Source organism: Pontibacter deserti (assembly GCF_023630255.1).
GTDB lineage: Bacteria > Bacteroidota > Bacteroidia > Cytophagales > Hymenobacteraceae > Pontibacter > Pontibacter deserti.
In genome coordinates this window covers 115344-230686 of the sequence record NZ_JALPRS010000002.1, presented here as the reverse complement: position 1 = coordinate 230686, position 115343 = coordinate 115344, and the positions used below count along the sequence as shown (strand labels likewise).

Genomic DNA, 115343 nt, shown 5'->3' with positions numbered 1-115343 from the left:
GTGTAACTGTACCAGATTTTGGGTTTGGCATCAGGTTACGAGGACCTAATATTCTACCTAAGCGACCTACTTTTGCCATTACAGCAGGCATTGTTATGATCACATCAACATCTGTCCAGCCTTTTTCGATCTTCTGAATATAATCATCAAGACCTACAAAGTCAGCACCTGCATCTTTAGCTTCCTGCTCTTTGTCAGGTGTTACTAATGCAAGAACTCTTACCTCTTTACCAGTACCATGCGGAAGGGTAACAATACCACGTACCATCTGGTCTGCCTTGCGAGGGTCAACTCCTAAGCGTACATCTATATCAACAGAAGCATCGAATTTTGTAAAAGTAATATCTTTTACAACCGAGGCTGCATCTGTCAAAGAATACTCTTTTGTTAGGTCGGCCTTAGCTAAAGCCGCCTTCCTATTTTTTGATATCTTCGCCATTATCCTCTAACTGTTATTATTCGTTCCACGGAGCTGTACCAGAAACTGTTATACCCATGCTTCTTGCTGTACCAGCTACCATTCTCATAGCAGACTCCAGTTTGAAAGCATTTAAATCAGGCATTTTCAGTTCAGCGATCTCTCTTACCTGATCCCAAGTAACTGAACCCACTTTATTACGGTTTGGTTCTTTTGAACCTCCCTTAATTTTAGCAGCATCCATTAACAATACTGGAGCAGGTGGCGTCTTAACAACGAAGTCGAAGGACTTATCTGCGTAGATTGTAATCAATACTGGTAACACCTGGCCAGGCTTATCCTGAGTTCTAGCATTGAACTGCTTACAGAACTCCATGATGTTAAGACCTTTAGAACCAAGTGCAGGTCCAACCGGTGGCGATGGATTCGCGGCACCTCCCTTTATCTGAAGTTTCAGATAACCTTTTATTTCCTTTGCCATTATTTATTTACTACGATTCTTTTTCTACTTGCATGTAATTCAGCTCAACTGGTGTATTTCTTCCGAAGATCTTCACCATTACATTAAGCTTCTTACGCTCTTCAAACACTTCTTCCACTGTTCCGGAGAATCCACTGAATGGACCATCCATTACTTTTACAGTTTCACCAACTATAAATGGAGTATCCAGTACTTCAGCTTGCTCTTCTGCCTCGTCTACCGTACCTAGTATTCTATTCACTTCTGCCGGGCGCAAAGGAACTGGTTTTTTACTTGCTTCTCCTGTACCTGAGCCTAGGAACCCAATAACACCTGGAGTGCTAATGATAAGGTGTTCTGCCTCACCATGGCTTAGATCAGCATTTACAAGTACATAACCTGGAAAGAAGTTACGCTCTCTGATTCTTTTTTTACCTCCACGCATCTCATATACCTTTTCTGCAGGTATAAGCACTTGTGGCACATACTCTCCTAAGTTATGGCGCATGATCTCATTCTCAAGATATGCTTTTGCTTTTTTCTCTTGCCCGCTAACTGCGCGTACTACATACCATTTTAAATCAGCCATTGCTTATTATTAAAACTGGTTGTAGAACCAAGTTAATGATGAATCAAAAACAAAGTCCATTGCACCTACTACCAGGGCAAACACTAAAGAACCTATCAATACAAGTACAGAACTGTTTTGCAATTCTTTAAAAGTAGGCCATGAGACTTTCTCTCTCATTTCTTCTACCGTTCCGTTAAAGTAGTTCTTAATGTTGCTCATCGTCTTAAATGCCTGAGTATTAAAATTGCACGGGTGGAGAGACTCGAACTCCCAGCCAATGGTTTTGGAGACCACTACTCTACCAATTGAGCTACACCCGTAAAAAAATGCACTTCATTATTGAAATGGAGTGCAAATTTATTTAATTGTTTTTGAAAAACAAACCCGTTCCTAACTTTATTATTAAGAACGGGCTGCTTCAAGTATAATTAGTCTAAGATCTCAGTTACCTGACCGGCACCTACAGTTCTACCACCCTCACGGATAGCGAAACGAAGACCTTTTTCCATTGCTACTTTGTTGATCAGCTTCACAGTGATAGTGATGTTATCACCAGGCATAACCATTTCTACACCTTCTGGAAGGATGATCTCACCAGTAACGTCTGTAGTTCTGAAGTAGAACTGTGGACGGTACTTGTTAAAGAATGGAGTGTGACGTCCACCTTCTTCTTTAGAAAGAACGTAAACCTCAGCTTTGAATTCCATGTGAGGCTTAACAGAACCTGGCTTACAGATAACCATACCACGACGGATATCAGTTTTCTCAATACCACGAAGAAGTAGACCTACGTTGTCACCAGCTTCACCTCTGTCAAGGATCTTACGGAACATTTCAACACCAGTAACTACTGACTTCAAGTTCTCAGCACCCATACCCAAGATCTCAACCTGCTCACCAGAGTTGATCACACCACGCTCGATACGACCTGTAGCAACAGTACCACGACCAGTGATTGAGAATACGTCCTCAACTGGCATCAGGAAAGGAAGGTCAACAAGACGAGCAGGGATTGGAATCCAGCTATCAACTGCATCCATTAACTCTTCGATAGTTTTCACCCATTTCTCATCACCGTTCAAGCCACCAAGAGCTGAACCCTGAATTACTGGAATGTTATCGCCATCGAAATCATAGAAAGAAAGAAGCTCACGGATTTCCATCTCAACAAGCTCAAGAAGCTCTGGATCGTCAACCATGTCAACTTTGTTCATGAACACTACAAGCTGAGGAACACCTACCTGACGAGCAAGAAGGATGTGCTCACGAGTTTGTGGCATTGGACCGTCAGTTGCAGCAACCACAAGGATAGCACCGTCCATCTGAGCAGCACCAGTAACCATGTTCTTCACGTAGTCAGCGTGACCTGGGCAGTCAACGTGTGCATAGTGACGGTTTTCAGTAGCGTATTCTACGTGTGAAGTATTGATAGTAATACCTCTTTCTTTTTCTTCAGGAGCGTTATCGATTGAAGAGAAGTCGCGTAGTGCAGCCAGACCTTTTTTAGCCAATACTGTAGTAATGGCAGCAGTCAAAGTTGTCTTGCCGTGGTCAACGTGACCGATTGTACCGATGTTTACGTGCGGTTTGGAGCGGTCAAATGTTTCTTTAGCCATTGTATGATATAAAATTAAGGTTAAAACGTTTAAGTTTAAGTTGTGCTCTTTACACGAACAGACTTAGAGCCAACGATGGGAATTGAACCCACGACCCCTTCCTTACCAAGGAAGTACTCTACCCCTGAGCTACGTCGGCTTTCAAACTTTTCTAAATCTTTGTTTATACTAAAAAGGAAATCCATATACATGAAATTCCTTCCTGCAAAACCAATAAGATTTAAAATCTGTTCTATTGAGCGGGAGACGAGGGTCGAACTCGCGGCCTATAGCTTGGAAGGCTATCGCTCTACCAACTGAGCTACTCCCGCTTTTAAACTTTAAATGATTGAATAAGTGAACGAGCAAATAAAATCACTACCATTCATTTACTCAATCATTCAATTTGGTGGGGAGAGCAGGATTCGAACCTGCGAAGTCATTACAACAACGGAGTTACAGTCCGTCCCATTTGGCCGCTCTGGAATCTCCCCAAACGCTAATTTCAATCAGCTTTCCTTAGTTCGTTTTATCGCTACGTGCGCGCCTTTCGTTCTAAGGAGATGCAAAATTAAGCGCTTTTTTATTACAGTCAAATATTCGTTCAAAAATTATTCAAAAATTTTAATGCTATTGAATTACAGCGACTGTTTATACATCTCTATCAGGCGTTTATCTTTTTCCTGCGCTTTAATTTTTTCTAACCTTTCTTTTACTTCCGGCTTATCCGACATCACCATCAGGGCCTGGAAGGCTGCCATACGCACATAATACAGGTTATTATTTTGTGCTATGTCTGCCAACATTTCTATAGTTTCCGGTGTGTTTGTACTGGAGTTGCTTGCCAGATAAGCACCAAAGCTCTGCAGCATATAATATTTTCCGCTGCTTTTACTATTCCTGATCTTTTCAACAAACCAGTTATACTTCTCCGGTCCTCCCTGAAGTGCATAGAAAGAAGACAAAGCCACGGCAATATCTTCATTTTGCTCTTTTTCAAATTTAGAGAGCTTTTGTTTTGCATCTTCTGCACCTGTACCGGCATAGGCAATTATACCTGCTGCTGCCACTTGGTATGAACTATCCTTTAAAGCTGCTTCGTAAATGTTTTTATACTTGTCTGCACCCCATCCTGATAGTAAAAGTATAGCATCAGCCCTGACAGATCCTTTTTTATCTTGTTTAGCTATCTGTTCTACTTTAGCTACCATAGCCTGACTTGCGTCTGGTTTAATATCTGTTAATGAGTTTAAAGCCATACTTCTGATAAACCAGAAATCATCTTTTAAGGCATCCTGAAACAACTTTAGCTCAGCACCTGCATTTTTAGCCAGTAAAGTCAGTGCTTCAGTTTTAGGCATTACCTGTTTACTGTTGTAAAACTGGTACCGTAATTCTTCAGGAGACTTTTCATGCTCTACAACCCCAAGTAACTGCTGCTCACTATCGAATAAAACAAGCTGTGGCTGAGTTGCTACCGGGAAAGTATAGGTTTGGTTAGCTTTTGTGATCTCAATCGGATAATCAGTTCGCTTGCCATTTGCCCATACAGCAATTTTAAGAGGCAGGCGGTAAACAGGCATATAGGTTGTATCCTGTAGTTGCTGTACCTGCAGGCTTAGTTGTCCGTTCTGGTAAGTATGTGCTACCTTAAGCTCCGGGTGACCAGGTTTCATAAACCATTGGTCGAAGAACCACATCAGGTCCTCCCCTGTTACATCTTCAAAAGCCATTCTAAGTTCCGCGACTTCTACATCAGAGAATTTATTCTGGGTGAGGTAGCGGTTAAGAGCTGCAAAGAAAGCTTCGTCGCCGACATACTTGCGAAGCATGTGCAACACACGCCCGCCTTTCGCATAAGAGTGGCTATCAAACATATCTTCCTTATCACCATAACGGTAACGAATAAGTGGCTCGCGCTTAGTCTGCGCTTCTTCTAAGTACTGCCCAAGTTCATCCATCTGTGCATAAGCTGCCTCATCTGCACCATACTTATGCTCTGCCCACAGGTACTCGCTATAGTTGGCAAAAGCTTCGTTAAGTGGTAGGTTGGCCCACGACTCTGTAGTAACATAATCGCCGAACCACTGATGGAAGAGCTCATGCGCTATAATGTTGTCCCAATTCTTATCAAGCAGTTCGCGCTCGTTTAATTGCAGATCTTCCATAAAGGTAGAGGCCGAAGTGTTTTCCATAGCCCCGGAAACGAAATCTCGCACTACTACCTGTGAATACTTTGACCATGGGTAAGTCACACCTAATTTCTTGGTAAAGAACTCCATCATTTCCGGGGTGTTACCAAAAATCTTTTTGGCAGTTCCTTTATAAGCAGGCTCTACATAATAGCTTACTTCTTTATCGCGCCATTTGTCTTTAACTATAGCAAACTCCCCTATCGCCATCATAGCTAAGTATGGCGCGTGAGGTAATTCCTGTTTCCAATAGTCAGTTTTGGTGCCATCGGAGTTCTGGCGCGAGTACATAAACGTACCGTTTGATAGCGTACTATACTTTTTATCTATCGTGATATAGATATCCTGTGTCATGCGCTCGTTTGGTGCATCTATAGTCGGGAACCAGGCAGAGCTTGCTTCTGTCTCACCTTGTGTCCATATCTGCCGTGGCTTATTTAGGTCTTTGCCGAGCGGATTGATGAAGTATAAACCTTTGTCTTCTGTTATTGCATCGCTACCGCCTGCTGCCAGTTCATTTGGTTTGGCAGTATAATCGATCTCAATAGTATACTTTTCGTCGCGGGTAAAAGTCTTACCTAAATCTATCGTTAATTTTTGTCCGTCATAGGTATACTTCAGTTCTGTACCATCGTACCCTTTCATCAGGTTCACGCTATGTATATCAAACCCTTTGGCATCTAGTACAAGCGTTTTCTGCGGGTAGAAGTATGGTTTCAGGGTTAACTCAGCTACTCCATTCAGATGTTGTTTTTCCCAGTCAAAACTTACACGCAGGGTGGTGTGCAACAGGTCGTGCTTCTTGGTACGGGAAGGATTGAATTCATGCATTTTGGGTGCCCAGACAGGCACGCCATTTTGAGCTTCGGAAGTTTGGGTGGTAGCCTTGTTATTTTTTGAGGCGTTGGTTGCTTCTTTGTTTGTGGCGCAGCCGCCTGCAAAAGCCATTGCTGTTGCCAGGCCAACTATGCTCAGAAAGCGTTGATTCATGATATGATGTTTTAATTTTGACTTCAATTTCTAAAATTACTCTGAGAATTCAACTATCTTTAGGCTCCTAAACCAGAAACAAGAGATGCTGCAGGTAAAAACCGCTAACGATAAAACATGGCAGGTTGACATACAAAAAGATGCTATTCTTCTCAACGAAACTCCCTTTAACTGGGATATCACACCGATAGGCACTAATACCTACCACATTATTCACAACTATAAATCTTATACTGCGGAGCTCGTTCAAGCCGATTATCAGGCTAAGACCTTTACGTTTAAGATTAATGGCGTTACCCATACGGTAAGCGTGAAAGACCAGTTCGATCTTTTACTGGATAAACTGGGTATGAGCAACGCCAATGCCCAGAAGGTGAACGATGTAAAAGCACCAATGCCAGGACTTATACTTGATATTAAAGTACAGCCAGGCCAGGAAGTGAAAAAAGGTGACCCAATCATGATCCTGGAAGCGATGAAGATGGAGAATATCCTGAAGTCGCCGGGAGACGGCGTGGTAAGAGAAATAAAAGTAGCTGTAAAACAGAACGTGGAAAAAAACCAGGTTTTGATCTTATTTTAAAATATTTGTGTTGCCAACCGGGCAGCACGTCTGCCGCCCGAAGCACAGTAGAAAGTATCCATAAACTATACAAACTATAGATCGTGAAGTATAAAAGAATTTTATTAAAGCTAAGCGGTGAGGCGCTAATGGGTGAGCAGCAATACGGTATCGACTCTGAGAGACTGATGCAGTATGCGCAGGAAATAAAGGAAGTAGCAGCGCTGGGTGTAGAAGTGGCAGTAGTTATCGGAGGTGGCAACATCTTTAGAGGCGTACAAGCCGAAGAAGTAGGTCTAGACCGTGTGCAGGGAGACTATATGGGTATGCTGGCTACTGTTATTAATAGCATGGCTTTACAAAGTGCCCTGGAGAAATTAGGTGTTTATACCCGTTTGCTTTCCGGCATTAACATACAACAGGTGTGTGAGCCATACATTCGCCGCCGTGCAGTGCGCCACTTAGAGAAAGGCCGTGTAGTAATTTTTGGTGCCGGCACAGGTAACCCATACTTCACAACAGATTCGGCGGCTAGCTTACGTGCTATAGAAATTGAAGCAGATGTAGTATTGAAAGGAACACGCGTAGATGGCATCTATTCTGCTGATCCTGAGAAAGATCCAAATGCTATATTCTATTCAGACATCTCGTTTAAGGATGTGTTTGAAAAAGGATTAAATGTAATGGATATGACTGCCTTTACACTATGCAAGGAGAACGACCTGCCTATTATTGTATTCGACATGAACAAGCCGGGTAACCTGAAGCGCGTTGTTAGTGGCGATAAAGTAGGTACACTCGTAACCATGACCGAAGAAGCTTAAGCCAAGTCAGGTAAAGTGATAAAATTTAGTATTTTTGCAACCACAACGAATAAGTATAGTTTAACAAGAATCTTAAGCTACAAATTGATATGACGGAAGAAATTCAGTTTTACCTCAGCGAAGCAGAGGAGTCTATGCAGAAAGCAGTACAGCACACAGGCTCAGAACTAACAAAGATCAGAGCTGGCAAGGCATCTCCTGCGATGGTAGAACACCTGAGAGTAGATTACTATGGTACTCCTACCCCAATTTCGCAGGTTGCCAATATCACTGCACCAGATGCACGCACCCTAACTATTAAGCCTTGGGAGAAGAACATGGTGGGTGAGATCAATAAAGCCATCAAGAACAGCGACCTTGGCCTGAACCCGATCCAGGATGCTGACTCTGTTCGCCTTAATATTCCGGCTTTAACTGAAGAGCGTCGCCGTGAACTGGTAAAACAGGTAAAAGGTGAAACCGAATCTGGTAAAGTGGCGATCCGTAACATCCGTAAAGATGTAAACGACTCACTGAGAAAGCTGCAGAAAGAAGGTACTTCAGAAGATGCCGTTCGTGATGCAGAAGCCAAAGTACAGAAGATGACTGACTCTTACATTGTAAAGATCGACGAGCTACTAACTAAAAAAGAAGCCGAGATCATGACGATCTAAGTATAAACCCTAGTATAATAGAAAAGGCCCCGCTATTCTTAATAGCGGGGCCTTTTCTGTTATACTTCCTCTACATTTCTCAAAGTCTGTACCTGCGTTTTTAACAACTGCTTCATAAAGCCGTAGAGCAGACTAAAAGAACTATAACTTTTATAAATATGAAAACAACTTATACTAAAGTAATTACAGGCTTTTTCATCGTCCTTTTCCCTTTAATAGTTGGTTGCTCTGTTATTGGCGGCAACAGTTACTCAAGTGATCCTAACATACGAAAACAGCAAGAGGAAATTGAGCGACTTGAGGAGGAACACAAAGAGCTGAAGCGCCTTGCCAATGAAGCCACCCAACGCGAGAAAGCAGCTAAAAGTAGATTGAAAGCTGCTGAGCACGAATTAAAGGCAATGAAATCACAGGTTCAAGCAAATTAAAACGTAGACATTATCTTAAATAAAAAAGAAGCCCATTACATAATTGCAACGGGCTTCTTTTTTATTTAAGCTTTTCTTACTGATACAGCTTTTGTACCTTGATATAGTTTATCACTTCATCGGGTACCATATACTTTATACTTTTCTCTTCCCGGATACACTGCCTGATAAAGGTTGCTGATATATCAAGTATAGGCGCTTTAACAAGTTTCATGTTCGGGAAAGAAGTAAGCTCGGTAATAACAGAACCAGATCGGGGATAAACATATACCTGGTGATACTCCAGTATCCGCTCGTAGTTCTTCCACTTCGGGAACAGCGCCAGGTTGTCTTCCCCCATTATCAGCACAAACTCATAACTCGGATACTTTTCCTGTAAGTAGGTTAGTGTATCTATCGTATAGCTTGGCTTCGGCATACTGAACTCAATGTTCGATACTCCCAGATTAGGATTATCAGCTATTGCCAGCGATACCATGTGTAACCTGTCGAACTCGTGTAGCAGCGTATTGCTTGGCTTAAACGGGTTCTGCGGCGACACCACCAACCAGACAGTATCCAGGTCGGTGTTGGTAGCCATGAAATTAGCAAGTATAAGATGACCGGTATGGATGGGGTTAAAAGAGCCAAATAAAAGCCCTACCTTCATACAATAGCTGGTTCTGAATTAAGAAACTCGTTTACCAGTTTTTCAGCTTTGGAGCATGCAGTTTCCAGGTTATCGTTCACAATCACCTCATCGAACTGATCTTCAAACTCCATCTCGAATTTTGCTTTAAAAACTCGGCTGCTGATGCTGGATGCCGAATCGGTGTTGCGGGCCTGCAGCCTGTTAGCCAGCTCTTCAATAGAAGGTGGCTTCACGAAAACAGCAAGTGCTCTTTCTTTGTAAAAATGCTTTATACTTAATCCTCCTTTTACATCTACATCCAGAATGGCGTGCTTGCCGCTTGCCCAGATGCGTTCTATTTCTGATTTAAGTGTACCATAGAAGGCGCCTTCATACACTTCTTCCCACTCCACAAATTCATCATTAGCGATCCTGTTCTTAAAATCTTCCGGAGTGATGAAGTAATAATCTTTGCCGTTTACTTCGGTGCGACCACGCTTATCGCGGGTGCAGGCAGATATGGAAAAGCTAAGATTTGGGTTTACGCTAAGCAGGTGCTTTACAATAGTAGTTTTACCGGCACCGGACGGAGCCGAGAAGATAATGATCTTTCCTTGCATCAGGGTGTTAAATTGTTTCCTGTATTTTGGCTTTAATGGTCAGTGCCAGGCTTTCAGGCACGATAACACGCTTGAGGTGACCACTGATAAGGCCTTTTAGGAGTTTTTGCTTCTGATGGCTCTCGAAGCAGCTCACACATTCTTCAATGTGATTATTAAAGAAGCTTTGCTCTTCTGCAGACGCTTCCCCGTCTACAACTGAGTCCAGCAGATCTGCCACCTGCCCACACGCTCCATCCTTCTCATCGGCAGATTCTTTCTGATACATTTCCGTAAATTTCGATTCCATCTTTACTCAACTCTAAAGTATTTTACTAACTGTTATAACCCATAGTTTTGGCGTACTTTTCCAACTTCTCTTTTAAAGAGTTCCTAGCGCGGTGCAACCTTGATCTCACCGTACCGATCGGAATGTCCAGTATTTTGGCCATCTCTTCGTAGGTAAAACCTTCCAGATCACAAAGTATAATCACTGTTCTGAAGTCTACAGGCAGGGTATTTAAAGCACTTGCCACTTCATCTCCGATCAGGTCCTGCACACTTTCGGTACGCATGTCGGTGGTAGTGGCTACGCCATTATCCCCTTCTACGTCTTCGGTGTTATAGTAACCTTCTACTTCGCTATAGTCTACCTTAGCGGGCTGCTTGCTCTTTTTCCGGAACTCGTTAATGAAAGAGTTCTTCAGGATTCGGAACAGCCATGCTTTGGCATTAGTTCCTTGTTCAAAGTAGTCAAAGAAGCGGTATGCCTTCAAGTAGGTTTCCTGCACCAGGTCGTTGGCATCGTCCTCATCCAAGGTGAGCCTGTAGGCAAAGTTGTACAGAGGGTCCAGTACGGGCAGTAATTCGGCCTCGAACCGGGCATCTTTTTCCTCTTTACTCAATTGTTTACCTGTTTGCTCGCTCATTTAAGTATAGTTTATACTTTCAGTAAAATCCCTCAATGGCGTATTATACGCAAATATAGGAATTTAAATTACATACCTATCTTGCCACTTCAGGGTTGCACTATACAGGCAGTACCCTTGGCATGCAGGCATTTATCAGCCATATACGCAGTAATTGGTTAATTCGCTCTATTTATTTGATTATACTTGTACTACCTGCTGTATACTGATAAGCTACTACATACCAGCTTTTTGAGATTGTAGCATTGTTTGTTGTACTTTTGCATAACAGGTGAACGAACAGAGAAGCCCTTGCAGCAAACAGAAATAAAATGCAAATACTACAGTTAGTATCCGAAAAATCGTGGCGTGGTGGTGAGCAGCAGGTGGCTTACCTGATTGAAGAATTGCAAAAAGCAGGAGTCACCTCTCATGTGGCCTGCAGGCGCAATACGCCTTTCGAGCAGTATTGCATCCAGCAAAATATACCTCACATCGCGTTAGGCTTCCGTAATGAGTTTGATCTGCAAACAGCTTTTAAAATAAAACAGTATTGCCGTCAGCAAAATATCAGCCTGGTGCATGTGCACAGCGGCCATTCGCATGCTATAAGTGTTTGGGCTAACTTGCTCGGAAATAAGATACCAATTGTGCTGAGCCGCCGCGTAGATAACCCGGTAAAGAGCAACAGGCTCTCTCACTACAAGTATAATTACCCGGGTATAGCGCGGGTGCTATGTGTTTCCGATAAAATAAAGGAAGTAGTATCTCGGAGCCTGGATAATCCACAGATCTGTACAACTGTGTACAGCGGCATAGATTTAGACAGGTTCTCTGGTTGTGAGAATAGCAGAAAATTACACCAGGAATTTAACCTTCCGGAGGCTCAGATCTTAATAGGAAATATTTCGGCCATCTCCCCTCATAAAGACTACTATACATTTGTAGATACTGCAGAACAGGTAGTACAGAAACTCCCGAATGTTACCTTCTTTATAATAGGGGATGGACCTGAACGCCCGGCGATAGAAGCTTATATAGCCCAGAAAAACCTGCGACAGCACATACTACTCACAGGTTTCCGGAAAGATATACCAGAGCTGATGTGTGAACTGGATGTGTTATTAGTTACCTCTGAAACGGAAGGATTGGGTACTACTATCCTGGATGCCTTTGCTGCACAAACACCAGTTGTTGCTACAGCCGCGGGAGGTATACCAGAACTGGTACAGGATGGTGTAACAGGCATGCTAGCACCAATAAAATCACCTGGTAAAATAGCTGCTAAAATAGTAGAGCTGATTCAAAATCCTGTATTGCGTAACAACATTGTAACAGGTGCAAGCCAAAAAGTGCTTAAATACTCGAAAAAAGCAACTGCCCTCCATACTTTGGCTATTTACAAGGAAATACTAGCTGCTAGCTAATTTTCCGAAACTTTGCTTTAAAGCGTTTACTTTTTGAAGATATACCCGTAGTACAAAAGATACTTGCAAAAGTTTAATTGTATTTACTGAATCAATGTTGTGTTCTTTTCCAGCATTGTGCCTGCTACCGGAATATCTTATATGCGCTTTTTATTAGTCCTTTTGTTATCCTTTATTACGGGAGTTGCTGTTACTGCACAGCAATACAATTTCCGTAACTGGACCTTAGCAGATGGATTACCACAATCTAAAGTAAACGATATAATCCAGGACCACCGGATGCAGATTTGGGTGGCAACACGGGGAGGCATCAGTCGGTTTGATGGTAACACCTTTTATACGTATACCAGGCAGCAAGGCTTGGCCAGTAACAATGCTTCCTGCCTGTTTCAGGATAGCCGCAATAATATCTGGATCGGGAGCACTGATAACGGAATTACCCGGTATAATGGAAAGAAATTTAACAAATACGGTATAAAAGCCGGTTTACCTCCTGGTGGTGTCAATAGTATTATTGAAGATAATATAGGTAAGCTTTGGGTTGCTACAGGCTCAGGAGTTTATACTTTAAATGGTACCCGATTTACGTTAGCTCCTGAATTCCCGAAGCAAACTTATACAAAACTCCTCTACGAATCTTCCGGAAAGATATGGGCCGGAAGTGTAAATAACGGTCTTTACCGATTACAAAAAGGTAAAACAGATCATTTTAAAGCTCCGCAACACAAGTTACCTTCTAACACTATAACTGCCATTTATAGTGAGGCTGATGCAGGTAAAGTATGGATTGGAACAACCAACGGCCCTGCCTACTTTACAGGAAACAAAATAACTATATTGCCTTTACCAGCTTCAGTAGTTCACTCCTCTGTAGCTGATTTTACCCGCAACGCTTACGGCAATATATTGATTGGCCTGCAGAACGATGGTCTCATAACAATTAATGAAAAAGAAATAAACCACACCACCAGGGTTAATGGGCTAAGTTCTAACCAAACCACATCACTTCTGTTTGACAAGGAAGGAATAATATGGGTTGGAACGAACGGACAGGGCCTACAGCAATTAAAAGATCAATGGTTCATGCATTACTTTGATTTAGGAACTATAAAAGATCCCTCTATCACTGCACTAGCCAAAGATACGAAAGGCCGTGTATGGTTTGGAACAACCAAGGGAGATGCAGCTTACATGCAAAATGGTAAGCTAACCACTCTCGAAACTAAAGTATGGCCGGCAGGAACCGTTTTGCATAATATGCTGGTAAGGTCGGAAACTGATGTCTGGGTAAGTACTAACCAGGGAGTCTGGAATCTACAACCAGGAAGCGTCCGCCACTATACCACAACACAGGGCTTACCATCAAATGAAGTATACTACATTGCGGCTGATAAGCAGGGAAAGTTATGGTTTGCAACAGCTAATGGTGTAGCTTATTTAGATAACAATAAATTTATACCTGTACATCCTACTGCCAAAGAAGCAACAGGAAAGGTTTATTATATCTTTTTAGATCGCCGGCAAAAGTTATGGATAGGCACTGATAAAGGAATATACTATGTTAATAATGACCAGTTACATAATATAAAGCCAGTTACGAAACATACTTTCGGAGAAGTAACCTCTATCTCTGAAGATGATGAAGGCTGGTTATACTTTGGAGGCTTTAACTATGGTCTGCTGGCTTTTCATGAAAAAAATAAGGAAGTCCGGCTTTTCAATTCAACAAACGGGTTACCCAACGATGGTATCAAAAGTATTTATACCGACAGGAACAACAATTTATGGGTAGGCACTAGTAATAATGTACTAAAAATAGATCTCAGCTATTTCCACCAGACTAAAAAGCTTAATTTCCGGACGTACAGCGGGCATAATGGATTTACGGGGTTAGAGGTATCTACTAATGGAATAACTGAGACACCAGATGGAGCCATATGGTTTGGAACAGCAAAGGGTTTAACAAAATATATCCCGGAACTGGATAGAATAAACAAAGCTACCCCTGAACTACTTTTAACAGATATTAAACTGTTTATGCGGCCCACTAACTGGAAACAGTTTGGCTTTACTATCGATTCATCCAGCGGCTTACCTGTTAACCTTAAATTACCTCACAATAAAAACCATATCACCTTTGATTTCCAGGGCATCTGCTTATCGGCTCCCTCAGAAGTAAAGTATAAATACATGCTTACCGGTCATGATCAGCAATGGTCAGAAGCCACAAACCAGTCCTTCGCCTCATATGCTAACCTGGCTCCAGGCACCTACACTTTTAAGTTAAAAGCTCAGAACAACGATGGCTACTGGACTTCAAAACCATTGACTTATTCATTTATGGTTGCGCCACCAGTATGGCGACGTGAGTGGTTTATTGGCTTACTTCTGTTGCTGGCAACAGGTGTAGTTATTAGTGTGGTACGCTTTCGGGAGCAAAGTCTTGTTAAAATGAATAGCCTTTTAGACATGCGTGTAAAGCACCGAACCCGCATGCTGGAACGCAAACATCGCGAAAAAGAACTACTGCTACAGGAAGTACATCATCGTGTAAAAAATAACCTTCAGATCGTGATCAGCCTGCTTAATTTACAGGCTCGCCATGTAAAAGACCCGGAAGCAAAGGAAGTTATGCAGGCTATTAAAAGCCGTGTGCGCTCTATGGCATTGCTGCATGAGCGCCTTTATCGCCACGACAACCTGGAACATATAGATCTGGCGTCTTATTTCAGAGAGATCTTTAATAGCCTGTATGCAGCTTATGGCGTTTCTGAAGAAAAGGTATTGCTGCAAATACAAATCCCCCCGGTGAATGTAGACATAGACACGGCCATTACACTTGGATTAATTGTGAACGAACTTGTCTCAAACACGTTAAAATATGCATTCCCCGGCACCAATACCGGTATACTTGGTATTGATCTTTTGCAACAAGACAAAACACATTACCAGCTTACTGTTTGGGACAATGGCATTGGCTCAAGCCAGGAACACGATCAGCAACAATCTTTTGGACTTCAATTAGTGAATTCGCTAAGCAAGAAGCTGAACGGTTACATTAAATTTGAACAAAATAATGGCACTAAATCAATATTGTTTTTTGTTTTGCCATCATAATTTATTTTTTCACGTAAGTACCTAATGCTATGACAAAACCCAAGATTCTTATTTCAGAAGACGAGGTCATTATTGCAGAAGATATTGCTGCATGCCTGGAAGATTTAGGGTACGAAACGTGTGCCATTGATACAGGCGAGGATACTCTTGATATGATCAGAGAAACAAAGCCTGATCTCGTACTGCTAGACATTAACCTCAGAGGAGGATCGGATGGTGTGGATATAGGTTCTCAGATTAAAAAAGAGTTTAATATTCCGTTTATTTACCTGACAGCGTACGCAGACAAATCCACAATCGATCGTGCCAAGAAAACCGAACCAGACGGGTTCCTTGTGAAACCTTTTGACGAAAAAAGCCTGCGCTCAACTATAGAAATTGCGCTGTACAAGCATGGGCATAACCATAAGCCTAACGGCAAAAGTACGGCAGAGCAAACAGAACCCGAACATAAAGAAATGGATCCTTTGCAAGACTATATTTTTGTTAAGGTAAAGCATCGCATTATTAAAGTGATGTACAGCGATATACTTTGGGTAGAAGCTTATGATAATTATTCTTTTATAGTTACCTCAGACCAGAAATACCTGGTAAGCTCTACGCTGAAAGATATGGAACATAAACTGCCATCTCACAACTTTGTACGGGTTCATCGCTCCTACATTGCTAACCTCGATAAAGTAGAAGCACTGGAAGAAAATGCTGTGGTGTTTGGCAAAGGCGAGATTCCGATAGGAAAATCTTACAAGAAAACGCTCATGTCCAGATTTAATATATTATGAGACACAACTACAACATAACTATAGGCTAGAAAAAAATAAAGCCCGGTACAGCAATGTACCAGGCTTTTATAATTTAGCATTTACTTCTTATACTTAGTATCTGTAGTACTCCGGCTTAAACGGTCCTTCTACCTCTACGCCAATATAAGCTGCCTGATCAGGAGAGAGTTCATCCAGCTCCACACCAATTTTACCAAGGTGCAGGCGGGCCACTTTCTCATCCAGGTGCTTAGGCAAAGTATAAACCTTGTTCTCGTAAGCCTCTGCATTTGTCCAAAGCTCCAGCTGCGCCAGTGTCTGGTTTGAGAATGAGTTAGACATTACAAAAGAAGGGTGGCCAGTAGCACAACCAAGGTTTACCAGGCGACCTTCCGCCAGGATAATGATGTCTTTACCTTCGATGTTATACAGGTCTACCTGTGGTTTGATTTCGTCTTTCGTGTGGCCATAGTTGCTGTTTAACCAAGCCATATCTATTTCGTTGTCGAAGTGGCCGATGTTACAAACTATAGCTTTATCCTTCATAGAACGGAAATGCTCCGCTGTAATGATGTCTTTGTTACCGGTAGCTGTAACTACAATGTCAGCTTCTTTAACAGCATCAGCCATTTTCTTAACAGCAAAACCATCCATAGCAGCCTGCAGTGCGCAGATCGGGTCTATTTCAGTAACTATAACACGGGCACCAGCACCTCTTAATGAAGCCGCAGAACCTTTACCAACATCACCGTAACCAGCAACAACAGCTACTTTACCAGCCATCATCACATCAGTAGCACGACGAATCGCATCTACCAATGATTCTTTACAGCCATACTTGTTATCGAACTTAGATTTGGTAACAGAGTCGTTTACGTTGATGGCAGGCATCGGAAGTGTACCGTTCTTAACACGCTCGTACAGGCGGTGCACACCAGTAGTAGTTTCTTCAGAAAGGCCTTTAATAGCAGGGGCAAGTTCAGGATATTTATCAAGAACCATGTTAGTCAGGTCACCACCATCATCCAGGATCATGTTCAATGGCTTACGGTCTTCACCGAAGAACAACGTCTGCTCAATGCACCAGTCAAACTCTTCAGCTGTCATACCTTTCCAAGCATAAACAGAGATACCGGCAGCAGCAATAGCGGCGGCAGCGTGGTCCTGCGTAGAGAAGATGTTGCATGATGACCAGGTAACTTCAGCACCCAATTCAACCAGCGTTTCAATCAAAACAGCCGTCTGGATTGTCATGTGAAGGCAGCCTGCGATACGTGCACCGGCAAGTGGCTTGCTCGGGCCATACTCCTCACGAATTGCCATCAGGCCAGGCATTTCAGCTTCAGCCAGTTTTATCTCTTTGCGGCCCCATGCAGCCAGCGAAATATCTTTTACTTTGTACTTCAGGAATGTATCTACCATCTTTAATATTTTTTCAGTTGAAAACTCAAAATTACGGATTTTGTTACGCAAGTTCAACAATTAGTTCAACAACAGTCAATAGCAAATAAAAACAGCGCCTGCCTATGTGCAAACGCTGTTTTATAAGAAGCTAAGCATATACTTATTCAGTTTCGTGCTCTATTATTTCAACGCTTAGTGCATTGGTATTGCCTTCCGGGGTAGTTACAAAACCAGTGGCAATAATTGTATAGATACTGCCATTTTGTAATTGAATTCCTTCTAATCCATCCAATGGCACTACTGTTCCATCCTCCAGGCGCACTTCCAGGTCATAAGAACCAGCTAGCACAGGCTGGAACGCTGAAGGAACCCCGTAGCGCTGTGCATCAAATAATACAGCTTCGCTAGCTTCGTCTGTAACATTAACTATATCAACTGTCGGGGCATCAGGCGATAAATGTATAAAGCGAACTTTTGCATTACCTGAGGCAGGTGCAGTAAGGTCATCAGTAATTACAAGAGCTGACAGATCGGTATCATCATCTTCTGCTGCAGTACCATAAGCAAAAACAGAATAGCTCTGGTCTCTTACAGCATTAAGATTACCCTGGATAACAGTAGTATTTGAACCAGCAAGATTTACTTTAATATTTCTGGAACCCGCATCAACTGTTAAGTATCCTGTATTATCAGGGTAAGTCAGAGCCGATGTATTTACTTTTTCATCATCTATCAATAAGTCTACTCCGGGAGCATCAGGAGAAGCGTGAACCACCATTATTCTGGCTTCTTCCTGTACAATAACATCATCATCGTCTTCGTCGCAGCTTACCAACATTACAGCCGGCAGCATTGCCAGCATCATTAATCGTGTCCATTTCTTCATAGCTTTCTGATTTTAGGTTTATAAACGTTATTTTTAATACAACTTGCCAGGCTATAAATTGTTTAACATCAAACTGTTACAACCACAACAACCTTAGTATAACATTGCTTAATAAATAATGCATTACTTTTGCCATACAGCCTGAATATAACGACTGGCCCACTACTGCAGTATGCGTATTTATAAAGAAGCTGAGAAAGATTTTATTCTAGAACACCTGCACGAGCAGCTGGCAACGCTTATGTTACAGGCGCGCCGTTACCCGGATTTGCCTGTAGCGGAACTGGTACAGCAGATACAGGCACGCCAGAAAGCAATGTCAAAACTTCCGGTCTGGGCTGCTGACCCTGAACTCATTTTTCCTGCAAACATTTCTGTAGAACAAAGCTCATCCGAAGCAACGGCAGCGTTTAAAGCATCTCTGGTAACAGGTAAATTACTTGTAGACCTGACGGGCGGCTTTGGTGCAGATAGCTTTTACTTCTCTAAGAGTTTTGAGCAGGTGATACACGTGGAACAGAACCAGGAGCTGTCTGAGATTGCAAACTATAACTTCGGGATACTTGGGGCATCTAACATCCAAACTATAGCTACTACAGCTAACCAATTTTTAGAGGGCTTTACCGGCTATGCCGATGTTTTATACTTAGATCCTGCCCGCCGCGGCGACCGCTCTGAGAAACTGCACCTGCTGCAAGACTGCGAACCAGATATACTGAACCTGTTGCCTGTTCTGTTTCAGAAAGCTGATAAAGTATTATTGAAAGCGTCGCCGATGCTGGATATTGACCTGGCCATTTCGCAGCTGAGGAAAGTTGTTAAAGTATGGGTGGTAGCTGTGCAGAACGAGTGTAAGGAAGTTTTATACTTGCTGCAACAGAACCCGGCAGTACAACCAGAACTTGAAGCTGTAAACATCAAAGCAGACGGTAGCATCAGCACATTTGTTTTTACCGGGGATCAGGAGCAAAAAGCAACTCCCCCTTATTCAGACCCGCTGACGTATGTGTATGAACCTAATGCAGCCATACTTAAAGCAGGCGCCTATAAAAGCATTACGCAGCAATTCCCGGTTTATAAACTGCACCCTAATAGCCATCTTTATACTTCCGATACGTTACTACCTGATTTCCCCGGGCGTGTATTTAAATGCACAGGCACAAGCCGCTATAATAAAAAAGAGTTACTGGCCCGATTACCACGAAAGCAGGCTAATATCACCATTCGTAATTTCCCTGAATCGGTAGCCAGCATCCGTAAGAAAACAGGAATCAGAGAAGGAGGAAATCTATACTTGTTCTTTACAACAGATATGCACCAAAAGCCTATCGTGTTGTTTTGCGAGAAAGTATAGCTTCTGTTATAAATTATTTTTTAGCCCTGAAACAGGAGTTATAATAGCTGGACCTCTCCGTTTTGTACTGTTCAAATTTTAGTATCAGCTTACATAAAGCAACCTAATAAACGTCTATGTACCAATTACATACATCTTCTGTTATACCTTTATAGCACTATATCTTCATTCGAAATAATATATTGCTTTAGTACCATTCGCGGCTATTGGTTTATACTTGTAAAACATTAACTGCTTGCAATTTGCGTCGTAAAATAAACATGTAGTCCCGGAGAGGGCGCTATGTTTAACTAAACTTTGAAAGCTATGAAACGCAATAATTCGAGCAATCAGTCTCAAAACAATTCAGGTAATAACCGTAATATGAGTTCTTCTTCTAATATGAGTTCTTCTTCACAAGGCTCATCTTCGAGCAGAACTTCTAATATGAACAGTAGCAGCGGCTCAAAAAGCAGCTCAGGCCAGGGCCGTGGTTGGCACGGTGATCCTCAGGGTCATGCCAAAGCAGGTAGCCAGAGCCACAAAAACAGCAATAACTCATCTTCATCTGGTTCAGGATCATCAAACAGATCTGGTAACCGATAAGTAAATATGAATCATAAATGATATAAATGGCTTCAGATTCTTCTGAAGCCATTTATACTTTAAAGTTAAGTATAAGCTCTAATAAAATTTAAAGCCATGAAAAACAATCAGAATAAAAATAATCCGCAAAATCAACATCACCATTCAGCAAGTAAGCCTGAGAAATCTTTTGAAGCAGGTAAACATGGCGGACAAAAATCGCCACAAATAACTAACCAGGGTACAAATAACCCGAACTCGCTTGGCGATTCAAAATCACGGGTAAGCAACCAGAACAAGCCAACTCAGGGTGCAGGACAGGGGAGCAGAACTGAAACCGACCAGAGTGGCCAGAAAGATATCTCGAACAGTTTAAAACGAGATGCAGCAGGCAACAGGGGCGCAAACGACTATACCCCAATGAACCAAACAGATAATGAACTTGGTACTGAAAAGCGCAGAAACAATAAATAAAAGCAACCTGATATAGAAAAGCAGCTGTGATTTATACCACAGCTGCTTTTTTTGTGGCTATAGTTCTGATTTATAGTTTATATTTAACTTTAACTATACTTACAGAACCTTATGCGCCCAACAAGCAGCAATCCCCTACTTCACATAGCCATACTTATAGGTATTGTACTCCTGAAGTTTGTGCTGCAATACATGCTGGTAGATGCTGCTTACGACCTGCACCGCGACGAATACCTGCACCTGGACCAGGCCAATCATTTAGCAGCAGGTTATGTATCAGTGCCGCCATTTACAGCTTTTGTAGCCTGGGTTATACAAGCTTTAGGGAACAGTTATTTCTGGGTACGCTTCTTCCCTGCTTTGTTCGGGGCGCTAACTATAGTTACCGTCTGGTTTATAGTAGATGAACTGAAAGGCGGACTTTATGCGAAAATTCTGGGTGCTACAGCTATACTTTTATCGGCTATGCTGCGCATTAATATGCTTTTTCAGCCCAACTCCTTCGATGTACTTTGCTGGACGTTGACCTTTTATTTTTTTATCCGTTTCGTAAACTCGCAGCAAAACAAATGGCTTTACTGTTTGGGGGTAGTTATCGGTTTTGGTTTCCTGAACAAGTATACCATCCTGTTTCTGGTAGCAGGTCTGGCAATTGCCTTACTGGTTTCGCCGTACCGGAAGGTTTTTACACAACCCGCATTATATAAAGCAGCACTTATCGCACTACTTATTGCCTCCCCTAACATTATATGGCAGGTGCAGCACAACTTTCCGGTAATAGCGCATATGCAGGAACTGAAAGCTACCCAGCTGGTAAATGTAAAACCCTCTGATTTCCTGAAAGACCAGTTCATTTTCTTTATCGGGTCTGTTTTCCTGCTTATTGGGGCATTGGTGGCTTTCGTAGTTTACAAGCCTTTCCGGCCTTACCGGTTTGTTGGCTGGTGCTATGTGTTGGTGCTGCTCTTATTTCTGTTGTTTAAGGCAAAAAGTTATTATGCGATTGGCTTGTACCCGGTGTTGCTGGCCTTTGGTAGTGTGTACTGGGAGCGGCTTTTTAACAGTGGGTGGAGGCGCTACACCATGCCGTTGTGGGTGGTAGCAAGTATAGCCATATTTATCCCAATCATGTCGGTAGCGTTTCCGGTACTAAGCCCCGGCCAGATACAGGCAAAGGCAGAAAAGTTTAAAGACCTGAACCTGCTGAAGTGGGAAGACGGCAAAGATCATCTCCTGCCCCAGGACTTCGCAGACATGCAGGGCTGGAAAGAACTATCAGGCATTACAAAAGCAGCTTACCAACTTATACCTGAAACTGAGAAAGCTAAAACACTTATACTTTGCGATAACTATGGCCAGGCCGGGGCCATTAATTTTTACGGGAATAAAACCCTGCCTTCGGCTGTATCTTACAATGCTGACTATATTTACTGGTTCCCTGACCTTACGCAGATCAAACACATTATACTTGTGAAAGGAGCTAGCGAAGCACCTTTACAGGAATCAGAAAAACAGTACATCGGAAGTATAAAAAAGATAGGAAGTATCAGAAATGTGTACGCTCGCGAGGTGGGCACTACAGTATACTTGCTGACCGGCATACATCCTACCCTAAAAAAAGCACTATACCACAGGCTGGCTGTTATGCAAAGCAAACCCTTCCCCGTTTCAGATTAAGCTATTTTTTGCTGACCCATTTGCTGTTTTTCACATAAAAGCGCCAGGGCAGCAGGGCATCGTCGCCGGCGTAATCTATACCTATTCGTGGCACGGCTATTATACTTTCTTCAGGTATGGTAATGCCTTTGTCTTCAACCCAGATAGTATTTCCGGTTAAATCTTCGCCGTAATGTTTGCGGTTAATGCCCAACGCTATACTTAACACACCCGGCCCGGCAGTTAGATTAGGTTTTATAAGCGGCATGTTCCGGCGAAGCAGCATTTCTTCTGTACCTATCTCTGGTTCTATGGCTCTTACCAGCACGGCATCGGCTTTACCTTCTGTATTTGTAATGATGTTAAACAGGTTATAGATGCCATATACCAGGTACACATAAGCTACGCCGCCTTCGTGGTACATAATTTCGGTGCGGGCTGTGCGGCGGTTCATATGGGCATGGCAGGCGCGGTCATTTTCCCCGGAGTAAGCTTCCGTTTCCACGATCATTCCGCCAGTAAGCATACCATCCACAGAAGTATAAATATACTTTCCCAACAGCTCCTGCGCTATCTGCACTACATTTGGCCGGGTATAAAAGTCCTTAGTTAGCTTCAATGTCGTTATTCGTTGCTCGTTAATCGTTGTTCGGGATACGCTGACGATGTTTTATAGTTTATCAGTACACTACAGCAAAATAAAATCACCAATTCATAATTCTTAATTCATAATTCGTAATTTTACTCTTGATTGGTGGCTGTAACTATAACCTGTAGTTTCGGCCTTAAAAGGGAAACAGGTGTAATACCTGTGCTGTTCCCGCAACTGTAATCTTCATTAAAGGGGTTAGCCCAATACCAACGCCACTGTACATTGTATGGGAAGGCGGGCTAGCTGAAGAGAGCCAGGAGACCTGCCAGTCCGGACAATTTTTGTCGTATGCTTTCGGGTAAAAAGCTGCACAGTTTCTGCCACTTCTGGCTTTTGCTGCACACGTTTTCTGCCCTACTGCATGCTTCGGGATAAAAGCATTTAAACGTGGTTAACCGTATTCTACATTTTATACTTCTTGCTAGCCTGGCTATAGCTGTACTTCCGGTTGCAGCCCAGCAGGATACTTCGCAGTACCAGCTGCAAAGTGTAGAAGTATTTGGCAAACCCGCCGAGGTGTTCGCGGTGGGCAGCCACGTTACCACCCTCGACAGCACGTACCTGCAAACCTACCATAGCAGCTCGCTTGCAGATGCTCTGCAGGCCCGTACGCCGGTATACTTTAAAAGCTATGGTGTTAGCGGTCTATCAAGTGTGACGTTTCGTGGTACCAATGCATCCCAAACAGCAGTACTCTGGAATGGGCTAAACATTGGCTTACCAACACTTGGGCAATCCGACTTCTCTACACTCCCGCTTAGTGGGCTCGGCGATGTTGCTGTACAGGCTGGTTCGGCAGGTGCAAACTATGGAAGCGGTGCTATAGGGGGAGCCGTGCTGTTGAGTTCACCCAACTATAAACAGAAAGGTTTAGGGATTGATTTACAGCAGGAGGCAGGGAGCTTTGGCCGTTACTTTAGCAATGGCAGCCTTAGCTTTGGCAGTGATAAATTGCAGATTGGCATCGGGCCGTATTACAGAAAAGCAGAAAACGCGTTTAAGTATAAAGACTTATCTCACTTTAAAACTCCTGAGCGCACAGAACAATATGCTGCACAGCAGCAGTATGGCATTACACAAGACTTAACCTGGCAGGTATCACCTAATACCAAAATAGGCCTGCACAGCTGGTATACTTTCGCTGATCGGGAGCTTCAGCCTGCAATGGGCTCGGCAGCTAATAATGCGGAACAACTAGATAAAAACCTGCGCCTGATGACTGAACTCAACCACCAGGGCAACTGGGGAACAACAGATGTAAAGCTGGCTTACTTTAAAGATTTCCTGAAGTACACAGATAATTCTCAAAACTCGCTAGCTAATGTACAGACCTACCAGTTACAGGCCGAGCAAACATATACTAAAGGTGCCAACTGGAGCCTGCGCGGTGGCGTTAATCTGCAGCACTTTATAGCTGAGAACGACGGATATGCAGACACTCAGCAAGAAAACAGAGCATCTGTATTCGCACTCTTCCGCTACGATCCTACAGAAACACTGGACCTTAGTCTGAACCTGCGCCAGGCTTTTGCAGAAGACTATAACCCTGCTCCTACTCCTGCTCTCGGCTTTAACTGGAAATTTTACCACTACAACCAACATCATCTATACCTGAAAGGAAATGTATCAGGCAGCTACCGTGTACCTACTTTAAACGACCGTTTTTGGGTTGGAGCAGGAAATCCTGATTTAAAACCTGAACAAGGCTGGAGCGAAGAAGCTGGGCTGCGCTATCTTTTTATACTTGGCAACACCTTGCTGCTCGAAACCGAAGCAACTGCTTACCACATGCTAATAGACGACTGGATACAGTGGACTGAAGGTGAAACAAACCAGTGGCGCCCGGTAAACCTGCAAAAGGTACGAGTAATGGGCCTAGAATTCAGCCAACACCTGACAGCTACCTTAGGAGATGTTAAACTTACTGGCTCGGCTGGCTATACTTATACTTCATCAGAACAGGTAGAAGTATACGAGGGTGCCGGTGACAAAAATAAACAGCTCATGTATGTGCCCAGGCATAAAGCAGTACTGGCAACCGGCATCAGCTACAAAAATTGGACTCTGCACAGCGACCTGAACTATACCGGGCTGCGCTACACCAGCAACTCCGAAACCAGCAGCCTAGATGGCTTTATACTTGTAAATGCAGCTTTAAGCAAACAACTGCTGCTTGGGCAAAACAGGCTTATACTTACTCTGCGCTCCGATAACATTACCAATAAAGTTTACCAGACTATGGCTTACAGGGCAATGCCGCTCCGTAGCTATACTTTCAGCTTACGAATGCTAATACCTTAACTATATTAAAACTATAAAATGAAACGTAATAACCTGTTTCGTAGCTTTTACATGGCTGCGGTACTCTTTACCAGCTCTTTTGCTTTTACCAGTTGCGAAAGCTCTGAAGAAACAACTCCGGTTGCCACTACCGGCAAAGGAGTTTATATTCTGAACGAAGGAAACTTTGGTACCCCCAATGGCTCAGTATCTTATTATGATAAAGATACAAAGCAGGTAACGCATAACTTATTCAGCAGGAACAACGAAGACCGACCTCTCGGAGATGTGGTACAATCAATGGCAATGTATGGCGATCGTGCCTTTATAGTTGTTAATAATAGTAATAAGATAGAGGTTGTTCATCCTGAAACATTTAAGTCGGTGGGAGTGGTGCAGGACCTTAAATCTCCACGTTATTTTGTTTTCCAGCATAACGGCAGAGGCTATGTAACTGAATGGGTAAACTATGGTGAACGCGGGCAGGTTTCAGTTATCGACTTGAACACATACACGGTTACTGGTACTATCCCGGTAGGGTACATGCCCGAGCAAATGCTGCTGTCTAATGGCAAACTATATGTAGCCAATAGCGGCGATAATACAATTTCCATTATCAACACAGCTACAAATATTGTCGAAAACACGTTCCAGGTATCTGATGGCCCAAGTGAGCTGGTTCAGGACAAAGACCACCACATTTGGATTTTAAGTGCCGGAAAGGTTGTTTACAACGATGACTGGTCGGCGATAGATTATACTAAAACCACACCTGGCGCACTAATTAAATTTAACACGATCAGTAATGGTATAGCAGCAACTTATACCTTGCCAAGCAACCAGAGCATTCCTAAAAACCTGACCATCAACGACACTAAAGACAAGCTGTATTACAACTACCAGGGCAAAACCTACGCACAACCGGTTGCTGCAACAGGGTTAAGCTCAGAAGTTGTAATTAACCGCAGCTTTTATGGCATGGAAGCCGATCACAGAACCGGCAACATTTACGGCTCTGACAACAACAACTTCAGCGGCGATGGCACAGTGTTTATATACAATGATGAAGGTGTGAAGCTACATGAATTTAAAGCCGGCATCGGCCCGAACTCATTCGTTTTTAATTAAGTGTAACATTGGTTGGTTAAAAGCTGCTCCTGTAACGGGAGTGGCTTTTTTTGTTTTTATGATTGTTGGTTATACCATTATCACTTTGTAGATGGGTTTACTTATAAGTGAGGCTTTTGCAACTGCTTTTGTTTGATTTATCGTTCTATAGTTTCCGTGGTCCAACCACCCCTTTATCCCCTCCTTATCTAAAGAGGGGAGCTTTTCAGCCTTTACTAAAGTTAGCATTACAGTTTTATAGTTAAAGATATTGGACGGACAGGTTTCGACCTGTCCCTTTGGAAATACAACCAAAAGAAAAGCTATACAACCATAGTAGCTCTTCTAACTATAGCCTAGCTATCGAAACGATCTCAGTCTTTGGGTTGAGCGCCTTGTAAATATCTGGTGCCGAAAGGCATTGAGAGGCACGAGCAAAAGAGATTTGCACCGCGCAATGCCCGAAGACGAGGCCCCGCGGCCGTGAGCGCACCAAGGCTGGAAATGAAACTATAGGCAAGTAAAGCTCCCAGGATTGGTGGTAGCTATAGAAGTATGGCTTATTTCAAGTTGGAGAAAGCCTCAACTATAGAACCCAGATTTCTCCCGCTGGTCGAAATGACATTATAAAAAAGGAAGTATAGTTTACCCTATACTTCCTGCTTAAACATACTAATTCCTATTACCTCTAATTATCCTTGTTATCAACCTCATCCCGTTCAACACCACCTTTTTTACCAGTGCCTTCGTGTACTGCACCTTCGGCATCTTCGTAGTGGCGCTCCATGTTGGCAGTATCGCTATCGGTAGGATGATCTTCGGAAGTATAACCGTCATTCATTGATCCCTCTTCATCAATATCACCACGTTCTGTGTTTGTTTCGCCTGGGTCGGTGCCGGTGTTGCAGCTTGTTATTGTTAATGCTCCTGTAAACAGAGTTGCCAGCATAAAGGCTTTTATTGGCTTCGTATTCATATTGCTCAAAATCAGATTAAACATAAACCCACCAATTCCGGCAGGTACATACATTTACGACCACACGCAGTTTATAGTTAAAAGTAACACCACAAGCTTCTGAAACCCGTATTACCTATCACGACAACAAACTATAGCTATGAAACTGAACAAACCCGTAGACCCAAGCAAAGAGACCAGTAAAGACGATTCATCTGATATCCAGAAAGTAAAACAGCAGAAAGCTTCTGCTCCGCCACAGCCAAAAGCAAGCACAAACAAAGGCAGCAGCCAGCAGCGCGAAGACGAAGAAGCACAAAAAGGCCACTCATAAGTTGCTGAACTATAGTTGCCGGTTGTACCTTTGCAGCTGTAGTTTAACTTATTAATGAAGAAGGCGCTTATTTCTACAAAACTCCGGAACAAACTGCTGGTTATCCTGATCATCAGCCTGTTGCTGGCATCTGCCATGGAACTGTATACCTTTGGTATCCCTTCTGATTTCCTGCTGCGCTGGTTCCGCTCCTTTTTTGTTTTCTTTTTTATGATCTCGGTAACGGTGCTGGGCATTGTGCCTGCCATTAACTATGCGGTAAACAAAGCTGCCGGACGCTAACCTCTCCTTTTATATTTTCTGAACCCACAGCTACCTGTAGCTGTTGCAGAAGCACTGTGCCATAAAATCTGTACTTTTGCAGTGCAGGTTTATACTTTAACTTTTATACTTTGGAAACTTCGCCAACCATACTGCTTATTACCCCGCCGCTTACCCAGCTCAATACGCCTTACCCGGCCACAGCCTATTTAACTGGCTTCCTAAAAGGGCAAGGCTACAACGTAGCGCAAGCTGATTTAGGGATTGAGCTGGTACTGCGCATGTTTTCCAGAGATGGCCTGAAAAAAATATTTGCAGCCATAGAAGCCGGTGATTATGAACTCTCGGATAACAGTTTCCGGATTCTGAAGCTGAAGCGCGAGTACCTGAATACCATTGAGCCGGTTATCCGCTTTCTGCAGAACAAAGACCTGACTATAGCCCAGCAGATCAGTTTCAGTCGCTACTTACCCGAAGCTTCGCGTTTCGACCAGGTAGAAGATCTGGAGTGGGCTTTCGGAAGTATGGGCATTACTGACAGGGCACGTTACCTGGCAACTTTATACTTAGAAGACCTCGGCGACCTAATAAAAGAAACTGTTTGCCCATACTTTGCTTTCAGCCGTTACGCCGAAAAACTGGCCTTGTCTGCTACGTCATTTGATCCACTGGAAGAAGAACTGCAGCAGGAACCGAACCTGGTAGACCAGTTTTTACTGGAGATACTGGAGGAGCATTTACAGAAAGTACAGCCAACTATAGTTGGTTTCTCTATTCCTTTTCCAGGCAATTTGTACGGTGGCCTGAGACTGGCGCAATACATCAAAGCGAAATACCCAACTATAAAAACGGCTATGGGTGGCGGCTATCCGAACACCGAGCTCCGCAGCCTGCGTGAACCACGTCTATTTAAGTACATTGATTTTGTAACGCTGGATGATGGCGAAGGCCCGTGGCTGAAACTACTGGAATACCTGCAAGGCAAACGCGAAGCAGCCAATCTGCAACGCACCTTTATGCTCCAAGATGGGCAGGTAACCTACATCAACAACTGCACTGACCCAGATGTGCCGCACACAGAAGTAGGTACACCAGACTATAATGGACTTCCGATAAAAGATTATTTGTCGGTGATTGATGTGGTAAACCCGATGCACCGATTGTGGAGTGATGGCCGCTGGAATAAACTGACCGTAGCCCACGGCTGCTACTGGAAACGCTGCTCCTTCTGCGACATCACTTTAGATTATATCCGCCGCTACGATGTGGCTCCTGCTACGTTGCTGGTTGACAGAATTGAACAGATCATCGCCCAGACGGGCCAGACCGGTTTCCATTTTGTAGACGAAGCCGCGCCTCCTGCCCCGCTCCGCGACATGGCTATAGAACTGCTGCGACGTGGTGTGAAAATAAGCTGGTGGGGAAATATCCGTTTCGAGAAAACTTTTACGCCAGACCTGTGCCGTTTGCTGGCTGCATCGGGTTGTATTGCCGTTTCGGGTGGTTTGGAAGTAGCTTCGGACAGATTACTTGCCCTGATGGAGAAAGGCGTAACTATAGCCCAGGTTGCCCGCGTTACCGACAGCTTTACCCAGGCCGGTATTATGGTGCACGCCTATTTAATGTATGGCTTCCCGACGGAAACTACTCAGGAAACGATAGACTCGCTGGAAGTAGTGCGCCAGCTTTTTGAGAACAACGTGATACAGTCCGGTTACTGGCACCGCTTCAGTATGACTGCCCACAGCCCGATCGGGAAGAACCCGGAAAAGTATGGCGTAGTAAAAGTGGGCCCGCCGGAAGGCGATTTTGCTAACAACGACCTATGGCACGACGACCCAAAAGGTACTGACCACGCCCTGTTCAGTGCCGGCTTAGCGAAAGCGCTTTATAACTATATGCATGGTGTAGCCTTGGATGAACCGTTATCTTTCTGGTTCGATTTTAAAACGCCGCGCACAACTATAAAACCAGACCTGATCAGCTCAGCCATCGCACAACCGCACCGCCCGGACAGCACCCGCATGAATGCGCGTGTACTTTGGCTAGGTAATATGCCTGAAATCGATTTTACAATGGTTGCCAAGAAAGGGCAAACTATAGAGCGTTGCGAGTTAACGTTCTACGAAAAAGGTGAAGACTTCCAGGTTAAGACCACGGCAACTATAGGCCAGTGGCTGTTCGATACCATAGAAAAAGTATCACTGGAAAGTGAGGAGGCCTATACATTGAAGCAACTGCAAGAAAGTTATCCGGCTGATGCGCACCTTACTTTTGATGAGTTCCTAGCTTCACCAACCTGGTTTGACCTGCGCGAAAAAGGGCTACTGTTGCTGTAGCCCTTCCCGTTTATACTTTCAGATCTATACTTATTGTTTGGTTTTGTCAGCAGTGGGTGGTGTATATTCCACACCAAAGCGTTTCAGGTAATTTGCGATAGGTTCCATGCCCATTTCTGCGCGGCGCTTATCCAGGTTGGCTTCGTCTTCTCTTTATATAGCTCCCACTTTTTAGTAGTTTCGTTCATCTGTAGTTGGCTACCGTATAGTTGCGGCAACCCTTTGTTCATGCGTACACGGTCTTCCATCAGAGCCAAACTACCTTTTAATGCCTCTCCTTTTTGAGCAGCCTCACGCAGCATCGGCAGGTATTTTTCCATAACTGACTTTTCAGAGTGTTGAATAACCAGGAAAGCAGCCATACTTGCTTGTGGCCCAACCATACTTTTGCCCGGCCAACCATGCTTCTCAAGTATAGCCACTACTTCTATGGTGTTTAAGCTATCCTGCGCAGCCATCTTCTTCCACAGTTCCTTCATCTCCGGCGACTCCATCCCAAACCGGTTCTGCACTGAGTCGATCATACCACGGTAATACTGGTCAGTTTCGTAAATTCTTTCTAATTGCGCCTTTAGTGGTTTGTTATAGTTAGCCTCCTCCTTATCCAGCTTTGCCTGTAGTTTGTGAACAAGTGGATTCCAGCGTTTGTCAGCGTGCAGGCTGTTTAAATCAGAATCCTTTTTAAGATGGCTGATGTTGTACCAACCCTTTTCAATTGATTTACTAAGATGGGCAAAAGCTTTGTCTTTATTACCGGCAAGTGCCCATGAGCAGGCGGCGTTGTAATGATCGGTGCTGGACCCTTTACCACCTTTCAGAATTTTATCATACATTTCTGCAGATGCTTTATACTCTTTGGCTTCATACTTAGCGAAAGCTTCAGCAGGAGTTTGTGCTTTAGCCATCAAACTCAGGCAAAGCAGCATCACGAGACAGCAAAGTAACTTCTTCATAGTTTTATAGTTAGGTTTATATAAATCTATTGAAATCTATAGTGAAGCGGAAGAACTTTAACATACTTTAACACTTCTACAGCTTATAATGAAGAGAGCAATTAACATCAACTATTATTGCCTTCGCCACAAACAATATAACTAAAATTATAACAAAAGTCATTTTCACTATTAACCTAAGTCATATTTTGATACCTTTTAATTTGGCAATATTGTGTAGTCTTTAACTCGTAAAACTAACAGTATGAAAAAGGTATCTCTGGCCATAGTTATAGCCGCTGGCGCTATACTGGCCTCTTGCAACCCATCAGAACAACAAGTCACCACTACCGAAGTACAAACTGAAACAACCGAAGCGCAGGCAACGGCAGGCCAATCTGCAGTGCAGGACGATGAATCGCAGAAGAACGTAGTACAGGTAGCCGCTTCGTCTCCGGACCACACCACATTGGCTACTGCCGTTAAAACTGCCGAACTGGTAGATGTACTGACCAACGCCGGACCATTTACAGTATTTGCCCCAACCAATGCTGCTTTCGAGAAGTTACCAGCCGGCACCGTAGAAGGCTTACTGGAACCAGAAAAACGAAGCGATCTGCGTAACATCCTGCAGTACCACGTGTATGTAGGCATTCTGAATGCAGATAGCTTTGAAGATGGCCAGAGCCTGGGCCAAGTAAACGGCGGCCGCGTAACGATGGGCGTAAAAGATGGAAAGGTAACTGTAAACGGGGCTAATATTCTGGCATCTATTCCTACATCAAACGGCGTTATCCACGTGATAGACCAAGTGCTGTTACCGCAGTAAGTACTCCTGATAGTTAATTGTCTGAATCAGGACTTAGAGAACTCACTCCTACACCTCTCAAGAGGGAATTGCACTAAAAGAGTTTTGCACTTGGAGGAGTGCAATAAATCAGTAAAAAGTGAAAAGCACCTGTAGCTCAACCTACAGGTGCTTTTCACTTTTTAAATTTTTAACTTCTAGACTTTCTAACTACAGCTTAGTCTCTTTTTGATTTGAGCAGGTTGCGTAGCTCTGCCAGTTCATCTCTATATTTGGCAGCCTGTAGGAAGTCGAGGTCTTTGGCAGCGGCTTCCATCTGTTTTTCAGTTTTCTTGATGAGTTTTTCGAGCTGCTCCCGGTTCATCATTTGAATTACAGGTTCTGCTGCAATCGACACTTCCTCAGGGCCGGCATACATCTTGACTTCCTTCTTCTTCATATCAGCTACGGATGTCTGCTCAAATATCTCGTCTTTAGACTTAAGCACCGTACGCGGTGTAATACCGTGCTTTTCGTTGTAAGCCATCTGCGTAGCGCGGCGTCGGTTGGTCTCATCTATAGCGCGCTGCATAGAACCGGTCATTCGGTCGGCATACATAATCACCTTACCTTTCTCGTTTCGGGCAGCACGGCCCATCGTCTGTATCAGCGAGCGCTGATCACGCAGAAAGCCTTCTTTATCCGCATCAAGTATAGCTACAAGGCTTACCTCTGGTAAGTCGAGTCCTTCGCGGAGCAGGTTTACGCCCACCAGCACATCAATTTCACCTAAACGTAATTCACGAAGAATCTCCACACGGTCCAGGGCTTTAACTTCGGAGTGCAGGTACTTTGTTTTGATGTTCAGGCGCTCCAGGTACTTAGTCAGCTCCTCAGACATGCGCTTGGTTAGCGTAGTTACCAGCACACGGGCACCTTCTTTTACACGCTCGTCGATCTCATCCAGCAGATCGTCTACCTGGTTCGTACTTGGTCGTACTTCAATTACAGGATCCAGTAAGCCGGTTGGTCTGATGATCTGCTCAACTATAACACCTTCTGATTTCTGTATTTCATAATCGCCGGGCGTTGCGCTCACAAACACCACCTGCTTCATCATACTTTCGAACTCGTTAAAGGTAAGCGGGCGGTTATCCATAGCAGCCGGAAGTCGGAAGCCATACTCTACCAGTGCCACTTTACGCGAACGGTCGCCGCCCCACATAGCGCGTACCTGCGGCACGGTTACGTGGCTCTCATCTATCACCATCAGAAAATCATCCGGAAAATAATCGAGCAAGCAGAACGGTCGTGCACCCGGGGCACGGCGGTCGAAGTAGCGCGAATAGTTTTCGATGCCGGAGCAGTAACCCAATTCACGGATCATCTCCAGGTCAAACTCTGTTCGTTCTTTAATGCGCTTGGCTTCTACAGGACGGTCTTCTTTCAGGAAATAATCGTGCTGCGCCACCATGTCGTACTGTATCTCCGAAATGGCCTGCTGTAGTGTATCCTTACCAGTTACGAAAAGGTTAGCAGGATAAAGTGTGATTGCTTTTTCATCGGCCAGCTTTTTACCTGTTGCCGGATCAATACGGTGTATTTGCTCCAACTCATCGCCGAAGAAATAAAACCGATAAGCAAAATCTGCATATGCTGGGTAAATATCTACCGTATCACCTTTCACCCTAAATGTTCCACGTGTGAACTCTGCCTCGGTACGGCTGTAAAGTATCTGCACAAACGTATAAAGCAGGTTGTTACGGCTGTAGCGTTGGCCCGGCGCCAGGTGCAATACATTTTTGCCAAATTCTTCGGGGTTACCGATACCATAGATACACGATACGGATGCCACCACAATCACATCCCGTCGGCCCGAAAGCAGTGCCGATGTAGTATGCAGGCGAAGCTTCTCGATCTCCTCGTTTATGGCAAGGTCTTTTTCTATGAACACATCCGATGAAGCAATGTATGCCTCCGGCTGGTAGTAGTCGTAATAAGAGATAAAATATTCTACCGCATTATCAGGGAAGAACTGCTTGAACTCGCCGTACAACTGTGCGGCCAGTGTTTTGTTATGGCAAAGTACCAGCGTAGGCTTGCCCGTATTTTTGATAACGTTAGCCATGGTAAAAGTTTTACCGGTACCAGTAGCACCCAGCAAAACCTGTACAGGCTCTCCGTTCTTTACTCCTTCTGTGAGTTGTGCAATGGCCTTGGGCTGGTCGCCGGTTGGCTGAAACTCTGATGTTAGCTTAAAATCCATTCGTCGGTTTTACGAAATTAACGATAAAGTATAACATCTGAAACTGTACGTAAGTTTACCTTTTGCAAACATTATCCGGGAAGTATAAGTATAAAATTTAACGCACAAAAAAAGCCTGCCGCAAAGCAACAGGCATTTCCAAGTCAGTCAGTTTTAATAATTTCAAATAAAGAAGCAAACTGCTTGTAAAGTAGTTTATACTTTAGTTTGCATCAGGTTCAGCGTTGCAGATGCGAGTTATAGTTGCTTCCGGATACATCATATAAATCGCAAGGCAAACCTGACTATTATCATCCCGCTCTTCCAAAGCTACATTTATTTTCAGGCCAGCTTGCTTGTAATCTTCAGGTAGGTTATTAACTTTAACATACTTTTCGTTAACATAGCAGCCACCTGGCAAAATACTATTTGCATCCTCTTCTGTATCAGGTACACGCAGTACATACCAGCCGCCACTGCAATCGTCGGGTCCTACTACTTCTGCTTCTATACAAACCGGCTCAGGAGAATCCTGCTCGCAGCTAATTGTAAACAGGGCCAAGCCCACATACAGCATTAAAATTTGTAAAGTATTCTTCATAGTTCTATTAAGTACTAACGGTCTGAAGCTAAGATAAAAGATACTATAACCTTACCGGTACAGGTGATAAGTATCTGTAAAAATGGCATAAGGGTCGCTGCCAACATAAGAGCACTCTAACACCATTTTATTTGGTTTACACTCTTTCACATTATACCGGGCCGACCAGAAGTTATGTGTAAGTATAAATGCATTAGGTAACGTATATTCGGCTTTAAAGGCCTCTTTTTTCTTTAAGCCGTTGGCCGTATTATGTACCAGAAAAGCACTATCTCTTCTGAACTCGAAATAGTCATCAGGTGCACCGGTATAGTTTGTTGTTTTGCAGCTACCACTCCGGCAAAGCTGATAGTCTACCTTTTGTATTTTCCACTTACCCAACACCGCATTTTGTGTCTGTCCAGCCGAAAGGCTGAGTGCAATCGGCTCCTCATCCTGGCAGCTTAAGCAAAGCACAGCCAACAGAAGGACTAGAACAGTCCCGCAACTGCAATTTTTCATAGCTATAGGTTAAGAGTGCGTGTTAATTATCAGTGCCTGTTACAGGCTGCAGACAAGTAAGCTTAACAATTCTGGCTTTGGGCAAAGCGGCTTTACAGTAAGCTTCATCCTTGTACCGGTCATCCTGTTCAACTTCTGTAAAGCCATATTTATACTTTTGGCCGGGAGTAAGAGCTTGTACCGATGTAGCATTTACCCAGGGTTGCAGGTAAGTGGTGTCGTTTACTTGAAGCCATGTATCACCGAAAGCTCCGTAGCCGCAGGTAACAGTAACGGCAGTTGCCTGAAAAATACAGTCCGTTTTAGGAAAGCAACCACCCATAGTTTCCAGTTCTTCCTCTTCATTGTCGCAGCCCGTCATAAAAAGAGAAAATAGGAGAAGAGCCAACAGCATGTACCAACCGGATAAATTTGCTTTCACTAGTACTGCAGCATCAGAGAAAACTGCAGGGATCAGGCGCATTTTCTTCATAGTTTTATGTAGTGTAGGTTTGGTTAGAACAGACGGTTACAGTTGCTGTTGGCCTCCTTCCATTAACAAGATTCTATATAGGTAGTAATGGTTGCACTGCACTGAAAAAAAATCCAGATTATTTACTACCCTGACCCAGCATATAGTTTATGCCCATGTTTACGCCTATAGTATAGGGTTTATCCTGGTTGGCTATGGCGTGTTCTTTGGCAAGCATAGAGGTAATAAAATGGCGGTATTCAGGCCCGAACGAAACGCTTACTGCATTAGATAAACGCTTGCCTAACCCTACACCAAGATTACCTGAGAACTGTACCTTCCTGAAAGGAGAGTCATCGGTTGGACCATAGGTTACGCTGGCAATTTCGGGGTTGGCTGCTTTTATAGTTGTCTGCATCAGCAAGTTTACTGCACCACCACCGTGCGCAAACCAAAACCATTTCTCACTCATATTACCTTCTACCTGCAAGCCAACCGGCACAGACAGCATCTGGTAACTGTAATCCACATCAAACGGCGCCTTTGTTTTTACTACACTAATAGAGTCGGTAGTAAAGGTGTTAAGTGACGGCAGAAAAACTGTTGTAGGCTGAAGCTTGATACGTTCGTTTGTTCGAGGTTTAAAGATGTATTGCTCTACAATATAGCTAGTCTTTGTTTTAGAGGTATTTTGACTGTAGCCTAAACCTGCCAGTAACTTTAATCTCTTACCTAACCTGAAACCTGCTTTTGCATCAACGTTGTAAGACATAGCTGCCTGCGTATTCTTCTGAAATTCGATGCGGGCATCCCGCATGTTTTCTTTGGACTCATCAGACATAGAAGGCTCAGGAGGCGGCGGTGGCATATTCGGATCAGGATTAAACATTACACGAAAAGGCGTAATGGTATAACCAGGTATATTTATATTCTGAGCAAAATAAGAAGAGCCATAGTTCATACCGACATTCCAGCGGCTGTCAGCGATGCTCTTTTTTTCGGCATCTGAGCCAGCCGGTGAGCTAAGCGTCAATGCCTGCTCTGCCTGTTTTTGTAAAGCTATACTTTCCTGTGCCTCCGGTGTAGTGCTTCCGATAGTTGCATTTCTGCGCAGCAGCGGGTGCATTGTATTAGAACTGGTATAGTTGTCCGGCACATTGGCAATAGCCTGCGTTGCCGGCACAAACCCATTTACCTTTTGTTCTGTTAAAGCACCTATTCTGTTTTCTTCTGCTGTAGTTGTTTCACCAGTTCTCTCTGTAGCTATTGCTATCATTCCTTCAGAACCGGGAGCTGTAGTAGTAACTGGTGACGTTGCTGCTTCAGAAGCTGTATGGTTATACTTACTGCTTTGATCTATCCTTGCCGAACTGCCTGGTATTGTAGCGCTATTTTCTGCTGTAGTTACCTGTGCTATAGTTGCCTGATCAGGAATGCTTGCTGAAGTATAGCTTTGCGAATTCTGAGGCTGAGCTAAAGTAGCATTGTTACCAGTTGCTTCAGAATTTGCACTGGTACCAGCAGCTATGGTTGCATCACCTTTTTGCTGTGCTGCGGAGGCAAGTAATGTCTGGTCCTGTTTATAATGTATAAAAAGCGCAGCGCCAGCCAGCACAAACAATACAAAACATGCAGCAGCCAGTTGCCTGTAGAACAGCACACGTTTTTTATACTTTACATTCTCCTGCAACGTAAGCACATGGTCTATCTGCGACCAGACATTCGGGTCCGGTGTTGCTTCCGCATCCTGAAAGCGGCGCCACATGCTTTGCTCCAGTTCTCCGTACTCTTTATTATCTGTTGATGACATGCTCTTGATATGGTTTATCCTGGCGCATCAGCATACTTTGCAGTATTGCCCGCGCCCTCGAATACTGAGATTTTGATGTGCCTTCCGAGATATCGAGCATCTCCCCGATCTCTTTGTGGTTGTACCCTTCTATAGCGTACAGGTTAAACACCATACGGTAACGGGGTGCCAGGCTTTGAATCATACTCAGCAATTCATCCATGCTATAATCGTTCAGGTTATAGTCGCTGGAGCTCAAATTTTCAACTTCCTCTGTCTCATGCGACACTGTAAGCACTGTTTTCTGCCGCAAATGCTTCAGGGCTGTGTTCACTATTATTTTTCTGATCCAGAACTCCAACGGACAATCTTTTTTAAAGTTCTGAATGTTAGCAAACACCTTTACAAACCCTTCCTGCAAAATATCTTCGGCCTCAAACGTAGTTGGAGCATAACGCAGACACACCACCATCATCTTTTTATTGTACAGGTCATACAGAAGCCGTTGCATTTCCCGTTTGCCGGCAATGCAGCCATCAATTAGCTTTTCTTCCTCTGACTTGTTACTGGTAAAAAGTTTCAACCGCTGATCTGTTTACAGCTCTTACTCACATGAGCCTAAAACAAGACTTATGGTTGCAGGCTAGGTAAAATATTTCTTACAGAGTATAAGTATAATAGAATCAGTATACTTATGATGAGTAAATGTAAGAAATTAAAGTGATTATAGTTCTATACTAAGATAGCAGAAAGCTATATTTTCGACAAACAGGTTGAGAAGACAGATAAGCCCTTAAAATAAAAAGGCGCACCCGGTTTTACAGGTGCGCCTTGTAAAGTATAAGTATAGTTAACTATTAGGCCAGAAAAAGCATTTTGTAAGTTAATATTGCCACAACGGTAGCTACTAACATCCATACATACCCAATAATTTTATAAGCTGTAGAACTGCCTGACGCTACACCACTCAGCGTTTCGTATGCCTGTATGCGTGCCTGGTCTAACACAAGTTTAGATAGTAGTTGATAAGAGAAACCAATACCTAACGTTACAGCTACCACATCATCCAGGAAACCAAAAACAGGCACCAGGTCGGGTACAAGATCTATCGGACTGATAGCATACCCAACAGCAACTGCCAACAATAAACGCACATACCATTTTACGCGTGCATCGCGGTACGACAAGTATAAAGCGTAAATTTCAGCGTTAAAAGCGTGTGTTTTCTGTTTCAGGGTGGTAAGGTGCGTAGTCATGAGGTGGCGTTTTGGGTGGCTCTCGTTTTCAGGCTTTTACGCGTACCTGCACACCTTATGTTACAGCATCAGCCAATTATTTTACAGAAAATAAATTGCATTACCTTTTACCTGCTTTGCCATATCTGCCACGCAGCTTCTGCCTGCCCGTGCAGCATTGCTAAACCATTTAGGATATGCGCACCCGCCTCTTCTCCCTTTTGCAGGAAGAGTGTTTTCTCAGGGTTGTATATCAGGTCGTAAAGGTAATGTTGGGCTGTAAGCACCTCGTAAGGCAGATCAGGGTACTTTTCTACATCAGGGTACATTCCTACAGGTGTGGTGTTAATAATAAGCTGGTACCGCTGTAACACATCAGCTGTAAGCTCCTGATACGTAAGCCGACCTTTGCCAGAAGAGCGTGATAAAATTGTATAGTTTATACTTAGGTTTTGAAGTGCTGCGCAAACCGCTTTAGATGCGCCGCCGGTTCCTAATACCAGCGCCGGCCCCTGCTGTGCTACCGGATAAAACTGCTCAAGTGAGGTTTTAAATCCTATATAATCAGAATTATAGCCTTTAATTTTCCCTTCTGATATCCTGATCACATTTACCGCTCCGATGCGTGCTGCTGCTTCATCCAGTTCGTCGAGGTAAGGTATAACTTCCTGCTTGTAAGGTACGGTAACATTTAAGCCAACTAACTCAGGCTCCTTTTTAAGCAGTTGGGGCAGCTCAGCTATATTTCCCAGTTCATACAGTTCATAAACAGCATCTGCTATACCTTCCCGCTCAAACTTCTCCGTAAAATAACGCTTCGAGAACGAGTGTCCGAGCTTTTTACCTATCAGGCCGTAGCGTTTCATAAATCTATACTTGAGCTTAAATAAAATTGCCCGTTCGGGTTGTCCGACGGGCAATTTACAGGTTATATCTTAATTAATTGACTTAGCCTTTAAGACCAGCATCGTCCATGTTAAGGAAATGATGGAACGTATCGCCACGCAGACCTAAACGAATAGTTTCTAAAGGTATAACTTCGCTTGGCGCAATGTTACCCAGGTTTACGTTTGCACCCAATAGTTTAATAAACCATACCTGCTGTGCTTTCTGCGGAGCTTCCCACAATATTTTCTCAAACGGGATCTTTGTCAGGATCTCTTCTACCAGACCACTTCTAACTTCGCCTGTAGAACGGAACAAACCAACGTTACCACCTTCCCGGGCTTCGCCAATCACTTTCCAGGCGCCTGCATCCAGTTCCGACTGCATCAGCTGTATCCACTTGTAAGGCGGAATGATCTTCTCTGCATCTTTAGAGCCAACTTCCGATAACACCGTTACCTGTTCAGCTAATGTCTGAATATACTGCAGCTTTTCATCATGGTTCATTTCCAGGGAGCCGTCCGACACTTCAGCAAAGGTCATCTGGTATTTGTCCAGGATGCGGCGGTAGTCTTCGAACTGGTTACGTGCAATAAAAGCCTCAAACAAAGTACCTCCAAAGTATACCGGTATGCCGGCAGCTCTGTAAGCATCCAGTTTTCGGTCCAGGTTAGGCACTACATAGGAAGTAGCCCATCCAAGCTTCACGATATCTACATACTCTCCGGCTACATCCAGAAAGTCTTCCACTTCCCGCACACTCAGACCTTTGTCCATGGCCATGGTAAAGCCCCTTTCGCGTGGTTTGGCCTCACGCTCCGGCAGGTTATTCAGTGTATAGTTCATCTGATATTATTTGCGATACTGATCAATTAATCTGGCTAATGCCCGCTGCGACTCCAGTTCAGGGAAGAACTCAAACAGCAGCTTATGTTTTTCGAAGTCCAAAATTAAGGCATTTTCAAGATAATTGTAAGCTTCGCGGTATTTTCCTGCAGAAAGTAGGTAAGCGCAGGCCCTATAATATAGCTCTGCTTCGTCTGGTTGCAGTTCTATAGCGTTTAAAATAATATCTGTAGCCTCGTCATAATTACCCTGTTCATACAGAATAATAGACCAGTTCAGGTAAATATCCTTGTCGTTTGGCTGAATCTCGGCAGCTCTGGCATAGCTCTCCAACGCAGAAACAACATGCCCCACATGGTACTCGGCAGCAGCAAGTGCCACCCAGTAATCAGAACTATCATCGTAAAGCTCTACTGCCTTCTTAAAAAAGTGTACGGCCTCATACCATTTACCCTGCGCATCAAGTATAACTCCAATACCAAACCAGGCCTCATCCATCTCCGGATCAAGGTCTACTGATTTCTGGTAATACCTTCTGGAAAGATCCCATTGCTGAAGCTTTTCGTAGCATTCGCCAATATTACAGTATACTTCCGCAGATGGTGAACCATGCTCCAGCATGGCATTAAATGCGTCAATAGCTTTAATATATTCCCCTATAAACACATAGGCATTGGCCATGTTGTTATAGGCAGTAATAAAGTCTGGCTTAATGATGGTAGAGTAATCGTAAGCGGCTATGGCTTTATCGTAAGAACCCATTTTGTTGAGCACGTTGCCTAGGTTAAACCAAGCTACATACGAGTAAGGGTCATCGTCTACAAACTTCTGGAAAAATGGCAGATGCTCACGCAACGTACCGGTTACTTCCATGCAGTATACTATTTCCTGCATAGCCGCTTCGTTCTCCACGTTCAGTTCGATGCACTTTTTATAGTACTTGATGGCTGAGCCAAATTTCCCCCAGCTCTGGTAGGCCAACCCGATATTAAAGAAAATATCATCGCGGTCTTCGGCAAAGGCCAGTGCTTTCTTAAAGTAATCGATCGCATCGCGGTACTCACCACGCTGCGAAAATATAATACCTCTGGTTAAGTGTATATCCGGGTTACCGGCTTCTACTTCGGCTACTTCATCTATCAGCGCCAAGGCATCGTCCAGGCTACCGGCCATGGCCAGCAGCTGGGCTTTATCTATCTGTAGTTCCGAAGAAAAAGGGTATTGTGCGATAGCCGCATCACAGGCCACTAATGCTTTCTTGTATTCGAAGTTAGCAGTGTAATGGTCTATTATTATTTCAAAGTCGTTAATATCAAAAAAAGCAGTGCCATTGTTTTCGAGTGTCTGCTCGAAACGTTGTATCAAATCCAGCTCTTCGCTGTTATCTTCAAAATTATCTTTCATCTCAAATCCCAACCGGCTGCATAAAGCAGCCTTTGTTACATTACATTTTATACAGGCAAATAGTTTATTGATCGGACTGCCAAAAAGCTACTTTATGGCCTGCTGTTGCAGTAGTTCGGAACAGGTCCAGGCTATACTTTCATTTAAACTCCTGAACTCCAACCCAATGGCTTTTTGCACCTTTGCATTACTGAAAAAATGATTTTTTGCCGATACCCGTGCTGTATCTTTTGTAATAAGCGGCCGCGCACCTGTAAGCCATGAGCGAAGCCGCTCAGCCCGCCATACAACCTCGGCCAGTACCGGATTAACTTTCCGCGACGGCGCTTTTCTGCCCATGCAGCCAGCTACCTGTTCAAAAAAATCTTTGTAAGCCAGCTGCCCTGCATTCAAGATAAATCTTTCGCCTGATATTTCCGAGAATGTAAGTTTTAGCATAGCATCCACCACATCCCGTACATCTACAAAATTGGCTTTGCCGCCTGTATAAAAAGAATTGTTGTTATATACATATTTAAAAAGCCGGGTGCTGCTACGGTTCCAATCTGCAGGGCCTAACACCACCGACGGATTAACTATAACAGCCTTTAACCCTTCTGAAATGCCGCGCCATACTTCAAGCTCACCTAAATGTTTGGAACTGGCATAAGCTGAATGTTCTTCTGCCTGATTCCATTTGCTGTTTTCAGTTAACACATCTGCTCCTACCGGGCGACCAATTGCAGCAATTGAGCTTACATGGCAAAGCTTTATACTTCCGGCTTCCAGGCATGCGTCTACTACATTGGCTGTGCCTTCAATATTTACCTGTTTCAGCAGATCCTTATCCTGTGGATCGTAAGATACTAACCCGGCACTATGGAAAACATAGTCCACACCTTGCAATGCTTGCCGCAGGAGTACAATATCAAGTATGTCTCCCTCCAGCCACTCTACCTTATCAGCAAAAGCTATAGTTGGTGTCTGCCCACGGTAAAGCGCACGCACCTGATGCCCCTGCCTTACGAGCTCCGGTATCAGGAAACTACCAATAAGGCCACTACCACCTGTTACAAATATCATTCTGAAGTATAGCTTTGGGAAATGGCACTTATAGTTGCGGGTTAAGCAATGGCAACGAAAGCAGCTTATTTATGTGTTTGGCACTAAGCACACGCTGCAACGACGCAACATGCTTCATGCTGTGCACATCAGACCCCACCAGGTCTACCAAACCGTTATCTATTAATTTTTCTGCTACATTTTTTGCCGCTGGCGAGTAATATCCTGTCAGTGAGTTCAGGTTTGGTTGCAACAGCACACCCTGCTCTCTTATCTCTATCAGATCATTGAACTTGCCGTAGAAGTAAGTATAACGCTCGGGATGAGCCATTACCGGTTTGTACCCCTTTGACCGCATCATAAAAATGGCTTCGCGCAGGTTAAGCGGTTCGTTCAGAAAAGATGTTTCGAAAAGCAGGTATTTATCGCCAAAGGTTAGCAGTTCTTCGTTATTTTCCAGTTTCTGCAGAAATACCTCATCCAGGTAGTACTCAGCGGCACAACCCAACTCCATTTCTATACCTGCTTCTGCTACAGCATCATTCAGGTACTGCAGGCGTTCACGTATACCTTCGGGTGTGTTGCGGTAAAAATCACTCATTATATGGGGCGTCATAATCAGCTTGCGGTAACCTAACTGCTGCATGGCCTGCACCAGCTCCAGCGATCGCTCCAGCGTATCTGCACCATCATCCAACCCAGGCAGAATATGCGAGTGCATGTCCACACCTATAGCGCCCAACGACTCCAGCGTAGCTGTATCTCCCCCAAATAAGTTTTTAAAAAACTGCTTCATTTACTGTCGTTTAGCTATTTGCCCTTTCTGTCATCCTATTAGTTCGCACAACCGGGTTCTTAGCACCTTCAAAATAACGCAATTTAAACGCGCTTTCAAAATAGACGCTGCGCCAGCACGTTATTACTTTACCTACTTATTATACTCTGTTTTAGGTTCTCAGATTGTCCGTTTGCCATTAAATATATAGCTTTGTGAACATACGGTTCTTAAAACCGTTATATACGCTACTCCAAACCCTTACAAATAAACTATAAATGGAATTAAAGTATACAGAGAACCAGCGCATGATTGCGGACATGGTCAGAGACTTTGGTGCGAAACACATTAAGCCTAAAATGCGCGAGTGGGACGAAAGCCAGGAGTTTCCGGTAGAAGTGTTTAAGCAACTTGGGGAACTTGGCCTGATGGGCGTGCTGGTACCAACTGAGTATGGCGGATCTGGCTTCGGTTACCTGGAGTATGTAACAGCCATTGCAGAGCTTTCTAAAATAGATGGCTCAATTGGCTTATCTATGGCAGCGCACAACTCACTTTGCACAGGTCATATACTTGCTTTCGGCAACGAAGAGCAGAAACAGAAATACCTGCCTAAATTAGCAACTGCTGAATGGATTGGGGCGTGGGGCTTAACTGAGCCAAACACAGGTTCTGATGCAGGCAATATGCGTACGGTAGCTGTAGAGGATGGCGATTACTATGTTATTAATGGAGCCAAAAACTTTATAACACACGGTAAAACCGGTAATGTAGCTGTAGTTATAGTTCGTACCGGCGAAGTTGGTGACTCGCATGGCATGACAGCTTTTGTGATTGAGAAAGGTACACCGGGCTTTAGCGCTGGTCGCAAAGAAGATAAACTAGGCATGCGTGCCTCTGAAACCACAGAGCTTATCTTCCAGGACTGCCGCGTGCATAAGAGCCAGATACTAGGTAATGTAGGCGAAGGCTTTATCCAGGCGATGAAAGTATTGGATGGTGGCCGTATTTCTATCGCAGCCTTATCACTGGGTATAGCACAAGGTGCCTTTGAGGCCGCTTTAGCTTACTCTAAAGAGCGTAGCCAGTTCAATAAGCCAATCTCGTCGTTCCAGGGTATTGCCTTTAAGTTAGCTGACATGGCTACTGAAGTTGAGGCCGCTGCATTGCTTACTTACCAGGCAGCCGATATGAAGAACCGCGGCCTGAACGTGAACAAAGAATCGGCTATGGCTAAACTTTATGCTTCTGAAGTATCGGTAAGAGTAGCAAACGAAGGTGTGCAGATATTTGGCGGTTACGGTTTCACAAAAGACTACCCTGCCGAAAAATACTACCGCGATGCTAAGTTATGCACTATAGGCGAGGGAACAAGCGAGATACAAAAGCTTGTTATTTCCAGGGCTATACTTAAATAGTCAATGCTAAAACAGCTGATTTAGCTGCTTAAAACCATTGATTCAGAATATTTTAGATATAAACAGATAAAAATCGATTAAATAGTTGATTTTTAAGTCTAAGCTTTATTAAATTTGCAACCCTAATTCCAAGAGAAGCGAAACAAAAACATGATTATTGTAAACGTAAAAGATAACGAGTCTGTAGACCGTGCATTAAAGAGATTTAAGAAGAAGTTCGAAAGAACTGGTGTGTTGAAAGAGCTGAGAGCTAGAACATTCTTCGAAAAACCATCTGTTTCTAAAAGAAAGCAGAAAGAAAGAGCTAAGTACAAGCAGACTCTTTTCGCTAAGGATAACTACTAATTTCGTTTCCGAAATAATATATTTTCCATAACTTAGTATAGCTGCTTCACTGAGTGGCTATACTACGTTATGGATTTATTTTTTAAGTACCTACAGTACGAAAAGCGGTACAGCCCGCACACCCTTACCTCCTACCACACCGACCTGTGGCAATTTTCTGATTACCTGCTTCAGACTTACGAGATTTCCGATCCGGCACAAGCCGACCATACCATCATCCGTTCCTGGATTTTGTCGTTGGTACAAAACAACATTCAGCCGCGTTCTATCAACCGGAAAATAGCTTGCCTGCGCTCTTACTATAAATTCCTGCTTTCTCAGCAACGCATACAGGCTAACCCGATGCTGCGCATTAAAGCGCCTAAGGTTTCTAAAAAGCTTCCGGCATTTGTACCTGAAGAGCCCTTTAATCAATTACTTGATGGTTTTGAGTTCGAAGATTCCTTTGAAGGCCAGCGGGACAGAGTTATACTTGAGTTCCTGTATGGCACTGGCATGCGTTTAGCCGAACTTATTGGTATTAAAGAATCAGATATTGACAAGCACCAGAAAACAGTACGGGTACTGGGCAAAGGCAACAAAGAGCGTATTATACCTATAAACGACTCATTATGGGAAAGTATAAATGTTTACCTGGCACATAAGAGAAGAGCGTTCGGAGATAACAATTCTGAAAAGCTGCTCGTTACAACTAAAGCACGCCCATTGTACCCAAAATTTATATACCGCGTGGTAAAGAAGTACATCAGCTTGATAACTACCTCAGCACATAACAGCCCTCACGTTCTACGGCATTCCTTTGCTACGCATTTGCTAAACAAGGGAGCCGACCTCAATGCAATTAAGGATCTGTTGGGCCACGCCAGTCTGGCTGCTACGCAAGTTTACACCCATAACTCTATTGAAAAGCTTAAATCGATTTTCGAGAAAGCTCATCCAAAAGCATAAGTTAAACCAATAAATTTTACCACTATGAAGCTACAGATGCATTCCATCCACTTCGAGGCTGACACACAGCTTACCGATTTCATTCAGCAGAGAGTAGATAAATTAGAGACCTTTTATGACCGCATTGTAGAAGGTGAAGTGTTTCTTAAGCATAACAACAGCGATGGCATTAATACCAAAACTGTAGAGATAAAGCTATTTGTACCAGGCACTACTCTTTACTCAGAAGAAAATGCCCCGTCTTTTGAGGCTGCTGCCGATGCCGCTGTAGAAGCCATGCGACGCCAGCTTAAAAAGTATAAAGAAAAGCAAATGGCACACTAGGAATGCGGAGCATTCCAATTATGAATTAGGAATTAAGAATTATGAATGTCTCCTAGTTTGAGATATCTATAAAACAGAAGGGCCTGCTAAGTATAGCAGGCCCTTCTGTTTTATAGATAAAAGTCTATTATCTTTTGTCTAGCATCTAATGTCTGACAAACTATAGACCGAACTCTTGCTTGATTTTGTCCACGTAATCAAGTTTCTCCCAGGTAAAGGTTTCAAACTCTTTCACTTCTTTGTGTCCATTAACAGAGAACTCTACTTTCTTGATGCCTGGTGTTCTACCCATGTGACCATAAGCAGCAGTCTCAGCAAAAATAGGGTTTTGCAGACCAAAACGCTGCACGATAGCATAAGGGCGCATATCAAACAGTTTGTTTACTTTCTCTGCGATCTCGCCATCGCTCATGATGTTACCGTTAGCATCTTTTACTTTAGTTGAACCATAGGTAGTTACATACAGCCCTACCGGCTTGGCAACACCAATGGCATAAGCCACCTGCACCAGCGCCTGATCTGCAACACCTGCAGCTACCAGGTTTTTAGCAATATGGCGGGCTGCATATGCTGCCGAACGGTCAACTTTAGAAGAATCCTTACCAGAAAATGCGCCACCACCGTGAGCACCTTTACCGCCATAGGTATCAACTATAATTTTACGGCCAGTTAAGCCGGTGTCACCGTGAGGGCCACCGATCACAAACTTACCAGTTGGGTTAATGTGGTAGGTGATGTCTTTGTTAAACAGCTTTTGGATACGTTCCGGCAGCTGCTTCAGAACACGCGGGATAAGTATAGCATCTACATCTTCTTTGATCTTAGCTACCATCTCCTGCTCAGCTTTGTCTTTCGCTTCCGGTGTGTTGCTTTCCGGAAGTATAAACTCGTCGTGCTGTGTAGAAATAACGATAGTGTCTATCTTCTCTGGCACGTGGTTGTCGCTGTAACGGATCGTAACCTGAGATTTTGCATCCGGACGCAGGTAAGTCATCTCTTTACCTTCTTTACGGATAGCAGCAAGCTCTTCCAGTAACAGGTGTGAAATGCTCAGTGCCAATGGCATGAAATTATCGGTTTCGTTTGTAGCATAACCAAACATCATTCCCTGGTCACCGGCACCCTGATCTTCCGGGTTAGCACGCTCTACACCCTGGTTGATATCTGCAGATTGCTCATGTATAGCCGAGATAACACCGCAGGCATCAGCATCAAACATATACTCAGACTTAGTATAGCCAATACGCTTAATTACATCGCGGGCAACTTTCTGCACATCAACATAAGCCTCGGATTTTACCTCCCCACTTAATACCACAAGACCTGTAGTAACAAGTGTTTCACAGGCAACCTTCGACTGAGGATCCTGCTTTAAGAATTCATCTAGAAGTGCATCGGATATCTGATCCGCCACTTTATCAGGGTGTCCTTCTGACACTGACTCAGAAGTGAATAAATATGGCATTGCTTAAAATTTTATGACGATTTAAAATGATGGCTAAAAAGCCAATACATACAAAGCTAAGACAATTCCGGCATACTTAAAAAAAACAGGGGTTATACCTTACTTATGTTTCTGGTGCCGATTGGTAGTATTAAGTTCTGTTACGGAAAGCAAGAGTATATAGATATAGTAATTTATTAAAGCTATCTCAAAGCATATACCTATATCCTTGACCCAGTATAGTACAAAACCTTTTAAACATGCCTTCGTTTCAAAAGCATCATTTACTGACTTATTTCAAAGTTTATACATATGAAACCGATTATATCTATATTAATTATATTCACAATCATTACCGGCCCGGCTACGGCCCAGGAAAACAATTCGCCCTATAGAACCAAGCTTTCTGTGGATGGCCCTGTAATAATTGCAGGCATGGGCTTGAGCGCCTATGGATTATCGTTAATGATGGACAAAGATGGCTTTACCGAAGATGAAGTTTTAGCGTTGGATAAAAACGATGTGAACAAGTTCGACAGATTTTCAGCAGGATATCACTCAGAAAGCGCTAAAAAAGCAAGCGACTTCCCGTTTTATGGTTCGTTTGCTATGCCTTTTGCCATGATGCTAAATGATAATGTGCGCAGTAAAGCAGGTCAGGTTCTGGTACTATATGTTGAAACAATGGCTGTAACCGGCACGTTGTTTACTTTAGCAAATGGTAATACAGAACGTGCAAGGCCATTAGTTTATAGTGATGAAGTAGAACTAGGTGAGAAAACAGAATCTAATGCCCAGAATTCTTTTTATGCAGGGCATACAGCTGCTACTGCTGCGGCTACCTTTTTTGCTGCTAAGATATTCCATGATTTTAACCCAGAGTCCAATGCACGACCGTACGTTTGGGCTGCTGCGGCTGCTATACCTGCTTCTGTGGGTTACCTCAGGCTTAAGGCAGGCAAACACTTTTTAAGTGATAATATACTTGGCTATACTTTGGGTGCAGCCGCGGGTATAGTTATCCCGCAGTTACATAAAAAGACTAATCTAACAGGTATATCGCTTACCCCTTCCGTTATACCTACCTTTAATGGTGCAGCTGCGCAAGGTGCTAATCTGAGTTATACTTTTTAAGTTTGAACAGTAATCACTTAAATCATAAAAAGAAAAGCACAGTAACTCACGCTACTGTGCTTTTCTTTTTATATCAAACCTTAATTTATTTCTTCTTCAGGTTCTCTTCAAACAATTTATAGATACGTTTGTATTCATCTGTCCAACTGGCTGGTTCAACAAAACCATGATCCTCAACCGGATAAACAGCTAGTTCCCAGTTATCCTTACCTAGTTCTATAAGGCGCTGAGACAGGCGAACAACATCCTGGAAATGAACATTGGTATCTACCATGCCATGGCATATCAATAAAGCACCTTTTAATCCTTCAGCATAGTAAATTGGTGAGCTTTTAGCATATGCCAGACTATCAGTCTGTGGAGTATTCAGAATATTCGAAGTATAGCCGTGGTTGTAATGTGCCCAGTCTGTTACTGAACGTAAAGCAGCACCTGCAGCAAAAACGTCAGGCTCTGTGAACATGGCCATTAAAGTTATAAAGCCACCGTACGACCCGCCGTAGATACCGATACGCTTAGGATCAACATTATACTTTTCTACAAGCAACTTTGCACCGTCAACGTGGTCGCTCAGGTCTTTGCCACCCATAAACTGGTAAATGCCAGTACGCACATCACGACCATACCCTGCACTACCTCTGTAATCTATATCCAATACGGTATAACCCTGGTCTGCCAGGAAGTTATGGAACATGTATTCTCTGAAGTAACTGCTCCACCATTTATGTGCATTTTGTAAATAACCGGCACCGTGTACAAATATTACAGCTGGTCCGTTTGCTTTAGCATTTTTTGGCTGATATAAACGAGCGTATACATCTGTTCCATCTTCTGCCTTAAAAGAAATTACTTCCGGTTCTCGCCAGTTATAAGCTTTAAACTCTTCCGTTAAAGAATTAGTGATCTGCCGTGGCTTCGCTCCTTTTTTGTTTTCCATTACATACAGCTCCCATGGCTTGTTGCTGTAAGAATAACGGAAAGCCAACGTCTTCTCATCCGGCGAAAGCTCTACTTCATGAGCACCAGGCATAGTTGTAAGCTGAACCATTGCGCCACCGTTTACAGGCATCTTATAAAAATGCTGCTCGCCCGGGTGTACTTTATTAGCTGTAAAATACCAGTACTTTTTATCATCTGATAACTGCACACCTGATACCTCGAATTTTCCTGTGGTTAAAGCTTTCTTCTTACCGGTTTTAGCATTTACACTATACAGATGAGAGTAACCACTTTCTTCAGACTGAAACCAGACAGATTCATTATCCGGCATCCAGCCAATATCGCCTGCACCATAGCCAATGCCTGGCCCGTTGATCCAGGCGTTGTCGTGTTGCCGATCCAGCAGGTTTAGTTTACCTGTATTTGCGTCTAATGTTAGTATCCAGCGGTCTTTATTGTCGGCTGAGCGAGCTACTACTACTGCATTCTTGCCATTATCAGACCAAAACGGACCATAAATAACTGAAGCACGCATTTCGGGCTTTTTGTTTTTAGTATCCGCAGCATCCTTACTTATACTTGCTTTCTGATTTTTTTCCAGCAAATAGGCAGGCACATCATATATACCTTCCACATCCTTCATAGTAACCGCATAAGTAGAATCGCGGTGGGTATCATACACGAAGAACTCATAGGTACTTTGGGCATCACCTACCTTGGTTCTTGTATTTATATCTTCCGTATACCCTGAGGATGTAACGTAGTCTGGTACTATTGCTACTTTAGCATTTTTAGGGCGGCTTATTAAACTATAGGTAACAAAGCGCTCATCAGGGCTCAGCGTTACACTGCTCACCTGCTTATCATCAATGTAGATATCTAACGGGCGGGCAGGAGCATCAGCTTTTTGCTGTTTCTTAAATGCTTCTTTATCTGCCTCACGGTCTTTTACAATCTGCAGAAGGCCGAGTTGCTGGTTGCGCAGCCACACTCTTTGCGGGTCTTTTTCTTCAGTGTCTGCTGGTTTCTTCCCTTTTCTGAAATCGGTGAGCTGCGCCAATTGCCCATTAACCAAGCTCCAGGAGTATAAGTTATTATCTTTCAGAAAAGTGATCTGCTTCTCATCAAAAGTAAAAGCTGGATTGCTTTCACGCTCTACTGTATTAGTAACACGTGTTACTCTTCCACTCTTTATGTCCAGCAGAAAAATATCACCATTCTTTTCATATACCTTTTTGGACTCGGCCTTATTATAAGCACCATACTGCGCTGCCATATTACGACGCTCTGCTGCTGAGATCTTCTTTATGTCTTTACCATTAGTAGTTACAGCATATAAAGAGTCTTTGCGATTTCCTTCCGGGTTCCAGTTAAAGTATACTTTCTTTCCATCTTCAGACCAGAAAATATTACTTGGAGCAATGCCAATCCATTTCGGATCGCGCATTATTTTTTCTACACTTAGTTCAGTACTTTTTACCTGCGCCTGCAGGCTACTGCCCGCAAGCATTCCGAAAAGTATAAGTGCAACAGCTTTACTCTTAAAAAACATAGAGCTATAGGTTTATGGGTGATTTTCTTTTTAAAAATAAGCGAAAAGCCCCAATATATCAAAGAGACATATCAAGGCTTTCAGGCTATTCATTTATTCTGAATTTACTTTTTTGACAGGTATGCAGTAGGATGCTTCTCTTCGTGTGGCGTAAGGTCTTGGTATAGTTTAGCCAACGCCAGTGTTTCCGCTTCGCCAAATAGCTTGCCAATAAAAGTTATAGTTGTTGGCATACCATTCTTCTGCAAGCCGTTCGGCACTACTACACACGGATGGCCTGTAAGGTTAGTAACTACCAGGTTACTGCTCCCAAATGATGGACTGATATAAACATCAACATCCTTTAGCTTTTCCTGCATCTGTTGCACCAGTAAGGTTCGTACACGCTGTGCCTGCAAGTATTCGACAGCAGGAATAAACCTACCTGCTCTAAAAATGTTTGGCCATGCACCTTTATGCTGCTGCTTAAGCAACTCATCTTTTCCGCTACGGGTTAACTCGTCAAACGCTGCTGCACCTTCCACTGAAATGGTAAGTATAAGATCGTTTACCGGTAGATCTGGTAACTCAATAGGCACAAGCTCTATTCCTGCTTTTCTCAGCACTTCCAGTGTAGCCTGGTCATTCTCCTGGAAACCATACTTGCGTTCAAAGTCCTTCTTCAGGTAACCAACGCGCAGCTTCTTTGCATCTAGTTTTGTGTTATAGTTAAATGGAGCATCATAAACTGACTGATCTTTTCCATCTGGTCCGTATATGGCGTTAAACACAATAGCAGCATCTTCTGCAGATCGTGTAATAGGTCCGATTTTATCCATAGACCAGCTTAGTGCCATAGCACCGTGGCGACTAACACGACCAAATGTAGGTCTGAGGCCCGTCGTACCACATGCAGTTGATGGAGAAACTATTGAACCCAATGTTTCAGTACCAATTGCATAAGGAAGCAAACCTGCCGCAACTGCTGATGCAGAACCTGCAGAAGAGCCGCTTGATCCTTTGCTTAAGTCCCATGGAGATTTTGTTTTTCCACCATACCACACATCACCCATGGCAAGTTCACCTAATGTTAGTTTCGCTACCAACACACCACCTGCATTTTGCAAACGTTCTACAACAGTAGCGTCTAAATCAATTTGCTGATCTTTATATGGTGCTGCTCCCCAGGTAGTTTTATAGTTCTTTGTAGCCAGCAGATCCTTTACCCCAAAAGGAATACCATGAAGCAAACCCTTATACTTACCGGCTTTAATTTCTTTATCTGCCTGTCGTGCCTGCTGCAGAGCCAGTTCTTCTGTTAGCGTCGTTACACACTCTAAAGTTGGCCCGTACTGCTTCAGCCTGCTTAAGTAAAAGGTTGTTAACTCTTCAGATGAAATTTGTTTTGTTTTGATAAGCGCAGCCAGCTGTGGTATAGTATAGTATGCCAGGTCTTCTCTGTTAACAGGAAGCTTTAACTTCTTTGGCATTTCAACCTTAAACTTCTCCTTTTCCTTTGGCCACTTAAAGCCAACCGGAATAGGATTGAACACGATAGCAGGAGCAACATCATTTTTTAATGTAACCTTCCTGATACGCTCATAGCCATTTTTGAAATCTTCTAGCTCGGCGGTAGCTGAATCTAACTCAGCATTAGTAAAGTTTAAGCCTATTATATTTTGGGCCTGCTGCAGCATAGCTACAGATATTTTAGCTTCTGCTATTTTAAAAGTAAAGGCACCAAGGGTAAAGCAGCTAGCAGCTAATAGTATAGTATTAGTTTTATTGTTCATTTCTAATAGTTATCTAGAACAAGATATTGAAAACTATTAAAACAAAAAAGGCAGGAAATTTTCCTGCCTTTTTTGTTTTAATAGTTAGTCTTATTGAGACTTCTTGAATGTGTATTTATCTTGTCTGAAGACAGTACCATCTTCATACTTCATTGTTACGTTCAGCCAGAATTCACCTGTTGTCTCATCATAAGCACCATCACCGTTACCTTCTACAGTAAGTACACCTACAGGAGCTGTAAATCTCAGACCTACGTTTTGCTTAGGCATTCTCACAATACCTTTTTTAGCACCTTCTGATTCAGGTATGAAGTTAATTGTCGCAACTTTTGCGCCAGCATTCAAACCAAATGCATTACCTGTTATTGATAGGATATTGCAATCACCGTTAGTATTCTTTGCTAGTGGCGCAACGTGGGTTGATCCAGTACTTGCTCTTGTCACAGTGTTGGAACCTTCCCAAGAAGAAGTATTTACTTGGCAGTCATCATTCACAAGACTTACTGTTACAGCAGACTGTAGCTTGTCTTTGCTATTGATACCTATTATGAGGTTTGGATCACTTACAGAAGTAATTGTTAGCTCTATTGTTCTAGATAAATCAAATTGATTATTGTTGATAGGTTCAATTTCAATAGTAGCATTATTTTCTCCGGCAGGAATAGTTACTGTACGAGGCGAATTCAAGTTGTAATCTACACCTTCAACTGCATTACCAGCTACCGTATATTCTATGGTAACATCTTCCTTAACTCCATTACCTACAGAAGCTCCTATTGTTATTAAAAGTGGTTCTTCACCATTTTCAAAAACTGTATAAGACTCCTGATTGAAAGCTACAAAGTTCTGGCCTTTAAAGTAATATTCATCTTCTTCTACTTCGCATGAAAACATGCTGAACATAGCTCCAGTTAATAACAAAGAAGCTATATATCTTTTAATATTCTTCATTCTAATTTCTATTTATAAGCTTCGTTCTGTTCTATGTTTGGATTAGCATATATCTCACTCTGTGGAATAGGAAATGCAAATCTCAGGTCATCAGCAGGAAGAGTACAGCTAGTAGAATTGCAATCTGCACCTCTCACTATTGCTTCATTTCTTCTCTTAAGATCGAAGAATCTGTCACCTTCAAAAGCAAGCTCTTTTCTTCTTTCAGTAAAAATCGCATTGAGAAGATCCTGTCCAGTTTCCTGACCAACTCCTGATTCAGGATCTGGAGTGAAACCAGTGATACGAGCAGCTCTTAATGTGTTTAGGTCGGCTAGAGCTTTATCACCTTGATTCGTTCTTGCATAAGCTTCAGCTCTTATAAGTAGCATATCAGCAGATCTAAGGATGATAACATCACTTTGCCCTTTAATAGCTGCATTTTTATCAATGTACTTAAACACTATATTAGGCTCAGCTCTAGTAGGAACTATTTCATAATAAGATGTATATCTTACATCTTTAGCTTTTTCCTCTGCAGTTGCACCATATTCATCTAAAAGATCCTGTGTCGGGTTAAATGAAACTAGGTCATTAGTTACGCTGTAGAAGTTACCACCAATGTTTGCAGCGCCTTGAGGAAGTGCAATCTTAAATATTGCTTCAGCGTTACCATTTCCTTGTCTCCACATTGCTGCGAATTCATTTTTAGCAGCAATTGGCTTACCTGCAAGTGCTTCAGTAGCATATGTAATAGCTTCATCAAGGTTATTACTATATAGTGCAACTTTCGCTTGTAATGCAGACACTGCAAGTGGAGTTATTCTTGTTGGGCTTTGTGTAACTCCAGCGAGTAATACTTTTGCATCAGTCAGATCTTTCGTTACTTGGTCGTATACTTCTTTAACTGTGTTACGAGCAGGAGATGAAATTTTAGACTCCAACATGATTGGAACACCTAGATGACTTGCATCAGCTGTATAGTCGTACCGTTGCGAGAACAAACGAACAAGATCAAAGTGTGCCATTGCTCTTAAAGCAAGCGCTTCTCCTTTAATTTGATTTTTCTCTGCCTCAGTTCCTTCAATAGCATCAATTCTGTTGATGATTATGTTAGCTCTGTTAATTACGCTATACATAGCGTTCCAAGCGCTTGCAGCTTCACCCAGACCAGCTGTGTAAGTAAAGCTGTGTACCTGCACACCTTCTCCAAGATTTTGAACTGATTTCCTTGCATTATCACTAAGCTGATAATTAAGAACGATCATGTTGCCACCCCAGTAGCTAGCAGATGCAGTTGCTGCATAAGTACCTGTTAAAGCCTTTTTGAAGTCATTGATATCTGTTAAAGCGATATCAGTTACCAATGAGTCTGTAGGCTTAATATCTATCACATCCTCGCAGGATGAAACCATCAGGCCCATTGCTAGGGCAAGAATAGTTATATTTTTATTAAATCTCATGTTAATTATTTTTAAGAATCCTTAAAACTTACAATTAAAACCCAATGTCAAAACCAACTGTGTAAGTTCTAGGAACTGGATAATCGAATTGCTGAATATTGTTATCTAGCTCTGGGTCGAAACCTGTAAATTTAGTTAGTGTGAATAAGTTTTGTGCTTGCACAAAAGCTCTAACGCTTCCTAATTTAAGTTTGCTTGATATATCTTGTGGTACATTATAAGCAAGAGTCGCATTTCTAAATCTCAAATAAGAACCATCTTCAAGATCTTTTGTAGTAAACTGTCTCTCAGTACCTAATCTTTGAATGTCAGTAACTTGTCCTGGAGTCTTCCAAATTTCAAGCATTTCACGAGATTGGTTAAAAGAAGCAAAGTTAGGATTCGTGATAAAGAAGGTATTATTATTAAATAACTGATTGCCTTGCACAAACGAGAAAAACGTTGATAATTCTAAACCTTTGTAAGATACTGTACTATTAAAACCACCAGTAATCGGAGGGTTGAATGTACCTTGTGGCTGAGCATAATCATCACTGAACACATTTGTAACATTACCTTCTAAATCATAGTAGAGTGGATCACCGTTAGCAGGGTTCACGCCCGCCCAAGTTGGAACATAATGTGTACCTAGTGGCAAGCCTTCTCTTACGATTGAAGTACCTAACTCGAATTCGCGTTCCTGGAACAGATCAAGAATTTCGTTGTCGTTATAAGCAAAGTTTAATGTTGTTGTCCAGTTAAAATCAGCACCTCTGATTATATCTGTACTTATTGCTATTTCGATACCTCTGTTTCTCATTTCACCTACGTTACGCTGTAGTGTTGTGAAACCAGAAGTTCTTGACAATTGAGTATTGATAAATAAGTCAGTTGTGATGTTATTATAAACATCAACTGAGCCATATAATCTTCTGTCTAGGATGCTATAGTCTAAACCAATGTTAAATTTATTTGATTTCTCCCACTTTAAATCTGGGTTTTCTGGAGCAATTGGTGCTATACCTGAAATACCCTCATAAGTAGAAGTTCCAAATAGACCTAATGAAGGGAAATCAGCATTAGTACCTAAATCCTGATTACCTGATGTACCATAACTCACACGTAGCTTAAGATCATTGATAAACTCAATTCCTTTCATGAAGTTTTCATCAGAGATATTCCAACCGGCACCTAACGAGTAGAATGTAGCCCATTTATTATTAGCACCAAATTTAGAAGAACCATCACGTCTTAAACCTGCTGAGAAGTTATAACGGCCATCTAATGTATAAGTACCGTTACCAAAATAAGAAACTAAGGCGTTCTCTGTTTGAGTACCTCCTACTACAGGTATAAAACCGTTTGTAGTTGTACCTTGCGTGATACCTGCAGCAACGGGACGCTTAGGATCAATTCCATAACCTGTATAAGTTGTACTTCTGAACTTTTCAGTTAGTGTCTCGTTTCCTAATACAAAGTTCACATAGTGTCTGTCCCCGAAGCTTCTTACCAGATTAGCAGTGTTAGTATTGATTAATTTAACACGTCTGTTAGAAGCCTGATTTAAGCTACCTTGACCGCCTGTAGCACCAGCGCCTGCTGTAGACAATGGGCTGATCAAACGATCGAAAGTTCTTGAACGATAGTCGATACCTACTAGTGATTTTAAAGTAAGCCCTTTAAACACTTCATATTCTGCATAGGCATTACCTATACCTTTGATCTCATCATTCGTGTTTGACTGATTTTCAGTTCTTTCAAAAACATTGATACCTGTAGCAGGAGTCTCGTATTTACCAGTTTCAGGGTTCTTGATTCTCTCATATGAGTTGTAAAGGTATGCAGCTGCAAACGGGTTGTTTAGGTTAACTGCACCTTCAGACTCGATGAAATTAGATTTAGAATAACCCATAGATGAACTTAAACCAAATTTAAGTTTATCTTGTGTATCATGGTCTATGTTTACTCTACCAGTATAGCGTTCTAGGTCAGATCTTAATGCAATACCTTCCTGCTCATAATAGGCACCAGAAACATAAAATTTGGTTTTAGCATCACCTCCTGAAGCATTAACCTCATGAGATTGTGTTTTTGCATTTCTAAAAATTTCTTCAGACCAATTCGTATTTATTGTTCCTAGCTCAGCAATAGCAGCTTCAGCTTCTTCCATTGTTAGATATTGAGCATTAGTAGTAGGTAGCTTTGTTCTGCCATAGAAAGCACCAACAGCACCAGCTGTAACTCCTTGACTATACAAATACTTCTCGAACTCAATTTTCTCAGCAGTACTCATCATATCGAATTTCTGACGAGTTGGTGTAGAAACACCATATTGTGTACGGTAGGTCAAACGTGTTTTACCTGCAGTACCACGCTTAGTAGTTACAAGGATAACTCCATTAGAAGCTCTTGAACCATAAAGTGAAGTTGCAGAAGCGTCTTTCAAAATGTTGATAGATGCAAAGTCGTTAGGGTTTATAGTAGCAAATACGTTTGCATCAATAGGAACACCATCCACAATATAAAGTGGATCATTGCTACCATTGATAGATGAGTTACCTCTTATACGTACTCTTGATGAAGATCCCGGCTGACCTGAACCAGCTGATACCTGAAGACCTGGAGCACGTCCCTGAAGAATCTGATCGAATGTCGCAATTGGAACTTGTTCAATCTTAGCGGCACTAACAGTAGCAACAGAACCTGTTATCTTTTTAACGTCCTGCTCTACATATCCAACTACTACAACCTCAGATATCTCTGTAGAAGATGCATTAAGCTGAACATTCACTGTTGATTGGTTACTGATAGCTACTTCTTTAGCGTCAAAACCAATGTAAGTAAATAGAAGTGTACCTCCTGCGGCTGGTACTGAAAGTGAGAAATTTCCATCTACACCTGTTGCCGTACCAGTAGATGTACCTTTTAGTAAAACTGTAACGCCTGGTAAACCCTGACCTGTTTCTTGGTCTGTTACCTTACCCGTCACTGTTCGATTTTGTGCGAGCACTTGCACCACAAGCGCGAACACAAAAATGAAACTGAGTAGTAAACTCTTCTTCATGTTAGAAAGTGTTAAATAAATAGTTATAGATTAGTTTGTGTACCAAATATAGGTTCCCACATCTAATTTCAAAACACTTTCACATAATTTACATCAAATAATTTGTGCAATTATGCCACCATAGTCATATTTATAACTTATCTAACATTAATTTGGCACCTAAAATATAGCCATTAACATCAAAGTTTAAACATTTAACTTAAAATCAGGAAGATAGGCAACTTTTATTTTAGAACTTAAGTGTTCAATTAAGAGTAATTTATATTATTGTATAGGTATTTTTAGATATTTAAATAAACCTATTAATGTAGAAGTACAAAGTATCAATTGCTATTATTTTCTACAATAACACAAGCCGTGAGCTTAACCGGTAATAAGAAGATTCTTTTTAGTAGTGGCAAATGAGCTAAAGAGAGCCAGCAATCATGAGCCATTTGCTTTATGAAAGGCATAAGGCTTATTATTTGACTTAATTCTTCAGCTAAAAGGGACTTTTTACTATTACTCCATTGAAGTAATAACCTTTGTAGAAAAGAAGACAGCACCCACACCCAAATAACTAAGATCAAAATAGCACGGGCAAGTATGGCATAAACTGTACTATCATCTATTATACCGAAGTATAAACTGGAGGCTAACAACGCTATTGATCCAATCATTACCCCGGACATTAAAAATTTGCTGCGGCTTTTTCGTTTGTCCTTTGTTATCATAGGTGTCTGTTCAACCAAAGTAGATGATATTTTAATTGAATGGTGCTCATTTTTTAACCTTCTGGGAAGCCTCCCAGCAAGCCATCCAACTAAAACTCCCATTAGCACATGCAAGCCGATATACAGAAGTACTACATACAATACATAGTCTCCTGCTGCTATTCCGGCCTTCTTTAGTATATAGTCTACAAAACCATCCGCAACCTGGTATAAGTCCGCACCAAACACTATAAGCATAACCACCAGGCGCTGTAACGCAGACTGTAGTTGCGTGATTACGCCGAGCAATAGGCAGCTAACTTTAAAGTACCGCTTACTCCAGAAAAAAAGATATCCTAGCCCCCCTTGTATGAACACAGCCAGATACGCTCCAGGAGGCGAGTGCGGGCTAAGCATGCCTTTTATAAGTATAACTAATATGGTGGCTTTAAGAATAGCATGCCTTGCAGGACAGTAAAAAGCGAGCAGACTGATACAAAGCACTGCTGCACCACCCACAAACAATCCGGTACCGGGCAAATGTAGGGCGTGTAAGACACCTCCCAGGAAAGCTTCACTTAGGGCCCAAAGAGCAGTTATCCTATAGAAAACAGCAGGCTGATGTACAATAGAGTTCTCAGGCAGTTTAATTTGATCCTTTATTTGCATTGCAGCACATTTAGTTTGTCTCCAATTTCTATTACACCTTCACCATCATGAACCAGGTTTTGCCCAAACATGACCTTATTGTTTTGTGTGCGGTACGTTGCCAGTGTTTTAAGTGGCTCAGCGGTTTTTATACCCGTGTTTTGATCTATGGTGGTTAACACACAACGTGCACACGGTTTAGCTGCTCTGAACTTTATCTCCCCGATGGTAAAAGTATTCCAGGTATCTTCAGCATGAGGCTGACCGCCGGTAAACACAAAGTTAGGGCGGAAGCGATTCATCGGAACAGGCTTCTCTAGCTTACTGTTCAGAAGGTTCAGCGACTCCTGCCCGATCACCAGAAAAGGATAAGCATCAGCAAAGCTTACCACTTCGGAATCAAAAGCGTAAGTAGGATCCACTTGCCTGCGGGTACTTTCGGGCATATGAACCAGGCGAGCAAACATCCCTAAAGCCTTTGTAAACCATTTTGTAATTTTACTATCAACTTCCCTCGCTATACAGGTATCATCCCAGATGGTAACTTTTACCTCTATACCCGGACTACTATTAAAAGGAATAAATAATGGTTCTAATAGCTCTTGTTTATGATAAACCATCAAACCTTCCTCCTGCAGTTGTACCTGTAGCAGTGCCATTTGCGCAAACTTGCGTTGCGATAAGAAGTTACCCTCCTCATCTACCAACATCCAGCGTCTATCATTTTTTAATCCGCGCTCCTGCACCTGCGCCTGCTGCAGGCTTATACCTCCCAATGATTTTATAGGGTAAATGTAGATACTGCTTAGTATATATTCTTCCATGTTGTGCGGCTCCGGAGTATAAATCTTATCAGTTTTTATAAAAACATGACAAAGGTATTGTCAATTAGATATATATCCATTGCTATTTACTATTAACTTTACAGAAGAACTGATGACATCCTTATGAAGAGATCAAACATCCACCCGATTTTATTATTGTTACTGGTTATAGTTAATGCGGTAGTACCTGCTCTAGCACAGGAACAGGCACCAGCAGATCAGCCCAAAGCCCTGTTGTGGGAAATTACTGGACAGGGTCTAAAGCAGCCGTCTTATTTATTTGGTACTATTCACGCCATTTGCCCTGAAAATTATTTTTTATCTCCTGCAGTAAAAGAAAAGCTGAGTAAAGCAGAGCGTTTGTCGCTAGAGGTTGATATGGATGCCCCTAACTTTATGGCGGAGTTGCAACAGGCCGCTGTTTTACCGAGTGGCACTACCCTTCGCAGCTTCTTTTCAGAGGCAGACTATAAATTACTTTCCAGCCACTTTAAACAGACCCTGGAAATAAACCTGGACCAGTTGGAGCGCATGAAGCCATTTATGCTGCACTCCATGCTGCTGTCGCAGCTTACCGAATGCCAGGCTGTATCTTATGAGCAAAGCCTGATGGAAATTGCCCAGACGCAAGGCAAAGAGGTAATAGGACTGGAAACTGTAGGAGAGCAGCTTAGTGCTATTGATGAAATGCCTGCTAATGTACAGGCTGCTATGCTTACCAAAATGATAAATAACATGGAAGAAGCCCGCCAGACCTACCGCACTATGGTAAAGCTATACTTGCAGCAGGATCTTTCAGGCTTAGATGCCTTATCGCGTAAGGAATATAACAATGAAGAATACCACCTGTATGAGCAGGCATTCCTTGTAAACAGAAACAAACGCTGGATTCCGGTAATGGAGCGTGAAGCCAGAATAGAGCCAACATTTTTTGCGGTGGGTGCCGGGCATCTTACCGGCGAAAATGGCTTGCTCGAGCTTCTTCGTAAGCGGGGCTACACTGTCACACCTGTGCAATAGTGATTTTATACTTACTTATTTACTTAAGCTACTTCTTCTCCTACCTATGAAAAAATTAAACCTGCTTCTACTCTTATACTTCGGCATACAATACTTCGGTAAGGCTCAGGACCTTTTAAAAACGCAGGCCCAGTATTCGTGCGCTGAAACCAGATTGCAAGCTGCTACCCGACAGGCAGTAGCAAGCCCGGAGCACATGCGGCTAATGAATATGTATGATGTTACGTTTTATGGGCTGGACCTGGCACTGGAGCGAAACTCGGTTTATATAGATGGCAGTGTAACAACACACGCTAAAGTAAAAACCAAACCTTTAACTGTGTATGCCTTCGAGCTTCATCAAAGCTTTACGATCGAATCGATAACTATAAATGGTGCTGCGCAAACTAATATTTCCCGAAATGGCAGCGATGTAGCTGTAACCTTAAATGCTCCTGTTGCAGCAAACGGTACTATAAAAGCAGTTGTAAAGTATAAAGGTAATGCTCCAAACAGCGGAAATGCAGCTATCGGCAACGGATTTAACACAGCCCGGGAAGTGCAATGGGGAAATTATGTTACCTGGAGCCTGAGCGAACCTTATGCTGCTTACGAATGGTGGCCGACTAAACAGGTACTTACCGATAAAGCCGACTCTGTACACGTTTATGTAACCACAAGCCCAGAAAATAAAGTGGGCTCCAACGGCGTGCTTACTAAAACAGAAACACTGCCAAACGGGAAAGTTCGTTACGAATGGAAAAGCAAATACCCGATAGATTATTACCTTATATCAGTAGCAGTTTCAGATTATGAGGAGTATGTACAGTTTGCCAACCCAGTTGGGGCCACTAAGCCAATTCCTATTGTGAACTATGTGTATAAAGTAGGAGCATTGGCTGCTTATAAAGCTGAAATTGATAAAACAGCAACATTGCTCGAGATTTTTTCCAACCTATTTACGCTTTATCCTTTTGCTGAAGAAAAGTATGGCCATAGTATGGCGCCTATAGGTGGCGGCATGGAGCACCAGACCATGACAACCCAAAGTATATTTGTAACTACTCTCACAGCCCATGAGCTGGCACACCAGTGGTTTGGCAATAATGTAACCTGTGCATCGTGGCAGGATATATGGTTGAATGAAGGGTTTGCATCTTATGCAGAGTATTTAGCCTGGGAGAACATGGATTTGCCGGATAATGCCCGTAACTGGATAATAGAAGCGCACAGCTGGGCAAAAGATGCCCTGCAAGGTAGCCTGCGTGTTCCAGATACCACAAATGTTGGCCGCATCTTTAACTATAGACTTACTTACAAAAAAGGGGCTGCTGTTGTGCATATGCTGCGCTATGAAATAAACAACGATGAGCTTTTCTTCCAGGCTCTGCGCAATTACCAGACACAGTTTAGAGGTAAAACAGCTACTACAGCTGACTTGCAGCGGGTAATGGAAGAAACAACCGGTAAAGAACTGGATTACTTTTTTAAGCAATGGTACGAAGGTGAAGGCTACCCGAGCTTTAGCATACAATGGAACCAGGAAGAAAATCGCCTGGCATTAGAATCAACCCAGTCAGGTACAGGCAAAACTACGCTCTTTAGAACGGATGTAACCTACCGCATCCAGACCACAACAGGAATACAGACAGTTCGTGTAACGCAAAGCCAGGCAAAACAAAAGCATTTACTCTCTGTAAGTGGCGAAGTATTAAGTATAACCTTAGACCCTGATAACTGGCTATTAAAGGATGTAAGCCAGATAGTTCATAACACGGAGATGATGGTACCGGAAAGAACTCCCGTTCTATACCCAAACCCCACTACTAATGCGACTGTGTTTATAAAAGACCTACCATTTAATGCCACATCAGCCACCATATATGACCGTGTTGGCAGAAAGATAGGGATGCAAAAGTTTGGATCTGAGCAGCCTGTTGAACTACACATAAGCAATTTACCTGCAGGTTTGTACATTGTGCATATTACTGATGGCCAACAGAATTTTAAAACAAACCTTGTAAAACTGTAGCCCAGACTATTCATTAAACAAAAGCGCAGCAAGTATACACCTGCTGCGCTTTTGCTTTTAAGTATAAACTATAAATTAAAATCTCAGCATTGCTTTTACAGTTTGCGCCTCCTTTACATTATATTCATAGGTCAGGCGCTTATGGTTAATCAAGTCAAGTATAGTACCTACAAAGCAAAGACCACCTGTAAAAAAATATAGCAGGCCCATTCCAATTTGGCCTAAATAAAAACGCTGTAAACCTGCCAGCAAAAAGAACCCTATTATAGTTAGTATAAGCACCTCCTGCGGCTTTCTGCGGCGCGACCGATAGATGTTGGCAAACTGTTGTGTCTCGGCAAAAGACATATCATTTACCAGCGACTGTACATAATGGAGTTCTTCCGGCTCCAGTTCGGGCATTAATTCCAGAATATTTGACATAGTATAGGTTGTTTAGATTAATTTAGTTAATAAGCATAATTGCCAGTTCTATACTGATGGCCGATTATACCTGTAGTATAAAAACAACAGCTGACCACTGCGCCAGCACAATAAAAGCACGGCTGGCACCCCCAACGGATGTGCTTCCCACGACGCTTTTAACTCTCCACGGGCCAGCCACGCTATAGCATGACCTAACCCACACCCCGGGCACCACTCCAGCACATAACTAAAAGGACAAAAACTGAAAAGGTGAGCTTCCCCTGGCTGCATTACAGCCATTACAAAAAGCCCTACCAACCATAGTATGGCCTCCGGCAAATAAGCTTTGCTGCGCACTGCTACACTTGTTCCTGTTCCTGAATTCTGCAAGGCTAACTAAAGTATGAGGCACCCGTACCAACTATAATTACTTAAATATTAACAAAATAAGTTTATATTCAAAATGATGCAACCTGTACGCTCTGCTATACTTTTATTGATGATACTTCTGACCACAGGTTGTTACCGGATGCGGTCCTCCAATGGCGGCGGAGAAAATAGCACACTCTCCAATACCAGAACCATAAATGCAGCTGATATTGAGCTGCCTGCCGGTTATAAAGCAGAGGCAGTAGCTACTGGCTTTACTTTTCCTACGGATGTAGCTTTTGATGAGAACGGACAGGTTTATGTAACAGAAGCCGGTTACTCCTATGGCGAGGAATTTCTGGAACCGAAGCTGATCCGCATAGACCAGGATGGCAGCAAAACCAATGTAGCAACTGGCGCACTTAACGGGCCCTGGACGGGTGTAGCCTATTATAACGGGAACTTCTATGTAGCTGAAGGAGGTCAGAAAGAAGGTGGCAAAATTCTGCAGATCTCAAAAGAAGGCACTGTTACAACACTTGTACAAAATCTGCCCAGTTATGGCGATCATCATACCAACGGACCAACTATAGGCCCAGATGGGAATTTATACTTTGGTATCGGAACTGCTACCAACTCGGGTGTTGTAGGCCCAGACAACTATGACATGGGGTGGCTTAAACGAAATCCTGCTTTTCATGATATCCCCTGCCAGGACATTACGCTTACAGGCCAGAACTTTACAAGCAAAGCTCCTGACACGCAGGAAGGTAAAACGACCGGTGCTTACCAGTCTTATGGCACTCCTGCCAAAGCAGGTCAGGTTATACCAGGCGCAATACCCTGCTCAGGCGCTGTACTTCGAGTAGCTGCAGATGGCCGAAACATGGAATTAATGGCATGGGGTTTCCGGAACCCTTTTGGATTAGCTTTCTCGCCAAACGGCAGCTTGTTTGTAACAGACAACGGCTACGACGACCGCGGCAGCCGCCCGGTGTGGGGTGTTGGAGATTACCTGTGGCAGGTGCAGCAAGGGCAATGGTATGGCTGGCCCGACTTTGCAGGTGGCTTAGCATTTGATGGCGACAGGTTCGAAGCACCCAGCAAAGAGGCACCTAAACCTGTGTTAGCCAATCATCCTAATAAACCGCCACGCCCTACAGCCACGCTAGGGGTACACTCTTCGTCTAACGGCCTCGATTTCTCTACCTCAGCATCTTTTGGATACACTGGCGAGGCATTTATTGCCCAGTTTGGGGATATGGCTCCTAATGTAGGCAAAGTGATGGCCCCAGTAGGCTTTAAAGTTATCCGGGTAAATGTAGAAAATGGCATAGTTTCAGATTTTGCTGTAAATAAGGGCAAGAAAAATGCGCCTGCATCGGCTCTTAAAAATGGTGGCCTGGAGAGACCTGTCTCTGCTAAATTCTCTCCGGATGGCACAGCCTTATACATTGTTGATTTTGGCATTATGCGCATAGAAGGCAAAAAAGTGATACCACAGAAAAGTACCGGAGTACTCTGGAAAGTGACCCGCACAACACGCTAACCCCTGTAATTATGAAAACGACGATCTATATACTTGCTGGTTTTATGTTGCTGGCAGCTGCCTGTGGTACGGCAAAGCGCGGTGAACCAACTTTTGCCCCTGTACCCGATTCTGAACCTGCCATTGCACAAGGCGAAGTTGTTTTTAATACTTATTGCACCAAATGCCATCCGGGTGGGGAAGCAGGCCTCGGCCCGTCATTTAATGATAAGCCATTACCTGGTTTCCTGATGCGTATTCAGATCCGAAAGGGACTTGGGGTAATGCCTGGCTTTAAAGAGGAAGTAATTTCAGATGATGAGATGGATAACCTGATTGACTACATCAAGACTTTACGTAAAGCGAAACAAGACAAAGCCGTAACTGCACCGTAAGTATAAATTATAACCTTAAAGCAGAAAACTATGGAATGTAATGTTGGATTAAAAGAGCAGAAGCTTCGGGTGCTGGCAGGATTAGCACTAATAGGTATAGGTGCCTACTACAATACAAAGCCACTTGCAGCATTAGGCATTATCCCGATCCTGACAGGTATGACCCGTTACTGTCCGGTTAACCAGCTGATCGGGTACAACGGCTGCACCGATAAAAGTGTAAAAGACTTTACCTGACCTGTTGGGAACTAAGCCTTTTTATGACCTATACTTAGTCTGCACCTAGCCTGCTGGCATGGCAGCCTGATCAACTATGGAAATCATCATCATCTTTATACTTACACTGCTCAATGGTTTTTTTGCCCTGTCTGAGATTGCACTGGTATCTGTAAAGCGTAACAGAATAGAGCAAAAGGCAGCCAAGGGCAGCGGTAATGCAAAAGATGTTTTAAAACTGCTTGATGAGCCGGAGAATTTCCTGTCGTCGGTGCAGGTGGGTATAACGCTGATAAGTATAGTGGCGGGTGCTTATGGTGGCGCTGCCCTCTCAGAGAGGTTTACGCCAGTAGTTGCAAGTATAACTCCATTGGCTCCTTATGCCGAGGAAATCTCCATTGTGATTATAGTTGGACTGATCACTTATTTCACCATTGTTATCGGCGAGCTTATACCTAAAACCATTGCCCTTAATAACCCCGAACGCATTGCACTGGTCGTTGCACCTATTATCAGGATCTTCACAAAATTCAGTTATCCGTTGGTAAAGCTGTTGTCCGGCTCTACCAACTTATCTATTAAACTATTAGGTATCAAAGAGAACAAAAGCAGGGCAACGCTTACAGAAGAAGAATTAAGGCATTTAATTAAAGTGGCAGGTCGTGAGGGTGTGCTTGAAAAAGAAGAAGAACGCCTGCACGATAACCTGTTTTACCTGTACGAGCAAAGAAACCGCAGCCTGATGACCTATCGCACGGAAGTGGAGTGGCTTGACATAAATTATCCGGCTCCCGAACTTCATGAGAGGATCATGCTGAGTGCCCATACTAAATTTCCGGTGTGCCAGGGCTCTCTCGATAATACAATAGGTTTGCTGTCGGTAAAAGATTATTTTGAGCAGGTAGAAAAGCAGGGCAAACCCTTAGCGGACGTGCTAAGACAACCAATCTTTGTTTCGGAGTCGATGTATGCGATGCAAACGTTAAAACTTTTCCAACGAAAGAAGCAGTACCTGGCACTGGTAGTAAATGAGTTTGGCGCTGTAGAAGGCATTATAACCCTGCATGATATTATGGAAGCTATTATGGGCGATTTGCCCGATGTAGATGAAACCAGCGAACCTGACATCTACCTCCGGGAGGATGGCTCGTACCTGGTAAGTGGTGCTATATTGGTGCGGGAACTGAACAGAGAACTGGGATACGAACTTATAAAGGACCACCCGGAGCATTACGCTACTTTGGGTGGGTTTATACTTTATACTTTGTCAAAAATCCCGAAAATCGGGGATACTATTACCTTGCGAACCCATGAACTGGAAGTAATAGACATGGACGCCAGCAGGATAGACAAAGTACTGGTAAAAACTATACCGCCAACACCCGAAGCAGCTGCGTAAACTATACTTATTTAAAAACAACCTTAACTATGAGAAAAATAGTACTCTACATTGCAGCCAGCCTGGATGGCTACATTGCCCGCCCCGACGGAGGTATAGACTGGCTCGAAAATGAAGTATACAAAATTGATGGGGAAGACTTCGGGTACAGTAGTTTCATGAAGACCATAGATACAACCTTGATGGGCCATAGTACCTATAAAGTTGTGGCTGGCTTTGATATGCCTTTCCCTTACCCGGACAAAACAAATTATGTGTTTACCCACTCGCAGCAGCCCGATAACGAGTTTGTACACTTTATAAGCAGCAATGCAGCGGAGTTTGTAAGACAGTTAAAACAACAGCCTGGCAAAGATATCTGGCTTATTGGTGGCAGCCAATTAAATACCCTGCTTCTTAATGCCGGCCTTATAGACGAGATCATACTTACCTACATACCAATTATACTTGGTAACGGCATTCCACTGTTTGCCCCGTTTGCCAGCGAGAAAATGCTGAACGTGAAAGAAAGTAAGCACTTTGAAAATGGCTTTGTGCAACTGCTGATCGAAATGAATAATAACGGGAAGGTATAAAAAGCCAAAACCACTCGGCTTACGACAGGGTGGTTTTTGGTTTGCAGAACAAGCATCAGGACGAAGCTTTTCTGTATTCAGATTAGTTAGTGAGGCAGGTTAAAGTAAGCTTATAAGCAGGTCTGGCCAGTGGTGTGGCTTGTACCAGGTCCTATGTTTGATTTCAGAGCTGGGTCATGAACTGGATTTTGAACCGGGATATTTTTTTCTCTCTCCCTCTTATGTTCTAGCCGTTCATCTTCCATCATACCTTCGTTAATAGTATCGGCAAATTGCCTGCTGAAACCAAAGCTGTCATCTACGGTTACCTCGCGCCTTTCTCCGGTGTTAAAAAATAGTCCTGAAAGGGAATTCAATCTTCTGCGTCTCATCTTACACTCCTTTCGATTTAGGTGCAATAAATATTGCACGTTACACATGCGTTTATACTTTGTTATACGAAATTCATTTCAGCCAGTGCAATCAAAATCAGGAAATAGTACAGAAGTTTTACAAGTATAAATTGCACTTATTTCAATAACCTGATCAAATAAAAATGCCTGTACAAATACTGCATTTGTACAGGCATTTTTAAGTATAACCGGAGTTACTTCTTTTTCTTAGCTTTTGCTTTGGCCTTTTTACTTTTAGCGGCTTTTATCTGCTTGTCTTCCTGCTCTGCTTCCTGCATCAGGGCTTTCCAGTCATATTTGGCATCGGCACTAAAATCTATAGTGGCTTCGTAGTCTTCGCGTTCTACTTCAATTACCTTTATGTCTTTGGTCAGGTAGTGCTGTATTTCATCAAGTATAGGTTTTTCTTCGGGTGCACAAAAACTTACGGCTATACCTTTGGCAGTGCCGCGGCCCGTACGGCCTACACGGTGCACATAGTTTTCGGGCTGGTCAGGCAGGTCATAATTCACTACATAATCTACGTTCGGGATATCAATACCACGTGCACTTACATCCGTCGCAATCAACATCTTTACATCACCCTTCTTAAACAGCTTCATTGCCGATAAACGATCTTGTTGCTCTTTGCCACCGTGTATTACTTCGGCAGTAATATTTACCCGCTCCATTGCTTTCTGCACACGCTCGGCACGTACTTTGGTGCGCACAAATACCAGTATCTTTTTATCCGGGTTCTGATTTACGATACGCTCTAAAAAGAAACGTTTATCATCCATTTCCACATACATCACCGAGTGGTCCACGTTTTTAGAAACTGGATCTTTAGGTGATATCTGGATGCGAACCGGTTTATTCACCAAAGAATAAGCCAGCTCCTTTATCTGCTCGTTTATTGTTGCTGAGAAGAATAATGTCTGGCGGTTGCGTGGCAGTTTGGTTATCAGGTGGCGGATATCGTGAATAAAGCCCAGGTCCAGCATGTGGTCAGCTTCGTCCAGTACCAGTACTTCTATGCGGTGGAGCTTAATATACCCCTGGCTTACAAGGTCAAATAACCGGCCTGGCGTAGCTACCAGAATATCTATACCTGCTTCCAGCCTGGCTATTTGCGGCCCCTGCTCTACCCCTCCAAATACACAGAATGTTTTCACTCGGGTGCCTCGACCTATTTCTTCAAACACTTCGGTAATCTGGATAGCAAGTTCACGGGTTGGTACCATTACCACGCATTTTATACCATCTTCGCGGCGCCGGTTCTTACTAAATTGCAGCTTATCCAGGATTGGGATGGCGAAAGCAGCAGTTTTTCCGGTTCCGGTCTGGGCAATGGCCAGCACGTCCTCGCCTTTCATAATAGGAGGAATGGCTTTAAACTGGATATCGGTAGGGCGCTTAAATCCCAATTTGCTCAGGCTATTCTTTATCTCGTCGGATATGCGGTAATCTTCAAACTTCATGTTGCTGCGAAAGTATAGTTTGCACTGCCTATATTTTACGTACGGCTGGCGCTACATGCAAAGGTACGTCTAATTGTTTATTGTTGTGAGTGCGGGTTAATTTAAACGCCGCTTACCTGCTTAACCAGTAGCTACACTAACTTAAATGATAGCATTACTACCATCTGCAGGAGTAACGCTAAACATTTACAAATTCAGCTTGTTCTAGCAATAACAACGAAGGATGAAGTAAAATGGCAACATGCGTGCAGCTGCATCTCAACCACCAGTCGTACCTGCGCGAGCCGGAGAGCACCGAACTGGGTCGTAAGATCATTTCAGAAAGTATAAAGCTTATAAATGAGCTGGGGTTCGAGAATTTCACTTTTAAAAAGCTGGCCAGAGAGATCGGCTCAACAGAGGCGTCGGTTTACCGCTACTTCGAGAACAAGCACAAGCTGCTGGTATACCTGGTGTCGTGGTACTGGGCCTGGGTAGATTACCGTGTTACCTTCGAGACAAACAACATCGCAGACCCGCGTGAGTGCCTGAACCGGGCATTATCGGTTATCAGCAGATCAAACAAAAACGATCCGGCCACCCCGCACATAGACGAAGCTGCACTGCACCGCATTGTAGTTGCCGAGGCCTCTAAAGTATACCTGACAAAAGCCGTAGACGCCGACAACAAAGAAGGTTATTTTATGGAGTACAAGCGCCTCTGCAGGCATATTGCCGATATGGTGCTGGCGCTGGCACCCGATTACCCTTACCCGCACGCACTCGTAAGCACTATACTGGAGGCAGCTCACCAGCAGGTATTTTTTGCCCAGCACCTGCCCTCCCTTACCGACATACAGCGGCACGGACAACCCGAGGCAGAAACATCCGCTTTTCTGCAGCACCTGATCTTTTCGGCCATAAACACACCCTTACAGCAGCAAGTATGAGCACCAAAACCAAAAAGTATACTCCTATGCAACGTTTCCTGCAGCTGCTCTCCATAGAGCGCCGGGAAATTATGTACCTATATGTGTATGCCATTGCCGCAGGTCTGATCACGCTGGTAATTCCGCTGGGTATACAAAGTATAATCGGCTTCGTGTCGAGCGGACAGGTATCGGTTTCGGTGGTGGTACTGATAAGCCTGATCGTGCTGGCCCTGCTTATTGTTGGCGGTTTGCAGGTGATGCAGTTGTGGCTGGTAGAGTTTATTCAGCAGCGCCTGTTTGTTCGTACGGCCTCTGAGTTTGCTTACCGCGTGCCACGTTTTCAGCCGGAGGCACTGCAGAATTACTACCCGCCGGAGCTCATGAACCGCTTTTTTGATGTGGTAACGCTGCAGAAAGGACTCGCCAAAATACTGGTAGATTTTTCCACGGCAGTTATACAGATCGTTTTCGGAATTATCCTGCTCTCTTTTTACCACCCTTATTTTATCTTTTTGGGGCTGATATTGGTGCTGGTGCTGGTGGTTATTATCTGGCTTACCGGCGATAAAGGCATTGATACAAGTATAAAAGAATCGAAGTACAAGTATAAGCTGGTGGCATGGCTCGAGGAGATGGCCCGCTCGCTGAGCACTTTTAAACTGGTTGGCCACACCAACCTGCCTATGGAGCGCACCAACAACTATGTAAAAAGCTACCTGGAGGTGCGCCGCGAGCATTTTAAAGTACTAATGACGCAATACTTCAGCTTTGTTGGCTTCAAAACATTTATCACAGGTGGCTTGCTGGTGCTGGGGTGTATTCTGGTAGTGCAGCAGGAAATTAACATCGGCCAGTTCGTGGCTTCTGAAATCATCATCATTCTGATCATGAGCGCAGTAGAAAAGATCATGATCAAGCTGGACACGGTGTACGATGTGATGACGAGCCTCGACAAGATTGGCCAGGTTACAGATCTGCCTACCGAAGAAATGGAAGGTATAAAGTTGAGCGAGCTTCCGATAAACGGCGGGCTGAGCCTGCAGGCAAAGAACCTTAGCTATAAATTCCGTGACTCCAGAAATGTAGCGCTGCAGAACATCAATTTTACTATTCAACCATCCGAGCACGTGTGCCTTGCAGGATTTAACAATTCGGGCAAAACCACGCTTATCAACATTCTGCTTGGTTTGCTGCCATCTTACAAAGGCGGCCTGACCTTCAATGGCATTTCGCTGCACGACCTGCACAAGGGTAACCTCCGCAGCCTTATCGGCGACAATATCTCAAAAGAACAGGTATTTGACGGTACCCTACTGGATAACATCACCTTAGGGTGCGAACTACCCATGAGCGATATACTTTGGGCTATTGAGGAAGCCGGGCTTACAGGGTTCGTGCACTCGCTACCCGATGGGCTGCACGCTTACCTGACCGGAGGCAGTCTTCACCTGCCGGCCAGTGTATCGCGCAAAATAGTGATGGCCCGCAGCCTGGTGCAGCGCCCTAAACTTCTCATCATCGACAACTACTGGGCCGGCATGGCTAAAAATGAGAAAGAAGAATTCCTGCACCTGCTTACCAGTCCGCAGTTTACCTGGACCATCATCATAGTATCGAACGACAGGGAGGTAATGCAGCTCTGCGACCGCGTACTGGTGCTACAGGATGGCTATCTGGCAGCTAACGGCAGCTATGAAGAGATAAAGCACCTTAATGTTTTACAGGAACTAACCCAAGTAACAGCGTAACCTATGGCACCTGAACCAAAAGTATTTGACGATACAGATAAGCAGCAGCTCGAGGTGATGTCGGAGGTGCAGACGCCACACCTGGGCCGCACGCTCAGCTATTGGATTGGTGGTATCTTTCTTATGCTGATCCTGTCGCTCTTCCTGCCCTGGACGCAGAACATCCGCTCGCAAGGCACCCTTACCGCACTAAGGCCACAGGACAGACCCCAGACCGTAGAGGCAACTATAGCCGGCCGAATTGAAGAGTGGCACGTACTGGAAGGCGCTTTTGTAAAGAAAGGCGACACCATTGCCAGCCTATCCGAGGTAAAAGAAAAGTACATGGACCCGAACCTGCTTACGCGCCTGGGAGAGCAGGTAAATGCCAAAGAGGATGCCGTAGAAGCTAATAAAGCCAAAGAACAGGCCATGCAGGAGCAGATAAAAGCTTTGCGCGAGGGCCTTGTGTTCAGTTTGCAAAAAGGACGTAACAAAGTAACCCAGAACCGCCTGAAACTCCAGAGCGACAGCATGGATGTGGTGGCACAGCGTACTGAGCTAACCATTGCGCAATCGCAGTTCGGGCGCCAGGAAAACCTGTACAAGCAAGGGCTTAAATCGTTGACAGAGCTGGAGCAACGCCGCCTTAAACTACAGGAGGCCCAGGCAAAACTGCTTTCGCTGGAAAACAAGTATAACGCCACCCGCGCCGAGCTGCAGAACGCCCGCACCGAACTGAACTCGTTGCAGGCGGAGTACGGAGATAAAATTGCCAAGGCAGAGGCCGAGCTCAGCGCTACCCGTTCCTACATTTACACTGCCCAGGCCGATGTTGCCAAATTGCAGAATGAGTACAGCAGCACACAGATCAGAAGCCAGTATTACCAGATAGTGGCCCCGCAGGATGGCTATGTGGTCCAGACGTTGAAAGCAGGTATAGGCGAAACTATAAAAGAAGGCGAACCCCTGGCTACCATTATGCCGCGCAACCCGCAGCTGGCTGCCGAACTTTATATTGACGCCCTTGACCTGCCCCTTATAAAACCCGGAGACGAGGTGCGCCTGCAGTTTGAAGGCTGGCCTACCATTGTTTTTTCTGGTTGGCCCGGCGCAAGCTTCGGTACTTTTGGCGGCAAGGTAGCTGTAATAGATAATACCGGGGTCAACAGTAAGTACCGTATGCTGGTAGTGCCAGATCCGGAAGAAGAGCCCTGGCCTGATCCGCTACGGGTGGGCTCCGGCGTATATGGCTGGGCTATGTTGAGCACAGTGCCTGTCTGGTACGAACTATGGCGCCAGCTCAACAACTTCCCGCCAGATTATACTTCCACAACGGGCTCAAAGGACGCTACAAAACCCTCTGAAAAGAAGTAACCAGGAGCATGTATAAGATCAACCATATCAAAAGCCTCACTCTGCTGCTTCTGCTTTTTATACCTGCTTTAGTATTTGGGCAGGAACAGAAAGTGCTTACACTGCAGGAGTTTCACCAGATCATACTACAGCACCACCCGGTGGCGTCTCAGGCGGCTTTGCTTTCGGAGCAGGCCCGGCAGGAGCTGCGTATTGCCCGCGGCACTTTAGATCCGGTTATCGCCAGTAAAGTATACCGAAAGGAGTTTGGCGGCAAAGAATACTATAACCTCTGGAACAACACCCTGTACGTGCCCCTCTGGTTTGGTCCTGAGCTAAAAGCTGGTTTCGAGAAGAACCAGGGCCAATACCTAAACCCGGAAAACACCACTCCTCCCGATGGGCTAAGCTCGGTAGGTATATCGGTGCCGCTTGGGCAGGGTTTATTTATAGATGAACGCCGTGCTACTATACGGCAGGCCCGCCTGATGCAGGATATTGCCGAAGCAGAACGTGTAAAGCTTATCAACAAACTGCTGTTGCAGGCTACCAAAGATTACTGGGACTGGCTTTTCTATTACCAGCAGGTGCAGCTATACCAGGAATCGGTGGGGCTGGCCGACTTCAGGCTGAAGGCAGTAAAAGCGCGCGCGCAGGAGGGCGACCTGGCTGCTATTGATACTGTAGAGGCCCTTACGGAAGTACAAACCCGGCAGGTGCTGCTGCAGGAGGCTCTTTTAGGTTACAACAACTCCCGCCTGATGGTGGCCACGCACCTGTGGGCTGAGAATGAAACCCCGCTCGAGTTACAGGAAAAAACGACACCCGCCGCAGCAGGCAGCGAGGTGGCAACTCTATCCGCAACAGACCTGAAACAGTTACTGGAAACAGCCAGAACTAACCACCCAGACCTGCGCAAACTGACCCTGAAGGGCGAGCAGCTGCAAATAGAGCAACGCTTTGCCGCTGATAAGCTGAAGCCCAAACTGAATGTAGAGTATAACCTGCTGCAAAGTGATTTTTACATGAGGCCGGAAATGTGGGATAACCAGTTCGTGAGCGATAACTATAAGCTGGGCCTTAGCTTCAGCCTCCCACTTTTTCTGCGGCAGGAACGAGGCAAGCTACAGCTGACAAAAGCCAAACAACAAACCAATGCCCTGGAGCAGATACAAGCCTCAAGAGAAATAGAGAACAACGTGCTGGCTGCCTACAACGAATGGCTTGCCCTGGAAGAGCAGATACGCCTGCAGCAGCAAATGGTAGAAAATGCCAACATCCTCCGCAACGGCGAAGTTACCCGCTTCGAAAACGGCGAAAGCTCTTTATTCCTGGTGAACTCACGCGAACTGAAACTGCTGGAGGCGCAGGTTAAACTATACAACCTACAGGCAAAGTATGCCAAAGCCCGCACCTTTCTTTACTGGTCGGCAGGAAGTATAGAGGCGGAATAATTGCCAGAAACAACAAACTGTTAGCTCTTGAGACCAACCCACTCCTGCACCGCAGCACTTAGCTTTTTAAAATCGGAGCCGCCGGAGCCATAGGTATCGTAAGCAAATTTGATGATGATGCCAGTTACCACGATCAGGAAAAGAACACGAACAAAGCCTACTCCACGCTTCAGGGCAGTACGGGTACCTAACTGCGACCCAATAATGCTACAAATCGCCATAGGTATAGCCGCTTCGTAATAGATATAGCCTTTGTAAGCAAAGTATAGCAACGCCGACAGGTTGGTAGCCACATTAACAACTTTTGCCGCCGCTGATGCCGCCAGGAAGTTAAACCCGAAGAGCCCAATAAAGATAAAGATGAGGAAGCTGCCGGTGCCAGGGCCGAAAAAGCCGTCGTAAAAACCTATTGCAGCACCAATAAGAAGGCCATATAGCTTCTCTTTGGCATCGGTGAGCTTTGGGGCGTGTAATGACCCAAAATCTTTTTTGATGAAGGTATAAACCGCTACCAGAACCAACAGCACAAGTATAAGCGGCTTTAGCAAACTTGCATCGAGGTGACTGAGGGCGCGGGCTCCTAAAAATGAAAATATAAAAGCTGCCCCCGCCGCCGGAAGTATAGCCCAATAATTAATTTTGACACTGCGCACATACTTAACCATGGCTGCTGTGGTACCTGCAATGCCGGCAAACTTACCTGTACCAAAAGCTACTGGCAACGGCATATTTGGCAGAAACACCAGCAAAGCCGGCAACTGAATAAGTCCGCCACCACCTACAACCGAATCAATAAAGCCTGCCATAAACGCAAACAGGCACAGGTAAAAAATATTATCCACCGAAGTAAAACCTAAAGAAAGTATAACCTTAATCTCTGAAAAGAGCTGCGCAAGTTAAGTGATTACAGGCTGATATGCTGCTATATAAAACAGGTAAATTTTTTACAGTCTGCCGCCCACTACTACTTTCTCTTTGTGGATGCTTTTCTCGCCGTTTAGCCCGAATAGCTCGATGTAGAAAATGTAATACCCGATAGCGGCTTTTGAGCCATCTTCTTTCAGGCCATCCCAGCGGAAGAAGCCGTTGCTGGCCAGTAGCTCATTCCGGATCAGTTTGCGTACTTCTCTGCCCTGCGCATCAAACACGGTTATGTTAGCTGTTAACCCGTTCTGGCTGGTGTTATAGTTAATAGTGGTAAAATCGTCGTAGCCATCTCCGTCTGGTGAGAAAACCTGAGGTGCTATATTAAAATCCTGCTCCGTTGCTATCCCTCGCTGCGACTGTGAATTTTTGTACCCTGGTGTAGCAGATACAGTAGTGGCAGCGGAACTAAAATTGCTGGCTATACTTTGCCTATCCAGCCTGATACGCTCCAGCGACACGCCATTTACATCATCCAGCAGCGCAAAATGCATCTCCGAAGTATAGCTAAACCGGTCGGCTACTTTACCATCTGGCTGCAGCACTACTACTGTTCCGGCATCATCGGGGTAGCTGGGCAGGCTCGTCATTTTCAGAAAAGCATTATTATTGGCTTGCGGATAATTGGTCTTTATATTTTCCGGATTTGAAGTTAGAACTACATATTGGCTTGGCGCTAGTACATAGTTGGCTGTAGTAATGGCTCTGATGTTACTGATAGTATCGCCGGAAGTATTTGCCAGTTGCCAGTTTCTCAGGTCGATGTACTTGTCGCTGCGGTTTACCAGTTCTACAAAGTCTACCCCATTAGGCCGTGGGTTAAACAAAATCTCATTGATCACCACATCGCCGGGAGCAGGCGCTGAGGGTAATGCAAGAGTTATAGTTATCGGTTTAGAGTTTAAATTTCCGGAGCAGTCTGTTATACCGGAGGCTGATAAAGTATAAAGTTGCCGCTCCTGCAGTGGCGCAGCAAGTGTAAGTATAACGTCAGTAAACAATGGTCCCTGCACCTGCACGCTGGCTATAGTTATATCTGGACTGATGTTATAGTTGGCTCTAGTTGCAGCTTGTGTGCTGTCAAGGCGCTCGTTAAAGCGGAGTTGTACCTGTGTAGCTGAAATAGCTGTCGCGGAAAGTATAGTTGGCGGCGTTTGGTCAGGTATAGTTGCGGCCACGGAGTTAGGCTGTGCAGGTGTACCACCTTTGGGGTCATTGGCTACTGTCCAGTTCTCAGCACCGGCACAAGGGTTCGTTATGTCTATTATCTCCAGGCTCCAGCCGCCTTCGCGTTTGGCTGCATCTTTATACCACGTATCGCTATAGTTTACCGCATAAATAAGCTTACCGTTGGGCTGGCGCAGTTGCAATAGTTCGCCACTATTGTTTAGCCCCGGGAAGTTGCTGATGCCGATAACTTTACCATATTGTGTAAAATTTGCAACCAGCGTATTAGGCACTACCACGGCATACTCTCCTGGCTGCAGCTGCACATTAGACAATGTAGTGGTAGAGGTAGCATCGGAATAGCGTATACCCTGCAGCGTAAGCACCTTATCTGTAGTAGCATTGTAAAGTTCGATGTACTCCTGTGCCGGCAAGCCAACTTCAGGCGCTTCATCTGCCATAATTTCGGTTATCAGCAGTTCGTTATAGCCGGGCAGCACTGCCGGTGGCACAAAGGTAAAACTACGCTCAATTGGCCTTCCCAAGCTGTTTCCGTACAGGTCCTGAAGATTGTTTATACTTAATGTATTGCTCCCAAACCTGAAGTTCTGGCTGAACACCAGCCTAACTGTACCTGCCTCTGTCAGTTCTGCTATGGTTGGCTTTATACTTCCGTTTAAAGTATAATTAGTTGTGTTCAGTGCCTGTTGTGGTTGCAGTGGTTCGTTAAACCGAAGTATAAGCTCCTGTGTGGTTATAGTTTGCAGCTCTTCCAGTGCAGGCGGCTGGGTTTCGGTTATTTTAAAATCATCAAAGTAGAAGTTTTTACTGTTCGCAGAGGTGTACTTTAGCAACACCCCAAAGTATAAAGAGCGCTTATGGGTAGCATCTGTTACTGTTCCCTGGCTGGTGTAATTCTGCCCGGTGCCCGTAACATCTATACTTAGCTCCCATTCATAATTTATACTTCTAGTTACCCGCACGCGCACTACGTTGTTGGTAGTGGCAACAGTCTGGTCTTGCCCGTTAATGATTATCACGGCTGACTTACCTGCATCTTTGCGGTACAGGCTCACTTCATCGGCGGTGTTGCCAATGCGAATAAAGTACCCGTTCACGTCTGCTGCTTTCAGGTCTTCTTTGTCGGCTACCAGGTAAATATCGGTATAGTTGGTGGAGGAAGTTGCCAGTTTCAGGTTTGCCCAAAACTCCCAGGTAGTACCTGTTACCGCCTGCGATGGTGTGGTGAGTTGAAGTGTTGTTCCGGTTACAGCTGGCCCGTTACTTTGCAGTTGGTTGGCGGCGTTAACTATAAAACTACCGGCATCGCCTGACCAAGAAGGGTTTTGCGTGAAGTTACCATCAGAAAAATTGTCCTGTAGCTGGCTGTAGGCCCAGAGCGGAAGTAGCAGAAGTATAGCCAGTAAAGTTTGTTTCATGTATACATTTGTGCTGAAAACTTACGAACTTCGCATCCCCGTGTACAACCAAAGGACGCTCACAGGTTTTGAAACGCAGTGAGGCTTGTTATTACAAAACCGCCTCTGTAAATTTTAGAACTATTACGAGAGGCTAAGTCGTTAGTTAGGGAAGTTAAAGAGTTTGGGAGTTAGAGAGTTAAAAAGTAACGGTCAGCAATCGACAATTTAACAATTAAGCCATTAAACAATTAAATACATACCTTAAATGAAAGTAGCAGTAGTAGGCGCCACCGGATTGGTAGGCGGCGAAATTTTGAAAGTACTGGCGGAGCGCGACTTCCCGGTAACGGAATTATTGTTGGTTGCTTCGGAGAAGTCTGTTGGTAAACAGATGGAGTTTAAGGGTAAACAGATAAAGATTATCGGGATGCAGGACGCGATTGCGGCTGCCCCGCAAATTGCCATTTTCTCGGCCGGCGGCAGCACCTCTACGGAGTGGGCTCCTAAGTTTGCCGAAGTTGGTACTGTTGTAGTTGACAACTCATCAGCCTGGCGTATGGACCCTACCAAAAAGCTGGTGGTACCGGAGATAAACGCGAAAGAACTGACCAAAGAAGATAAGATCATCGCTAACCCGAACTGCTCTACCATACAAATGGTGGTAGCCCTGAACAAACTGCACGAAGAGCTAAAGGCAAAGCGTATTGTGGTGAGCACTTACCAGTCGGTAACAGGTACGGGCGTGAAGGCGGTGGAGCAGCTGATGAACGAGCGCGCCGGCAAAGAAGGCGAAAAAGCTTACCCTTATACCATTGACCTGAACGTATTGCCGCACATCGATGTGTTCCAGGACAATGGCTATACCAAAGAGGAGATGAAGATGATCCTCGAAACGAAGAAGATCATGGGCGACGACTCAATCCGTGTAACTGCTACTGCGGTGCGTATACCTGTAATGGGCGGCCACTCAGAGTCGGTGAACGTGGAGTTTGAGAAGGATTTTACCTTGGATGAAGTATACCGTTTGCTAGGCGAGACTGAAGGCGTGAAGGTTATAGACGATGTAAAAAACCTGCAGTACCCGATGCCGAAGGACGCACATGGCAAGGACGAAGTTCTGGTAGGCCGCGTACGCTTAGATGAAACTCAGCCACGCACACTGAACATGTGGATCGTGGCGGATAACCTGCGCAAAGGCGCCGCTACCAATGCTGTGCAGATTGCCGAGTATCTGGTGAAGCACGAGCTGGTGTAGGTTCTTTTGCGACACACGTAGCACGTATCAAGTAGCACGACAAAGTATAAACGATTGCTCTTCCGGACTTCCTTGTTCGGAAGCTAACTGATGGGGACTTCTTAGTCCCCATTTTTTATTTGCAGAGCACAGAGCATAGAGAACTTGCTACAGCTAGGGTCATAATTATTAATCGCCTGACATACTGCATATAAATGCATTTTTGCTATATTGTTAAACACAAGCCCAAAGCATAATAGGAGGAAAATTTTACTCCACACATTGTGCTGATAGTAGGAGTAGGTACTCCTGTTAGCTACTAGTCAGGTACTATAAAATTCATAAATGAAAACAAAACTACTCTTAATTTTGGGCCTTTTAATGTTCCAAAAGGCTTATTCGCAAGAAATATCAAAGGAAGATATTCTCAAGCATGGCATTGAAACTATAACAGCTGTTGATACAGATGGTAAGCAGCAAATAGAATTCTTCAATGCGAAGGGTGAGATTGTTAAAGCAGGCAAACTAGAAGAAGATGGCACTTTTAGCCTTAATGAAGAATACCGATACAATGACTCAGGCCACCTAGATGAAGTCATCAGGTATAATACTGCAGGCAGAGTCCACTCAACAAAAAAACACCACTACAACTCACAGGGTCAATTGATAAAAGCTGAACTCTTAGATGGTGATGAAGTTGATGTCACTTGGACATACACATATGATGCAGTTGGAAATAAGATAAAAGAATTAAGAGAATCAGGTACCTCTGGCAATTCTGTCACAGTTTACAAATATGACAGCAACTTACTTTTGATTCAAGAAGATAAATCCAATGATACGATAGGAAAAGAAGAGAATGTTAACTACAAGTATAATGACAAAAAACAGCTGATTGAGAAGAAAACCAAGGACTACTTTAGCGGCGCTACCATAACACAGACTTACGAGTACAATGAGGAAGGTAAGTTAAAACAGCTAAAAGATAAGTCATCAAATGGTGTTTCAATGGTTATAAACTATACCTACGATGATAAAGGTCTTTTAATTAGTGACACATGGAAAGGTTCGCTTAGTAAGGAAGCTTACACTACTCGATATATATTTAACAAAAAGTAAAATTACAGTACCTAACCCTGCACATAAGCTAGGCTTCGGCTACGCCTCTCAAGCTTTATGTACCAACCGTTACTTTAAACACTCCTCTCTAGCATATGCGATACATCTCTACACCTGTTATCTATAGCCTGCTCTGCAGCATACTGTTATTAAGCAGCTGCACCCGCCAAAACCAGAAAAGCGGCGCACCAACCAGCAACTTTGAGCTAGAAGAGACCACCATTTCGGCTGTACACGAGGCATTTAAACAAGGCTCCTGTAACTGCGAGCAACTTATAACAGCATACCTGCAGCGCATAGAGGCCTATGACAAACCTACTAAACTGAATGCCATTGTACTTACCAATCCGGAGGCGCTGACTATTGCACGCCAGCTGGACGAGGAGTACAAAAAGACAAAGAAACTCCGAAAGCTGCATTGCATACCGCTAATTGTAAAAGACAACTACAATACAAAGGGGCTTCAGACAACGGCTGGCTCGTTGGCGATGCAGGGGTTTGAGCCGTCGGAAGATGCATACCAGGTGCGGGTTTTAAAGGAGGCAGGCGCTGTGGTGTTGGCTAAGTCTAACATGGCGGAGTGGGCCTTTAGCCCGATGGTAAGTATTAGCTCCATTGCTGGCGAAACGCTTAACCCTTACAACCTGGAGCACGTGCCAGCCGGCTCAAGTGGCGGCACAGCCGCTGCCGTGGCTGCCAACATGGGTACCGTTGGCTTAGGCACTGATACAGGTAACTCCATCAGAGGTCCGTCTTCGCATACAGCACTTGTAGGTTTTCGCTCTACGCTTGGCCTTACCAGCCGCCACGGCATTGCCCCGCTTTACCTCCGCAACGATGTAGGCGGACCAATGGCCAGAACGGTAGAAGATGCCACCCGCATACTGGAGGTGATAGCAGGCTACGACCCGGCTGACCCGTTAACGAAGTATAGCCAGGGCAAAATATCTCAAAGTTACCTCCAATACCTGGATAAGAATGGTTTGAAGGGTGCGCGCATCGGTGTGTTCAGGACACTGAGCGAAAATGACCCTGACCCACAGGTAAAAGCATTGTTTGAACAGGCTATCGCCGACCTGAAGCGTTTGGGCGCAGAGATCGTGGATCCTTTTGAGGTTGCTGACTTTGAGAAGCTGAGCAAAGACCAATGGTGCTCTGTCTTCCAGCACGACATTAACCAGTACCTTGGCTCATTGGGCGAGCATGTGCCTGTTAAAAATTTAAAGGAGATTGTAGCCTCTGGCAAGTATTCGCCTTACATAGAAGAGAATCTAAAATACCACTTAAAGCATGAGGAGAGTTCTAAGGAAGGCGCAACTACCTGCTCCGATGCCTACCATGATGCTAAAAGAATAGCCTTCCGCGAGGCGATGGTAGCTGCAATGAAAAAGTATAAGGTAGATGCCATAGTATACCCTACATGGAATCACCCACCAGCCAAGGTCGGAGACTTTAAGGGATACAAGGGTGACAACAGCCAGGTAATAGCGCCACACACAGGTATGCCTGCCTTTACTGTACCAATGGGCTATACATACAACAACCTTCCTGCAGGGCTTCAGTTTCTGGGCGGCATGTACGAAGAGCCTATGCTTATTAAACTGACTTACGCTTATGAGCAGGGCACCAAGCACAGAAAGCCACCTGTTATGTTTAGCGGACCCAAAAAGAAATAAGACTTTTAACAGTAAAACAGAGATTCAGCCATGGCGATTGACAAGATAGCCATGGCTTTATTGCTTAAGGCTGAAAATACCCCACCAGGTACATTACCAAACCAGCCAGTGCGCTCACTCCAATCCAGGTAATCATGCCAACTTTAAACCGGTACATAGCAATTATAGACAGGATGATCCAGGCAAGGCTGAAGTAATCTATAGTTAAGCCTTCTTTGATAACAACGGCTTTTCCAAAGTATACTGTCAGGTTCAGGATTACGCCTACTACGGCAGCGGTAACTATACTTAACACTGCTTTTATACTTGTGTTGCTGTGGGTTCTCTCCACAATGGGTGCACCCACTAATATAAACAGGAAGCAAGGCAGAAAAGTGAAGTAAGTAGTAGCCAGCAAACCCACTGTACCCATCAGCAGTGAGCCGGCAAAGTGGTTATAACCCGCCATAAAACCCACAAAAGCCAGCACCATGATCAGCGGGCCGGGTGTGGTTTCGCCTAAGGCCAGGCCATCTATCATCTGGTAGCTGCTGAGCCAGTTAAATTTCTCGACGGTAACCTGCGCCACATACGGCAGCACAGCATAAGCTCCTCCAAAAGTTATAAAGGCAGCCTTGGTAAAGAACAATGATAACTTATTCCAGAAACTACCATCCTGCAGCAAACCAAGCAGCAGAAACGGTATCACCCACAACACCACCGCAACTGCCAGTTTCATGGCAACTTTGCTCCAGCTAAACTTTGTATGCGGCAGCACCGATGCCGTGTTGATGTAGTATCCTGATTCGTCGGTTACCTGTACCTCTTCAGAATTTCGGCTACGTAAGGTACTCGGGTAAAACCACAACATGAGCACAGCCATTACAATAGCTCCAAGTATAATTACCGGGAAAGGAATATCCAGAAAGTATATCAGCACAAAACTGAGCAGAGCCAGTGCATAGTGTAGCCAGCTTACCAGTGCTTTCTTCCCTATTTTAATCAAGGCAAGCATCACAATAGCTACCACAGCCGGTTTAAGGCCATAAAACAAAGCTGCCACCCATGGTATACTTCCGTAAGTTACATACACTATGCTTAACCCCAGCAGTATAACTACCGAAGGCAGTACAAACAAAATGCCTGCTATCAGTCCGCCGCGTACGCCATGCAACAGCCACCCGATGTATGTAGCCAGTTGCTGCGCCTCGGGACCGGGCAAAAGCATACAGTAGTTAAGGGCATGTAAAAACCTGGATTCCGATATCCATTTCTTCTGCTCTACTATAAACTCGTGCATAATACCAATCTGTCCGGCAGGGCCGCCAAAGCTTATAAAGCCTAGCTTCAGCCAGAACAGGAAGGCTTCTTTAAAGCCAGGTTTTTGTACAGGGGCAGCAGCAGGTGTGTTAAGGTCTGGTTGCATAGTTTAGTTCTGCTTTGTACGGGTTTCAGCAGTTGATGTGCCTATACGTTGGTTTGCCTGTCTATTTCTCAGCTTCTGCATCAGGGCATTTAGCGGCCATCAGCTCCTGTATGTTTCCGAGGCAGGGCTCAGGTATAAACGTATAAACAGGCTCCTCATTCTGGCAATATTTAAAGGATGTAAACCTGCTGCGGCTGCGCGGGTATGCCCACTGGTCGGTGTTGCAGCCAAACACACGCAACGGAAACTCCTGGTAGTTATAGTCCATGTAACTTACTACTTTGCCCCCTTTCACGAATAGCAGCCTGTTGTGCCAATCCGGTACATCTTTGCCCTCCCACTTGTAGCCAATGCGGTCGCTTATGTCTCTGGCTGTTTCCGGCGACTGGAAGAAGTAGGCGGTGTCCCAGTCAAAATCTGTCAGTTCAGCCAGCGCTATAGTTTTATAACCTTTTGTACCTGCGTCGTCTGCCTCCACAGCAGTTTGTAGTTTCTCCCTCAGGTCTTTGTTACCACCAGAGCAGCCTGCCAGCAAAGGCATGACAATCAGCAGAAGCAGGATGTTTTTGATCATAGTTGTTGTACGAAGTATCATTAAACAAATAAACAAAAAAGGCAGCTGGCTTAGAAATTAAAAATCTACCCGGTACAGGTCCTCCATCTGGCGCTGCGTTACAAAAGCCGGCGTAGCCCTGAAAATTGCATTGCGTGCTTTAACCAATAACGGGTTCTCCCATTGCGATACCCAGCCCAGCATCCGCGACAACCTGATAACTTTAGCTGTACGGGCCAACCTGCGCTGCTCATAGTTAGTTAGAGCTTTGGCTATAGTTGGCTCCTGCTCCAGGCATTGCCCCAGCACCGCGGCATCTTCTATGGCCTGGCAAGCTCCCTGACCCATATTAGGTGTGGTGGCATGAGCAGCATCGCCAAGTAGCACAATGCGGTTGTATACAAAATGCTTTAAGGGTTTCAGGTCAGTTATATCTCCCCAGATGAGCTGGTCTGGTTTTGTAGCAGCCAGTACAGCCTGCACGGGCTCATGCACTCCGGTAAAATGCTCAGCGAGTTGTGCGGGTGTCATCTGGCGCATCCGTTCGTCCTGCTCCGGCGCACTAATGCAGGCGTACCAGTAAATTCTGTTACCCGGCAATGGTGCCATTCCTACTCTGCCTTGCGGTGCCCAGGTCTCTGCCGAGATCATGGTATTCAGCTTCACTCCCGGGTTCTCGATAACACCCCGCCAGCAAGTATAGCCGGCATAGCGCGGTTTGCTGTCTGGTAATAATTGCTGCCGAACTATAGAGTTTATTCCATCGGCAGCAATCAGCAGATCAGCAGTGGCCTGGCTGCCATCGGTAAAGTATAGCTGCACCTGTTCAGCCTCCTGCGTTATATGCTGGCAGCGTTTGTTTAAGTATAAAGTACCCGGCTGCAGGTGCTGCGCCAGCGCGTCGTGCAGATCGGCGCGGTGAATAACAAAGTTACTGATGCCATACTTGCGGCTGAGCAGACGCGTATCCTGGTTGGTGATGATCTTGTCGTTCTCATCGAAGATAGTAAGGGCTTCCAATTCTTTGCCCCGGGCAATAACAGCATCGGCAACACCGAGCCTCTCCAGCCCCTGTATAGCATTAGCCGCCAAACCTACGCCGGCGCCTACCGGTTTTAGTTCAGGTGCCGCTTCGTAAACTATAGTTTCTATACCCAGCTTTTGTAATGCAATGGCTGCACATAAACCTCCTATACCACCACCTACTACTATAACTTTCATGGCTATACTTTATACTTTAGCTGCAAAGGTACAGGATGAATGTTGAATTATTAATTGAGCTTTCGTTAGACTTTGGAGTTTGCTATAGTTTCACCAATCGTCTTGATTTATAGTTGCATAGCTTCCGTGGTCCAACCACCCCCAGCCCCTCCTTGTCTAAGGCGTGGAGCCTTTTTGCTACTACTATAGTTGGAGTTATGGTTTTATAGTTGCTGATTCGACACCCCTGTGAGCTCCGCTCGCAAGTTTCGAACTCCCGTTCTCACTTGTCCTCAAGGGAACAATTCTGCTACTGTCAGAGCAAAAGCTATAATTCCATAGTTACAGGCCAAGAACGGACAGGTCGTGACCTGTCCCTACGGAATTACATTACTGGAAAAGCTATACAACTATACCCTCTCATCTAACTATAGCAGCTACTATCGAACTGATCACAGTCTTTGGGTTGAGCGCCTTGTAAATATCTGGTGCCGGAGGCATTGCGAGGTACGAGCAAAAGAGATTTGCGCAGCGCGATGCCCGAAGACGAGGCCCCGCGGCCGGGAGCGCACCAAAGCCAACTATGGCAACTGTAGGTTTATAGAGCTCCCAGGATTGGAAGTAGTTTGAAAGAATATCTTAGAACAAGTATATCCTCAACTGTAGGATACATAAGATCCCTCGAAATAACAGAGACAATCTCCTGAAAATAAAAGAGCAACACTTGTGCTGCTCTTTTATACTTTATCGTTTCATTTCAGAAGCAAACTCTTCGTGCTCCTTCGGCTGCCGGCCAAAAACCTTGGCTATCCATTTAGGCAGAAAGATTGAGCCCAACACCAGGTATGGATAGTAGGTAATTAAGCGGTACAACATCACTACCACATTGCTGAAACTGCCCAGGAACAACCCAAAAAAGCTAGGAAAAGCCATTTCCACGATACCTGCACCTCCAGGGGTAATCGCGATCAGCATTACGATCCAGAAAATAAGGTTTCGGGAAATAATGAGCAGGTGCTCGCCTAAAGAAATATCAGTAAAGGCAGCAATAAGGCAATTAAGCAGGAAGTAACGGGCACTCCACACAAATATGGTAGAAAGTATAGCGCGGGTCCAGTAAGCAGTATTTTTACCTTTCAGCTGTTCCGATGCCCAAACAATCTCGTTTCCATGGTGGAAAGCACTTACACGCCACTTTCGCAGAAACTTAACAGAAGTGATTTTTAACAGCAGCCATTTAAAAGCCCTCGGCCTTACAAACAGCCCATAAATCATCAACAACGTATAAAGCGCGATCAGACTATAGCTCACATAAAATGCCCATTTCAGCTTACTGATATCTGATGGATCCAAGCCAAAAGTAGGAAACACCTCTCCTTGTGTGGCCAGCAATGCAATAGGAGCTGCCAGTATAAAGAACATATTATCCAGCACAGCCGTCAGCATTACATAAGCCAGCGATTTGCCCAGCGGAATTCCTTCTTTATTCAGGATGATGGTAGCAACGGTAGTACCTCCCACTACAGACGGCGTTACGGCAGAAGCAAACTCCCACAGCATAATCACGTCGAGGCTGTTGCGCCAAGTCAGGAATTTATCGGTTAGGGCCCTAATGCGGTAGATGTAGCCAAAGTCGCGGATAACTAGCACCAGGAACGACGCCAGCAGCCACCACATATTTGCTTCGGCTATACTTGCAAGGTCTCCCAGTTTATCGTCTTTAATAAACAGCCAGGCAGTAGCTCCCAGCCCAAGTATAACAGGTATAAGCACCTTTACCGGGCTAAAGCTTTTAAGTATTGTTTTTTGATTCTGATCCATGCAGTTACCTGGCTATCTTCTGTCTACTTGAGTTTATAGTTACTACTCAACCAGCAGTTGTGTTACCTGGGCTGCCTGCCCTTCGGCTATAGTTATTGTAAAATCATTAAATCCTTCGCCCACTTCTATCCCGATCAGGTTAAGCTGCAGCATATCAAGTATGGCCAGGAAATTAAAGATCATCCCGATCTTATCCGGGAAAGCGGCAATAACTTCCGAAAAGGTGGTTCGCTTACGCGCTGTTACCATCTGCATAATAACATGGCGCTGTTCTTCAATGGTGTAAGGGTATTGTATAACGGTATGCTTTGGCCGGTTCTGCTCTTCGGCATAGCGGTTCATGGCCTTCTCAAACACCCGCATAATACGGTACAGGTTCAGGTCCTGCAGCTCGTACTCAAAATTGTTGGCATTGGCTATTACCTGCAGCTCGTCGTGTATGTTGCCGCGGTTTTCTTGGGCCAGGCGTAAATCCTCCATCTCTGAAAGGCTTGGCACTGCGCTTTTATACTTTTTATACTCCAGCAGGTGCTGTACCAGTTCCTGGCGCGGGTCAATTTCGTTACCTTCTTCATCCTTCTCAGTGCGGGGCAGCAGCATTTTGGCCTTAATGCGCATCAGGGTGGCAGCCGTAAGTATAAAATCACTGGCTACCTCAATGTTAAGCTGCTCCAGTTGGCGTATGTAGCCCACAAACTCATTTGTTATCTGGAAGATCGGAATGTCATGTATGTCCAGCTCATCGCGCTCTATAAAGAAAAGCAACAGGTCGAACGGCCCCTCAAACAACGGTAATTTTATCTCGAAACTCACTTTACTTCAGATTTTTGCTGCAGCGCCGGGCGCCTAATAATGAACAAATTTAAACATTTTTAACTGATTTAGTGTACCTCAGATTTTATAGCACCACATACTTCATCTTGTAAAAAAATACTAACCTAACCATTACCTGCATCCTATAGTTCTATTGCACCTTTATACTTGCCAGGCAACAGCTTCCGGTACAAATTTTGTTAGCACCGGGTATGAAAATAACAAGCCACGTTAATCGTTACTAGTTTTTTATTAATTTTACGTTTTGCCCGGACGTTAACAAATTTGCAGCCAGCAAACTTTTAGCAAAATAAATTGTTGAGGGTCTATAAAGAGAATCGTATGATCATTAAACCCGGAGAGTTGCTTGCCTCCATTAATAAACCTGAAGACTTGCGAAAGCTTAAGCCAGAGCAGTTGCTACAGGTAACGCAGGAGCTGAGACAATATATCATCGATGTAGTGTCGATACATGGCGGGCACTTTGGCGCCAGCCTTGGTGTGGTAGAGCTTACTACAGCACTCCATTATGTATTTAACACACCTTACGACCAACTGGTGTGGGATGTGGGCCACCAAGCATACGGACATAAGATTCTGACTGGTCGTCGTGATGTATTTCATACCAACCGCAAGTATGGCGGCATTTCCGGTTTCCCTAAACGCAAAGAAAGCGAGTACGATACATTTGGCGTAGGCCACTCGAGCACGTCTATTTCGGCGGCATTGGGTATGGCTGTTGCGTCGCAATACAAAGGCGAAAAAGAGCGTCAGCACATTGCCGTGATCGGTGATGGTGCCATGACGGGCGGTATGGCTTTTGAAGCACTTAACCATGCCGGAGCTACCAATGCCAACCTGCTGGTAGTTTTAAATGATAACTGCATGAGCATCGACCCGAACGTAGGTGCTCTGAAAGAATATTTAACCGACATTACCACCTCCCGCACCTATAACAAGGTACGCGACGAGATATGGAACATACTTGGCAAGATCAGCAAATTCGGTCCTAATGCACAGCAGATCGCTTCTAAGATCGAAAGTGGCATTAAAGCATCGCTGCTGAAACAAAGCAATCTGTTCGAAGGGCTTAAGTTCCGTTATTTCGGCCCGATCGATGGTCATGATATCAATCATCTGGTATCGGTAATGGAAGACCTGAAGCATATTCCGGGTCCGAAAATCCTGCACTGTGTAACTACAAAAGGTAAAGGTTTTGCCCTCGCCGAGAAAGATCAGACCAAATGGCACGCGCCAGGTTTGTTCGATAAAATAACAGGTGAGATCTATAAAACTGTTCCGGACAAGCCACAGCCACCGAAGTACCAGGATGTGTTTGGCCATACAATAGTTGAGTTGGCTGAGCAGAACCCTAAGATTATGGGTGTAACACCTGCTATGCCATCGGGTTGCTCGCTGAACATTATGATGAAGGCCATGCCGGACCGCGCGTTTGATGTAGGCATTGCCGAGCAACATGCGGTTACGTTCTCAGCTGGTCTGGCAACACAAGGCATGATTCCGTTCTGTAACATCTACAGTACATTTATGCAGCGCGGCTACGACCAGGTGGTGCACGATGTGTGTTTACAGAATCTGCCGGTAGTTTTCTGCTTAGACAGAGCTGGCTTTGCCGGTGCCGACGGCCCGACACACCACGGCGCTTACGACATTGCCTACATGCGCTGCATCCCTAACATGGTGGTATCTGCCCCGATGAACGAGCAGGAGCTGCGTAATTTAATGTTTACGGCTACCCAGGAAGGTGCTGGTCCGTTCACGATCCGTTACCCACGCGGCGAAGGTGTTATGCCAAACTGGAAAACTCCGCTGGAAGTAATCGAGATTGGCAAAGGCCGTACCGTGCAGGAAGGCGAAGAAGTAGCTATACTTACGTTTGGCCATATCGGTAACTATGCAGTAGATGTTTGCAAAAAACTTAGCTTCGACGGCATTACCCCGGGCCATTACGACATGCGCTTTGCCAAACCACTCGACGAAGAACTGCTGCACCATATTTTCACAAAGTATAGCAAAGTAATTACCGTAGAAGATGGCTGCCTGCAAGGTGGTTTCGGTAGTGCGGTGCTGGAGTTCATGGTTGATAACGGCTATACTTCACAAGTAAAACGTTTAGGAATACCAGACGCTATTTTTGAACATGGCTCTCAACTGGAACTACACCGCGAAGCCGGCTTTGCTCCTGAAGACATTGAGCGCACAGTCCGTGAGATGATTGGAGTGGCTGTTAAAGTATAGTTTAAGAAGTTAGTACTTAGATTTTAGAAAAGCCCCGCAAGTATTATGCTTGTGGGGCTTTTTTGTCTGAAACAAAATCAGATTATTCGCCAATAGCTTTAAACTCCACTTTAATGTATAAAACAGTAAATTCGTGTTTAACATCTAATATCTAAACACTAACATCTAAACTATGGCAAACACCTACACCGATGCCGGCTCCGGCGATACACTTGTTTTCCTGCATGGCTTCTGTGAGAGCAAAGAGATCTGGGCTGATTTTGCAAGACCTCTGCAGCAGAAATTCAGAACCATAGCACTTGATCTTCCGGGCTTTGGTGAGAATACGAGCAACATCAGCAATTATAGTATGGAAAGCATGGCGGAGTATGTTAAGCATCAGTTGGATTTGCTGGATGTAAAAAAGTGTATTCTGGTAGGGCATTCCATGGGAGGCTATGTAAGCATGGCCTTTGCAGAAAAGTATAGCAGTATGCTGAACGGCCTTTGCCTGTTCCACTCCTCTGCCCTGCCCGACACTGATGAGAAGAAAGAAAACCGTAATAAGACTATTGAGTTTGTAGAAAAGCATGGCGTGGAGAAGTTCATGCAATCGTTTGTGGAACCGCTGTTCTTTGCAGATAACCGTAACAAGCTGCGCAAAGAGATAAACTTTATGGTTGAAACTGGCATTAACACACCTAAAGAAAGTATAACCGGTAGCCTGGCAGCCATGCGCGACCGTCCCGACAGAACTAATATCCTGAGAGAAGCTAGATTCCCGGTACTGTTTATTTTTGGTAAAGAAGATGGAGCCGTACCTTTAGATAAAGCCCTGGAGCAATGCCACCTGCCAAACAACAGCATGGTTAACTTCTTAGGCAAAACCGGCCACCTGGGTATGTTCGAGCGCACCTACGAAACCCGAAAAGCCATCGAAAAATTCGCAGAAACAATCTTTGGATAGTTTAGAAGTTAGAGAGAGTTAAAGAATTTGGGAGTAAAAAATGGAGAGTAATACCTTCCTTCTACCCAATCATTTTTAACTTTCTAACCTTCTAACTTCCCAAACTCTCTAACTCAAACCTTTCCCATGCCTCCTGCCCGTATCCTTCCGACCATTGTGTTTACACAGTTTGCGGGTACATCGCTGTGGTTTGCTGGTAATGCAGTACTACCGGAACTGCAGCAGGCACTCAACCTGAAACAGGATGCGCTTAGCCTTATCACATCAGCTGTGCAACTAGGGTTTATACTTGGTACTTTATGCTCTGCTGTTCTTTCCCTTGCTGACAGGGTTTCGCCGCGGTGGCTATTTATGCTATGCGCTGTAGCCGGCGCCGCAGCCAACGCTTTACTTGTGTTATTGCCGGCCAATCTTGCAACTATACTTATACTTCGTGTAGTAACCGGTTTTTTATTAGCTGGTGTGTACCCTGTAGGTATGAAGATAGCAGCAAGCTGGTACAGCGGTAACCTGGGCAAAGCAATAGGTTATTTGGTAGGAGCACTGGTTTTAGGCACAGCATTTCCTCATTTGTTACGGGCATTGGGTACAGATTTGCCCTGGCAAATTATGTTGCTAAGTATAAGTGCACTGGCTGCAGCAGGTGGCTTACTTATGTTTATACTTGTACCTACCGGGCCATATCTGCGCAAAGGTGCTGCTTTTGATGTAGGTAACATGTTGCAGGTGTTTAAGACAAAGGAGTTCAGATCGGCTGCATTCGGGTATTTCGGGCATATGTGGGAGCTGTATACTTTCTGGGCATTTGTGCCGGTTATACTTGCTTATAGTTTACCAGAGCTATCGCCATTACAGCTGTCATTTTATAGTTTTTGTGTTATTGCTGCGGGTGCAGTAGGTTGCATTGGTGGCGGTTATCTGTCGCAGCGCTATGGCAGCGCCTTTGTAGCCTTCGCGCAACTACTGCTTTCAGGAGTATGCTGCCTGGCGGCGTTGTTTATGCTTCAGGTTAACAGTGCTGCAGTTGTGCTTCCTTTCCTTGTTTTATGGGGCATAGTGGTTGCCGGCGATTCACCACAATTCTCTGCTTTATCAGCACGAACTGCACCGCCTCATTTGGTAGGTACTGCCCTTACTGTAGTTGTTTGTATTGGTTTTGCCTTAACTATTCTCAGTATTCAATTTACAGCTCGTATGTTAGAACTTATACCTGTGCCAGCTGCTTTTGCTTTACTGGCAGTTGGGCCTGCAGTAGGGTTGCTCTCCCTTAAACATTTAATTGGCAGGTAAAAGAAAAGCCGGCTGTTACACCGGCTTTTGCTATACTTTTATCTATACTTTCTATTTCTCAGCTTCCATTACCATCTCCGAGCCATCTCCTGCTCTAAGGCGTAATTCGTCATCGCTTAGCTTCAGTACATCAAAGTTTTCAGATACGTTCTGATCTTCGAACTGCAATGTCAGTTTTTTAGCAGCCTGGTCATAGTTCCAGGTACCTGTTTGCAAGGTGCTTGCCCCACCCATTGCAAAACGACCATCAGCATAAAACTGCAGGTTCTGCTCTTTCTCTGCGTCAGTCAGTTTTTCTTTGTCGCCCTCAGCGTTTGTTTCTTTTTTAGCTTTCCAGGTTTTGCTGCTTGTACCGGATAACATACTTTCAGTACCTGCCTTATCGCCACCGCAACTTACCAGCACCACCGCCAGTAACAGGGTTAAAGCTGTTTTCATAAAGCTCAGCAATACATTCGTGTTCAATCTTGTGCTTTTCATAGTTTTAAATTGTATGTGTTGCATTTCAACAGGCTGTTTTAAACCAAGCCTGTGCATAACGTACGTTCGCTTTCTCTTTAAAGTTGATGTTCTGGCTATACCTATAATTCAGCCACTTATTACAACTAACTGTACAAGAAGGCGTATTTTAGTAAGGCAGCTTACCTACAGTATGCCTCAAAACAAAGAAGTAACACACTAAATATTTTATTATGGGATTGTTTGATTTTTTAAAGAAGGGAAAGGAAGAACCTGCTAAAAGACCAGCAGCTACTCCGAGATCTACCCAGATGCCAGGCCAGCAGCCAAATGCTACATCGGGCAGCCAGCAGAATGTGTCAGGCACCAGCACTAGCGCTCATCAGGATGTTTATACTGTACAATCCGGTGATTCTTTATCTAAAATAGCTAAGAAGCACTATGGCAATGCCAACGCATGGACCAAGATCTATAATGCGAATAAATCTACAATAGGCGAAAATCCTGACTTAATCAGACCAGGCCAGCGCCTAAACATTCCGAGAGATTAACTATGAATAAAAGAAACAAAAAGGCCAGCTTCTGTGGGAGCTGGCCTTTTGCTTTTTAAGATTATTTCAAAGTATAGTTTACGCCAAGACTTAAGCCAAGATCATGTTCTTGGTAATCAGAATTCGTAGCTTCAATACGGTTGTTAAACTGATACTGTACTTGGCCTACCAGTGCTAAGCGCTCACTTAGCTTGTACTGGCTCTCAAGAGGAAAATGCAATGTCAGATCTTGCCGATACGAGTTTGAATTATTTGGACGAATGAGATAGCCTTTGTACTTTTTTTCCACTCTGTTCTCTGAGAAGTATTCATATTTAGAGCCTAATCCAACTCCTACACACCACTTTTCACGCAGGGTATACAGATACATCACCTGAAGTCCCACTGCTAAGTTTTGGTCTCTAACTTTAGCATCAGCTATGGGTTGCCTGTTTTCGTTTACAACCTGTACCTCTCCGGTGTTTTGTATCTCACCTAATTGCAAAATGGTGAGCTGGATATTACCCTTCGCACTAATTGGAATTTTTGCCCATCCTCCTAATGCTGTTTGCAGGCCAATACCTAAATCCGTTTCTTCAGTTCTGCCGCTACTTACTAATGTCTTAAAGGCACCAACTCGGCCAGTTAATCCGTATGATACCTTCTGTGCATTTGCTGTTACGCCCGTTATCAGGACCAAGATGAATAGTAAAAGTTTGTGTTTCATAAACTATGTTTTGCTCCAAGTATAATCAAAAAGTCCCGCCAGAAACCAGAGCTACAACGGGACTTTTATAATCAATAAGTATACTTTAATACTGCTTAGAAGCGCTCGTCAGCAGAGAAGAAGAAATCACCTTCGATCTGAGCGTTCTCATCAGAGTCAGAACCGTGTACGGCGTTAGACTCGATAGACTTCGCATATTTCTTACGGATAGTACCTTCTGCAGCCTGCTCCGGGTTAGTAGCACCAATCAGCGCACGGAAATCTTCAACAGCGTTGTCTTTCTCCAGGATCATCGCCACGATAGGGCCTTTAGACATATATTTTACAAGGTCGCCGTAGAAAGGACGCTCTTTGTGTACTTCGTAAAATTTACCGGCACGCTCTTCAGACAATTTTGTCTTTTTCATCGCTACAATGCGGAAGCCGCCTTCTTCGATCATTTTAGTAATGCCACCGATGTGGTTATCAGCCACTGCATCAGGCTTGATCATGGTAAATGTGATGTTTCCTGCCATGTTGTATCGTAATTATAGTTTTGTTTCTAATTTTACTGGCCGCAAAATTAGTGGATTTATACTTAATATTGCTAAACTTTAGCGGTATACTTTGCCAAACCTGTTAAGGTATAAACATTACCTTTGTGCTGCAAAGGGGCTGTATTTTTGTTTTAGAAGTTATTTCTTCAGAAATTCGCACCTTATTTCCCTACTAATCAGAGGAATTACCATAACCTATGTATGATGTTAGCGCTCTTAACGAGCTTCTGAAGGAACCTAAAGAGGTGATGATCACCACGCATCACAAACCAGACGCCGATGCGCTGGGTTCTTCTTTAGGTCTGGCAGGTTACCTCAAAAAGAAAGGGCACCGTGTTACGGTGGTCACACCTTCCGACTATCCCGGTTTCCTGAACTGGATGAGCGGCAACGATGACGTGATCATTTATTCAGAGAAGAACGACGAACTGGTGCAGCGCATCATCGCAGAATCGCAGGTTATCTTTTGCCTCGATTTTTCTAACTTATCTCGCATAAACGAGATGGGTGAATATATCCGCGAAGCAAAAGGCACTAAAGTACTGGTAGACCACCACCTGCAACCGGAAGATTTTGCTGACCTAGAGTTCTCCAATACCAATGCCGCTGCTACTGCCGAGATTGTGTATGACCTGATCAAAGCATTAGGTGACGGCGACTTGATTGATACTAACATCGGGGAATGCCTCTATGCAGGTATCATGACCGACACAGGATCGTTTCGTCACCCAAGCACTTCGCCAAACGTGCACCTGATCATTGCTGATCTGCTGAACGTGGGTGTAAATACATCCAACATACACCGCCTGATCTACGACAGTTCATCTGAGCTGCGCCTGCGCTTTTTAGGATATGCCTTAAAAGAGAAGCTTGTAGTGTTGCGGGAGTTTAATACTGCTTACTTTGCCATTACTGCTGAGGAGCTTAAAGCATACGACTCTAAAACAGGTGATACGGAAGGTCTGGTAAATTATGCTTTATCTATTGAAGGCATCGTTTTTGCAGCCCTGATTATTGACCGTACCCAGGCTGTTAAAATGTCTTTCCGTTCGGTAGGCAGCTTCTCTGCAAACGAATTTGCACGTGCCCACTTTAATGGTGGCGGACACAAAAATGCAGCCGGCGGCATGTCTATGGATACACTGGAGGCAACTGTAGCAAAGTTTGAGAGCTTACTACCACAGTATAAAGAAGAGCTGCAGGCAGCAGCTCAGCATCATCAAGAATAATAACTAACCTTAAATAATCAATGTTATCTAAAATCAAATTCCTGTTGCCAGTAGTGGCTGGTGCCCTGATGGTACAAGCCTGCAACAAAAACAACGATGAGTTTTATACTTCAGCCGATGGCCTGACTTATAAGATATTCGAGAAAACCGATAAAGGCGAATACGAAAATAAAGGCGAAGTAAACGCTGCTGACAGCACAGGTGCTAAAGTTGGCCAGGTAGTTACTTTCCACTGGTCTATTAAAAACGCTGCAGACTCTACTTTTGCTGATACACGTACGCAAGGCCCTAAAATGCCGATCGTGCTTCCGTTAATGCAGCCAACTATGAAAGGTGGCCTTGAAAATGCACTTTCTATGATGTCTCCGGGTGATAGCGGTGTTTTCAAGATCAACGCCGATACACTTTTTGCGAAAACCTTCGGTCAGCCGTTGCCTCCGTTCATTAAGCCAGGTTCTCAGTTAACCTTCTTCATCAGCATGCAGAAAGTACAGTCTAAAGCGGAAGCTGAAGCGGACTATGCTAAAATGATGGAAGAGCAGATGGAGAAAGCTAAAGTTGAAGCTGAAAAGCAAATTAAAACAGACGACGCTAAACTTCAGGCTTATATTAAAGAAAACAACCTGCAGAACGTTAAGAAAACAGAATCAGGGGTTTATTACATTGTAACAAAAGAAGGTAAAGGCCCTCAGGCTAAAGCTGGTGACAAAGTTGCTGTACACTACAAAGGCACTTTCCTGGATGGTAAAGAATTTAATGGCTCACGCTCTAACCCAATGGCAGGTGGTAAGCCATTTGAATTTACACTTGGCCAGCAGATGGTAATTAAGGGCTGGGATGATGCCATTACACAGCTGAAAGAGGGTAGCGAAGCAATTTTACTTATCCCGTCTCCGTTAGCTTATGGCGCTCAGGACCGTGGTCCGGATATGCCGGCAAACTCTATCCTGCGCTTCGATGTGGAGCTGGTAGATGTAAAGTAATCAGATAAAACAGTATTTTTGTTAAGCTATGATGACCGTACAAGCCCTTAAGCAAAGATTCTTTAAAGGCAGCAGCCTGCTTCAGTGCCTGCTTTTAGTAATAACTATTGTATCCCTCGCTTCCTGCACCGCAGATGAAGATCCCTTTTACTTTGATGTGGAAGCGCAAAAGGTGAAAGATGAGGCGATCATCCGCCAGTATTTCCGCGATAACAACGTGGATACGACTGCTGTAGTGCGCACAGAATCTGGTTTATATTACCTGAAAGTATCTGAAGGTGAAGGCGAAGAGATCGATCTTGGCGACTCTATACAGGTTCATTATATTGGCAAATACACCAGCAATCTTAAATTTGACTCATCCTGGGATAAAGCAGATGCTTTTGAATTTAGAGTGGAGGATGGTAACGTAATTGATGGCTGGGTTGAAGGCATGCAGGAGATGAAAGTAGGTGGCCATTATTTTCTTTATGTTCCATCATACTTGGCATATGGCCCCTATGGTAGTGGAAATGTGCCGCCAAATAGTGTGCTAATATTTGACATCGATGTATTGGCTAAGTTTGAATAGCTTTTATAACAATCATAAAAAGAAGGGGCGATACTGATTGTATCGCCCCTTCTTTTTATAGTTCTACTCTGCCAGCACTTCGGAAAGTATACTTAATGATTTTATTTCGCCGAGTCGGTCTACGTGCAGCTGGTAATACCGAACCAAAACCGAAAGCAGTTCCCGTCTTACCCTTCCGTTAGGTATAGTTGCCCGGGCGGGATCGTGCAGCAGCATATCAAAATACTCTTCATAAGCCTGTAAGGCCAGCACTGTAGGAGCCGATGTAGCCGATTGCGCATTTGCCGAAAAAGCTACCTGCTCTACAATCTCTTTACCCGACGATGGGCCGAAACCTATGTGGTGGCTAAGCTGCAACAGAAATACCAGGTGAAAATTCTCAAATCCTTCTTCCAGTTCATCAAAAGCAAGTATAGCCTGGTAAAGAAACTGGAAAAGCGGCTGGTTCTCTTCTTCCTCCTTTACTGTTCGCGATACCACCTCCGACAAAAACAGCACCATACTGCTCTTCCGGATATCGAACGGGATGGAATGGAAGGGATGAGCCGTTTTATACTCTGAAATACGGGTAAGACCACCTTGTTTAGAAGTATAAACTACCATATCGAGCAAGGTAAATGGCTGAAATAAGGCTATACGCGAACCTTTGCGCTGCGTGCGCACACTGTTTATGATGTACGATTGCAGCCCCAGTTGCTCGGTATACACGCGCGCAATAATGGATGTTTCCCGGTACTTGATGTAGTTGAGCACAACGCCCCTTGTCTTGATCAGCATTTACTGCAGTACGGCTATTTTAGAGATACAGGTTTGCTTACAGTCGGCATTGGAACTCAGCACCAGGTATACACCTGCTTTGGCACGGTCGCCGTTGTAGTCGCGTACATCCCAGGTGGCTGTGCCGCCAGTAGCTTTCGTTTTATATACGAGTGCGCCGCTGATGTCTGTGATGTGGACTTCGGCATTATTAGGTAAATTAGATATAGCTACCAGCCCTGTAAAACTTTTCTTAACCGGGTTCGGGAAAACGACAGCACAATCAGGCGTACCCTCCGTTATAGTCGCACCAGCTCTGTAAGACGCTATACCTGCAGCCGTAGCTACAAACACATTCCCGCTCCTGTGCTCCACAGCCACGCTATGTACTCTATCAGATGGCAACGGGCTATTCTTGGTTGTAAAGTGGCTTACCAGTTCATCTCCGTCCGGACCGAAAAGCCACAGCCCATTATCTGTACCTACCCATTTACGGTTAGCTCCATCTATAGCTATACTTAGCACACGTTGCCCATCCAGCAACGGTCTTCTGTCAATTATCGGCAAATGGGCCTCGTATGGCTGAGATTCAAACACACTGCCAGGATTATAGAAGACTGCAACACCCTGGCTTGTTCCTGCCCAGATATCGCCGTTCGTATCTTTGACCATGGCATAAACAGCGCCACCTGGCAAGTTGCCTGAACCCTTTCCTGTGCTTAACCTTCTAGTGCGATGTTGCTTTTCATCAAATACTACAATGCCAGCACTATTCTCCTTTTTACCGGTCAGCCACTTATACCCATTATCATCTATTAACAACTGTTCCAGGCTTGTGCCATCGGCTATATTGGGTAAACTATAACCAGTTATTTCCTGATCAGGGGTTAGCTTAAAGAGCCCCGGCACACCAGCACGCAAACTTGGGTTTACTGCCCAGATATTTCCTTCTGCATCGCGGGCTATACTTGTAACAGGTGTATGGACAGGATTAATGATAGAACTTTGTAACGGGCTGTTGGAGCTGTTGAAGGAAGTATAAGTTTTGCCATCCCAAACGATAAGACCACTTTTAAGCGATGCCAGGTATAGGTTACCCGTTACAGCATCATACACGCCATCCACAATGTCCTGCACGTCATCCGGGAAAGCAGCATCTATAAAACGGTTGTAGCTCTGCCAGGTACCGTTCTGATACACGCTATAGCCATTAGTGTTACCAACCTGATTATAGTTCTCGTTATAGTTGCCACCGAAAGCAAAGAGTTTACCTGCTTCAGTTTTCAGACTAAAAGCATCTCCGGCATAAGGGCCGCCAGGTGTAAATACCTCAGCAGCACCACCAACTATACTTTTCTGTATTAATCCGGCACGCCCATCGGCCACCCAAACTATATTATCATCAACTACAGCATCTTTAGGGGCCTGTACCAATTCGTCTGTTAGTTCTGCTATAGTTCCGGATCTGTCTAGTAGCAGTACATGTTCGGGTGTGGTTATGGTTAGATGATCAGAAGATGAGTGCAGCGCTAAAATTGATTTCTGAGTTATACTTGTCGACTGCCATACTTCATTAGTATACTTATAAAGACCAGCCGCTGTACCTGCATAAACAGCATCATTAAAAGTAACTAAAGCAGTTATACTTCCCGGTTGTGGCAAGCCATTTGAGACCAGTGTCCAATTGCGAAAGTCCTGCAGATTTGGGCCGTTTAGTTGCCCTTTAAGTACACCTATACTTGTAGCTAAGTATAAACTCTCGTTATGTATAGTGGAAGCCAGAATGCTGATCTGCTCTCCGTTGGAGCCAAGGTTGCTGTACGTGTCCCGGATTTCTTTTTTAGCGATATCCAGCACCACTACCCCAAAAGTTGTAGCTAAATAAGCCTTCTGGTTAAAAGTATAAATGTGGTTAATCTTCTTCTCACCGGGCAGGTTTTTCCGGAAGATGTCGCTGATGGTGTGGAAGGTATTGTTCTGCAATAAATCAATGTAGGTGTTTCCGTAAGCAAGTATAAGTGTCTGACTGGGGATGTCGTAGGCGATAGCGCTTATTTCCTGCTCGCGCAGTCCGTCAGACTTAGTAATGGCTTTGGTGGAGTTGAATTCTTTGTCGTAATAAAACAGGCCTTGCTCTACTACGGCATATACTTTGCCATCGGCTACGGTTACGGCTTTGCCCTGCCTGTATGGCACATGCAGTTGCCATGCCCCAATTGGTACCTGCGCCATACTTGCATACGTCTGCAGCAACCCAAAAAGCAGCACCAGCACGCGTATGAAAGTATAAAATCGCATCAGGTAATTTTATTTCTTGTTTTTAAGCCCTTCCTGGAAGCAATGGCGGCAGCGGGCTTCGTACGAATCGGTTTCGCCCAATAATACCTGCTGCTCCGAAGCCGCACTGCGGTAAGAGTATGTGGCAATATCACCACACTGCACACAAATAGCGTGTACTTTGGTTACATATTCAGCTACAGCCATAAGCGCAGGCATCGGCCCGAAAGGGTTACCCAAGTAATCCATATCCAGGCCGGCGGCAATTACGCGCACACCACTATTAGCCAGTTTAACACATACTTCGGCCAGGCCTTCATCAAAAAACTGGGCTTCGTCTATACCCACCACATCGCAGCTACCACCTAACAAGAGCATATCCTGGGCAAAATCTATGGGCGTAGAACGAATGGCATTGGCGTTATGCGACACCACGTCTTCGTCGTGATAGCGTTTGTCCAGCGATGGCTTAAATATCTCAACATTCTGCTTCGCGATCTTGGCACGGTTCAGCCTGCGGATAAGCTCTTCTGTCTTTCCCGAAAACATCGACCCGCAGATCACTTCTATCCATCCTCTCTTAACTGTATGGCTTGCGCCGCCAACGCGTGGTTCTATAAACATGGTAATTATTGATTGCTGGTTGCTGATTGTTGTCTATTGTAATTGCAGTACCCTTCTAAAGAACAATCAACAATTAACAATCAACAATAAAAATTCCTTAACTTCTAAACTTTTAACTCTCTAACTGCTGAGACTTTCTAACTATAGGTCTGGTGTGGCAATTTTGTCTGGTTCGGTACTTTTCCTGTTACAACGCCGCCCTGCAACATACACTGGCAGGTAAGTCTTTCGTTATCCTTCAGGCGGCCGTTGTTGCGGTAACGTTGCTCGGCAGGGCTAAGCTCGCCCAAGTGCTCCATGCCTTGTAACACAATGATGCGGCAGGTAGTACAACGGCCTTTAGCCCCACAGGCGTGCATCCAATCGATGCCGGCAGCCTGTATGGCTTTAAATAAGGTCTGACCTTCATCAACAGCTACGTGGCGCTGATTCAGGTTTTGCACAATCAATTCCGGCATGTTACCTTTATACTTCAGAGAAGAAAGCTATTCCCAATGGAAGACAAATATAATCAATTACACCTTGAGCGTTACAGCAAAGAGCTGGCAAATATGTTGTGCGATCGTCATTTTGCATCGCATGATACTATAAATGGCCCGCAATTGCTTCATTTTGTACCTATTAAACAGGTAAATCTTTTTGTAATTAAAGAACTGCTCCTGAAATGGCACCAGGAGATGGCAAACCTGCGCAGCCCCTACTTCGATTTTGAGAACGAGGATGTAAAGGAGGCGTTGCTGAACTTTATGAACGTGCTGTCGCGCAAAATAAGAATGAAGCGCAATGCTTTTGAGCCCTTATTGCAGAAAGCTATATACGACACGTTTCTGGTAGTGCTGGCCCCTTCGGTTACGTTGGAAGAAAAATTCCTGCGCATACAGGAAGAGATCACTTTGCCAAAACTGCAGGAAAATCTGAAGTACATCGATATAGATAAGGCGTTGTTTGCCGGGTTTATTGAAACGTTATCCAGCAGCAGCCGCGACCGCGAGTATATACTTAGCCGTTTTAAACTATACCTGAACGCACACCAGGGCGAACGTACAACTATAGAACAACTGGCAGGTCAGTTTAATGCATTGTTGCCGCTAAATGCAGAGGAACTGGTTAAGCCTGATGCTGCCCCTCTTTATACTCCGGAAGCAGCAAAGCCTACACCAGCAGCTCCTGTGGAGGAAGTAGATATAGTGGCACCCATACATATGGCACAGCGCGAGGCAAGTATAGTTACGCCACCTGCTCCGGCTCCAAAGCCTGCTGACCATAACCTGAACGAACGCTTTAAAGCAGAAAGACCAACGCTAAACGAAAACTTTAGAAAAGCTGCATCGTCGCTGGCAGACACACATAGCAATCAGAAGATCGACTCCCTGAAGAACGCGATCTCTATTAACCAGCGCTTCAGCTTTATAAATGAATTGTTTGAAGGTGATAATCTTACGTATTACCAGGCAATACAATCGCTGGATGCGATGACCAGTGCAGACCAGGCTACCCGTTTTATTACCCACGACCTCGCCGGCAAGTATGACTGGAGCAAAAAGCAGGATCACGTAAATAAATTACTGCGCCTTGTAGAGCGTAAGTTTGCGTAACCGAAACTAAAATTCTTAAATTTAAAAAGCTCATATCTGGTTATATGAGCTTTTTCATGAACAGCCTTTTCACAAATTGCAGTGCATCAGGAAAGTGCAGCTACTACAAAAAAACTTACCTGATCTGCTATAGAGGGCTATTGCAAATATTCATCTGAAGTGCTAATTATGCATTTGCTTTACCCTTTGTTACCTAAATAATAATTAAACTTTAGTCTAAAAACTGAGTAATTACTGACACAAAGAGAAAGTTAGCCCGTACTATCAACTTTAAAACTTTTATAATTAGCCATGAGAGACGATTTAGATTTCGACGAGGATTTCAGCTATAATGATTTCGACGATGAAGAGGAGGATGATGACTTCGGAATGACGTTTGAGGAGGATCTGTACCTCATGATACGGGAGAAACTCCGCGATACTGTTCAGGAATTCAAGCCGCAGTACCCGATGCTTAAAAAGCTGGAGAATGCGATCGGTAACTTTAAGGTGAACGCTAAAAACACCGATGACTCTAAGTTTTACCCGCTGGCAGCCAAGTTGCTGAGTGAGCACATTAAGCCTTTAACTGAGGAGTCGGAGGAGATTGAAGAGATATATAACAACATGCAGACTGATATTGCCCGTTTCAAAAACCAGCGTGCACACGGCCATGAGGGTGAATTCTACCTGACATAAACAAGTATAAAGTATAACCTACTATAAAAGTATAAAAGCCACTCTCTTACCGGGAGTGGCTTTTATACTTTTATACTCTCAGATCCTGCTGTCGTGAGTTTTACAGCCTTTGCTCGAGGGTAGCGTGAGTTTGCAACTCGTGCCTTACTTTGATGTTGAGTTTGTAACTCAACTGGGAGGGACGCCCAACTATAGTTCAACACGAGTCGCAGATCCCGAAGAATTTCGGGGCGAGGACGCTCGCGCCATGGTTATCCTCAGATTATCCTTGCTACATCTTCAGCAGTATCTTTTTAGCCTGCCCGATCTGACCGCCCTTACTTAGCAAATGCTCTTTCTTAAACTCAAAGCTGGCTGCATCTATTGGTCGGCTGGCATCTTCTATAAGCGTGGTTTTAAAGCCTAGTTCCAGCCCGTCCAAAGCTGTAAAGTATACACAATAATCACTGGCCAGACCACACAACCAAATTTCGGTTACGCCGCGGCCTTTCAGGTAAGCACCCATGCCCGTAGCTTTGCGGTGGCCGTTGTCGTAAAAACCGCTGTAGCTGTCTATGCCATGCTCCATACCCTTCCGGAAAATAGCTTCTACGTGGTTCATATGCAGTTCAGGAGAGAACTCAGCTCCTTTTGTGCCCTGCACACAATGGTCAGGCCATAGTACCTGTTCCAGCCCTTCCAACTCTATCTGCTCAAATACCTTTTTACCTTCGTGCGCCGAGGCAAAGCTTTTATGCCCGGCCGGGTGCCAGTCCTGGGTAGCCACTACCAAATCTGCATAGCTTTGCAGTTCGTTTATCAGTGGAATGATCTCGTCGCCGTTAGGTACGGCCAGTGCACCGCCGGGCAGAAAATCATACTGCACATCAACTATAACCAGTGCTTTCATAACTATAAACTGTCTTTTTTATACTTGCTTCTCAATGTTGCTCTCAGGTCGTAAAGCGGTTTGCTTACGCCTACTTTATAAATATGCGGATTCTCGAAGCGTTTATATTCTTCTGTAAGCTTGCCAAGACGCTCTGTTGCATAGTCGGCAACCTCTAATACCGATGGAGACGCTGCTGTTGGTTTACCATCTTTCATGACCGGTTGCAGCAACGGAGTAGCTTTATACCCTTCTAATGACATACTTTTCTCCGGCTCGTAAGGGTGGAACATAAAATCAGGTATAGCATCACCTTCAAGGGCAATGGCATCTGCTACAAAATTCCCGGCATCGTCGTGGTAGCGGTATACTTGCTTTAAGCCAGGCAAAGTAGTTTTCTTGATGTTCTCTGATAATTTTAAACGCGGCTCCCCATCGGCCATACTTAGTTTATACACACCGTCCAGGGCTGCATCAGGTTTTCCGGTTGCCAGGTTAGTGCCTACGCCAAAAATATCAATTGGGGCGCCCTGCTCAAAAAGGCTTTTAATAATAAGTTCATCTAATTGGTTAGAGGCCACGATCTTTACATAGTTCAGCCCTGCAGCATCCAGCATCTGCCGTGCTTGCTTCGACAGGTAAGCCAGGTCACCACTATCCAGGCGTATCCCCATCAGCTTGTGTCCTTCTTTTTCCATCTCCTTCCCTACAGTAATGGCATTCGGCACACCGCTTTTCAGGGTATCATAAGTATCAACCAGCAGCACGCAACCTTCAGGATTTACTTTGGCAAAACTTCGGAATGCTTCCAGTTCATCGTCGTAGCTCTGTATGTAAGCGTGTGCCATGGTGCCAACTGCCGGCACACCATAAATACTGGCAGCCAAAACGTTTGATGTACTTGTAAAGCCACCTGTAAGTGCAGCCCTGCTGGCAAACATACTGCCTATACCCTGTGCCCTGCGCAAACCGAACTCACTGAGTGCGGCACCACGCGCTACCAGCTTTATACGTGCCGCCTTAGTAGCCACCAACGACTGAAAGTTAAGGTAGTTAAGCAGCACTGTTTCAACTAACTGGGCCTCTACAATATTACCTTCCACTCTTACAATGGGTTCCTGCGGAAAAACAATCTCGCCTTCGCGCATACTATGCACTGTTCCGTTAAAACTGAAATCGCGCAGGTACTCCAGGAATCCATCATTAAAATTATGCTTATACAGCCAGTCTATATCCTGAATCTCGAACTTAAACTCCTGCAGCAGTGCCATCAACTCTCCTAAACCAGAGAATATAGTAAACCCGCCACTATAAGGCTGTTTCCTGAAAAAGTAATCGAAGGATACCTGTTCGTTCTGCCGGTTATAGTTAAAGTGTGAATGCGCCATCGAGATCTGGTACATATCGGTGTACAGCGCAGAAGCAAGGTTAGTGGAGAATATGTGCTGCATATGCAAACATTATATAGTTTATGTAATGTGCTGCAAGTATAAACTGCAGTTGCTTACTATACCAGAAGTATAGTTTTAATGTTCTGTAGCAGCTAAACAGAACACCCGTTTGCCTGTTTCCACTACAACATCAGTACAATAGCTTAGCAGAAATGGCGTAATATAGCTATATTGGAAACGTTTTTTCAGAACAGATACATTTTATGCCAGTAGAAGAAATTGTATACCAGGACAGAGTAAAGGCGAACCAGCAAAAGATAAAGCAGGTTTTCAGTGAGGTGGGCAAGGTGGTTGTCGGGCAGTCTTATATGGTGAACCGCCTGCTGATAGGCTTATTTACCGGTGGCCATATTCTGCTGGAGGGTGTACCCGGGCTGGCAAAAACACTTACCATTAACTCGCTTTCCAAGGCCCTGCGCCTGGACTTCCAGCGTATACAGTTCACTCCTGACCTGCTGCCATCTGACCTGATCGGTACGATGATCTATAACCAGAATGCCTCTGCTTTTGAAGTTAAGAAAGGGCCTATTTTCGCTAACCTTATACTTGCCGATGAAGTGAACCGCTCTCCGGCCAAAGTGCAGTCGGCACTACTGGAGGCAATGCAGGAAAAACAGGTGACTATCGGCGAAACTACCTATAAACTGGACCTGCCTTTCCTGGTACTGGCCACACAAAACCCGGTAGAGCACGAAGGTACTTACCCGCTACCCGAAGCACAGGTAGACCGCTTTATGATGAAAGTATACATCGACTATCCTAAAAAGTCTGACGAACTGGAGATCATGCGTCGTATGGCCAACATGTCTTTCAACGATACGATCAACACCATCCTTTCCAAAGAAGATATCTTCCATATCCGGAACGAAATAAACCAGGTACAGCTTTCCGAAACCCTGGAGCGCTATATTATTGAGCTTGTTTTTGCTACCCGCCGCCCTGCCGAATACGACCTGAACGAGTTTGCACCTTATATCCAGTTCGGGGTTTCGCCAAGAGCAAGTATAGCCTTAAACCGTGCCGCCCGTGCCGTTGCTTATTTCGATGAGCGCGATTATGTATTGCCGGAAGATATTAAAGAAGTTGCGCACGATGTAATGAACCACCGTATTATACTTAACTATGAAGCGGAAGCTGATGGTGTAAAGACAAAGGATTTTATAGAGGCTATACTTCGTAAAGTTCCGATCAGTTAATAATTGAGGTATCGCCTTTCTTTTTCATTTCTACCCCCACTGTCCCACTGGCGCGAGCGTCCTCGCTCGTGACTAATGATGCTGTTGAGTCTCCTGACTAAACTGGCCCGGCAGGGACAGGAATTCCTGCAGCTTTTGCTATAGCTCTATAATTGATGTTGTTGGTAACCTGCCACAAGCTACCCTTCCATAGCAACTTTTCATCCTGGGAGCTTTACTTGCCTATTGTCTTATAGTTGGCTTTGGTACCCTCACGGCTGGGAGGCCTTGTCTTTGGGCATCGCGCCTTTGATTTGAAGCTACCCTCGTACCTCGGGTTGGCTGCGCCACCGCAACAAATCAAAGGCGCTCCACCCAAAGACTGATATCAATTTGATAGCTATAGTTATTGTTGAATTGAGGTGATGCTACTTTTAGCTTTGCTGGTGGTCATAGTTTCGTAGGGACAGGTTGCGACCTATCCGCTCACAGGCTGTACCTACAGAACTATAACTGGTGAATTAGCAATAGCAGAAGTGTCCCCTTGAGGGGACCATAGGGGTGTTAAAACAACAACTATGAAACTATGATTGCAACTATAGCAAAGGCTGCAAAACTCCCAGCCTTAGACAAGGAAGGGCTAGAAGTGGTTGAAACTCGGCAACTATAAAAACACCTCCCTGCCCTCCTCAAGGAGGGAATTTTCTTCATTAGCAGAAGCTCCTTCCCCTGTTTTTAAGGGAAGGTTGGGAAGGGGTAAATCTAAGAATACTTGGACTACAACTACTATAAAATGATAAACACCCCATCCCTCTCTCCCATCATTCGTATTTAATAGTTCATCAACTGTACTTAACGAACCATGCTCGGTAAATTCTTTAAGTTTTATATGCTAACCAAACTACTGGGAGGCAGTGGTAGTGGAAGAACTGGCGGCAAAGGTGGCTGCGGTTTTGGGCTCCTGGTACTGGTACTTTTAGTTATCGTAATAATTTTTGCCATCCGGTCTTGCAGCGGCGGTGCTCCTGCGGCAGATTTTTAACTATAGCCTATAAAAAAGAAACCCACCTGGCCCGGCGGGTTTCGTGCGGGCGGGAGACTAAGCCGCTTCGCTAACGATTGTGATGCAGTATCTCACCAACACATACACAATTAGACGTAAAGAAGAGAAATTAGTAATCTGTGTTTTGTGGATCGAAGTTAGCCCAGCCTGCTGTCCAATCAGTTGCCCCGAAAGCCCCAACAAACTGCACCTGCTCAAAACCGCTCAGGTTGTTAAACGATGCACCGCTTAAAAGTACAGAGCCTATACCTGGCAGTAACGTCGGAGCACCAGATTGTCTGTAAGAGTTCTCAATTTTTACATCTGTATTAGAAGTCTTCTGCTGGTTAGCATTAGCATCAAACCAGTTCTGGATGTTGAATGTGCTGCCTGATGCCACTTTAAGCGGGGTGGTTGCTGCCACAACATAATTGTTCTTAAAGTTAAGCTCGTTGTTGTTTGCACCACTTTCTACCGCTGCACCATCCAGGTACATGCCTGTTGGCCAGCCAGCTATTACAGAGTTGTAAACCGATATTTTCGTATTCTTCTTGAAATGGATGCCGCTGCCATAGTTAGATTGCGCCGTAGTGCTGGCAGTTGCCAATGGACCGAACAAACTTACATTTGAGAATTTAGCAGTTGTGTTCGGAGTAGCGGTATCGCCGGCTTTATTGTTATCCGACTCAAAACCGTTTGACTTAGAAACGTCTGCCACATTCGGGTCGCTGATACCAACGGCATACTGCACCGTACCGGCGTAACCATTATCTGTATCAAACATATCATCCACCGTTTTGTAAGCGATCAGGTGTTTCGCGTTTACTGTGCCACCAAACCACTCAAAAGAGTCGTCGCCGCTGTAAGATACCTGCACATAATCTATCTCGGTGCCGCTACCCACACCACCAAATGTAATGCCGTTTATCTCGTTATCCGGCTGGAAAGCTATACCTGCAAACTCTACGCGCACATACTTCAGTACACCTGAGTTATCAGTAGCCTCATTACCACCATACAGTCTGTCTACACCACCTTCAATAGCGGCAGAGCTGCCCAGGTTTACAGGTGCTTTACCAAGTATAATCAGGCCACCCCAGTCGCCGGCTTTACGAGAGCCTTTTGCTTCGTTAGATGTAAATACGATCGGGTTATCAACCGTGCCGCGGGCAATGATCTGGGCTCCACGCTCAATAATCAAAGAGCCTTTCGTCGACTTGTCACCTTTAATAATAGTACCTGGTTCTATAGTTAGTTTAGCAGGTGCCTGTACGTATACAAATCCTTTCAACAGGTATTTTTTATCGGCTTTCAGCGTCACGTCGGTTGTAATTACACCGCTCAGCTCTACCACACCAGTTGGCTGGTCTATTGGGGTTACCGTGTCGTCGCCGTCTTCTTTACAAGCTACTGTGGCTACACCTAATAATGCGAGCAGTAATAATGTGCTTACTTTTTTCATGGTTAATAAAAATTGGTTAAAGGTTATTTGGGTTGGTTATGTTGATGTTTATCAGAATTTATAGTTGATGCCCAGCGTAGTATAGCTGCCACGCTTATAGTTGGTAAAGTCATCGTCTTTGGCGGTTATTTTGGCATCGCGGTCAGAGTCCTGCATCAGTCTTACTTTCTGGTTCACCAGGTCCTGTATGCCGGCTTTCAGTTCGAAGTGCCTGCCTATACCTTTTGTTACCGACAGGTCCAGCACGTTGCGCGGCATTTCATAAACCGTTGGTGCCTGGTTATCGCCTACCGTAAAAATGCGCTTGCCAATTACGTTGTATAGTAAGTTTACCTGCAGGGTCCGGTCCTCATCGTTAAAGTATAAGCCAGCGTTTACTATAAAAGGCGACTGTCCGTACATGGCTCTGTTGCGTTCCTGTCCTTCCGACTCCGTTCCAAGGTCTACTCTGCTTTCGATCAGCGATGCATTCAGCACCAGGCTCATGTTCTGTATCAGGCTGCGGTTCGACAGGTTCAGGAATGATTTTCTGACTTCGGTTTCGATACCGTAACTCTGCGCATTGCTGGCGTTTTTGGGCTGGTAAATTGGGTTACCGGATGTTCCCAGACTGTAGATCTCGATCGGGTTGCGGAAATATTTGTAGAACACACCCACCGAAAGCAGCTCCGTAGGGTTCGGGTAAAACTCGTAGCGCAGGTCAGTGTTGTGGATGGTGGCGGTAGTCAGGTTCTCATTACCTTTTATCTCGGCATTCAGCTGGAAATCGTAGTACGTAAACGGTGCCAGTTCCCGAAACTCGGGGCGGTTCACGCTGATACTATAGCCACCGCGCAGCAACGACCTTTCAGTGAAAGTATAAGTGGCGTTAAGCGATGGAAGTATACTTGTGATTGGGTTGTCAACTTCTAACCTGCCTGCGCCATACTTTGATGTGCTTAGGTGTTGCCTGTTAAACTCCACCCGCAGGCCACCAGAAAGGTTTAGCTTATCACTTACCGGCAAATTGCCGCCTGCATAGCCAGCTACTAAAAAGCTTGAGGCATCATATTTATCGGTTGGGTTAGTACCTTCCGCCATGCTGAAACCGCTTGTGTTTATATTGTCCGGTATGAACAGCTCGCCTAATGGCAAGGTGAACAGTGTAGTGTCAAATTGTGCTGCGTTAGCTACAGTGTAAGACATCCAGCGGGCATTAAATGCTCTCCTTTTGTTCTCAGCATAGAAACCTACTCGTAGTTTTGACTGATTTTCCGCAAGTGTGTCTTTACCTGCAAACCTCCATTCTAGCTGCCCGCTTGCCAATACTGTATTTTCGTGCATTTCAGAATCAAAGCGTCCGGCATCAAATGGTGTGGCTGAGTATGGTATAACCCACTTAAAATCGTTGCCGCTATTTATATCGCGTTGCGATCTGATTCGCTTATAGCTTGGTTCATTTCTATTGGAGTAGTTGTAGCCAGCTGTCCAGGTATAAGTGGTTTTCGCATCTTCGCTGTCGTGTGTGCCTTGTAACTGGCCGGAGTAAACCGTTCTGCTTTCGTAGCGCTGCGAAAAGTTACGCACATCCACATCTTTGCCTTGCAGCTCCTGCCCGCTACGCTCAATTACCTGCGATTGCCCAATCTGGTTAAACAGGTTTCGGAATTCTATCTTATTGTTATTGTCTAATCGGGAAGCCCAGTTGCTGATCAACCCCACACGTGCGTTCTGGCTCGATTCGGTATCGCTGTACTTGTACTCCAGCGGGCTGCTTTTAAGCTGTGCATCGTAAGCGGTGTAGCGGTAGCGGTTTACGTGTTGCAACTGGCTTGTATTGCTGTAGCTTAAAGCTGTAAGGCTATTTGTTTCAGTGTTGCCGATAAAAAAGCGGCGGGTCAGGCCAAAAGATAAGCGCAGATCAGGAGCAGCTGTTTCAGAATTTAACGCCCAGTCGTTTCTGAGTTGCTTCGCTGCAGTTATCAGGCCTTCGCTGCTTACATTATTTAAATGTGCTGGAAAAGAACCTGGTAATGCCCTGGCACCATTATCAAATCCTAAAAAGTCTGTTTTACCACCTTGCTGTGTGCTGATGCTGTTAAAGGTTGTACCGGCGCGGTAGCCACCCGAAATACCAAAGCTGGTTGTGTTCTCGGAGGCGTTATTCTTGGTGTATACTTTAATTACGCCACCTCCAAACTCACCCGGCAGCTCCGGCGATCCAGATTTGAAAACTAGAATTCTGTCTAGAACGCTGGTCGGAAGTATATCAAAAGAGAATGCACGGGAATCTGGTTCTGTACTTGGCGTCAGGGCATCGTTCAGCAGTACGGTATTGTAGCGTTCGCTCAGGCCGCGTATCATAATGTAACGGTCGTTCATTACAGTTACCCCCGGTATGCGGCGCACCACGGCGGCAGCATCCCTGTCCAGCGACTTTGCTATCTGCTCGCCTGATACCCCACTCACTACAATCTCGCTTTGCTTCAGGTCCTGCAGCAGGGCCAGGTCGGTGTTGGTCTGGCGGGTGGCTACTACTTCTACCACGTTCAGCTCGGTGCTGTTATCCTCTAATTGTATATTAAGTATAGTTGGCTGGCCAGCGTTTACTTTTATACCTGCGTTTTCTGATGGTTTATAAGAAAGAAAGGTAGCAGACACAGTATGTGTGCCTGGCTCTAACGATAAACTATAGTTACCATCGTAATCGGTGCTGGTGCCTTTGGCTGTTCCTTTTATAAAAACCACAGCTCCAATTATAGGTTCGCCGGTGGCTTTGTCGGTTACTCTGCCTTTAATAGTGCCTTGCTGGCCAAAACTATAAATGCTAGTAGCAAGAATGGTGAGAATGGTAAGTATAAACTTCATAGCGATTAACTGTTATTTAGTCTCGCTGCAAAAGTAGAGTGGCTATTTTACCTGAAGTTTAAGAGGCGGTTATGTTAGCATTAAGCTTTTAACTTTAATGTTAAGTGAGTTTTAAGCAGGTGTTACTTAAATATTAAGTTGAAGCTATACTTCTAAATAGTGGTTGAAGGGATATAAAGAAAAAATATATTTTAAGCTATTCAACGAGGTATTATCCTTAACATTATCTTAATATTGGGATAACATTAGAGTAAACTGAAAGATGTTATTTTGCACCATGTTTTAGCAACACAGTAAAATGGCCTGACTAACCACGCTGCCTGCTAAACATAGCAATATATAACCAGATGGGTTATGCGCTTTTATAGCTTCACGTATCAACTATAATTCTCACCTAAACCAAGTACCGTGAATTTAAAAACCAGTTTACGTGGTATCTTTTTAGCAGGTACCATTGCGTTACTCTCAATAAGCAGTGCAAGCGCACAGAGCATCAACGAGTCGAAAGTTGGCAAAGGCCTGCAGTTTATGGCTGCCGACTCTACTTTCAGCATTAAAATAGCTCCCCGTTTCCAGGTGCTGTACCAGGGTGGCAATAACCCATCTACTCATACCTGGGACGACCGCTTCCTTATCCGCAGAGCTCGCCTGAAGTTTGAGGGTTTTGCCTACAGCCCTAAACTGGAATACAAAATAGAGCTTGGCCTGAGCAACAGCGACATTGGCAATGATACACCAGACCAAACCAACAATGCCGATAACATTATACTGGATGCGGTAGCAAAGTGGCAGATGACCCCTCACCTATCATTGTGGGTAGGACAGACTAAACTGCCGGGTAACCGCGAGCGCATTATTTCTTCACAGAAAATGCAGTTTGTAGACCGCAGCTTGCTCAACTCCCGCTTTAACATAGACCGCGATGCAGGTCTGCAACTTCACCACGAGCATGAGGTAGGCAAGATGGTACTTCGTGAGATTGTATCGGTTAGTATGGGCGAAGGCCGCGATATTACAATAAACAACGAGGGTGGATATGACTATACTGGCCGTTTCGAGATACTTCCGTTTGGTGCTTTTGAAGGTGAGGGCGACTATGTGGGTGGCGATTTAGTTCGTGAGCAAACTCCAAAACTGG

The 115343-nt window shown here is 44.4% G+C and carries 105 protein-coding genes, 4 tRNA genes and 1 riboswitch (2 of these 110 cut by a window edge); of the genes, 48 read left to right on the top strand and 61 right to left on the bottom strand.

The features are described 5' to 3' along the window. From rplA to MJ612_RS12945, 10 genes are all read right to left on the bottom strand, one after another. Positions 1-439: the 5' portion of a 50S ribosomal protein L1 gene (gene rplA / locus MJ612_RS12990; RefSeq protein ID WP_187031514.1), read on the bottom strand. The gene continues 254 nt to the left of window position 1, outside the view; only the first 439 of its 693 coding nucleotides appear in the window; it begins with the start codon at positions 437-439; its stop codon lies beyond the left edge, outside the window. Between the two features lie 16 nt (positions 440-455). After that, complete coding sequence (rplK, locus tag MJ612_RS12985) at positions 456-899, bottom strand: 50S ribosomal protein L11 (RefSeq protein WP_187031516.1); 444 nt, start codon at positions 897-899, stop codon at positions 456-458. Positions 900-909: 10 nt separating this feature from the next. Beyond that, on the bottom strand, positions 910-1467 hold the full coding sequence (gene nusG / locus MJ612_RS12980; RefSeq protein ID WP_187031518.1) for a transcription termination/antitermination protein NusG: 558 nt from the start codon (positions 1465-1467) through the stop codon (positions 910-912). Positions 1468-1476: 9 nt separating this feature from the next. Further along, entirely contained in the window at positions 1477-1668 is a 192-nt protein-coding gene (gene secE / locus MJ612_RS12975; RefSeq protein ID WP_187031520.1) for a preprotein translocase subunit SecE, read from the bottom strand. A 28-nt stretch (positions 1669-1696) separates the two neighbouring features. Next, positions 1697-1769 (bottom strand) — tRNA-Trp (locus MJ612_RS12970). Positions 1770-1877: 108 nt separating this feature from the next. Next, positions 1878-3065, bottom strand: coding sequence for an elongation factor Tu (gene tuf / locus MJ612_RS12965; RefSeq protein ID WP_187031522.1), 1188 nt, complete (start codon positions 3063-3065; stop codon positions 1878-1880). Positions 3066-3132: 67 nt separating this feature from the next. Continuing rightward, positions 3133-3204: transfer RNA gene (locus MJ612_RS12960), tRNA-Thr, on the bottom strand. 99 nt (positions 3205-3303) lie between these two features. Next, positions 3304-3376: transfer RNA gene (locus MJ612_RS12955), tRNA-Gly, on the bottom strand. Between the two features lie 75 nt (positions 3377-3451). Next, positions 3452-3538 (bottom strand) — tRNA-Tyr (locus tag MJ612_RS12950). A 144-nt stretch (positions 3539-3682) separates the two neighbouring features. Beyond that, positions 3683-6226, bottom strand: coding sequence for a M1 family aminopeptidase (locus tag MJ612_RS12945; RefSeq protein WP_187031524.1), 2544 nt, complete (start codon positions 6224-6226; stop codon positions 3683-3685). A gap of 85 nt (positions 6227-6311) precedes the next feature. On the opposite strand from MJ612_RS12945, the gene MJ612_RS12940 reads away from it, so the two are divergent. From MJ612_RS12940 to MJ612_RS12925, 4 genes are all read left to right on the top strand, one after another. Next, entirely contained in the window at positions 6312-6809 is a 498-nt protein-coding gene (locus MJ612_RS12940) for an acetyl-CoA carboxylase biotin carboxyl carrier protein subunit (protein WP_187031525.1), read from the top strand. Positions 6810-6892: 83 nt separating this feature from the next. Further along, positions 6893-7612: a UMP kinase gene (pyrH, locus tag MJ612_RS12935; RefSeq protein WP_187031528.1), complete on the top strand. Its 720-nt coding sequence runs from the start codon at positions 6893-6895 to the stop codon at positions 7610-7612. A gap of 89 nt (positions 7613-7701) precedes the next feature. Further along, positions 7702-8265, top strand: coding sequence for a ribosome recycling factor (frr, locus tag MJ612_RS12930; RefSeq protein ID WP_187031530.1), 564 nt, complete (start codon positions 7702-7704; stop codon positions 8263-8265). A gap of 158 nt (positions 8266-8423) precedes the next feature. Then, a complete protein-coding gene (locus MJ612_RS12925; RefSeq protein ID WP_187031532.1) occupies positions 8424-8693 on the top strand; it encodes a hypothetical protein in 270 nt (89 codons plus the stop codon). A 76-nt stretch (positions 8694-8769) separates the two neighbouring features. On the opposite strand, the gene nadD is transcribed toward MJ612_RS12925, so the two are convergent. Genes nadD through MJ612_RS12905 form a run of 4 tightly spaced genes read right to left on the bottom strand, consistent with a single transcriptional unit; the run spans position 8770 to position 10831 of the window. Beyond that, the gene (gene nadD, locus MJ612_RS12920) at positions 8770-9342 is read right to left on the bottom strand and encodes a nicotinate (nicotinamide) nucleotide adenylyltransferase (RefSeq protein WP_187031534.1); all 573 of its coding nucleotides are present in this window, start codon (positions 9340-9342) and stop codon (positions 8770-8772) included. Continuing rightward, positions 9339-9923 carry a guanylate kinase gene (gene gmk / locus MJ612_RS12915; RefSeq protein WP_187031536.1) on the bottom strand — a complete coding sequence of 195 codons (585 nt, stop codon included), beginning with the start codon at positions 9921-9923 and terminating at the stop codon, positions 9339-9341. Before gmk ends, nadD begins: the two co-directional genes overlap by 4 nt. A gap of 7 nt (positions 9924-9930) precedes the next feature. After that, on the bottom strand, positions 9931-10212 hold the full coding sequence (locus tag MJ612_RS12910) for an anti-sigma factor family protein (RefSeq protein ID WP_187031538.1): 282 nt from the start codon (positions 10210-10212) through the stop codon (positions 9931-9933). Positions 10213-10237: 25 nt separating this feature from the next. After that, complete coding sequence (locus tag MJ612_RS12905) at positions 10238-10831, bottom strand: sigma-70 family RNA polymerase sigma factor (RefSeq protein ID WP_187031540.1); 594 nt, start codon at positions 10829-10831, stop codon at positions 10238-10240. A gap of 311 nt (positions 10832-11142) precedes the next feature. Between MJ612_RS12905 and MJ612_RS12900 the strand changes: the two genes are divergently transcribed. The 3 genes from MJ612_RS12900 to MJ612_RS12890 all read left to right on the top strand — a co-directional run bounded on the left by MJ612_RS12900 (position 11143) and on the right by MJ612_RS12890 (position 16136). Then, the gene (locus MJ612_RS12900; RefSeq protein WP_187031542.1) at positions 11143-12237 is read left to right on the top strand and encodes a glycosyltransferase family 4 protein; all 1095 of its coding nucleotides are present in this window, start codon (positions 11143-11145) and stop codon (positions 12235-12237) included. 162 nt (positions 12238-12399) lie between these two features. Next, the gene (locus MJ612_RS12895; RefSeq protein WP_187031544.1) at positions 12400-15354 is read left to right on the top strand and encodes a two-component regulator propeller domain-containing protein; all 2955 of its coding nucleotides are present in this window, start codon (positions 12400-12402) and stop codon (positions 15352-15354) included. 29 nt (positions 15355-15383) lie between these two features. Next, positions 15384-16136 (top strand): LytR/AlgR family response regulator transcription factor, encoded by a 753-nt coding sequence (locus tag MJ612_RS12890; protein ID WP_187031546.1) that lies wholly within the window; start codon positions 15384-15386, stop codon positions 16134-16136. Positions 16137-16229: 93 nt separating this feature from the next. Here the strand turns inward: MJ612_RS12890 and ahcY are convergent, their stop codons facing one another. Together ahcY and MJ612_RS12880 are read right to left on the bottom strand one after the other, a co-directional pair. Further along, positions 16230-17537 carry an adenosylhomocysteinase gene (gene ahcY, locus MJ612_RS12885; protein ID WP_187031548.1) on the bottom strand — a complete coding sequence of 436 codons (1308 nt, stop codon included), beginning with the start codon at positions 17535-17537 and terminating at the stop codon, positions 16230-16232. Between the two features lie 142 nt (positions 17538-17679). Then, entirely contained in the window at positions 17680-18405 is a 726-nt protein-coding gene (locus tag MJ612_RS12880; protein WP_187031551.1) for a DUF4397 domain-containing protein, read from the bottom strand. Positions 18406-18577: 172 nt separating this feature from the next. On the opposite strand from MJ612_RS12880, the gene MJ612_RS12875 reads away from it, so the two are divergent. From MJ612_RS12875 to MJ612_RS12860, 4 genes are all read left to right on the top strand, one after another. Continuing rightward, positions 18578-19759, top strand: a complete 1182-nt coding sequence (locus MJ612_RS12875; RefSeq protein ID WP_187031553.1) for a THUMP-like domain-containing protein — start codon at positions 18578-18580, stop codon at positions 19757-19759. A 306-nt stretch (positions 19760-20065) separates the two neighbouring features. Further along, positions 20066-20344 (top strand): hypothetical protein, encoded by a 279-nt coding sequence (locus MJ612_RS12870; RefSeq protein WP_187031555.1) that lies wholly within the window; start codon positions 20066-20068, stop codon positions 20342-20344. A gap of 96 nt (positions 20345-20440) precedes the next feature. After that, positions 20441-20797, top strand: coding sequence for a hypothetical protein (locus MJ612_RS12865; protein ID WP_187031557.1), 357 nt, complete (start codon positions 20441-20443; stop codon positions 20795-20797). A 111-nt stretch (positions 20798-20908) separates the two neighbouring features. Beyond that, entirely contained in the window at positions 20909-22474 is a 1566-nt protein-coding gene (locus tag MJ612_RS12860; protein WP_187031559.1) for a glycosyltransferase family 39 protein, read from the top strand. 1 nt (position 22475) lies between these two features. Here the strand turns inward: MJ612_RS12860 and MJ612_RS12855 are convergent, their stop codons facing one another. Further along, complete coding sequence (locus tag MJ612_RS12855; RefSeq protein WP_187031561.1) at positions 22476-23072, bottom strand: DNA-3-methyladenine glycosylase; 597 nt, start codon at positions 23070-23072, stop codon at positions 22476-22478. A gap of 116 nt (positions 23073-23188) precedes the next feature. Beyond that, a riboswitch (cobalamin riboswitch) is annotated at positions 23189-23389 on the top strand. Positions 23390-23492: 103 nt separating this feature from the next. Here MJ612_RS12855 and MJ612_RS12850 point away from each other — a divergent pair. After that, positions 23493-25406, top strand: coding sequence for a TonB-dependent receptor plug domain-containing protein (locus MJ612_RS12850; protein ID WP_187031563.1), 1914 nt, complete (start codon positions 23493-23495; stop codon positions 25404-25406). 18 nt (positions 25407-25424) lie between these two features. Then, on the top strand, positions 25425-26513 hold the full coding sequence (locus MJ612_RS12845) for a YncE family protein (RefSeq protein WP_187031565.1): 1089 nt from the start codon (positions 25425-25427) through the stop codon (positions 26511-26513). Positions 26514-27180: 667 nt separating this feature from the next. Here MJ612_RS12845 and MJ612_RS12840 read toward each other — a convergent pair. Continuing rightward, entirely contained in the window at positions 27181-27468 is a 288-nt protein-coding gene (locus MJ612_RS12840) for a hypothetical protein (RefSeq protein ID WP_187031567.1), read from the bottom strand. A gap of 139 nt (positions 27469-27607) precedes the next feature. Here MJ612_RS12840 and MJ612_RS12835 point away from each other — a divergent pair, with 139 nt between their 5' ends. From MJ612_RS12835 to MJ612_RS12825, 3 genes are all read left to right on the top strand, one after another. Continuing rightward, positions 27608-27781 carry a hypothetical protein gene (locus MJ612_RS12835; RefSeq protein ID WP_187031569.1) on the top strand — a complete coding sequence of 58 codons (174 nt, stop codon included), beginning with the start codon at positions 27608-27610 and terminating at the stop codon, positions 27779-27781. A 54-nt stretch (positions 27782-27835) separates the two neighbouring features. Then, positions 27836-28063, top strand: a complete 228-nt coding sequence (locus tag MJ612_RS12830) for a DUF2798 domain-containing protein (protein ID WP_187031571.1) — start codon at positions 27836-27838, stop codon at positions 28061-28063. Between the two features lie 110 nt (positions 28064-28173). Continuing rightward, the gene (locus tag MJ612_RS12825) at positions 28174-30381 is read left to right on the top strand and encodes a B12-binding domain-containing radical SAM protein (protein WP_187031573.1); all 2208 of its coding nucleotides are present in this window, start codon (positions 28174-28176) and stop codon (positions 30379-30381) included. 83 nt (positions 30382-30464) lie between these two features. Here MJ612_RS12825 and MJ612_RS12820 read toward each other — a convergent pair whose 3' ends face one another. Then, a complete protein-coding gene (locus tag MJ612_RS12820) occupies positions 30465-31334 on the bottom strand; it encodes a DUF6624 domain-containing protein (protein ID WP_250419181.1) in 870 nt (289 codons plus the stop codon). Between the two features lie 244 nt (positions 31335-31578). Between MJ612_RS12820 and MJ612_RS12815 the strand changes: the two genes are divergently transcribed. Then, positions 31579-32142, top strand: a complete 564-nt coding sequence (locus MJ612_RS12815; RefSeq protein WP_187031574.1) for a fasciclin domain-containing protein — start codon at positions 31579-31581, stop codon at positions 32140-32142. 196 nt (positions 32143-32338) lie between these two features. Here MJ612_RS12815 and uvrB read toward each other — a convergent pair whose 3' ends face one another. From uvrB to MJ612_RS12755, 12 genes are all read right to left on the bottom strand, one after another. Then, on the bottom strand, positions 32339-34366 hold the full coding sequence (uvrB, locus tag MJ612_RS12810; protein WP_187031576.1) for an excinuclease ABC subunit UvrB: 2028 nt from the start codon (positions 34364-34366) through the stop codon (positions 32339-32341). A 202-nt stretch (positions 34367-34568) separates the two neighbouring features. Further along, the gene (locus MJ612_RS12805) at positions 34569-34946 is read right to left on the bottom strand and encodes a hypothetical protein (protein ID WP_187031578.1); all 378 of its coding nucleotides are present in this window, start codon (positions 34944-34946) and stop codon (positions 34569-34571) included. A gap of 51 nt (positions 34947-34997) precedes the next feature. Then, positions 34998-35447, bottom strand: a complete 450-nt coding sequence (locus tag MJ612_RS12800) for a hypothetical protein (protein WP_187031580.1) — start codon at positions 35445-35447, stop codon at positions 34998-35000. Positions 35448-35469: 22 nt separating this feature from the next. Next, on the bottom strand, positions 35470-35919 hold the full coding sequence (locus MJ612_RS12795; RefSeq protein ID WP_187031582.1) for a hypothetical protein: 450 nt from the start codon (positions 35917-35919) through the stop codon (positions 35470-35472). Between the two features lie 118 nt (positions 35920-36037). Further along, entirely contained in the window at positions 36038-37708 is a 1671-nt protein-coding gene (locus MJ612_RS12790) for a hypothetical protein (protein WP_250419180.1), read from the bottom strand. Further along, on the bottom strand, positions 37692-38270 hold the full coding sequence (locus MJ612_RS12785; RefSeq protein ID WP_187031588.1) for an RNA polymerase sigma factor: 579 nt from the start codon (positions 38268-38270) through the stop codon (positions 37692-37694). Before MJ612_RS12785 ends, MJ612_RS12790 begins: the two co-directional genes overlap by 17 nt. Positions 38271-38544: 274 nt before the next feature. Next, positions 38545-38943, bottom strand: coding sequence for a YkvA family protein (locus MJ612_RS12780; RefSeq protein ID WP_187031590.1), 399 nt, complete (start codon positions 38941-38943; stop codon positions 38545-38547). Between the two features lie 107 nt (positions 38944-39050). Then, positions 39051-39788, bottom strand: a complete 738-nt coding sequence (locus tag MJ612_RS12775) for a shikimate dehydrogenase family protein (protein WP_187031592.1) — start codon at positions 39786-39788, stop codon at positions 39051-39053. A gap of 82 nt (positions 39789-39870) precedes the next feature. Then, positions 39871-40653 carry a phosphosulfolactate synthase gene (locus tag MJ612_RS12770; RefSeq protein ID WP_187031594.1) on the bottom strand — a complete coding sequence of 261 codons (783 nt, stop codon included), beginning with the start codon at positions 40651-40653 and terminating at the stop codon, positions 39871-39873. Positions 40654-40659: 6 nt separating this feature from the next. After that, positions 40660-42057, bottom strand: a complete 1398-nt coding sequence (locus MJ612_RS12765; protein ID WP_187031596.1) for a tetratricopeptide repeat protein — start codon at positions 42055-42057, stop codon at positions 40660-40662. Between the two features lie 87 nt (positions 42058-42144). Then, positions 42145-43119 carry an NAD-dependent epimerase/dehydratase family protein gene (locus tag MJ612_RS12760; protein ID WP_187031598.1) on the bottom strand — a complete coding sequence of 325 codons (975 nt, stop codon included), beginning with the start codon at positions 43117-43119 and terminating at the stop codon, positions 42145-42147. Between the two features lie 28 nt (positions 43120-43147). Next, a complete protein-coding gene (locus tag MJ612_RS12755; protein WP_187031600.1) occupies positions 43148-43894 on the bottom strand; it encodes a tyrosine-protein phosphatase in 747 nt (248 codons plus the stop codon). A gap of 257 nt (positions 43895-44151) precedes the next feature. On the opposite strand from MJ612_RS12755, the gene MJ612_RS12750 reads away from it, so the two are divergent. The 4 genes from MJ612_RS12750 to hpf all read left to right on the top strand — a co-directional run bounded on the left by MJ612_RS12750 (position 44152) and on the right by hpf (position 46908). Beyond that, positions 44152-45291: an acyl-CoA dehydrogenase family protein gene (locus MJ612_RS12750; RefSeq protein ID WP_187031601.1), complete on the top strand. Its 1140-nt coding sequence runs from the start codon at positions 44152-44154 to the stop codon at positions 45289-45291. Positions 45292-45441: 150 nt separating this feature from the next. Next, on the top strand, positions 45442-45636 hold the full coding sequence (gene rpsU / locus MJ612_RS12745) for a 30S ribosomal protein S21 (protein ID WP_162346156.1): 195 nt from the start codon (positions 45442-45444) through the stop codon (positions 45634-45636). Positions 45637-45705: 69 nt separating this feature from the next. Beyond that, positions 45706-46584, top strand: a complete 879-nt coding sequence (locus MJ612_RS12740; protein WP_187031603.1) for a tyrosine-type recombinase/integrase — start codon at positions 45706-45708, stop codon at positions 46582-46584. A 24-nt stretch (positions 46585-46608) separates the two neighbouring features. Continuing rightward, positions 46609-46908: a ribosome hibernation-promoting factor, HPF/YfiA family gene (hpf, locus tag MJ612_RS12735; protein WP_187031605.1), complete on the top strand. Its 300-nt coding sequence runs from the start codon at positions 46609-46611 to the stop codon at positions 46906-46908. A 160-nt stretch (positions 46909-47068) separates the two neighbouring features. On the opposite strand, the gene metK is transcribed toward hpf, so the two are convergent. Next, complete coding sequence (gene metK, locus MJ612_RS12730; protein ID WP_187031607.1) at positions 47069-48373, bottom strand: methionine adenosyltransferase; 1305 nt, start codon at positions 48371-48373, stop codon at positions 47069-47071. Between the two features lie 291 nt (positions 48374-48664). Here metK and MJ612_RS12725 point away from each other — a divergent pair, with 291 nt between their 5' ends. Next, on the top strand, positions 48665-49486 hold the full coding sequence (locus tag MJ612_RS12725) for a phosphatase PAP2 family protein (RefSeq protein ID WP_187031609.1): 822 nt from the start codon (positions 48665-48667) through the stop codon (positions 49484-49486). Between the two features lie 85 nt (positions 49487-49571). Here the strand turns inward: MJ612_RS12725 and MJ612_RS12720 are convergent, their stop codons facing one another. The 7 genes from MJ612_RS12720 to MJ612_RS12690 all read right to left on the bottom strand — a co-directional run bounded on the left by MJ612_RS12720 (position 49572) and on the right by MJ612_RS12690 (position 61349). Then, positions 49572-51977, bottom strand: coding sequence for a prolyl oligopeptidase family serine peptidase (locus MJ612_RS12720; RefSeq protein ID WP_187031611.1), 2406 nt, complete (start codon positions 51975-51977; stop codon positions 49572-49574). A 104-nt stretch (positions 51978-52081) separates the two neighbouring features. Next, a complete protein-coding gene (locus MJ612_RS12715) occupies positions 52082-53749 on the bottom strand; it encodes an amidase (protein ID WP_187031613.1) in 1668 nt (555 codons plus the stop codon). Between the two features lie 90 nt (positions 53750-53839). Then, positions 53840-54700 carry a hypothetical protein gene (locus tag MJ612_RS12710; RefSeq protein WP_187031615.1) on the bottom strand — a complete coding sequence of 287 codons (861 nt, stop codon included), beginning with the start codon at positions 54698-54700 and terminating at the stop codon, positions 53840-53842. A gap of 8 nt (positions 54701-54708) precedes the next feature. Beyond that, a complete protein-coding gene (locus MJ612_RS12705; protein ID WP_187031617.1) occupies positions 54709-56142 on the bottom strand; it encodes a RagB/SusD family nutrient uptake outer membrane protein in 1434 nt (477 codons plus the stop codon). Positions 56143-56176: 34 nt separating this feature from the next. Next, positions 56177-59185 (bottom strand): SusC/RagA family TonB-linked outer membrane protein, encoded by a 3009-nt coding sequence (locus MJ612_RS12700; protein WP_187031619.1) that lies wholly within the window; start codon positions 59183-59185, stop codon positions 56177-56179. Between the two features lie 323 nt (positions 59186-59508). After that, complete coding sequence (locus tag MJ612_RS12695) at positions 59509-60546, bottom strand: hypothetical protein (RefSeq protein ID WP_187031621.1); 1038 nt, start codon at positions 60544-60546, stop codon at positions 59509-59511. Continuing rightward, positions 60537-61349, bottom strand: coding sequence for an MOSC domain-containing protein (locus tag MJ612_RS12690; RefSeq protein ID WP_187031623.1), 813 nt, complete (start codon positions 61347-61349; stop codon positions 60537-60539). Before MJ612_RS12690 ends, MJ612_RS12695 begins: the two co-directional genes overlap by 10 nt. Before the next feature lie 123 nt (positions 61350-61472). On the opposite strand from MJ612_RS12690, the gene MJ612_RS12685 reads away from it, so the two are divergent. Both MJ612_RS12685 and MJ612_RS12680 read left to right on the top strand, forming a co-directional pair. After that, the gene (locus MJ612_RS12685) at positions 61473-62369 is read left to right on the top strand and encodes a TraB/GumN family protein (RefSeq protein WP_187031625.1); all 897 of its coding nucleotides are present in this window, start codon (positions 61473-61475) and stop codon (positions 62367-62369) included. 46 nt (positions 62370-62415) lie between these two features. After that, a complete protein-coding gene (locus MJ612_RS12680) occupies positions 62416-64380 on the top strand; it encodes a M1 family aminopeptidase (protein WP_187031627.1) in 1965 nt (654 codons plus the stop codon). Between the two features lie 75 nt (positions 64381-64455). On the opposite strand, the gene MJ612_RS12675 is transcribed toward MJ612_RS12680, so the two are convergent. Together MJ612_RS12675 and MJ612_RS12670 are read right to left on the bottom strand one after the other, a co-directional pair. Further along, positions 64456-64803, bottom strand: a complete 348-nt coding sequence (locus MJ612_RS12675; RefSeq protein ID WP_187031629.1) for a TM2 domain-containing protein — start codon at positions 64801-64803, stop codon at positions 64456-64458. A 48-nt stretch (positions 64804-64851) separates the two neighbouring features. Beyond that, complete coding sequence (locus tag MJ612_RS12670; protein WP_250419179.1) at positions 64852-65175, bottom strand: DUF2752 domain-containing protein; 324 nt, start codon at positions 65173-65175, stop codon at positions 64852-64854. Between the two features lie 73 nt (positions 65176-65248). Here MJ612_RS12670 and MJ612_RS12665 point away from each other — a divergent pair, with 73 nt between their 5' ends. The 5 genes from MJ612_RS12665 (at position 65249) to MJ612_RS12645 (ending at position 69267) form a co-directional block, all read left to right on the top strand. Next, entirely contained in the window at positions 65249-66703 is a 1455-nt protein-coding gene (locus MJ612_RS12665) for a PQQ-dependent sugar dehydrogenase (RefSeq protein ID WP_187031631.1), read from the top strand. Between the two features lie 11 nt (positions 66704-66714). Beyond that, entirely contained in the window at positions 66715-67077 is a 363-nt protein-coding gene (locus MJ612_RS12660; RefSeq protein WP_187031633.1) for a c-type cytochrome, read from the top strand. Between the two features lie 30 nt (positions 67078-67107). Beyond that, the gene (locus tag MJ612_RS12655) at positions 67108-67314 is read left to right on the top strand and encodes a YgaP family membrane protein (protein ID WP_187031635.1); all 207 of its coding nucleotides are present in this window, start codon (positions 67108-67110) and stop codon (positions 67312-67314) included. Between the two features lie 76 nt (positions 67315-67390). Then, a complete protein-coding gene (locus MJ612_RS12650; RefSeq protein ID WP_187031637.1) occupies positions 67391-68692 on the top strand; it encodes a hemolysin family protein in 1302 nt (433 codons plus the stop codon). Positions 68693-68721: 29 nt separating this feature from the next. Then, a complete protein-coding gene (locus MJ612_RS12645; protein ID WP_187031639.1) occupies positions 68722-69267 on the top strand; it encodes a dihydrofolate reductase family protein in 546 nt (181 codons plus the stop codon). Positions 69268-69377: 110 nt separating this feature from the next. Here MJ612_RS12645 and MJ612_RS12640 read toward each other — a convergent pair whose 3' ends face one another. Then, on the bottom strand, positions 69378-69638 hold the full coding sequence (locus MJ612_RS12640) for a hypothetical protein (RefSeq protein ID WP_187031641.1): 261 nt from the start codon (positions 69636-69638) through the stop codon (positions 69378-69380). A 215-nt stretch (positions 69639-69853) separates the two neighbouring features. Continuing rightward, on the bottom strand, positions 69854-71119 hold the full coding sequence (locus tag MJ612_RS12635; RefSeq protein WP_187031643.1) for a DEAD/DEAH box helicase: 1266 nt from the start codon (positions 71117-71119) through the stop codon (positions 69854-69856). A 245-nt stretch (positions 71120-71364) separates the two neighbouring features. Between MJ612_RS12635 and MJ612_RS12630 the strand changes: the two genes are divergently transcribed. Genes MJ612_RS12630 through MJ612_RS12615 form a run of 4 tightly spaced genes read left to right on the top strand, consistent with a single transcriptional unit; the run spans position 71365 to position 76567 of the window. Beyond that, positions 71365-72048, top strand: coding sequence for a TetR/AcrR family transcriptional regulator (locus MJ612_RS12630; RefSeq protein ID WP_250419178.1), 684 nt, complete (start codon positions 71365-71367; stop codon positions 72046-72048). Continuing rightward, the gene (locus MJ612_RS12625) at positions 72045-73778 is read left to right on the top strand and encodes a peptidase domain-containing ABC transporter (protein ID WP_250419177.1); all 1734 of its coding nucleotides are present in this window, start codon (positions 72045-72047) and stop codon (positions 73776-73778) included. Before MJ612_RS12630 ends, MJ612_RS12625 begins: the two co-directional genes overlap by 4 nt. Positions 73779-73781: 3 nt before the next feature. Further along, a complete protein-coding gene (locus tag MJ612_RS12620) occupies positions 73782-75134 on the top strand; it encodes an HlyD family secretion protein (protein WP_187031646.1) in 1353 nt (450 codons plus the stop codon). Between the two features lie 8 nt (positions 75135-75142). Next, positions 75143-76567, top strand: coding sequence for a TolC family protein (locus tag MJ612_RS12615; protein ID WP_187031648.1), 1425 nt, complete (start codon positions 75143-75145; stop codon positions 76565-76567). Between the two features lie 20 nt (positions 76568-76587). Here the strand turns inward: MJ612_RS12615 and MJ612_RS12610 are convergent, their stop codons facing one another. Further along, entirely contained in the window at positions 76588-77409 is an 822-nt protein-coding gene (locus tag MJ612_RS12610; RefSeq protein WP_250419176.1) for a sulfite exporter TauE/SafE family protein, read from the bottom strand. 102 nt (positions 77410-77511) lie between these two features. After that, a complete protein-coding gene (locus MJ612_RS12605) occupies positions 77512-80097 on the bottom strand; it encodes a lamin tail domain-containing protein (protein WP_187031650.1) in 2586 nt (861 codons plus the stop codon). 247 nt (positions 80098-80344) lie between these two features. On the opposite strand from MJ612_RS12605, the gene MJ612_RS12600 reads away from it, so the two are divergent. The 3 genes from MJ612_RS12600 (at position 80345) to MJ612_RS12590 (ending at position 84108) form a co-directional block, all read left to right on the top strand. Beyond that, entirely contained in the window at positions 80345-81334 is a 990-nt protein-coding gene (locus tag MJ612_RS12600) for an aspartate-semialdehyde dehydrogenase (RefSeq protein ID WP_187031658.1), read from the top strand. Between the two features lie 324 nt (positions 81335-81658). Beyond that, positions 81659-82432 carry an RHS repeat domain-containing protein gene (locus MJ612_RS12595; RefSeq protein ID WP_187031660.1) on the top strand — a complete coding sequence of 258 codons (774 nt, stop codon included), beginning with the start codon at positions 81659-81661 and terminating at the stop codon, positions 82430-82432. Between the two features lie 95 nt (positions 82433-82527). Next, the gene (locus tag MJ612_RS12590) at positions 82528-84108 is read left to right on the top strand and encodes an amidase family protein (RefSeq protein WP_187031662.1); all 1581 of its coding nucleotides are present in this window, start codon (positions 82528-82530) and stop codon (positions 84106-84108) included. Positions 84109-84172: 64 nt separating this feature from the next. Here MJ612_RS12590 and chrA read toward each other — a convergent pair whose 3' ends face one another. From chrA to MJ612_RS12565, 5 genes are all read right to left on the bottom strand, one after another. Beyond that, entirely contained in the window at positions 84173-85513 is a 1341-nt protein-coding gene (gene chrA / locus MJ612_RS12585) for a chromate efflux transporter (RefSeq protein WP_187031664.1), read from the bottom strand. 61 nt (positions 85514-85574) lie between these two features. Next, on the bottom strand, positions 85575-86087 hold the full coding sequence (locus tag MJ612_RS12580; protein ID WP_187031666.1) for a hypothetical protein: 513 nt from the start codon (positions 86085-86087) through the stop codon (positions 85575-85577). A gap of 57 nt (positions 86088-86144) precedes the next feature. Further along, positions 86145-87287 carry an FAD-dependent monooxygenase gene (locus tag MJ612_RS12575; RefSeq protein WP_187031667.1) on the bottom strand — a complete coding sequence of 381 codons (1143 nt, stop codon included), beginning with the start codon at positions 87285-87287 and terminating at the stop codon, positions 86145-86147. A 723-nt stretch (positions 87288-88010) separates the two neighbouring features. After that, positions 88011-89087, bottom strand: coding sequence for a lysylphosphatidylglycerol synthase transmembrane domain-containing protein (locus tag MJ612_RS12570; protein WP_187031669.1), 1077 nt, complete (start codon positions 89085-89087; stop codon positions 88011-88013). A gap of 42 nt (positions 89088-89129) precedes the next feature. Continuing rightward, entirely contained in the window at positions 89130-89900 is a 771-nt protein-coding gene (locus tag MJ612_RS12565; protein ID WP_187031671.1) for a segregation and condensation protein A, read from the bottom strand. A gap of 342 nt (positions 89901-90242) precedes the next feature. Between MJ612_RS12565 and dxs the strand changes: the two genes are divergently transcribed. From dxs to MJ612_RS12550, 3 genes are all read left to right on the top strand, one after another. Beyond that, positions 90243-92159 carry a 1-deoxy-D-xylulose-5-phosphate synthase gene (gene dxs / locus MJ612_RS12560; RefSeq protein ID WP_187031673.1) on the top strand — a complete coding sequence of 639 codons (1917 nt, stop codon included), beginning with the start codon at positions 90243-90245 and terminating at the stop codon, positions 92157-92159. Between the two features lie 172 nt (positions 92160-92331). Further along, positions 92332-93105, top strand: coding sequence for an alpha/beta fold hydrolase (locus MJ612_RS12555; protein ID WP_187031675.1), 774 nt, complete (start codon positions 92332-92334; stop codon positions 93103-93105). A 126-nt stretch (positions 93106-93231) separates the two neighbouring features. Beyond that, entirely contained in the window at positions 93232-94395 is a 1164-nt protein-coding gene (locus tag MJ612_RS12550) for an MFS transporter (RefSeq protein WP_187031677.1), read from the top strand. Between the two features lie 51 nt (positions 94396-94446). On the opposite strand, the gene MJ612_RS12545 is transcribed toward MJ612_RS12550, so the two are convergent. Then, the gene (locus MJ612_RS12545; protein WP_187031679.1) at positions 94447-94875 is read right to left on the bottom strand and encodes a lipocalin family protein; all 429 of its coding nucleotides are present in this window, start codon (positions 94873-94875) and stop codon (positions 94447-94449) included. 212 nt (positions 94876-95087) lie between these two features. Between MJ612_RS12545 and MJ612_RS12540 the strand changes: the two genes are divergently transcribed. After that, positions 95088-95405 (top strand): LysM peptidoglycan-binding domain-containing protein, encoded by a 318-nt coding sequence (locus MJ612_RS12540; protein ID WP_187031681.1) that lies wholly within the window; start codon positions 95088-95090, stop codon positions 95403-95405. A gap of 61 nt (positions 95406-95466) precedes the next feature. Here the strand turns inward: MJ612_RS12540 and MJ612_RS12535 are convergent, their stop codons facing one another. Continuing rightward, positions 95467-96111, bottom strand: a complete 645-nt coding sequence (locus MJ612_RS12535; protein ID WP_187031683.1) for a hypothetical protein — start codon at positions 96109-96111, stop codon at positions 95467-95469. A gap of 95 nt (positions 96112-96206) precedes the next feature. Next, positions 96207-96626, bottom strand: a complete 420-nt coding sequence (locus tag MJ612_RS12530) for a nucleoside-diphosphate kinase (protein WP_187031685.1) — start codon at positions 96624-96626, stop codon at positions 96207-96209. 218 nt (positions 96627-96844) lie between these two features. Here MJ612_RS12530 and MJ612_RS12525 point away from each other — a divergent pair, with 218 nt between their 5' ends. From MJ612_RS12525 to MJ612_RS12515, 3 genes are read left to right on the top strand one after another with little or no spacing between them, the layout of a single operon-like run. After that, positions 96845-97876: a DHH family phosphoesterase gene (locus tag MJ612_RS12525; protein WP_187031687.1), complete on the top strand. Its 1032-nt coding sequence runs from the start codon at positions 96845-96847 to the stop codon at positions 97874-97876. A gap of 20 nt (positions 97877-97896) precedes the next feature. Continuing rightward, positions 97897-98859, top strand: a complete 963-nt coding sequence (locus MJ612_RS12520; protein ID WP_187031689.1) for an FKBP-type peptidyl-prolyl cis-trans isomerase — start codon at positions 97897-97899, stop codon at positions 98857-98859. A gap of 28 nt (positions 98860-98887) precedes the next feature. Continuing rightward, on the top strand, positions 98888-99430 hold the full coding sequence (locus MJ612_RS12515; protein WP_250419175.1) for an FKBP-type peptidyl-prolyl cis-trans isomerase: 543 nt from the start codon (positions 98888-98890) through the stop codon (positions 99428-99430). A gap of 63 nt (positions 99431-99493) precedes the next feature. Here MJ612_RS12515 and recO read toward each other — a convergent pair whose 3' ends face one another. From recO to MJ612_RS12495, 4 genes are all read right to left on the bottom strand, one after another. Next, positions 99494-100207: a DNA repair protein RecO gene (gene recO, locus MJ612_RS12510; RefSeq protein ID WP_187031691.1), complete on the bottom strand. Its 714-nt coding sequence runs from the start codon at positions 100205-100207 to the stop codon at positions 99494-99496. Next, a complete protein-coding gene (porZ, locus tag MJ612_RS12505; protein ID WP_187031693.1) occupies positions 100208-102484 on the bottom strand; it encodes a type IX secretion system anionic LPS delivery protein PorZ in 2277 nt (758 codons plus the stop codon). A gap of 9 nt (positions 102485-102493) precedes the next feature. Further along, positions 102494-103087 (bottom strand): thymidine kinase, encoded by a 594-nt coding sequence (locus MJ612_RS12500; protein ID WP_187031695.1) that lies wholly within the window; start codon positions 103085-103087, stop codon positions 102494-102496. A gap of 137 nt (positions 103088-103224) precedes the next feature. Further along, positions 103225-103545: a 2Fe-2S iron-sulfur cluster-binding protein gene (locus tag MJ612_RS12495; RefSeq protein ID WP_187031697.1), complete on the bottom strand. Its 321-nt coding sequence runs from the start codon at positions 103543-103545 to the stop codon at positions 103225-103227. 36 nt (positions 103546-103581) lie between these two features. On the opposite strand from MJ612_RS12495, the gene MJ612_RS12490 reads away from it, so the two are divergent. Both MJ612_RS12490 and MJ612_RS12485 read left to right on the top strand, forming a co-directional pair. Continuing rightward, entirely contained in the window at positions 103582-104682 is a 1101-nt protein-coding gene (locus MJ612_RS12490) for a hypothetical protein (RefSeq protein WP_187031699.1), read from the top strand. 291 nt (positions 104683-104973) lie between these two features. Next, positions 104974-105360 (top strand): hypothetical protein, encoded by a 387-nt coding sequence (locus MJ612_RS12485; protein WP_187031701.1) that lies wholly within the window; start codon positions 104974-104976, stop codon positions 105358-105360. 271 nt (positions 105361-105631) lie between these two features. On the opposite strand, the gene pncA is transcribed toward MJ612_RS12485, so the two are convergent. Both pncA and MJ612_RS12475 read right to left on the bottom strand, forming a co-directional pair. Continuing rightward, positions 105632-106249 (bottom strand): bifunctional nicotinamidase/pyrazinamidase, encoded by a 618-nt coding sequence (pncA, locus tag MJ612_RS12480; protein WP_187031703.1) that lies wholly within the window; start codon positions 106247-106249, stop codon positions 105632-105634. 2 nt (positions 106250-106251) lie between these two features. After that, complete coding sequence (locus MJ612_RS12475; RefSeq protein WP_187031705.1) at positions 106252-107679, bottom strand: nicotinate phosphoribosyltransferase; 1428 nt, start codon at positions 107677-107679, stop codon at positions 106252-106254. Positions 107680-107882: 203 nt separating this feature from the next. Here MJ612_RS12475 and MJ612_RS12470 point away from each other — a divergent pair, with 203 nt between their 5' ends. Further along, positions 107883-108875: an AAA family ATPase gene (locus tag MJ612_RS12470; RefSeq protein WP_187031707.1), complete on the top strand. Its 993-nt coding sequence runs from the start codon at positions 107883-107885 to the stop codon at positions 108873-108875. A gap of 841 nt (positions 108876-109716) precedes the next feature. Next, entirely contained in the window at positions 109717-109896 is a 180-nt protein-coding gene (locus tag MJ612_RS12465) for a hypothetical protein (RefSeq protein ID WP_187031709.1), read from the top strand. Positions 109897-110026: 130 nt separating this feature from the next. On the opposite strand, the gene MJ612_RS12460 is transcribed toward MJ612_RS12465, so the two are convergent. Both MJ612_RS12460 and MJ612_RS12455 read right to left on the bottom strand, forming a co-directional pair. Beyond that, positions 110027-111358 carry a T9SS C-terminal target domain-containing protein gene (locus MJ612_RS12460; RefSeq protein WP_187031711.1) on the bottom strand — a complete coding sequence of 444 codons (1332 nt, stop codon included), beginning with the start codon at positions 111356-111358 and terminating at the stop codon, positions 110027-110029. Between the two features lie 51 nt (positions 111359-111409). Continuing rightward, entirely contained in the window at positions 111410-114205 is a 2796-nt protein-coding gene (locus tag MJ612_RS12455) for a TonB-dependent receptor (RefSeq protein WP_187031713.1), read from the bottom strand. Between the two features lie 408 nt (positions 114206-114613). Here MJ612_RS12455 and MJ612_RS12450 point away from each other — a divergent pair, with 408 nt between their 5' ends. Further along, on the top strand, positions 114614-115343 hold the 5' portion of the coding sequence (locus MJ612_RS12450) for a porin (RefSeq protein WP_250419174.1). It continues 464 nt past the right edge of the window; 730 of the gene's 1194 nt are visible here — the first part of the coding sequence; it begins with the start codon at positions 114614-114616; its stop codon lies off the right edge, out of view.

Bases quoted from the DNA above. Each gene is read 5' to 3' on its own strand.
- rplK (WP_187031516.1), bottom strand. From the start codon at position 899: ATGGCAAAGGAAATAAAAGGTTATCTGAAACTTCAGATAAAGGGAGGT.
- nusG (WP_187031518.1), bottom strand. From the start codon at position 1,467: ATGGCTGATTTAAAATGGTATGTAGTACGCGCAGTTAGCGGGCAAGAG.
- secE (WP_187031520.1), bottom strand. From the start codon at position 1,668: ATGAGCAACATTAAGAACTACTTTAACGGAACGGTAGAAGAAATGAGA.
- tuf (WP_187031522.1), bottom strand. From the start codon at position 3,065: ATGGCTAAAGAAACATTTGACCGCTCCAAACCGCACGTAAACATCGGT.
- MJ612_RS12945 (WP_187031524.1), bottom strand. From the start codon at position 6,226: ATGAATCAACGCTTTCTGAGCATAGTTGGCCTGGCAACAGCAATGGCT.
- MJ612_RS12940 (WP_187031525.1), top strand. From the start codon at position 6,312: ATGCTGCAGGTAAAAACCGCTAACGATAAAACATGGCAGGTTGACATA.
- frr (WP_187031530.1), top strand. From the start codon at position 7,702: ATGACGGAAGAAATTCAGTTTTACCTCAGCGAAGCAGAGGAGTCTATG.
- MJ612_RS12925 (WP_187031532.1), top strand. From the start codon at position 8,424: ATGAAAACAACTTATACTAAAGTAATTACAGGCTTTTTCATCGTCCTT.
- nadD (WP_187031534.1), bottom strand. From the start codon at position 9,342: ATGAAGGTAGGGCTTTTATTTGGCTCTTTTAACCCCATCCATACCGGT.
- gmk (WP_187031536.1), bottom strand. From the start codon at position 9,923: ATGCAAGGAAAGATCATTATCTTCTCGGCTCCGTCCGGTGCCGGTAAA.
- MJ612_RS12910 (WP_187031538.1), bottom strand. From the start codon at position 10,212: ATGGAATCGAAATTTACGGAAATGTATCAGAAAGAATCTGCCGATGAG.
- MJ612_RS12905 (WP_187031540.1), bottom strand. From the start codon at position 10,831: ATGAGCGAGCAAACAGGTAAACAATTGAGTAAAGAGGAAAAAGATGCC.
- MJ612_RS12900 (WP_187031542.1), top strand. From the start codon at position 11,143: ATGCAAATACTACAGTTAGTATCCGAAAAATCGTGGCGTGGTGGTGAG.
- MJ612_RS12890 (WP_187031546.1), top strand. From the start codon at position 15,384: ATGACAAAACCCAAGATTCTTATTTCAGAAGACGAGGTCATTATTGCA.
- ahcY (WP_187031548.1), bottom strand. From the start codon at position 17,537: ATGGTAGATACATTCCTGAAGTACAAAGTAAAAGATATTTCGCTGGCT.
- MJ612_RS12880 (WP_187031551.1), bottom strand. From the start codon at position 18,405: ATGAAGAAATGGACACGATTAATGATGCTGGCAATGCTGCCGGCTGTA.
- MJ612_RS12875 (WP_187031553.1), top strand. From the start codon at position 18,578: ATGCGTATTTATAAAGAAGCTGAGAAAGATTTTATTCTAGAACACCTG.
- MJ612_RS12870 (WP_187031555.1), top strand. From the start codon at position 20,066: ATGAAACGCAATAATTCGAGCAATCAGTCTCAAAACAATTCAGGTAAT.
- MJ612_RS12865 (WP_187031557.1), top strand. From the start codon at position 20,441: ATGAAAAACAATCAGAATAAAAATAATCCGCAAAATCAACATCACCAT.
- MJ612_RS12860 (WP_187031559.1), top strand. From the start codon at position 20,909: ATGCGCCCAACAAGCAGCAATCCCCTACTTCACATAGCCATACTTATA.
- MJ612_RS12845 (WP_187031565.1), top strand. From the start codon at position 25,425: ATGAAACGTAATAACCTGTTTCGTAGCTTTTACATGGCTGCGGTACTC.
- MJ612_RS12840 (WP_187031567.1), bottom strand. From the start codon at position 27,468: ATGAATACGAAGCCAATAAAAGCCTTTATGCTGGCAACTCTGTTTACA.
- MJ612_RS12835 (WP_187031569.1), top strand. From the start codon at position 27,608: ATGAAACTGAACAAACCCGTAGACCCAAGCAAAGAGACCAGTAAAGAC.
- MJ612_RS12830 (WP_187031571.1), top strand. From the start codon at position 27,836: ATGAAGAAGGCGCTTATTTCTACAAAACTCCGGAACAAACTGCTGGTT.
- MJ612_RS12820 (WP_250419181.1), bottom strand. From the start codon at position 31,334: ATGAAGAAGTTACTTTGCTGTCTCGTGATGCTGCTTTGCCTGAGTTTG.
- MJ612_RS12815 (WP_187031574.1), top strand. From the start codon at position 31,579: ATGAAAAAGGTATCTCTGGCCATAGTTATAGCCGCTGGCGCTATACTG.
- uvrB (WP_187031576.1), bottom strand. From the start codon at position 34,366: ATGGATTTTAAGCTAACATCAGAGTTTCAGCCAACCGGCGACCAGCCC.
- MJ612_RS12805 (WP_187031578.1), bottom strand. From the start codon at position 34,946: ATGAAGAATACTTTACAAATTTTAATGCTGTATGTGGGCTTGGCCCTG.
- MJ612_RS12800 (WP_187031580.1), bottom strand. From the start codon at position 35,447: ATGAAAAATTGCAGTTGCGGGACTGTTCTAGTCCTTCTGTTGGCTGTG.
- MJ612_RS12795 (WP_187031582.1), bottom strand. From the start codon at position 35,919: ATGAAGAAAATGCGCCTGATCCCTGCAGTTTTCTCTGATGCTGCAGTA.
- MJ612_RS12790 (WP_250419180.1), bottom strand. From the start codon at position 37,708: ATGTCATCAACAGATAATAAAGAGTACGGAGAACTGGAGCAAAGCATG.
- MJ612_RS12780 (WP_187031590.1), bottom strand. From the start codon at position 38,943: ATGACTACGCACCTTACCACCCTGAAACAGAAAACACACGCTTTTAAC.
- MJ612_RS12775 (WP_187031592.1), bottom strand. From the start codon at position 39,788: ATGAAACGCTACGGCCTGATAGGTAAAAAGCTCGGACACTCGTTCTCG.
- MJ612_RS12770 (WP_187031594.1), bottom strand. From the start codon at position 40,653: ATGAACTATACACTGAATAACCTGCCGGAGCGTGAGGCCAAACCACGC.
- MJ612_RS12765 (WP_187031596.1), bottom strand. From the start codon at position 42,057: ATGAAAGATAATTTTGAAGATAACAGCGAAGAGCTGGATTTGATACAA.
- MJ612_RS12760 (WP_187031598.1), bottom strand. From the start codon at position 43,119: ATGATATTTGTAACAGGTGGTAGTGGCCTTATTGGTAGTTTCCTGATA.
- MJ612_RS12755 (WP_187031600.1), bottom strand. From the start codon at position 43,894: ATGAAGCAGTTTTTTAAAAACTTATTTGGGGGAGATACAGCTACGCTG.
- MJ612_RS12750 (WP_187031601.1), top strand. From the start codon at position 44,152: ATGGAATTAAAGTATACAGAGAACCAGCGCATGATTGCGGACATGGTC.
- rpsU (WP_162346156.1), top strand. From the start codon at position 45,442: ATGATTATTGTAAACGTAAAAGATAACGAGTCTGTAGACCGTGCATTA.
- MJ612_RS12740 (WP_187031603.1), top strand. From the start codon at position 45,706: ATGGATTTATTTTTTAAGTACCTACAGTACGAAAAGCGGTACAGCCCG.
- hpf (WP_187031605.1), top strand. From the start codon at position 46,609: ATGAAGCTACAGATGCATTCCATCCACTTCGAGGCTGACACACAGCTT.
- metK (WP_187031607.1), bottom strand. From the start codon at position 48,373: ATGCCATATTTATTCACTTCTGAGTCAGTGTCAGAAGGACACCCTGAT.
- MJ612_RS12725 (WP_187031609.1), top strand. From the start codon at position 48,665: ATGAAACCGATTATATCTATATTAATTATATTCACAATCATTACCGGC.
- MJ612_RS12720 (WP_187031611.1), bottom strand. From the start codon at position 51,977: ATGTTTTTTAAGAGTAAAGCTGTTGCACTTATACTTTTCGGAATGCTT.
- MJ612_RS12715 (WP_187031613.1), bottom strand. From the start codon at position 53,749: ATGAACAATAAAACTAATACTATACTATTAGCTGCTAGCTGCTTTACC.
- MJ612_RS12710 (WP_187031615.1), bottom strand. From the start codon at position 54,700: ATGAAGAATATTAAAAGATATATAGCTTCTTTGTTATTAACTGGAGCT.
- MJ612_RS12705 (WP_187031617.1), bottom strand. From the start codon at position 56,142: ATGAGATTTAATAAAAATATAACTATTCTTGCCCTAGCAATGGGCCTG.
- MJ612_RS12700 (WP_187031619.1), bottom strand. From the start codon at position 59,185: ATGAAGAAGAGTTTACTACTCAGTTTCATTTTTGTGTTCGCGCTTGTG.
- MJ612_RS12695 (WP_187031621.1), bottom strand. From the start codon at position 60,546: ATGCAAATAAAGGATCAAATTAAACTGCCTGAGAACTCTATTGTACAT.
- MJ612_RS12690 (WP_187031623.1), bottom strand. From the start codon at position 61,349: ATGGAAGAATATATACTAAGCAGTATCTACATTTACCCTATAAAATCA.
- MJ612_RS12685 (WP_187031625.1), top strand. From the start codon at position 61,473: ATGAAGAGATCAAACATCCACCCGATTTTATTATTGTTACTGGTTATA.
- MJ612_RS12680 (WP_187031627.1), top strand. From the start codon at position 62,416: ATGAAAAAATTAAACCTGCTTCTACTCTTATACTTCGGCATACAATAC.
- MJ612_RS12675 (WP_187031629.1), bottom strand. From the start codon at position 64,803: ATGTCAAATATTCTGGAATTAATGCCCGAACTGGAGCCGGAAGAACTC.
- MJ612_RS12665 (WP_187031631.1), top strand. From the start codon at position 65,249: ATGATGCAACCTGTACGCTCTGCTATACTTTTATTGATGATACTTCTG.
- MJ612_RS12660 (WP_187031633.1), top strand. From the start codon at position 66,715: ATGAAAACGACGATCTATATACTTGCTGGTTTTATGTTGCTGGCAGCT.
- MJ612_RS12655 (WP_187031635.1), top strand. From the start codon at position 67,108: ATGGAATGTAATGTTGGATTAAAAGAGCAGAAGCTTCGGGTGCTGGCA.
- MJ612_RS12650 (WP_187031637.1), top strand. From the start codon at position 67,391: ATGGAAATCATCATCATCTTTATACTTACACTGCTCAATGGTTTTTTT.
- MJ612_RS12645 (WP_187031639.1), top strand. From the start codon at position 68,722: ATGAGAAAAATAGTACTCTACATTGCAGCCAGCCTGGATGGCTACATT.
- MJ612_RS12640 (WP_187031641.1), bottom strand. From the start codon at position 69,638: ATGAGACGCAGAAGATTGAATTCCCTTTCAGGACTATTTTTTAACACC.
- MJ612_RS12635 (WP_187031643.1), bottom strand. From the start codon at position 71,119: ATGAAGTTTGAAGATTACCGCATATCCGACGAGATAAAGAATAGCCTG.
- MJ612_RS12625 (WP_250419177.1), top strand. From the start codon at position 72,045: ATGAGCACCAAAACCAAAAAGTATACTCCTATGCAACGTTTCCTGCAG.
- MJ612_RS12620 (WP_187031646.1), top strand. From the start codon at position 73,782: ATGGCACCTGAACCAAAAGTATTTGACGATACAGATAAGCAGCAGCTC.
- MJ612_RS12615 (WP_187031648.1), top strand. From the start codon at position 75,143: ATGTATAAGATCAACCATATCAAAAGCCTCACTCTGCTGCTTCTGCTT.
- MJ612_RS12605 (WP_187031650.1), bottom strand. From the start codon at position 80,097: ATGAAACAAACTTTACTGGCTATACTTCTGCTACTTCCGCTCTGGGCC.
- MJ612_RS12600 (WP_187031658.1), top strand. From the start codon at position 80,345: ATGAAAGTAGCAGTAGTAGGCGCCACCGGATTGGTAGGCGGCGAAATT.
- MJ612_RS12595 (WP_187031660.1), top strand. From the start codon at position 81,659: ATGAAAACAAAACTACTCTTAATTTTGGGCCTTTTAATGTTCCAAAAG.
- MJ612_RS12590 (WP_187031662.1), top strand. From the start codon at position 82,528: ATGCGATACATCTCTACACCTGTTATCTATAGCCTGCTCTGCAGCATA.
- chrA (WP_187031664.1), bottom strand. From the start codon at position 85,513: ATGCAACCAGACCTTAACACACCTGCTGCTGCCCCTGTACAAAAACCT.
- MJ612_RS12580 (WP_187031666.1), bottom strand. From the start codon at position 86,087: ATGATCAAAAACATCCTGCTTCTGCTGATTGTCATGCCTTTGCTGGCA.
- MJ612_RS12575 (WP_187031667.1), bottom strand. From the start codon at position 87,287: ATGAAAGTTATAGTAGTAGGTGGTGGTATAGGAGGTTTATGTGCAGCC.
- MJ612_RS12570 (WP_187031669.1), bottom strand. From the start codon at position 89,087: ATGGATCAGAATCAAAAAACAATACTTAAAAGCTTTAGCCCGGTAAAG.
- dxs (WP_187031673.1), top strand. From the start codon at position 90,243: ATGATCATTAAACCCGGAGAGTTGCTTGCCTCCATTAATAAACCTGAA.
- MJ612_RS12555 (WP_187031675.1), top strand. From the start codon at position 92,332: ATGGCAAACACCTACACCGATGCCGGCTCCGGCGATACACTTGTTTTC.
- MJ612_RS12550 (WP_187031677.1), top strand. From the start codon at position 93,232: ATGCCTCCTGCCCGTATCCTTCCGACCATTGTGTTTACACAGTTTGCG.
- MJ612_RS12545 (WP_187031679.1), bottom strand. From the start codon at position 94,875: ATGAAAAGCACAAGATTGAACACGAATGTATTGCTGAGCTTTATGAAA.
- MJ612_RS12540 (WP_187031681.1), top strand. From the start codon at position 95,088: ATGGGATTGTTTGATTTTTTAAAGAAGGGAAAGGAAGAACCTGCTAAA.
- MJ612_RS12535 (WP_187031683.1), bottom strand. From the start codon at position 96,111: ATGAAACACAAACTTTTACTATTCATCTTGGTCCTGATAACGGGCGTA.
- MJ612_RS12530 (WP_187031685.1), bottom strand. From the start codon at position 96,626: ATGGCAGGAAACATCACATTTACCATGATCAAGCCTGATGCAGTGGCT.
- MJ612_RS12525 (WP_187031687.1), top strand. From the start codon at position 96,845: ATGTATGATGTTAGCGCTCTTAACGAGCTTCTGAAGGAACCTAAAGAG.
- MJ612_RS12520 (WP_187031689.1), top strand. From the start codon at position 97,897: ATGTTATCTAAAATCAAATTCCTGTTGCCAGTAGTGGCTGGTGCCCTG.
- MJ612_RS12515 (WP_250419175.1), top strand. From the start codon at position 98,888: ATGATGACCGTACAAGCCCTTAAGCAAAGATTCTTTAAAGGCAGCAGC.
- recO (WP_187031691.1), bottom strand. From the start codon at position 100,207: ATGCTGATCAAGACAAGGGGCGTTGTGCTCAACTACATCAAGTACCGG.
- porZ (WP_187031693.1), bottom strand. From the start codon at position 102,484: ATGCGATTTTATACTTTCATACGCGTGCTGGTGCTGCTTTTTGGGTTG.
- MJ612_RS12500 (WP_187031695.1), bottom strand. From the start codon at position 103,087: ATGTTTATAGAACCACGCGTTGGCGGCGCAAGCCATACAGTTAAGAGA.
- MJ612_RS12495 (WP_187031697.1), bottom strand. From the start codon at position 103,545: ATGCCGGAATTGATTGTGCAAAACCTGAATCAGCGCCACGTAGCTGTT.
- MJ612_RS12490 (WP_187031699.1), top strand. From the start codon at position 103,582: ATGGAAGACAAATATAATCAATTACACCTTGAGCGTTACAGCAAAGAG.
- MJ612_RS12485 (WP_187031701.1), top strand. From the start codon at position 104,974: ATGAGAGACGATTTAGATTTCGACGAGGATTTCAGCTATAATGATTTC.
- pncA (WP_187031703.1), bottom strand. From the start codon at position 106,249: ATGAAAGCACTGGTTATAGTTGATGTGCAGTATGATTTTCTGCCCGGC.
- MJ612_RS12475 (WP_187031705.1), bottom strand. From the start codon at position 107,679: ATGCAGCACATATTCTCCACTAACCTTGCTTCTGCGCTGTACACCGAT.
- MJ612_RS12470 (WP_187031707.1), top strand. From the start codon at position 107,883: ATGCCAGTAGAAGAAATTGTATACCAGGACAGAGTAAAGGCGAACCAG.
- MJ612_RS12465 (WP_187031709.1), top strand. From the start codon at position 109,717: ATGCTCGGTAAATTCTTTAAGTTTTATATGCTAACCAAACTACTGGGA.
- MJ612_RS12460 (WP_187031711.1), bottom strand. From the start codon at position 111,358: ATGAAAAAAGTAAGCACATTATTACTGCTCGCATTATTAGGTGTAGCC.
- MJ612_RS12455 (WP_187031713.1), bottom strand. From the start codon at position 114,205: ATGAAGTTTATACTTACCATTCTCACCATTCTTGCTACTAGCATTTAT.